The sequence below is a fragment of the Phyllobacterium bourgognense genome, from assembly GCF_003337575.1.
In the GTDB taxonomy this organism is placed as follows: Bacteria; Pseudomonadota; Alphaproteobacteria; order Rhizobiales; family Rhizobiaceae; genus Phyllobacterium; species Phyllobacterium bourgognense.
The window spans coordinates 1-115,343 of record NZ_QPJM01000006.1; the positions used below are offsets into that span (position 1 = coordinate 1).

The following is a 115,343-nucleotide window of genomic DNA, read 5'->3' on the forward strand; positions in this document are numbered from 1 at the left end:
CGTCCTTCCCCACTTTCGAACGGCTCCGGAAGCAGCTCCCCATGGAAAGGACGGGCATAGGATAGCTCAGGTTCGGGGAGCGTGGATAAGTGGCCACGATTATTTTGGTCTGGAGGTTGATCGGGGTGCCTTGAAGGCTGGTGATTTGCCGGATGGCAATGCTGCTGTGCGCCCTTCGACAGGCTCAGGATGAGGCTCACCATGAGGGAAGTAGTGGGTTGCAACGATAGCCGAAGGCGTTGCGACAGGCGTGAGCGTTGCTGTTGCTGGCTCCTTGCAATCATCCCACTTCCCTCATGGTGAGCTTGTCGAACCACGCACAGCAGCAATGCCATTCGGCAAACATTCTCTTTGCGGGAGATTCCTTTGCAGAAGATAACTGAGACAGGGCAGTACAAACCGTAGCGATTATATGGTACTGGCGCTCAACTTTGGACGGTCCACCACAATTGCGCCGCCGTTCGCCCCAATGAGATGCCCGGTGGCTGCAGTTACGCGGTCTCTTCGCATAGAGAATCGTGATGGCTGTAAGAAAGCGTCTGGTTATCAATTTTACCGGTTATGAAGGGTTGCATCCTGACAGGGTGCGCGGCCGATACTTGAACAGCTCTGCCGACTTCAGCCGCCTCTGGAGCGCGACGACCAAGACCCAATCGATGCTCGTTGAAGGGCCGAACATCGCCTCCATGCATATCGAAACCAAGGGCGTCAACTGGCAGACCGAAACGGAATTCTGCCAGTACGGCAGCGCCGATATTTTCGATGCCTACGCCGCGAGAAACGTGGCGACGCGATTTGCCACGGGGCTCATGGCATTCCTCGATGTTATTTTGAGTGGTACGTTTTTTCGCTACCTGCGGACGAGCTGGCGGTTTTGCATCTTCTTTCTTTGGCCGTTTGCCTTCGCCTGCTTCGTCACGCTGGTGACAATCTGTATTGGCCTGTTGCCACTGTTGGGCGGGTTCAACGCACTACATCTGATCTGGACAATACCACCGGCATTGCTGTTTGCTCGGCTGCTGGTCCGCTGGCCAGGTGACAAGGTGTTCTTCTCATATCTGCTTGATGATTGGACCGCCGCATCCGATCGTATTCACCACCGCAATCCAAGTCTGTTGCAACGTAGACGGGAGTTTGCGGAGCATCTCGTGCATAAATTGCAAACGAGTGATGCCGATGAGGTTGTGATCGTCGCGCATAGCCTTGGGACGGTTCCTGCCGTGGAGGCCATAGCCGATGTGTGGCGCAGCAACCCGCAACTTCTAAAACAAAAGCCCGTGTCGCTGCTGGCCGCGGGCTCATGCCTGCTGATGATCGCCTTTCACCCGCGGGCGACGAGCTTGCGCGAAGACACAAGGGTCGTCTTCCAGGAAACGCCGGTGCTCTGGGCTGAATTTCAGACCATCACCGATATCATTCATTTTTATAAGTCGGATCCCGCAGCTGCGCTTGGAATAAACCCGCTCGACCAGCCGATTATCCGGCAAGTCCGTTTCAAGAATATTCACAGTGCTACGCGCTATGCCCGTGCAAAGGCCAATTTCTTCAAGATGCATCTGTTGTTTCTGAAGGGGGCACAAATCCGCAATCCTTACGATATGGGGATGTTTGTGCAGGGCCCGTTCGCATTCAGGGACCTTGTGACGACCTATCGGGAAAGTGGTGCGCCGCTTGATGCAGCCGGCCGCCTTACTTGAACCTGTTCAGTCCATTTCCGGTGGATGTTCGAGCACCGCGATAGTCAGCCAATTGGCGACCAAGGCGGGCTTGAGCGAGTTTTCGATCTCGAGCGTTACTTCATAATTGTTGAGAACACGGCCCGAAGGGCGGATGTCGGCATCCACGAGCTTGAAGCGAGCGCGCACGCGCTTGCCGGATTTTACCGGCGCCATGAAACGCACTTTGTCGAAACCGTAGTTGATGCCCATGGTCGCGCCTTCGATCATCGGGAGCGCCTCATAGGCCAATGTCGACAGGAGCGAGATTGTCAGAAAACCATGGGCGATAGTGCCGCCGAAGGGCGTTTCCGCGGCGCGTTCCGGATCGGTGTGAATGAACTGATGATCGTCGGTGGCGTCAGCAAACAGATTGATCATGTCCTGGCTGACGACGCGCCACTCCGAGCAGCCGATTTCAGTTCCGATGGCTGCCGTCAGTTGCTTGAGCGTAATCGCTTCTTTCATAGTCCCGTTTCCAAACGCATTCTTGAAACTGTTCGATAGACCCTTGCGACCGTATTGTCATCCCTCAAGAATTTGAGGCCAGAGCATTTTCATTTTCTTGGGCTCTTTGTCTTTACGCAACTCCGGACGGAAAACCGGTCCCCACTTTTCCTGGAATTGCTCTAAGCGGTCCACTGGTTGATGTCGTCGCGCTCGCCGATCAGCGCGAGGCCGTGAGCGATCGAGAGCAGTTCGCCGCCGCTCTCGATTCGATCATGATCGAATCGTTCGGTAAAAATACGGCGAACTGCCGGAACGAAGGATGTACCTCCGGTCAGGAATATCTTGTCGATATGGGCAGGAGAGGTCTTGGTCTTTTCGAGAACATCATCAAGCGCGCCTTCGATACGTGCGAGATCGCTGGCGATCCAGCCTTCGAAGTCGGACCGGCGGATAGTCTTGTGGCCGCCGCGCCCGAGCGGTGCAAAGTCGAACTCCGCTTCGGCTGCCGATGAAAGCGCTATCTTGGTGGCGGACACGGCCTGATAGAGAGGATAGCCCTCGTCGTGGTCCACCAGATCCACGAAAATCTCCAGCTTGTCCGGCTCAAGGCTGTCACGGACAAGCTTCTTCAAGGCCGCAAATTCGCGCGAGGTCTTGAAGATCGACAGCTGGTTCCAGCGGCCAAAATTCGCATACCACGAGGCGGGGACTTCGAGTGTCTTGTCGAAGCTTCGAAACAGGCTGCCTTTGCCGATCTGCGGCGCCACGATCTGGTCGATCATGCGATAATCGAAGTGGTCGCCCGCTACGCCAACGCCGGAATGGCCGATCGGCCTCGCGCTGAGCTTGCCAGCTGATGTTTCGAAGCGAATGATCGAATAGTCGGTCGTGCCGCCACCGAAATCGGCAACCAGCACCGTTGCATCGGATTTGAGATTTTGCGCGAAGTAGAAAGCTGCGGCGACAGGCTCATAGACGAAGTGGATTTCCGGAAATCCAAAGCGCGTCAATGCTTCGTTGTAGCGCTCGGTCGCCAGCGCCGGATCTGGATTTGCACCGGCAAAATGGACGGGGCGCCCGGTGACCACACGCGTGATGTCCGCCGGCCAGTTGTCGTCCGCATAGACCTTGAGGCGCCGCAGGAATATCTCCATCAAGTCCTCGAAAGTCTGGCGCTTGGCAAAGATCAAAGTGCCCTGGAACAGCGCACTTGCGGCAAAAGTCTTGATGGATTGCAGGAAACGGCATTCGCCCGGATGGTCGATGAACTGGCGAATGGCGGCATGTCCCGCCTCGACTTTCAAAGCGGATGCGCCTGCGAGGGGATCCTTCATAAAGGACAAAGCGGTTCGCATGCTGTCGGCGGTGCCGGCTGCACTGGTGAAGGCCAGCGAGCGGGTCGACGATCCATCGGCCAAGGCCATAACCGTATTTGTCGTGCCAAAGTCGAAACCCAGCGCCTGAGCCATGGCAGCGCTCCTTATGTACCGGAAATTGATAGGCCGAGAATCTATGAAGGGCGGCGCAAAAAGCACCGCCTCGAATGGGGAGCGCGCGTCATGGCATAGCGGGGCGGTGGATGCAAGAGACCTAGGCTTGAACTTGCGGATGTTCGGTATTTTTGATGAAATCCACAAAGGCCCGGAGCGGTGCAGGCATATGCCTGCGGCTCGGATAGTAGAGACGCGGGCCCGTAAAACTCTGCCACCAGGGGTCAAGCACAGGGACAAGCTCGCGGCTGGCGATGGCCGGGCTCAAATATTCCTCAAACGTATAGATCAGCCCGATACCAGCAATGGCAGCGCCAATGCCGATGTCCGCAGTCGAGGCAATAAGCGGACCTTTGGGCGTGATTTTTATCAGTTTGCCGTTTCGCTCGAATTCCCAGTTTGGAACCACGCCGCTGGCAAATCGGTGACGTATGCAGGCGTGATGGATGAGATCGCGTGGATGCTCGAGCTTGCCGTTTTTTGTGAGGTAAGATGGTGCTGCCGCAGCAATGAAGCGCTGGGTGCGGGGGCCTATCGGGATTGCGATCATATCGCGCTCGATACTTTCGTCGTAGCGGATCCCGGCATCGAAGCCTGCCGCCAGCACATCGATGAAAGTGTCGATAGCCGAAATCTCCAGTGTGATTCCGGGATATGCTGCAAGGAACCGATTGATGATAGGCGGCAGGATCTTCTGCGCCACGATGATCGGTACATTGAGCTTGAGCGTCCCGGTGGGGCTGTCGCGAAAATTGTTGAGAGCATCGAGCGCTCCGGCAATCTCGCCGAGCGCCGGGTCAAGGCGTTCGAGCAGCTGCGTTCCGGCCTCGGTTGGTGTGACGCTGCGTGTCGTGCGATTGAGAAGACGGACGCCGACACGCGCTTCCAGCCGGCGGATGGCTTCGCTCAAGGAAGACGCCGACACACCGCGAAGCGCGGCCGCCGCGCGGAAACTGCGCGTGCGCGCGACAGCTACCAAAGCGCCTAGGTCGGACAGGTCAGGCTCATTCTCATTCATTGTGCATTTTTCCAAACAACCCGTACAGAATAGATGGGATTATCGCACAAACATAGTTGTTTTATATTGATCGGGAACGTTGAAAAACCGGAGCTAGAATATGCAATATCGTCAACTTGGAAAAACCGGACCGCGCGTTTCCGAAATCGGTCTCGGCTGCATGGGCATGTCGGGTATTTATGGACCCTCCGATCGCGACGAAAGCATCGCGACCATTCATGCCTCGCTTGATGCGGGGATCAATCTTCTCGATACCGGGGATTTCTACGGCCTAGGCCACAATGAGATGCTGATTGCAGAAGCGTTGAAGGGCAAGAAGCGTGAGGACGTGGTCATCAGCGTCAAATATGGCGGGCTTCGCGATCCCGCGGGCGGGTGGTCCGGCTTTGATGCAAGGCCTCAGGCAACCAAGAATTTCCTCGCCTATTCACTGGAACGCCTGGGTGTCGACTATATCGACATATATCGGCCGGCGAGACTCGATCCCAATGTGCCGATCGAAGATACGATTGGTGCGATCGCCGACATGGTCAAGGCCGGTTATGTCAAGCACATTGGCCTGTCCGAGGTCGGCTCGGCAACGATCCGCAAGGCCGCGGCAGTGCATCCGATCGTCGACCTGCAAATCGAGTATTCGCTGATTTCGCGCGGCATCGAGGATGGTATTCTTGAGACATGCCGCGAACTCGACATCGGTATCACCGCCTACGGCGTGCTTTCACGCGGTCTCATCAGCGGGCACTGGACAAAGGTTGCCATGGGTCCCGGCGATTACCGCACGCACAGCCCGCGATTCCAGGGCGACAACGTCGACAAGAACCTGGCGTTGGTCGAGGCGCTGCAGAAGATTGCGGCCGGAAAGGGCGTGACGGTGGCGCAGATCGCGATTGCCTGGGTCGCGGCGCAGGGCAAGGACATCATACCGGTGATCGGCGCGCGGCGGCGCGACCGGTTGAGTGAGGCGCTGGGTGCGATCGACGTCACGCTTACGAGCGAAGACCTAAACGCTATCGAAAATGCCGTGCCGAAAGGCGCCGCTGCCGGGACGCGCTATGCCGAAGTGCAGATGGCGCATCTCGATAGCGAAGTTGGCGCTCACCATTGAGTGCATATCCCGGAAGCAGTACTGTTTCCGGGATATTATCTTGTGATTACATGGGTGGAACGACGCCGTTCGTGCCGACGACGACGCGCTTCGAGGTGAGGGTGCCATCGCTGCCCTTCTCGGCGGCGACGAAGACGGTAGCACCCGGCTTCAGATCGTCCTTTGTGGCCTGAATGAGCGTGACAATTGGCGTGCCGTCGGGAACAGCAATTTTCTTTTCACCGCCACGATAGGTGACTGTGAGGGTGCGGCCATCCACGTCCTTGACCGCATCGGCGACAGTCGCATTCGTCATGCTGCTATTCGGCTTCAAATCCCATGGACGGTCGCCTTCACCTGTGCCCTTGAGTGCAGCCGGAAAGATTACGACCTCTAGCGCGCTGTTGCCTCCTTCGCTTTTCGGCACGTTGGATATCCCGACGAAATCGCCCTTCTTGATGTCATCCAGCGACGCCTTGGCGACGCCGCCGACGACCCAACCATCACTCAAAGTGACGGTGGCATCCGGTCCCTCGCGCGTCTTCACCACGATGGTTGTGCCGTTGAAACTCTCGATTGTTCCACGGACATTGGCTCTGTTCGACGCCTTCGTCGTCATGGTTGACTGACCCTTCTTCATCATGCTTTGGGCGCTGGCCTCCAGCGGCAGCGCCATCGCCACGCCAGCGGCCAAAGCCAGTATCGGAAGGGTCGATCTCAGCATTTTCAAATCCATGACTTTATACTCCTGTATGCACAGGCGTCCGGCGGGCGGGATTACCCAGCCGGTTTCGGCGCCTGTTTTTCCACGTGTCCGCCAAACTCACGTCGCATGGCGGACAGGATCTTGTTGGCAAAGTCGGCATTGCCGCGCGAAGAGAAGCGTTCCTGCAGGGCAGCGCTGAGAACGGGCGTCGGTACGGCCTCGTCGATCGCGGCCATGACGGTCCAGCGGCCTTCGCCCGAATCCGAGACGCGCCCCTCATAACTCGCGAGCGCCGGGTCGCCGTGCAATGCATCGGCTGTGAGGTCGAGAAGCCAGGAACTGACGACGCTGCCGCGACGCCATACTTCGGCAATGTCCGGCAGGTTGAACTCGTACTGATAATGCTCGGGGTTCTGCAACGGCGTCGTTTCAGCATCGACCTCATGCGAGCGCAGGCCGATATCGGCATTGCGCAGAATGTTGAGGCCTTCCGCATAGGCAGCCATCAATCCGTATTCGATGCCATTATGGACCATCTTGACAAAATGCCCAGCGCCATGGGGTCCGCAATGCAAGTAACCCTGATCGGCAGTGCTGCCGGCTACCGGGTTCTCCAGACGGCTCGGTGTCTCGGGTACATTGCCTTTGCCAGGCGCAAGGGCGGCAAGGATCGGGGAGAGGTGTTGAACGATATCCTTTTCGCCGCCGATCATCAGGCAATAGCCGCGTTCGAAGCCAAATATACCGCCACTCGTCCCAACATCGACATAGTGGATGCCGCTGGATTTCAACTCGCCGCTGCGGCGGATGTCATCGTGATAGTAAGAATTGCCGCCATCGATGACGATATCGTCCTTGTCGAGCAGCGGAACCAATTGTGCCAGAACCTTGTCCACGACCGCGGCCGGCAGCATCAGCCAGACCGCGCGGGGCTTTGTCAGCGTCGAGACAAATTCTGGCAGCGACGTGCTGCCCTTGGCGCCGAGGCTCTGTAACTCCAGCATGCTCTCGGCGCGCGTGTCGTAAACGACACAGTCGTGACCATGCTTCATCAGGCGCTGCGCCATGTTGCTGCCCATACGCCCCAGTCCAATCATACCAAGCTGCATCTCGAATCTCCGCCGAAGGGTTACCATTGTTCAGGAGGCTACACCCAAACGGCGACAGGGCAATGCCACCGGTTACGTAGGTCGGTGTATCTGGCGGTACAAGCGACCCACGTGGTCATAAGATCGTGATGGAAGAGCATGGCCGGAGACAGCGCCGGCATGCCTGGCCCTGCAGACCGCGGCGCGGGCTGGCATGGATATTGCGGCGCTACCCTGCGATCTCGCCGACGCTGATCCGGAACTTCGGCGGGTCGATTCCCCACTCCCCGACATGGAAGTTTCCTTGTGGCTGCTTACGCATCCAGATCTCACGCGCGTCGCCCGGATTCGGACCGGTCTCGACGTTCTCGCATACCATCTCATTGACGGCGCGCGCTGATTGAGGGGCGCGAGCCGAGCAGGTGAAACAGTGGCCAGCGGCCCGATGCAGTGTCTGGGGTTCAGATGGTGGGCGTGACAGGGATTGAACCTGTGACCCCTACGATGTCAACGTAGTGCTCTCCCGCTGAGCTACACGCCCATCTGACGGGCGCATACACCATATTGAATTGGCTCCGTCAATAGCTGTGGCGAGAACTATCAGGCTTTCTTCATAACAAGGAACGAATGCCGCAGCCTATCAGGCTGCGACAAGCATTTTCTCGATTTCATTGACAAGATCGCGCAGGTGGAAAGGCTTGGAAAGCACCTTGGCGTCTTTCGGAGCCTTCGAATCGGCATTGAGCGCCACAGCAGCAAAGCCGGTAATGAACATGATCTTCAGGTCTGGATCGATTTCCGAAGCGCGGCGCGCCAACTCGATACCGTCCATTTCCGGCATGACAATATCGGTTAGAAGCAGTGAAAACGGCTCTTCGCGCAATCGATCATAGGCGCTGGCGCCATTGTCGAAATGCGTGACGTGATATCCCGCTTTCTCCAGTGCCTTGACCAGAAAGCGCCGCATATCATTGTCATCTTCCGCAAGAAGGATTCTCTTCATCAGTCCGTCCGAATTGGTTAGCACCCGATCATCCCCAGATCAGCGTCCATCACGATTCAAGAAACGCTTTTTTGGTAAAGATCGCGTGAATGATTTGCTAGAAATAAGCGTGAAAGCTGCAAAAGTCGAGGTACCGTTTCGCGGGAAAAGCACCCCAACAGGTGTAACTTGCATACGTCAGAAAGTTGGTCACGGTGGACCATTGGTCAATTCCATCTGGAGGAAACTTGATCTAGAGTGGTACCATAACAGTAATGAACCTTCGAAGTGAGCGATGACGGCCGAGCGTGATTTTCCTGACAGCCCGCCTTATGAATTGCGGCAACCGTCCGATCAACGCATTCCGTTCGTTTTCAATTCACCCCATAGCGGACGATATTATCCGGCGGCCTTCCTACAACAATCGCAACTCGACCCGCACACGGTCCGGCGTTCGGAAGATTGCTTCGTCGACCAGCTGTTTGCCTCGGCAGTCATGATCGGCGCGCCCTTGATGGTGGCACATTTTCCTCGGGCCTATCTAGATGTGAATCGCGAGCCTTACGAGCTCGACGCCAAAATGTTTCTCGAACCCCTGCCGTCGTACGCCAACGGGCATTCCGCCCGGGTTGCGGGCGGTCTGGGGACAATTCCCCGCCTCGTAGGCGAAGGGCAGGAAATCTATGCGCACAAGCTTCACATCGTAGAAGCGCTGAGCCGTATCGAAACAATCTACAGGCCATATCACGCGCTCCTCGGAGATACTCTCGTCACAACACGCGAACGCTTTGGCTATGGCGTCCTTGTTGATTGTCATTCGATGCCGACAGGCATTCGTTTTCCAGAAAGCGGCATGCGCCCGGATTTCATCATCGGTGACAGGTTTGGTACAAGTTGCGCGCCCGAGCTCGCAAACGCGGCGATCCAGCTGCTTCGGGAGCTGGGCTATGTGGTGGCCCACAACAAACCTTATGCCGGCGGCTATATTACCGAGCATTACGGGCGGCCACTCAAGCAGTTTCATACTCTGCAGATCGAGGTCAATCGTGGTCTTTACCTCAACGAACACAGCTACGAAAAGAAGGCAGGCTTCGATCAGCTGCAACGGGATATTGCACTTTTTCTACGGGATATCGTGTCGCTGCCGGATTTCTATTTCCTGGATACGCCGCTTGCTGCCGAATAGCGCTTCATCAGGATCTTAAACAAAAAAAAGACCGCGCGTAAGCGCGGCCCAAGTCTAGGGAGGAAACGCCCAAGGAGGGCATAGACAGGTCGCCCTGTCCATGTATCAATCTATGCTGCGCCGCACAAATGTCAAGTGTTTTGTGTGTTTTTTTGGGCACAATTATTAGGTGCCTAAAAAAAATGCAATAAATTCGCCGACGTGGCAAGAAAATGAGGATATTTTAATCGCAAGGAGCTATTTTGGTCATTAAACTTTCTTTTTTGAAGCAAATCGCCGCGGTCGCAGCGGAGCAGACGTTGCCGCGATTCCGCACGATTTCGCTCATCGATAATAAATATCAGACGGGTTTTGACCCTGTGACAGAGGCTGACCGAGAGGCTGAAAAGGCGATTCGCAAACTGATCAATGCAAGTTTTCCGGATCACGGTATTCTCGGCGAAGAGTTCGGCGGCGAAAATCTCGATCACTCGCATGTCTGGGTGATCGACCCGATCGATGGTACCCGCGCGTTCATTTCCGGTATTCCTGTATGGGGAACATTGGCCGGTCTTACCATCGACGGCGATGCGGTGGCGGGGCTCATGGCCCAACCGTTTACCAATGAGCTGTTCATGTGTGACGGTGACGCTTCATGGTACGAGGGTCCGGGTGGTATTCGCCGCCTCGAAACGCGGAAAACCACCGAACTTTCCGAGGCAACACTGTTTACGACCACACCGGCAATGTTCAAGGATGAGAAGCGCGCCGCCTATGATCGGGTCGAACAAAGCGTGCGGCTCGCACGCTACGGCACGGATTGTTACGCTTATTCCATGCTGGCTGCCGGCTTCGTCGATCTCGTTGTCGAAACCGGCCTGCATCCATATGACATTGTGGCGCTTGTTCCGATCATCGAAAAGGCCGGTGGTGTGATCACCACGTGGGATGGAGGTCCGGCGGAGAAGGCCGGCGATATCGTTGCTGCTGCGACGCCCGAACTGCACGCCAAGACTCTGGAATTGCTCAACCGTTGATGTTCTATTCCGTCTCGCTGCCGGTGCCGGGAATGAAGGCGTCGAATGCGGCAAAAAACTGCTCGCGATAGAAATCCTTCTCCTGGAGGATTTCATGCTTGGCGCCATCAATTGTCAGCAATGTGGAGTTGCGCAGTTGCAAGGCATAACGCTCGATTGCCGGGGTGGAGACGACGCTGTCGGCTCCCGCTGCAACCATCAGCATGGGAATGCGGATCGTTTCAATGAATTCCGGCCGACTGATCTTTTTGATCGCTTTGGCGGCTGCGACGATCCAGCTTGCCGTGGGCCCGCCGATGGCCAGTTCAGGCGCTTTTTCGAGAATCTCGCAATTGCGCAGGTAACGCGCCGCATCGGACGTTACTTCATTGAAGTCAAATGGCCTTATCTGGTGCGGACCGCCAAGCATATAAGCCCGGCCAAGTCCTGCATAGCGAAGTGTGCTCGCGCCAACCCGCGCAATCGTCTTTCTGGCGCGGCTGCCGTTGATATCCAATAGCGGCGCGATCAGGACCATCCGGCGGATACGATTCGAAAGGGCTGGGGCGGCTAGCAGGGCCGCAAGCGCTCCAGTGGAATGAGCCAGGATGTAGAATGGCCCGCGGCAATCGGGCAGGAGGACATGTTCGAACAGTTGCTCGAAATCGACCGCGTAGTCGTCAAAGCTCTTTACATAGCCCTTTGCGGCATTTCGCAGGAGCCGGCTGGATGCACCCTGGCCGCGCCAGTCGAATGTCGCAACTGTAAAGCCACGGTTAGCGACGTCGCGGACGGTCTCGAAATATTTTTCGATGCACTCGTTACGGCCGTGCAGGATGATGACTGTGCCCTGCGCAGGCTGGGCACTGGCCGGGGTGACGGTATAGCGGAGTTCCTTGCCGTCGCGAAGATTGAGTGAATCAACGCGTGTGCCGGACGGGATGGGATTGGATGAAGTTTCGACAAGCGGTCTGATCATTTGGTCTGGTCAATTCCTCGCCGCCAATAGTCTCCGCCTGTGATAAAATGTGGCGCTGCAAAGGTCAAACCGCAGTTGGATCATTTCCGTTTTTCTTCGAATCGCGGAATTGCTCTAACTCTTTGTTTTACGCAATCCCGGATGGAAAACCAGTTCTCACTTTTCCTGGGATTGCTCTAGAAAAAGAATGACCGGAAACTCGCCTGAGAGCTTCCGGTCAGTTCATTCCGGATGGAAGGGACGTTACACCCGGAACGAATTCGGCTTTTATACTCAGTAAGCCGGGTTTATTTCGATGCTGAAACCGCTTTCACGACGATCACGATAACGATCACCGCCCATGCGGCGGGTTTCCAGAATGTCTCCATCACGCGAAACGACGACAAGGACCGGATTGCCACGACGTGCGGCACGCACGAAATAGCGCCCACGCTCGAAGTCCACGTCACGGACCCGGTAACCACGGCGTTCAAGCATACGCGCTACGTCGCGGGGACCAAATCGTTCGCGACGGTCATCACGATAGTAGCGGCGGCTCTCGCCATCATAGTAGCGGCGTTCCTGAACCAGATAGCCATCGGCGCCACCGCTGTCGTCAAGATATTCGGCAGCCGCGTCAGCACGGTAATAGCGGCTGTCGGCCATTGCCGAAGCAGCAAACCCGGTAACGAGAAGTGCCGCAGCGGTAAGTGCGAGGACGGTTTTCTTCATTGTCGTATCCTTTTTAGTATCGGTTCGTTTCCAACCTTGGTGCATTTATAGTCACATCCACGTGAACGTATTCCGAAGATGATGTTCATTTTGCGTTCATCCACAGCCACACTTTGTAACCTCTTGAAATCCGCCGGCGGGCTAACCAGATAATTTCTGTGACCGCCATATCGGGGTCACTGGTTCGACGGAACTTGCCACAAAGGGAGTTCTACCGAGAGCCAAAACACGCAAACATTGTCGCTCTAAAGGAGGGCTTAAACATGCGTCACGTTGATTTTTCCCCACTCTACCGCTCAACCGTTGGTTTTGACCGGCTTTTCACCATTCTCGACAGTCTGGCCCAGCCAGAAGGTGCCCAGACCTATCCGCCCTACAATATCGAGCGGACTGGCGAGAACACCTATCTCATCACCATCGCTGTTGCCGGGTTCTCGGAGGACGAGATCCAGATCGAGGCACATCGCAACCAGCTCAAGGTGACGGGCGAGAAGGCTGTAGAGAAGTCTGATGAAAAGGCCGAAACGCTTTACCGCGGTATCGCCTCGCGCGCTTTCGAGCGCCGCTTCCATCTTGCCGATTTCGTCGAAGTCAGTGGTGCGAGCCTGAAAAACGGCCTTTTGCACATTGAACTCAAGCGCGAAATTCCGGAGGAGATGAAGCCGCGCAAGATCGCTGTTACTTCCTTGTCCGACAAGGAAGCCAAACAGATCGAGGCAAAGGCCACGAACTAAGCGTTTGGCGTAACGAGTGAGCAAAAGCGGCGCAGCAATGCGCCGCTTTTTTTATGCGATCAGGTCGCCAAACCGGTCGATTTCTTGCGGGGTCGTGGCAAAGCTTGTGACGAGCCGCACAAGCGTTTCGTTTTCCCCGACCAGATTTCTTTCAGAGTGCGGGGCCCTCCAGTCGTAGAATACAGCGCCTGCTTCATGCAGCTTCGTCGACATGTCCTTTGCCATGATCGCGAAGACTTCGTTTGCGCGAGGTTGCCAAGCGAGTCGCAACTTCGTCGACGCTTTAATATGATCGGCGAGGTGCGCCGCCATGTCATTGGCATGGGCGGCAAGTTCCAGCCACAACCCATCAGTAAAATACGCCTCGAACTGAGCAGCTATGAAACGGGACTTCGAGAAAAGCTGTGCGGACCGCTTGCGGATGAACGGCATTTCTCGAGCATGGGCCGGGTTCATGAATACAAGTGCCTCGGCGCACCAGCAGCCATTTTTAGTGCCTCCGAAGGAGAGTATTTCGACGCCCTGACGCCAGGTCATATCCGCAGGCAAACAGCCTAGCGACACAAGCGCATTGGCAAAGCGCGCACCATCCATGTGCAGCGGCAAGCCATTCTCGCGGCAAAGGGTTGAAATGGCTGCAATTTCATTGAGTTCATAAAGTGTACCGATTTCACTGGATTGGGTGATCGAAACGCCCATCGGCTGGCCGGCATGCACATTGCCCGGTGCAAAGCCTTTTATCGCCGCTTTCAGATTGTCGATATGCATGAGGCCGACGGCGCCGTCGATCGCCTGAAAACGCGCGCCGGCGGTGAGGAAACCTGGCGCACCGCCTTCATCTTCAATGATATGCGCTTCGCGATGAGCGAACGTCACACCACCAGGCTTCGCAACAGCTGCCTGCGCCAGCGAATTTGCGGCCGTGCCTGTGCCAACGAAAAACACCGTGACCTCTCGCTCGAATATCTCGTTGAACGTCTGTGCGACCGCCTTATCGAGCGCGCTTGTGCCATAGGCGGCTGCAAAGCCATCCGCATGTTTGCTCAAACTCTCGGCAATCTTCGGGTGGGCTCCGGCCCAATTATCGGAAGCAAAATGCATAATCGACCTTACGATTTTCCACTGACGCGCAAACGCATACGCCTTTCATCTGCTGGTGAAAAGGGAGCGGAGGATGCTATCCATGCGGAAGTGGTTGTTTATACCGCCTCTTGTAGAGGAAATCGCATGCTTTGAAACTAACGGCATACTTTTGAAGCGTTTTGAGCAATGATATTTCGTTGAATGGTGATATTTTTTGCTTTTCCATCTTGTTTGTTTGGAATAATTCTGGCATACGATAATAAGACAGCATTGCTGTCCTATTTGTGCGAACTGAAAACGAGGATGGTGAGCAGGCGCTTCCGTCCTTATAATAGTGACCGCAATCCGCACCGGAAGATATGCCGCATGAAGCGGGACTGGAATTATGGTATTCCGTCTCCTGCGGATAATCCCAAAAACCGAAACGGTTTTTGAAAAGGATTATCCGCAAAATTAAAATGCTGCTGCGTCCTTTATGCGTCCAAGAGACGCGTGGCGCAGCAAGAGATATTACCGCCCGGCGAGGGCGCCAAACGGAGGAATTGACGATGTCGGATTTGACGCCATCTGTAACGACTGAACTCGCTCAGGCCGTACAGAATCGTGCGGTCAAAACCAATAAATCGTCAGGTTTTCCTGTCCGACAAGGCCTTTACGACCCGCGCAACGAACATGACGCCTGTGGCGTCGGCTTCATCGCGCATATGAAGGGCGTGAAGTCGCACAAGGTCATCGAGGACGGGCTGTTCATGCTCGAAAACCTCACTCATCGCGGTGCTGTGGGCGCGGATCCTCTGATGGGCGATGGTGCCGGGCTGCTCGTACAGATTCCTGATGCGTTCTTCCGTGCCGACTGGGCCGAAAAAGGCGTCGAGCTTCCTCCGATCAATCACTATGCCGTCGGCTATCTGTTCATGCCGCAGGACCCTGAAGACCGCGCGCACATCGAGGCGGTGATCACCGAAGTTATCGCTTCGGAAGGACAATCGCTTATCGGCTTCCGCGATGTTCCCGTCGACAACTCATCCTTGTCCAAAGCACCCCACATTGCCGAGACAGAGCCATTCCACCGGCAGGTCTTCATCGGTCGCAACCCCAACATCGAAACCAACGAGGATTTCGAAGGCAGGCTCTATGTTCTGCGCAAGGTAATTTCGAACCGCATCTATCAGGAGAATGGCGGCAGGGAGAGCGATTTCTATGTCGTTTCCATGTCGGCGCGCACGATCGTATATAAGGGCATGTTCCTCGCTTATCAGGTCGGCGCCTATTACAAGGACCTGAAGGATCCGCGTTTCGAAAGTGCCGTCGCCCTGGTGCATCAGCGGTTTTCCACGAACACGTTTCCGTCGTGGAAGCTCGCGCACCCCTATCGCATGGTCGCGCATAACGGCGAAATCAACACGCTGCGCGGCAACGTCAACTGGATGGCGGCGCGGCAGGCTTCGGTCGACAGCGAGTACTTTGGCAACGATATTTCCAAGCTCTGGCCCATCTCTTATGAAGGCCAGTCGGACACAGCATGTTTCGATAACGCATTGGAGTTCCTGTTCCAGGGCGGGTACTCGCTTGCCCATTCGATGATGATGTTGATCCCGGAAGCATGGTCCGGCAACAAGCTTATGGCCGATGACCGCAAGGCGTTCTACGAGTATCACGCGGCACTCATGGAACCATGGGATGGTCCGGCAGCGGTTGCCTTCACTGACGGCCGCCAGATTGGCGCAACTCTCGACCGCAACGGACTGCGCCCGGCGCGTTATCTCGTCACCGATGATGATTTTGTGATCATGGCATCGGAAGCCGGGGTTCTGCCCGTCCCGGAAGAGAAGATCGTCAAGAAGTGGCGGCTGCAGCCAGGCCGCATGCTGCTGATCGACATGGAAAAGGGCGAGATCGTTTCAGATGACACGATCAAGTCGGAGATCGCCAACCGCCATCCTTACAAGCAGTGGCTGAAGAACACGCAGCTCATTCTGGAAGAACTGAGCCCGGTGGAACCACGCGCGCTGCGCAAGGATGTCAGTCTTCTCGATCGTCAGCAGGCTTTCGGCTACACGCAGGAAGACACGCGCATCCTGATGGCGCCCATGGCGACTACGGGCCAGGAAGCTATCGGATCGATGGGTACGGACACGCCGATCTCGGCGATGTCTGACAAGTCGAAGATGCTTTACACCTACTTCAAGCAGAACTTTGCGCAGGTGACCAACCCGCCGATCGATCCAATCCGCGAAGAGCTGGTGATGAGCCTTGTGTCCTTCATCGGGCCGCGTCCCAACATCTTCGATCTGGTGGGCACATCGCGCCGCAAGCGGCTTGAGGTGCGCCAGCCGATCCTGACCAATGGCGATCTGGAAAAGATACGGTCGATCGGTCACACGGAAGATCGTTTCGACACCAAGACGCTGGACACCGCCTATAACGTCGAAGAAGGCGCGGCAGGCATGGCCGGTGCAGTCGAGCGGCTTTGCGACCGCGCTGAAGCAGCGGTGCATGGCGGTTATAACATCATTATCTTGTCGGACCGTCAGGTGGGGCCGGATCGCATCCCGATCCCTGCGCTACTCGCGGTGGCGGCGGTTCATCATCACCTGATTCGCAAAGGCTTGCGCACATCGGTCGGTCTTGTGGTCGAATCCGGTGAGCCGCGCGAAGTGCATCATTTCTGCTGCCTTGCCGGCTATGGTGCGGAAGCGATCAATCCCTATCTGGCATTCGACACGCTGCTCGACATGCACAAGCGCGGCGAGTTCCCGCCGGAAGTCGACTCGCGCGAAATCGTCTCGCGTTACATCAAGTCGATTGGCAAGGGCATTTTGAAGGTCATGTCCAAGATGGGCATTTCCACATACCAGTCCTATTGCGGTGCGCAGATCTTCGATGCGGTGGGCCTCAAATCCGAATTCGTTGACCGGTACTTCTTCGGGACAGCAACCATGATTGAGGGTGTAGGCCTTGAAGAGGTTGCGGAGGAAACCGTTCGCCGGCACCGCGACGCATTCAGCAATGATCCTGTGCTGATGAGCTCGCTTGAGGTCGGTGGCGAATATGCCTACCGCATCCGCGGCGAGGCGCATCTGTGGTCGCCCGATGCCGTGGCAAAGCTCCAGCACGCCGTGCGGACTGAATCGCCGGCGACGTTCAAAGAATATTCCGACATGGTCAACAGCCAGTCGGCGCAGGCACAGACGATCCGCGGCCTGTTCAAGATCAAAATGGCGTCGGATACTGGTCGCAAGCCCATCCCGATCGATCAGGTCGAGTCTGCCAAAGACATTGTCAAGCGGTTCTCGACCGGGGCCATGTCCTTCGGTTCGATCAGCCGCGAGGCCCATACGACACTGGCCATTGCCATGAACCGGATCGGCGGCAAGTCGAACACCGGCGAGGGTGGCGAGGAGCCGGATCGGTTCTATCCGCTTCCCGATGGGAAGCCAAATCCCGAGCGCTCGGCGATCAAGCAGGTAGCGTCCGGCCGTTTTGGTGTGACGACGGAATATCTCGTCAACTCCGACATGATGCAGATCAAGGTCGCGCAGGGTGCCAAGCCCGGCGAAGGCGGTCAGCTACCCGGCCACAAGGTCGATGCGACTGTCGCCAAGACCCGTCATTCCACGCCTGGTGTCGGTCTGATTTCGCCGCCGCCTCACCATGACATCTATTCCATCGAGGATCTGGCACAGCTCATCTACGATCTGAAGAACGTCAATCCGGAAGCGGATGTCTCGGTCAAGCTCGTTTCGGAAGTCGGCGTCGGAACTGTCGCGGCCGGTGTTGCCAAGGCGCGTGCCGATCATATCACGATTTCCGGTTATGACGGCGGAACGGGCGCTTCGCCGCTGACATCGCTCAAGCATGCGGGCAGTCCATGGGAAATGGGGCTGGCCGAAACACAGCAAACGCTGGTGCTCAATGGGCTTCGCTCGCGCATCGCCCTTCAGGTGGACGGTGGTTTACGGACTGGCCGCGACGTCATTATCGGTGCGCTGCTTGGCGCCGACGAGTTCGGTTTCTCGACGGCTCCTTTGATCGCAACGGGCTGCATCCTGATGCGCAAGTGCCATCTCAACACTTGTCCTGTCGGTGTCGCAACGCAGGATCCGGTCCTGCGCAAGCGCTTCAAGGGCACGCCGGAACACGTCATCAACTTCTTCTTCTATATGGCGGAAGAGGTGCGGCAGTTCCTGGCAGAGATGGGCTATACGAAGCTTGAAGAGATCGTCGGCAAGGCCGAGCTTCTCGAAAAGCGCGAGATGATCGATCACTGGAAAGCCAAGGGTCTTGATTTCACACGCATTTTCCACAAGCCGGAAGCGCCCGAGGAGAAGACACGCTGGACCGAACGGCAGAACCACCCGATCGTCGATATACTCGACCGCAAGCTGATCGAGCAGGCGAAGACCGCGCTCGAAACCAAGATTCCGGTCAAGATCGAGATGGGTATCAAGAACGTCGATCGTTCCGCCGGCGCGATGCTGTCGGGTGAAGTCGCCAAGCGGTATCGCCATAAAGGTCTGAAAGAAGATACGATCTCCGTCAAGTTCACCGGAACTGCTGGGCAATCCTTTGGGGCGTTCCTCGCGCGCGGCATTTCGTTCGAACTGATCGGCGACGGCAATGACTATGTCGGCAAGGGCCTTTGCGGCGGCCGCATCGTCATTCGTCCGCCGGAGAACACGAAAATCGTGCCAGAAGACTCGATCATTGTTGGCAATACCGTGCTTTACGGTGCTATCGAGGGCGAGGCCTATTTCCGCGGCGTGGCGGGTGAGCGTTTCGCTGTCCGGAACTCCGGCGCCATTGCTGTCGTCGAAGGCACAGGCGATCACGGCTGCGAGTACATGACCGGCGGTGTCGTCGTTGTGATTGGCCAGACCGGCCGTAACTTTGCAGCCGGCATGTCCGGCGGTGTTGCCTATGTACTTGATGAAGCGGGCGATTTTGCCCAGCGCTGCAATATGGCGATGGTCGAACTGGAGCCGGTTCCGGAGGAGGACGACATCCTCGAGAAGCTGCATCATCACGGCGGCGACCTCGCGCACAAGGGACGCGTCGATGTTTCGGGCAATATGACCCGTCACGATGAAGAGCGTCTGGTGCAGCTGATCTCGAACCACATGCACTATACGGGTTCGGGCCGCGCCAAGGAGATTCTCGACAATTGGGAAACCTTCAGGCCGAAATTCGTGAAAGTCATGCCGGTCGAATATCGCCGCGCGCTCGAAGACATGGAGCGCATGCGGATGGGTGTCGCAGCCGAATAATATCAATGCTTTACGCTTGGAGCGTTGCCGCGGCGACGCTCAGCATGGGAACAGTTTTATGGGTAAGGTTACAGGTTTTCTCGAGATCGACCGGCAGGTCGGCAAGTATCAGCCCGCGTCGGATCGCATACGGCACTTCAGGGAATTTACCATTCCCATGTCGGATGGCGAGGTCAAAAAGCAGGCCGCACGCTGCATGGATTGCGGAATTCCGTTTTGCCATGGCCCGACGGGCTGCCCGATCCATAACCAGATTCCGGACTGGAATGATCTCGTTTACAACGACAACTGGGATGAGGCGATCAGAAACCTGCATTCCACCAATAATTTCCCGGAATTTACCGGCAGAATCTGTCCGGCGCCGTGTGAGGAGGCCTGCACGCTCAATCTCGAAGATGTGCCGGTTTCCATCAAGACGGTAGAGCAGGCGATCGCCGACAAGGCCTATGAAAAGGGCTTTATCATTCCGCAGCCGGCTGTTTCGAAGACCGGGAGGACCGTGGCGGTCATCGGTTCGGGGCCGGCAGGGTTAGCGGCGGCGCAGCAGCTTGGGCGGGCCGGACATGAGGTTCATGTCTATGAACGCGAGAGCCGGGCGGGCGGTTTGCTTCGCTACGGGATCCCTGATTTCAAGATGGAGAAGCACTTCATCGATCGCCGTGTCACCCAGATGGAGGGCGAAGGCGTTACGTTCTTCTGCGGGGTTAATGTCGGAATAGACAAGCCAATTCAAGCGCTTATCGATACCTATGATGCCGTGCTCTACTGCGGCGGAGCGGAAACACCGCGTCCTGCGGGTATCCCTGGCGGCGAGTTCGAAGGCGTTCACGACGCCATGCACTATCTAGTCCAGCAGAACCGCCGCATTGGCCGCGAGAATATCGAATCCGTGGCTTGGCCGAGCGACCCGATCGTTGCCTCGGGAAAGCACGTGGTAGTTGTCGGCGGTGGCGATACCGCATCCGATTGCGTCGGCACGGCGTTCCGTCAGGGTGCGGTGAAGGTCACGCAGCTCGACATTCGCCCGCAGCCTCCAGAGAAGGAAGACAAGCTCAGCGTCTGGCCGTATTGGGCGACAAAGATGCGCACATCTTCCTCCCAAGCCGAAGGCGCCGATCGCGAATTCCAGGTGGCAACGCTTGAATTCATTGGAGAAAACGGCACGTTGACGCATGTCAAGTGCTGCGAAGTCGATGAAGCGCGCAAGCCGATCGCCGGCACAGAATTTTTCATCAAGGCCGATCTGGCATTCATCGCCATCGGTTTTTCGGGCCCGTTCGAGGATGGGATAGTCAAGGAATTGACAGGTTCGCTCGATATGCGAGCCGATCGCCGTGGTAACCGTTCGGTTGCAGCGGATGACAAAGATTATCGCACCAGCGTCGACAAGCTTTACACGGCTGGCGATGTACGGCGCGGGCAATCACTGGTGGTCTGGGCGATCCGCGAGGGCCGTCAGGCGGCGCAATCCATCGATGCGGCGCTGATGGGCGCTTCGGTACTGCCAAGATAAGAGTTTTCAACCCGCAACAACTAGAATTCTCGTTCCGGTTGAGATTCTTACGCCAAATTCGATGATTCTTGCATCAGTTTCGACGATTCATGCGTGGGAATCGCACTATTCCACGCAAGAACCTTGCACGAAACCGCAGGCACCGTCGAACTCGCCGCACGAGGCTCTGATCAACGCACCGCGCCGGTGGTCGGAGTTGCATCCGGTCGCTTCGGCCAGGAAAAATCATTGACACGACCCGGCTGACTCTCCGGTGCCACTCCATCGATGACCAGCCGGTCTCGCGCGGATTTTTCCGGCGCCGGCGCACCACGCGGTGACGCGCCGAGAAGGTCTGTGCCGCCATCGAGTTCGGGGTCGTTGAGGCTGATCGGGGCAAGTCGGTCGACCTTCACGGGAGCCTGCGGCGTCCCGGGGAGCGCCTGCACCGGTGCACCCGGTTTGATTGCAGCAATGTTGGGGGAGGTTGCATTGCCCAACATCTGACGCAAGGGCTTTTCCACATAGAAAGCGAGCTTGCGTTTGCCGGCAGGCGTCAGGCCGATACCATCATTGTTACGCAGTCGCGCCGTCTGGCCGGACATGTCAAAACCCGACAGGGTAAAACTGCCGCTCTGATCAACGAACCCATCCCAGACGTCGACAAATGTGCCACCGGCCTTCTCGGTTGCATTGCGGTAGAGCTCGTTGAAGGCCAGCACATCATTGGTCATGCTCTTGGTCTTGTAGGAGGGCTGGCCGACCCAAACGACCGGACGGCCGGTTTTCTTGACAGCTTCGAGAAAGGCGTTGATCCTCGCCTGATATTCCTTGTCCCACTCATCGCTCAACAGCGTCTGGCCATTGGCAAATTGCTGGCGATCGTTTGCGCCCGCCATCATGATGACGACCGCAGGCTTTTCGGCTTCGATCACAGCGCCGATTGTTGCCGGCCAATCGTGATGATCATCGCGGACAAAGCCAGAGGAACCATCGCTTTTGTCAATGACGCGAACGCCGGGCGAATCGATGAATGCTTCATCGAGACCCTCCGCAAGGCCCTTCGCCATGAAGTCGCCGACAATGAGCACTGTCTTGGCGTCCGGCAATTTCTCCGGAATAGCTTCTTTTACCGTCGTGCTCGGCCGGGGGCCAGTTGAGGCCTGGGGTGCGACGGAGCGAGGACGTGCCCGCTTGATGGGGCGGTTTCGAGCGGGCGGGCGAACCCGCCTTCCGTTGCCGTCTTCAATGAGCCGGTCCGTGTTTTCGCGGTAGATCTGGCGCGGCCCGAACAGCATGTCGAGGATTGTGCGGGCAGAGGCCGTTTCGGTGAAGACGAGGGTGGCAGCAAGGGCGAGAACCAATGAAAGCAACAGGGGTGAAAAAGCATTGCGTGGTTCGACAAGCTCACCATGAGGGTGATTGGTGGACTGCATCGATAATCGGCAACCTTGCAATTTCTTCACTCCCTGCAATCAACCCACCTTCCTCATGGTGAGCCTGTCGAACCATCACTACCGTTTTGCAGGTGAGATGTTCGCCCTACTTCTTCCTTATCACCGTCAGCACTTCCATGCTCGGGTGACCGTCGGGATCCAGCCCCATCTGCTTCTGGAACGCCTGGATGGCATTGCGCGAGCCATCACCGATCTTGCCGTCGACCTTTCCGTCATAATAGCCGAGTTCGCGCAGGTGATTTTGCAATTCTTCGCGCTCTTTCATCGTAATCGGCGTGAAGGGACGATTCCATTCTTTACGCAACCCGGAAGCGCCACCGATCTGATCGGCCAGAAGGCCGACCCCAAGCGCATATTTATCGGCGTTGTTGTAGTTCTTCAGAACGTAGAAATTGCGTGTCATCAGGAACGCAGGGCCTCCACGTCCATCCGGTACCTTAAGCGTTGCCTTTTCGCCGCCACGCGGAAAGGCCTTGCCGTTGGCCCGAACGACGCCAATGCTTTGCCACTCCGCAATTGTGCGTGAACCGGACGGGAATTTGCGGCCAGCCGGCAGGACGACTTCATAACCCCAGGTCTGACCGGACTGCCAGCCATTCTTGTGCAAGAGATTGGCGGCGGTGGCCAATGCGTCAGGCACAGAATTCCAGATATCGCGCTTGCCGTTGCCATCCATATCGACGGCATAAGCCAAGTAGCTTGTCGGGATGAATTGGGTGTGCCCGAGGGCGCCCGCCCATGAACCGGTCAGATGGCTGCGATCGATATCGCCTTTCTGCAGGATCTTCATCGCGGCGATCAATTGCGTGCGGGCATATTTCGCCCGGCGCGGATCGGCATAGGCAAGGGTAGCGAGCGATCGCACGGCATCACGCATCACATCGTCGCGTTTCATGATCTCGCCGAAATTGGTTTCCATCGACCAGATGGCGAGGAGGATATTGCGATCGACGCCGAACGACTTTTCGATAGCGCCGAGCCAGCGGCTATACTTTCGCGACATCTCGCGGCCGGTTGCGATGGATTGTTCGTTGACGCGATTGTCGAGATAGCCCCAGACAGGCTCAGTGAATTCCGGCTGAGACTTGGCTTTCTGCAGGACTTCCGGATCGATTTCGGTGACGCCGGCGAAGGCACGGTTAAACGTGGACGCCGAAACGCCGCTGCTCAGTGCAGTGCCGCGGAAATCCGCTATCCAGCTCTGGAATTTCGCATCGGCAGCCGCATTCTCGATCGCACCGGCAAAAGCGATACCTGCCGCCGCGGCAACGATCAGCGCGCGTTTGGAAAACTTTGCTAAACCTCCAATCATGTCTTTCCTCATTTCCGTGATTTGGGTCAAAGGATAAATTACGCACGTCAAAGTTAGGAATTGGTTTACCATGCATGGGCAAACGAACTGCCAACCGCTACATTAACACCGGCAACGATTATTTATTTTACAGACCTGTGCATTTTGGGTCTTTGGGACAAAAAAGTCTATCGAGGAAATTCCCGCAATATCAATCGTAATCAGTAACGAGGTAATGATGTCCGAAGCCAAGAAGATACGTAAGGCCGTCTTTCCAGTTGCGGGCTTTGGCACCCGTGTTCTTCCAGCAACAAAATCCATTCCGAAAGAAATGCTGACGGTCGTCGACAAGCCGGTCATTCAGTATGTGGTGGACGAGGCACGCGAGGCCGGTATCGAACATTTCATCTTCGTAACGGGCCGCAACAAGGCGGTTATCGAAGACTATTTCGATGTTCAGTACGAGCTCTATCAAACCCTGTCGGAACGCGGCAAGACCGCACTTCTCGATGAATTGCAAGGTATACAACCGGGCCCCGGAACGACGAGTTTTACCCGCCAGCAGGTCCCGATGGGTCTTGGCCATGCGGTCTGGTGCGCCCGCGATATCGTCGGTGACGAACCTTTCGCTCTGCTTCTGCCGGACATGATCATGCAGCCGGAAAAGAATGGCTGTCTCGCGGACATGGTGGAGCTCTATAATCAATCGGGCGGCAATATCGTCGCTGTTCAGGAATGCGATCCAGCCGAGACGCACAAATATGGCATCGTCGGTCAAGGCAAACCTGTCGGCAACGGTTTCGAACTGACTCAGATGGTCGAGAAACCGGCCAAGGGAACGGCGCCCTCCAATCTCTATATCAATGGCCGCTATATCCTGCAGCCGGAGATTTTCGGCATCCTCGAAAATCAGGAACGCGGAGCCGGCAATGAAATCCAGCTGACCGATGCGATGCTGAAACTGACCAAAGAGCAGGATTTCTTCGGCTATCATTTGAAGGGCCGCACTTATGATACCGGCTCCAAGGAGGGGTTTGTCGAAGCGAACGTCGCATTTGCACTGTGGCGGGAGGATATCCGCAATGGCGTCATCGACAATATCGGCAATATGCTGAAGACGATCCAGCCAAAGGGCTGATCATGGCCGGGGAGAGACACAAACATCTCTCCCCGACGGCTCGTTGGGTTGCTCTTACGCGTCGGTTCTGCAAGGATCGGTGTATTGCAAAGCGGCGGGGGAGCGTGGCAATGAATGGGGCAGATGCGCTTTGCGACACACTTCTGGCCAATGATGTAAAGGTGTGTTTCGCCAATCCTGGCACGTCGGAAATGCATTTCGTCGCGGCGCTCGATCGCAAGCCCGAGATGCGTTGCGTACTTGGCCTGTTCGAGGGTGTCGTCACGGGGGCGGCTGATGGCTACGCCCGAATGACTGGCCGTCCTGCCGCGACATTGCTCCATACCGGTCCGGGCCTGGCAAATGGCCTTGCCAATATTCACAATGCCCGCCGCGCCCGTGTACCGATGATAAATGTCGTGGGCGATCATGCCTCCTATCATCTTCCATTCGATGCACCGCTCACCACGGACATCGACCGCCTGGCGGCGCCAATGTCAAACTGGGTTTATCGCATCAGTGGTCCAGCTGATGTTGCTCCCGCGACCGAGGCAGCCTACCGCGCCTCGCTCGTGCCACCCGGCATTGCAACGTTGATCCTGCCCGCCGATGCCGCGTGGGGTGACGCTGAAGCTGCGCCACGGAACAAGGTCGTGCTTCCGGCCCTGTCTGCTGTTCCGACTGACAGGGTGCGGGGAGTTGCGGATGCCATCCGAAGTGCACCCGGCCGAGTCGGGATTCTGGTCGGCGGTACCGCTGCACAGCCCGATGGCCTCGAGATTGCCGGGCAGATCGCTGCGGCGAGAAATGTTCGCCTTTTCGGGGAGGTTGGCGTCGCGCGAATGGCGCGCGGCGCGGGCCGTGTCGCGCCGGTCCGTATCCCTTATCCGATCGATGCGGCAATCGAAACTCTGAGCGATATTGACGTGCTGATCCTCGTTGGAGCCACGGAACCGGTGGCCTTTTTCGCCTATCCCGGCAAGCCCGGCCGCCTTGTACACAACGATTGCCGAGTTATGGCCCTGGCGAAGCACGGTGAGGATTTAGAAGGCGCGCTGGAAGCTCTTCGTGATGAACTGGGCGTGAAACGCACGCAGTCACCGCTGCGGTCAAGCGCGATGCCAGACGAGCCGGTTCCAACCGGAGAGCTGACCGACGACGCAATCGCCGTGATGGTGGCGCGAAAGCTACCCGAGAATGCGATCGTTTGTGACGAAGCGATCACGTCTGCCCGGCGCTTCTTTGCTCTGTCTGCATATGCCGCCCCGCACGATTTCCTCATGACGACAGGTGGGGCGATAGGCATCGGTATTCCCCTGACGACTGGCGCAGCAATAGCCTGTCCGGACAGGAAGGTCTTTAACCTGCAGGCGGATGGAAGCGCCATGTACACCTTGCAGGGACTTTGGACACAGGCCCGCGAAAATCTTGACGTCGTCACGATCATTTTTTCCAATCGCACATATGCTGTCCTGCATATGGAAATGCAGAAGGTCGGGGTTGGAAAAATCGGGGAGAATGCGCGGCGCATGCTTGATCTCGATCAACCGTCGCTGGATTGGGTATCGATCGCAAAAGGGATGGGAGTAGAGGCCGCTCGCGTCGATACCTGCGAACAGTTCGACGACGTTCTGGACAGCGTCTTGAAGCGCCGCGGCCCGTTTCTCATTGAAGCCGTTGTCTAGAGCAGATTTTGTCTATTCAGCGGTCCCAATAAACTCTTGGACAGTTTCCCTTGTGCGTGGTTCGACAAGCTCACCATGAGGGAGGTCGGTTGGTTGCAAGGAGTTCAAGATTTCAAGCTTGGCAAGGTTGGCGGCTATCCCTGCAATCACCAGCCTCCCTCATGGTGAGCTTGTCGAACCACGCACAACTTCATTTTTGGCAAGGAGCCGACTTTAGTCTGGGTTGAATGAGGAATTGCGGTGGGATACAATGTCTTACGTTGTTTTACGGAAGGACCAGCGATGTTAGCCCAGGACAAAACTCAAGTTTCACTTCGAGTCCCTAATGACATGTTGGAAGAGTTCGAAGTCGTTGCCCGCGCTTTAGACCGGGATCGAACGTGGCTCATGCTGCGTGCATTTCGTCAATACCTTGACGCTGAGGGTGCCGAAATCATTCAAGAAGCTGACGGACTCAAGTCACTGGATGACGGCGAGGGCATTGATTTCGATGAAGTTCTTGGCAAGGCCGAGGCGATAGTCTCATCGGCAAGGAAACGAGAAATTCGCAGGCTTGGCTGATGAAGCCGGTAAGCATCAAGCTTTCGCCCCAAGCCGAGCGCTGGCTTCTGGAAGAGATAACATATATCGCGGAACACAGCCCATCGGCAGCGGCGAACATCACAGGGAAAATGCGTGATCTACAGAAGAGATTGGCAGAATTCCCTGACTTAGGAGTTCGCGGTGCCATACTTGGAACGCGGCGCATTGTCGTGAAACCATATGTTCTGACAACCAGATTCAAGGATGGAGTGCTCGAGATCGCGGCAATTCGCCATTCAAAACAAGGCGATGCTTACACTCCAACGGAATTAGCCGCGGAAATCGACCGCGATCCCGAGGCAACTCTGACATAATTCGTCCAAGTGGGAAGATTTAAGGAACGCGATCCCTACCGCTGCAGCGTCACGCCCATGAAAATGCTGGTTTCATCGGTCTGGCGCGATTCGACTTCGCTGCGGGTGAATTCATGCCGGGCGCTGATGTCAAAGCCGAAGAAGCGATTGAACCAGTAGGTGGCGCCGATTTCAGCGCCAAAGCCCTTGTCCCAGCCCGAGCCGTCCTTGTTGTCGCGCAGCGATGCAATCAGCGTTGCCTTGAGATCGAGATTGGCGCGCGCCTGCCGCTTGATGCCGACCGTGCCCTCGTAGAAAATCGAGCCGCTGTCGCCGGGTGCCGTAGCTCCTTCGACGCGTGTGAGGAGACCGATATCCACATCGGTTCCGCGCTGCGGTGACCATTTGAGGGCGCCGTCAATGCTTAGCCCATCCACTGGCGAAAGCCGGTCGTCGTCTATGCCCTGACGCAGATAGCCAAGCGCGAATTCTCCCGCCAGCTTCTCGGCAAAGTCGACCTCGACACCGCCGCGCAGGCCGGTGCGAACGCCGGAACGCTGGAAGCCGTTCGAATCTTCCTTCTCATCATACATCAACTTGCCGATTTCAACCTCGGCGAAAGGCTTGATGGCCGGGGACATTTCGAAGCCACCGCGCAGCGCGATGCTGGCAAAGGTGTTGTTGCGATCCTTCTGGCTGACGACGGAGCCATCAGAGAATTCCGCGTTGCCATAGACGGTACGATCGACATTGCCTTTCACGTCCGCGAAGAATTTGCCGAACTCCTTGCGCACACCGAGACTGCCATCGAGCTCCTGCACGGCGGGCCGGTTCGACGTTCCGATAATGGTTGTCGGTGCGCTCGGATCTTCCTGCCGGTAGCGGTAGCCAACCTCGCCCTTTACGGTGGTGCGTTCGCCAAGATCGAGCTGCATTCCGCCGCGCAGGCCGACATTAGGGGCGGAATATTCCTCTCCCGAAATTGTCTTGTCATAGGTGCCATCGAAATCGAGCCAGGCGGAGTGGCGTGCCCAATCCGTGGTGGCGCGGGCGCGCAGGCGCGTCTCCGACAAGAGTGCAGCGCTGCCGTCCGAGCTGCCGTCAGCATTGGTGGTGGCGCGCAGGCCGGTGCTGATCGAGGGGCGGAGGGTCACGAGACCGGCCCTGATTCCGAGCGGCGCGAACGGTTCCGGATCGGGCCGGATGATACGGCGTTCGAGCGCCGGTTCGGGAAGATTGTCGCGATCGGTGCGACCAGCGGGCGGGTTGGCTTCCCTGTTCTGCTCGATCGGGCCGTTATCGAATGTATCGGCGCGTTCTTCGTCCAGCAGCGATCGCTCACCGGGTCGCAGACGCAGCGGGCGTGCAGCGGGTACAGGTGCGGTTTCGCTGCCGGGCAGGGCGGCAGAGTCCGGGTTCAGGCCGCCGCTATTATCCGCTGGGCCAGCGGGCGGCGAACCATCGTCCAGCGGTACGCCGAGCAGGCCGAGATTGCCATTGTCATCATCGGGTGGCAGCGCACCCGGACTGACGGGTTCGTAGCGTCGCGAGGGTATGCCGCCATCCGTTGGCGCAGGGGCGGCATTCGGTGGATTGGTCGTTGGCGAGCCATTGGAATCATTAGTGTCTTGCGCCTGCGCCTGCAAAACATTGTCCTGCAGGGTGCCGCGTAATGGCGTTGCTTGCTGGGCATGAGCCAGGGGGAGAAAAGCAAACACGGTGCTGCCGAGCAACGCTGTCATCAGACAGACATTGACTGCAGTCCTGAAGCCGCCGCCCGACGGCGGTGCTTCCAAGCGTGGTTGAGAAATGTGCTTCAATAGGTTTGCCAACGGCCAATGTTCGAACGTTAAGGATGGTAAAGAGCCATGGTTAACGACTGGCTAAGAGCCCGTCTTGAAACTCTACTGCGGCGGTCATCTGACGCGATTTTCTGCGCTTCCGGTGCTCACGTACTTTATGTACGCTACGCTCCGGTTCTCGAAAACCACGCCATCTGACTCACCGCAGCGAATTTCCAACGGTCTCTAACCGGTGCCGCTGTATGGTGCTGCGACGAACAAATATTGGACAGCGGCGAGCGGAGGCGCTAACGGTTGCGGCCATGCAGGCAATAAACGATACCGAACTGGACAAAACCGCAGCCGTCGATTCGGCCAGGCGGACGATTTCAACCGAGAAGGACGGACTGGCCGCGCTGAGCAGTGCGCTGGAAGGTCCCTTGGCCGAAGCTTTTTGCAAGGCGATCGAAATGATCGCCGGAGTGCGCGGACGCATCATCGTCACCGGCGTCGGCAAGAGCGGCCATATCGGCTCGAAAATAGCCGCGACCTTCGCCTCGACGGGCACGCCGGCTTTCTTCGTGCACCCTTCCGAGGCCAATCACGGCGATCTCGGCATGATTGCGGTCGACGATGCCATTCTCGCCATTTCGTGGTCTGGAGACACGGCAGAGCTCAAAGGTATCGTCAGCTATTCGCGGCGCTTCCGCATTCCCCTGATCGCGGTGACCGCCGGCGAGAATTCTGCGCTGGCGACCGCTGCCGACGTGGTGCTCCTGATGCCGCGGGTGACGGAAGCCTGTCCGCATGGCCTGGCACCGACGACTTCGACGCTGATGCAGCTTGCCATGGGTGATGCGGTTGCAGTGGCGCTGCTGGAAGCGCGCGGCTTCACGGCGGGCGATTTCAAGACATTCCACCCGGGCGGATCGCTCGGCGCAAGCCTCACGCATGTGCGCGAGATCATGCATCGCGGTGATCAGCTGCCGCTGGTGCCGCTCGGCATGCCGATGCCCGAGGCGATGAAGGTGCTGGCAGACAAGCGCTTTGGCTGTGTCGCCGTGCTCGACGACGAGGGTACACTCGCCGGAATCATCACCGATGGCGACCTTTCACGCAATCTGCACCGTAATCTGGCGACGATGACCGTCGATGAGATCATGACGCGGCAACCCAAGACCGTGCCGCCGACGATGCTGGCAAGCGCGGCACTGGCGCTACTCAACGATCACAATATCGGCGCGCTGATCGTGACCGAAAAGAATGTGCCGGTCGGGATCGTGCATTTCCATGATTTGCTCAGGATAGGGGCAGCTTAAGTATCAACGTTGCCGTGGCCATTCAGGCCGCCGCCTCAACCACCAGCGTCCCGCGATCGATGCCAGTGATACGCACGCGCGTTCCCGCTGCAAGATCGGGCCCGGTTACGCGCCACAGGCTATCGCCGACGCGGGCCCGGCCACGGCCGTTGATCGTCGCCTCTTCCAGCGTCACCACTTGGCCAATCAGCTGCTCGCCGCGCCGGTTGAGCAGCGGTTCGTCCGATTCCACATCCGTTGCGCCGATCAGCCTGCGGCCGATAAAGACGGCGATAACGGAGAGGATCAGGAACAGGATGACCTGAATCTGCCAATGCATCCAGGAGGCATCGCCCAACAGGATGGCGATACCGCCAACGATGAGCGCGGCGATACCGAACCACAGGAAGAATATTCCTGGCGCTGCCACTTCGAAAATCATCAGGATAAGGCCGAGAACGATCCAATTCCAGGGTCCAAGCTCGGAAAACAGGCGTTCCAGCATCTAAGCGCCTCCTCTCGCCAAGTTCACGAATTTGAGCCAGTGCCCGGAACGCTGCGGCCGCGTGCGGGTGGTGTCGACGGGGTGGTGGGGTTTGTCGCAGCGTTGTCGCCAAACACCTCACGGGCAATCGCACCGATACCGCCGAGCGAGCCGATGAGAGCGGACGCCTCCATCGGCATCAGGATGACCTTCTGGTTGGGGCTGGTCGCGAACTTGCCAAATGCTTCGGTGTATTTCTGTGCCACGAAATAGTTGAGCGCCTGCACGTTGCCGCCGCTGATAGCTGCAGAAACGAATTCCGTCGCCTTGGCTTCGGCCTCGGCCAGGCGCTCGCGGCCCTCGGCTTCACGATAGGCGGCTTCGCGCTTGCCCTCGGCTTCGAGGATCTGCGCCTGCTTCAGACCTTCGGCGCGCAGGATCTGCGCCGCCCTTGTGCCTTCCGCTTCAAGAACGACGGCGCGTTTGTCGCGCTCCGCCTTCATCTGGCGGCCCATCGAATCGAGCAGGTCCTGAGGCGGATTGATATCCTTGATCTCGACGCGGGTCATCTTGATGCCCCAGGAATGCGCGGCTTCGTCCACGACCCTCAGCAAGCGGTCATTGATCGTATCGCGGTTCGACAGAAGTTCGTCGAGAACCATCGAGCCCATGACGGTACGGATATTGGTCATGGTCAGGTTCAGAATGGCATTCTGCAGCCCGCTGACCTGATAGGCCGCCTGCGGCGCATTGAGGATCTGGTAGAAGGCGATACCATCGACCGCGATGTTCGCATTGTCCTTGGTGATGACTTCCTGGGTCGGAACGTTCAGCACCTGCTCCATCATGTTCAGCTTGGCGCCGATACGATCGAAGAACGGCACGATGAGATTGAGGCCGGGCGCAAGAGTGCGCGTGTATTTGCCGAAGCGTTCGATCGTATAGTTGTAGCCCTGCGGCACGGTCTTGACGCCCGCAAACAGAACCACAAGCACAAGAACGACAAGTACGGGTATCGTGAAGTCAAAACCGCTCATTTATGGCCTCCCCTGGCTGACCTTATGGGCAGCGTCAATAGTCAAAATCCGCCGGTAAGCGCACGATAGACGATCGTTGTGATTCTCGCGAGGGTTTGCGGAAGCAATGTTTTGGAGGTTGGTTTGGGCGGCGTTGCTGTAATTTGTAACCAAGGAGTTGTGCGTGGTTCGACAAGCTCACCATGAGGGAGGTTGGTTGATTGCAAACCACTCGCCGGCGTCAGCAAGCCCTTAACCTTACCAATCACACACCTCCCTCATGGTGAGCTTGTCGAACCACGCACAACAGCGACGTCGGCAATCAGGCTATTTGAAAGGTTGATGCGTAAAGTTGATCCAGGTGTTGACGAACTGATTGCTTGTCAGGTTCGGTCTCGTATCAGACCCAGCCCTGCAGTTCGCGGCGAACAAGCGTCTCGATGACCTTCATGCCTTCATCGCTGTCGTTGAGGCAGGGGATATGGGTGAAGTTGACGCCGCCATTGTGATGGAAGATTTCGGCGCCTGCGACCGCTATTTCCTCGAGCGTTTCCAGACAATCCGAAACGAAACCCGGGTTGAAGACAGCAACGGATTTGACGCCTTCTTTGGCGAGTTTCTCCAATGTCTTGTCCGCGTAGGGCTGCATCCATTCTTCCGGGCCGAAACGCGACTGGAAACAGGTGATTAGTTTGCTTTCGTCCCAACCAAGACGTTCGCGCAACAGCCGCGTCGTCTTCCAGCAATGGCAGGGGTAGGGATCGCCGCGCTTGAAATAGCTCTGCGGAATGCCGTGATAGGAGGCGATCAGCACCTCCGGTTCGAAATCGAGGGTCGCGTAGTGCTTTTCGATGGAGGTAGCGAGGGCATCGATATAGACGGCTTCGTCCTGATAGGAGGGGACAGTGCGCGTTGCCGGCATGAAGCGCATCTTGATCAGCGCTTCGAAAAACTTGTCGTTCACCGTTGCGGTCGTCGTTGCTGAATATTGCGGATAGAGCGGGAACATCAGGATGCGCTTGCAACCTTGTTTGTCCAGCCGCTCCAACGTCTGCTCAATCGAAGGCTGGCCATAGCGCATACCCCAATCGACGATGATCTCGGGATGAGAAGCAAGCGCCGCACCGAGCTTTTCAGCCTGCGAGCGGGTATAGGTGCGCAAGGGGGATTCATTGCGCTCCCGGTTCCAGATCTTGTCGTAAAGGGCGCCGGATTTCTTCGGGCGGGTGTTGAGCACAATGCCGTAGAGAACCGGCAGCCAGATGGCACGAGGCCACTCGATGACGCGCTTGTCCGAAAGAAATTCCTTCAGATAGCGCCGCATCGACGTCTTGTCGGTGCCGTCCGGCGTGCCGAGATTGACAAGGAGAACGCCGATCTTCGATGTTTCGATGCGCGGATGGTCTTCCGGCTTTGTGACCGCTTTCAACTCCTCGCCAGAAATTGCCATATCCACCAACTCCACTTCTTGGCGTGGAACCTAGTCAGCACGGAGCTGATTGCAAGAGTGCGAAAGGCCGCATGTTGAGTGAGTGGGTCAAGAATAAGTCATCAAAACAGCAACATGCCAATTTCGCAGGCACAAGGACAGCACTTTTGACTTCTTTGCCGGCTCACCGACAGCGCTTTCAACTGGCACAGAACTTGCGTTGAATTATTCGTTCTTGTTCATCAGACGAAGGAAGCGATTTCCATGGCCAGCAGTCCGCATGCGACACCCCCCACCCTCGTCATCACCGGCGCCCACCCGCAGCTTTACAGCCAGGATCTGGCGCCCACAGCACCGGAAGGGCGCACCTGGGGCGCCTTCAGCCTGTTTGCCATGTGGATGTCGGACGTCCATTCGGTCGGCGGCTATACGTTTGCCGCCAGCCTGTTCTTCCTCGGATTGACCGGCTGGGAAGTGCTCATTTCGATGATCGTCGGCATTACAGCGGTCTATTTCCTGATGAACCTCATAGGTAGGCCATCGCTGAAATACGGAATTCCGTTCCCGGTCGCCGCGCGCATGTCCTTTGGCGTCATGGGCGCAAACCTTGCTGCCGTCTTGCGCGGCATCGTCGGAATCGTCTGGTACGGCGTACAGACCTATTTTGCTTCCAAGGCCGTGCAGGCATTGGCGATAACGCTTTACCCCGCGGCGGCGGATTATACGCACAACGACATATTCGGCCTTTCAACGCTCGGCTGGATGAGCTTTCTGTTCATGTGGATATTCCAGCTTCTGATCTTTCTGCGAGGCATGGAATCGATCCGCAGATTCATCGATTTCTGCGGGCCTGTCGTCTATGTGGTGATGTTCGCGCTCGCCCTGTGGATCCTTTCGCAGACCGGGTTTTCCAGTCTTTCGCTGCAGCTTGCACCACCGGCCGAGGGCTCATCGCTGACCCACATGGCGAATGCGTCAATGTTGATCGTGGCATATTTTGCGGCCCTGCTGCTTAACTTCGGTGACTTTTCCCGATTCTCGCGGGACGAAAAGGCCATGAAGGTCGGCAATTTCCTTGGGCTTCCGGTAAACTTCATCGTGTTCGCCATCATCGTCGTGATCGTTACTGCAGGAACGGTGCAGGTCTTCGGCGAAGCGATTCTCGATCCAGTGGCGATTGTCGAGCGGATCAACAATCCGTGGGTTGTTATTCTTGGCTCGATTACCTTCATCGTCGCAACAATGGGCATCAACATCGTCGCCAATTTTGTCTCGCCGGCCTACGACATCGCCAATCTCTTTCCCGAGAAGATCAACTTTCGGCTGGGGGGACTGATTACATCGATCCTTTCGGTGCTGGTCTGCCCCTGGCTATTCGTATCCAGCCCGCAAGCGATCACCATTTTCGTCAGCATTTTCGGCGCGGTGCTCGGTCCGATCTTCGGCATCATGATTGCCGATTATTACTTGGTGAAGCGGCAGCAGGTCGTGCTCGAGGACCTCTATACCATGTCTCCGGAAGGCTCGCTTTATTTCGACGGAGGCTGGAACAGCAGGGCGCTGATCGCCCTGGCGATCTCCAGTGTATTCTCGATCGGGCTTTCGGTGCTTGGTGCCACCGGCATGATTCCCAATGGCGGCGATTGGGGCTGGCTGCTCGGTGCCTTGGCGGGCGGTGCCGTGCATTACGTGTTGATGCGCAAGGTGGTTGATACAGTTCCGGTCGTGGCCAACGCCTGAGCGAAGGGTACGCAGGCGAGCCACGGGTCTCGCCTGCGCCTTCGGCCCTCCCAAGGGGGGAAATAGGCGGCATGGTTGTGGCGTGAACTAGCGGGTCTAAATCGCCGGTACTTTCATTTGGGCGCCGATCGGCAGCTTCATTGCCTTCATGTCCGGATTGGCTTCGGCGAGTTTCTTCCATTCGATGCCCTTGCCATAGACTTCTTCGGCAATGTCCCAGAAATTGTCGCCGCGCTTGATCGTATAGGAATCAGGATGGTGGTTGGCTGCAGACACGGCAGCCTCTGTTTCAGCAGGCTTGGCGGCTTCCGGAGTCTTTGGAGCTGTTGCGGGTTCCGAAGATTTGGCTTCAGCCGAAGCGCCGGGTGCCAGAACTGTAATACGGCCGTCGGTGTAGGGCTTATACGGTGTATGCTTGGCCAGATAATCGGCAAGGACGAGTTCGAGACCCGGACCGTAATCGTAAGCGTTGACGGCGTTCGTCGAGAATATCTTGTAGCCGTCGCCGCCCGCGCGCATGTAATTGTTGGAGACCACGCCATAGGTGGCCTCGACATCGATCGGTCGCCAGTTTTCACCCTGCATCACTTGAACACCGGATATGCGGCTGCCCACAGGTTTCGAAACGTCGAAGGCATATTTCAACCCTGCGACCTGCGGGAAGCGTCCGGCGCCCTGATCGATCTGGCTCACGCCATTTTCCAGCGCCGCGACGACATCGGAACCGCGCAGCTGAAACGTCGCGAGGGTGTTCTGAAACGGCAGTACCGTCAGCACCTCGCCCATGGTGACGTCGCCCGCATCGATCGAAGCGCGTAGACCGCCGCCATTGATGATGGCGATGGTGACGCCTTGCCCCTTGACGCGGTCCAGCATGGCATCGGCGACAGCATCGCCCATGCTGCATTCCTTGAAGCGGCAAACCTCGCGCGCCGCTTCGATGACGCCGGTGGATTCGCCTACCTTGCGAGACTTCAGTTCTTCGAGAGGCTTGGCAAGTTCCTTGACGCGGGCAACGAAGGCCGGGTCCGGGGTGACGGAGGAATCGAGCAGGATCGGCGCGCCCTCGCTCTTCGTCACATTGCCATCATCGTCAAAGGTAACTTTGAGTTCGCCGAGGTATTTCGAATAGGATTTCGCCTGGACGATGGGTACATCGCGGCCGGAAGGATTCTTGACCAGTGTCGGGTAGGGGCCAAGCGCTTCCGGATCCGTGTTGGACAACAGGGTATGGCTGTGGCCGCCAACGATCACATCGATGCCATCGACCTTGGCCGCGATCTCCTTGTCCTTCAGATAGCCATCATGGTTGAGCGCAATGATCTTGTTGACCCCTTCGGCCTTCAGCGCCTCCGCCTGTTTTCTCAAAGTTTCGATTTCATCGGCAAATTTGACGCCCGGGCCGGGGCTGGAGATTTCTGCCGTATCGGTGGTGAGAGCCGAGATGATGCCGATCTTCTGGCCGCCGATTTCCTTGATGATATAGGGCTTGTATTTGCCGGCGATTGGCGAATCCGCCGCAGCTTCCGTATTGCTGGAAATGACTGGCACTTTGACCTTGTCGAGGAACTTGGCCAACGTGACCGGCGTATCGTCGAATTCGTGATTGCCGAGCGCCATGACATCGAAGCCGATGCCGTTCATGAACTCGGCCGTGTCATCGCCCTTGTAGGTCGTATAGAACAGCGAACCCTGGAACTCGTCGCCTGCATCAAGCACGATGACATTGCCGCCATCCCTGGACAGGACGGCGCGACGCTCATCGATCTTGGCCTTGACGCGGGCAATGCCGCCGAAACACTCGTTCTTGCTCTCTTCTTCGGCCGAACAGGTGGAATCATATTTGTTGATCGGCTCGATGCGCGAATGCTGATCGTTGATGTGCAGGATATTCAGGGTGTAATCGGCCATCGCCGTGCCCGCTGTCATGCCGAGGGCTGATGTGGCTAGCAATATTCTGGCGAGAATTCTGGACATGGAAAGCTCCGCAGTTCGTCGATCAGGGTAACCTAGTATCTCAATCCTATTTTTCGTGCGTCAAGAAGATATGACAAGCACAGAACGACCGTATCAGAAACCGTATTTTCTGATCCAAAAATGCCAGGCCGTATTCTAGGACATGAATAATTTGGCGAAGATGCCAATTTGAAACGCGAGAACGAACCCCATCATCCACTTGATCAGCATCAGTTCGGATTTGATCGACGGGAAAAACATGTCCTAACCCACTTGCGGGGAGCGGCGCGTTAGCGAGAATTGCTGACCCGATGACGACGTGCAATTAAGCTGAGCAGCGTTAACGAGGGCGCAATTGACCTTGGACTGGGTTCCACGGGCGAGCGAACGCAGGTTGATCTCGATCAGATTGGCAGAGGCGAAACGATAATTGCCCTCGGCCAGCTTTTCCTTGGTATCGTTGGCGCGCGTTTCGAACGCCCCGTTATTGAAATTGGAGAAAGCAACGCCCGACGTGTCGAACCATTGACCCTGCACGGCGTCGGTTGGACGCGTCGTCTGCGCAGGACCGCCCTCCTGAACCCCGCCGCTCATGCAGCCGGAGAGGATCAGAGCCAGTGTTGCTGTGCCGGTGGCAACCGAAAAGCGTTTCATCCAGACAATCTCCCAATGGATCTCGCTCTTTAAATGCCGTGAAAATCAAGCAAAAACAAGACATAAGTTTAATTGTAAATTCGAACGACAGGGTGTTTGCTCTACCGGCTAATGTCTGTTGGAATGCCTGGTGCGCGGGTAGGTGTGGGAATCTAGAGGGAAGTCTATGCTTGTGCGGGTTGCAACAGTGTCTGATACGGAACGGGCATGTATAGTACTGCGACGGTCGATCTTGGAGCTATGTATCGCCGATCACGAAGGGGATCAGTCGGCGCTCGCTCAGTGGCTCGCCAACAAGACGGTCGAAAATGTCCACGCGTGGATTGAATCAGCCGACCAGAAAGTGCTTGTCGCCGAACGCGCGGGCGAAATTCTTGGCGTAGGGTCTGCATCTGCCAAGGGGGAAATTCTGCTGAACTATGTTTCACCCGATGCCCGGTTTCAGGGTGTCAGTCTGGAGCTGATGCAATATCTCGAGGTTTACGTTGGTGCGCAAGGAAACAAAAAGAGCTTCCTGTCGAGCACTCAAACAGCTCATCGATTCTATCTGGCCCACGGATATGAGGATAGTGGAGATCCGGAATTGTGGGCCGGGATGAGCGCTCAGCCGATGGTGAAATGGCTGAAATGAAAACGGCAGTCGAAGGGCTGCCGTTTCCTTGTGTAGCTCATCGCTGCTACTATTACCGCACCAGGATGTTGCGGAACTGCCAGGGATCGTCGAGATCCAGGTTTTCCTTGAACAGGCCCGGGCGGTTCTCCAGGGGAGTCCAGTCTGTATAGTGTCCCTTGAGCGGGCCGAGATAGGGTTTCTGGACTTCAAGGCAGCGGCGGAAATCCATCTCGTCGGTCTCGACGATGCCGGCATCGGGATTTTCCAGCGCCCAGACCATGCCTGCCATGACCGCAGACGAGACCTGGAGACCTGTCGCGTTCTGATAGGGAGCAAGCTTGCGTGCTTCCTCGATCGTCAGCTGCGAACCATACCAATAGGCATTCTTGTCGTGGCCATAGAGCAGCACGCCTAGTTCATCCGCGCCGTCGACGATCTCGGATTCGTCGAGTACGTGCTGGATCGCCTGAGGTTGGCCTGCTGCGCCGAACATTTCGTCGAGGGAGAGTGTCGCCACGTTTGCAGGGTGATAGGCGTAGTGGCAGGTGGGCCGGTAGGCGGCCTTGCCCTTCTTGTCCAACACCGTGAAGAAATCCGCGATCGAGATTGCCTCATTGTGCGTGACCAGCAGGCCGAACTGTGCGCCTTCTGTCGGGCACCAGGTGCGGATGCGGGTATCGGCGCCGGGCTGCTCGAGAAAGATCGCGGCCTTGTTGCCCTTCTTCTGCTTGCGGGCATTCTTCGGCATCCACTTTTCATGGGTGCCCCAGCCGAGCTCGGCCGGTTGCAGGCCTTCGGAAATAAAACCTTCGACCGACCACGTGTTCCAGAAGGCACCGAAGGGTTTCGGCTCGCCGGCGCGCTGCGTATCGCGCTCGGCAATATGGATGCCCTTGACGCCGATCTTGTCCATCAGGTGGGCCCAGCTCTCGCGATCCGTGCGGGCGGGTTCCTTGTGATCGACGTTCAGGTCTCTGGCAAGGTCAAGCACGGCCTGCTTGACGAACCACGAGACCATGCCGGGATTGGCGCCACAGCAGGAAACAGCGGTCGGACCACCGGGATGTTTGTTCTTTTCGGCAAGCAGTGTCTGGCGCAGCGCATAATTGGTGCGGTCGGCGTTGTCGAGGTCGTTGGCATAATAGAAGCCCGGCCAAGGCTCTATGACCGTATCGATATAGAGCGCGCCGACTTTGCGGCACAGGCGCAGAATATCGACCGACGATGTATCGACGGAAAGATTGACGCAGAAGCCTTGTCCGCCGCCCCCGGTTAGAAGCGGCTTGAGCAGCGTCTTGTAATTTTCTTTGGTAACGGCTTCCTGAATGAAGCGGATGCCGCGCTCGTCGAGCAGTTTCTTGTTGGCATCGCTGGGATCGATGACGATCAGGCGGGATTTATCGTATTTGAAGTGGCGTTCGATCAGGGGCAGGGTACCCCGTCCGATGGACCCGAAACCAATCATCACGATCGGACCGGTAATTTCTCCATGTACAGGCCATTGAGCCTTCGCCATTTTTTTGTTGCTCCTAATTTTGATCTCCATCAATGAGGGCAGCGGCTAAATTGCCACCTCAAAGAAACCATAGAGCATAGTCATGACAAAGAGCAAACAACCAGTTGCTCTTTTATGGTGAAATTCCGAACTACTGTTAATTAAAACGCGGCTATAGGCGTTCCAGCGCGTCGATAAGCCGGTCGCGGATTGTCATAATACCTTTGTAGTGCAGTTGCGCCGGATTTAGCGCTTCGAGCTGGCGCGCAAAAGCTTCCGCTAAATTGCGACATTCGGGGTGTTTCTTCAGGGCACTTATAGGATCGAGATAAATGCGGATAGTGAAAAGAATATCGCCCGATACGGGAAGTTTGCGCAGCGTCTGCCGCTCGACGCGAACGTAGCTTTGCGCTGCAATGTCTTCGTCGGTGTAGCGCGCGCCCTTCTGGTGGCTGGCGAGCGGATGATAGAGATTACCGTCGGGCTGCAGCGACCAGTTCATCCGCTGAACCGAGCGATCCGGGCGCAGATTGTCGAACATGCGGGTGATCAGCCCGGCATTGCGGGTGCCTGCGCCAAAATCGGGCACAGGAGCGTGGATATCGTCCATGGAGCGGCCGAACTTTTCCAGAAGCGTCCAGGAGGACGGAAACGACAACGACGCGGCGGCGAGATGCCAGCCGCGCGTCTCGTCCTTGTGCATCAACACAAGATCTTCCTGAACAAGGCTGGCGGCGCGATGCAGGCGGGGGATGTCGGTTTCGCCGAGCGATATGAGTTCGTTCCAACCCGCAATTTTTACGTTCTCGCCGTCGCTGGAATAGATCTCAGGATAGTGCTCGACGAGGTGGGTGCTGAGAAGTTGCAGCACTTCTTTTTGGGCATCCTCGGTGCCCGGTTCTTCCACAAAGATCCTGTCGCCGTAAAGCCCGAAAAGCCGTTCTTTCTCGGCGAGATAGGCGAGAAGATTGCTGTCGATCTCGATCCAGTCGTTCAGGTCGAGCTGCTGCAACCCTATCGTGAAGGGTTGCGCCGAGCCATCATAGGGCGTGTGCACGGGGGCAGAGGTCGTCATTGTACGGCGTCCATCGCCTCCAGCTCGTCGATAATACCCTCGATTACCGAAAGGCCCTTTTGCCAGAAGGCAGGGTCTGTCGCGTCAAGGCCGAAAGGCGCAAGCAATTCGGAATGGTGCTTGGTGCCGCCAGCCCTCAACATGTCGAAATATTTCTCCTGAAAGCCCGCTTCGGCGTTTTGATAGACCGCGTAGAGCGAGTTCACCAGGCAGTCGCCGAAGGCGTAGGCATAGACATAGAAGGGCGAGTGGATGAAGTGCGGAATATAGGTCCAGAAGGTTTCGTAGCCCGCACCGAAATGCACCGCCGGTCCGAGACTTTCCTTCTGCACATCCAGCCAGATCTCGCCGATCCGGTCCGAAGTGAGTTCGCCGTTGTTACGCTCGGCGTGAACGCGCCGCTCGAACTGGTAGAATGCGATCTGGCGTACGACCGTGTTGATCATGTCTTCGGCCTTTTGCGCCAGCATGGCCTTGCGTTCGCGCTTGTCGCCGGTCTTTTCAAGCAACGAACGGAAGGTCAGCATTTCGCCGAAGACGGAAGCCGTTTCAGCGAGGGTCAGCGGTGTTGAAGCCATGAGGGCGCCCTGATCGCCGGCAAGCACCTGATGTACGCCGTGGCCAAGTTCGTGCGCGAGGGTCATCACATCACGGGGCTTGCCCATGTAGTTCAGTAGCACGTAGGGGTGAACCGAGGGAACAGTCGGATGGGCGAAAGCGCCCGGCGACTTGCCGGGGCGCGTCGGCGCATCGATCCAGTTTTTGTCGAAGAAAGCCTTGGCGATGTCGGCCATTTCCGGCGCAAAGCCATTATAGGCGGAAAGCACGGTTTCGCGCGCCTCCGTCCATGGAATGATTGCCTGCGGCGTTTCGGGCAGGGGGGCATTGCGGTCCCAATTATTCAGGTAATCGAGGCCAAGCCATTTGGCCTTGAGCGCATAATATCGATGCGACAGGCGCGGATAGGCGGCCTGCACGGCTTCGGAGAGTGCGTCGACCACCTCGCGCTCGACGCGATTGGCCAGATGGCGGCTGTCGGCGATGTCCTCAAAGCCACGCCAGCGATCGGAGATTTCCTTGTCCTTGGCCAACGTATTGGTGATGAGCGTGAAAACTCGGAGGTTCTCCTTGAAGGTCTTGGCCAGTGCTTCAAAACCGGCTTTGCGCAGGGATGCATCTGCATCCTGCAAGAGGTTCAAGGTCGGTTCGAGCGGCAGTTCCTCGCCATTCACTTCAAAGCGCAGCGCCGTCATGGTCTCGTCGAACAGACGGTTCCAAGCGCCGCGCCCGGTGATCGACTTTTCGTGGAAAAGCTGCTCGATCTTGTCATCGAGCTGGTAAGGCTTGTCCTTGCGCAGGTCTACCAACCATGGGCGATAGTGGGCGATGGCCGGATTGTCGGCCATGGCTGTTTCGATGATCGCATCATCGATGCGGTTGAGTTCCAGGCTGTAGAAAATAAGATGCGTGCTCGCATCGGTCATCTTCTGCTGGATATCGCCGTAAAGTTTGGCGCGCTTGGGGTCGGACGTATCGCCGGCATAGACCAGGCCGGCGAAGGAGACGATTTTGCCGATCAGTTCTTCCAGCGCTTCGAATTCCCGGATCGATCGGGCGAACTCTCCGCCTTTCGGTTTGGCCGCCTCGGCGGCAAGATTACCCTTCCAGCGCTTTTCGAATTCGACGGCCAGTTCGTCGGCTTTTTCGAGATCGGCCTTGAGCTCGCTGCTTTCGGTGGATGGGTAGAGATCGGCGAGGTTCCATTCGGGCAGGAGGCCGAGCGCTGCCTGATCGGCTTTCACGGCAGCTGTGCTACCCGATTTGGAGGGAGCCGTGACCACCTTATCAAGCGAGTATTTATTGATTTTTGAACGCATTTTGGCACCAGAGTATTGACGTTTGGAGGGCGAATCAGAGGCCCTCGATAAAGGAGCTAAACCTTAAGAGTCGGTTGGCAATTGATCCAGTTCCGTCTTGCTTGTCCCACTTTGTAGCAACTTTTAGACTTTTGAGGGGTGGATTCATTTGATAAAAAGCCTTAATCCTGCTGTTAACAACCCGTTGACCATGTCACAAAACACTGGATTCGATATGCCTTTTTGCCATGCTCTCAACGTATTTGTTCTTCAGTAAAGCGACCATTAACCATTAAATCGGACAATCCAGCTATTCGGGGGTTGGAAAAGACGGTCAAGGTTGGGGACGAAATTGTCAAACATGATTCATGCACAGAACAACAGATCGTGGGCGAGTTCTATTATGCGCGCCGGCTGGTTTGTGTTCCTCATGGTCTTTGTGCCGATGTTGTTTGCATCCGCGCAGGCTTCCGCCGAGACGAGGACTCTCAGGCTTTATTTCATCCACACCAAAGAGCGTGCCGAGATCACGTTCAAGAGAAATGGCCGATACCAGCAGGATGGGCTGAACAAGCTCAACAAGTTCCTGCGTGACTGGCGCCGCAACGAGCCGACGAAGATGGACCCCCGCCTCTTCGACCTTGTCTGGCAGATTTATCAGAACGCCGGCGGCAGGGACTACATCAATGTGGTATCTGCCTATCGCTCTCCTACCACAAATTCCATGCTGCGTTCCCGTTCGCGCGGTGTGGCGAAGACAAGCCAGCACATGCTGGGCAAGGCCATGGACTGGTATCTGCCGGGTGTGAAGCTTTCCACACTTCGCGTTACAGCGATGAAATTCCAGGCTGGCGGCGTTGGCTACTATCCGACCTCAGGCTCTCCTTTCATCCATACCGATGTCGGCAACGTCCGTCACTGGCCGCGCATGAGCCGCAGGGAACTGCTGGCCGTGTTCCCGGACGGCAAGACCATGCATATTCCCTCCGATGGCAAGCCGTTACCCGGCTATGACCAGGCAGTCGCTGCCTACGAATCCCGCAGGCGCAATGGTGGCAGTGCAATTCAGGTCGCGAGTGCTTCCAATTCGAGACGCAGTGGCAAGACGCTGTTTGGCATGATCTTTGGCGGTGGCGCCGATGAGGAAGAGGATACCAGCGAGAGCACAACTGCTGTCGCTACTGCTTCCAAGCCTTCGAAGACGCTTTCGACCAAACCAGCCGCGATAGCTGAAGACGCGGATGGTGGCGAGACCGCCGCACCAGCCGCCCCGGCTGTCGCAACGCGTGACCAGCCTCAACCTGAACAGCAGCAGATCGCTCCGGACCTGCCGGTACGCGGTGCACCTGCGCCTTTGACCGCGCCGCGACCTGACGCGCCACTTGCGACATCGCCGGAAGACGGTCGGGCCCTGGCCTTTGCGGTTCCCGTGCCGCTGCGCCGTCCTGACTATTCGCCGACGCCGGCACCAGGAGAACCGTCAACGCTTAATGCGCTTGCCGAGGATCAATCGACTGTCATCGCCGCCCTGCCGATGCCACGACCGCAGCCGCAGGACAGCGCCAGCGCCATCCGTGAGATGATTGCCGCCAATCCTAACAATGCGAGCGCCGATACGGCGCAGCCCGAAATGGCCAATGCGCTCGTGCCGGTACCCTTCGACAAGCCCAAGCGCAATGACATGATGGTCGCGTCGCTCGTGCCCGACCAGCGTCCGGTCACCGAAGCGATTCAGGCGACCGCGGCGGCAGAAGAAGAGGTTATTCCGGCTCCGGAGGATGATCTGCAGGCGCTTATCAAGCAGGCCGACAGCGAGCATGGAAATGTTGTTTCCGCTTCGCAGCCGACGCCCGAGATGCCGACATTGCCGGGAACGACTGGTGGGCGTGTGAAACCGGTTGCACAACAGAATACGCAGATGGCGTCGATTGAAACGCAGCCATCACTGCGCCGGACCATGCTCGACGCTCAGGCCTCGGGTGATCCGGTTGCCGCGCTTAATAATGGTGTGATCACGACGGCCAAGGGCGCAAAACCGCGCAAGCAGGCCGCACAGGGCCAGGCTCCGATGGCGATTCAGGTTTCCTCGAACGTTCCGGACCGCGCTCTCTCGACCGAGCAGGTCGCGCAGACGGCGCCGGCAGTGACACCGGCGGTCCTGCGCAATGCAGAAATGCGAATGGCCCCGACGACGGTCTATACGGCCGGCTTCCAGCAGAGCCTGCCGGTCGCCAACGCCAACAAGTTTACTGGCAAGGCGGTTACGTTCCTGCAGATCGCCAAGTTCAGTCCGACGCACGGATCGTAAGGATGAGGCGCTATAGCTAAAGCGGGTTGACGATGGCTATATCGTTGAAATCTTTTTCGTTGTCGGTAACGACAATACAATTATTTACTAAAGCAGTTGCCGCGATAATCGTATCCAGAGCACTGCGAAGTTTGCCCTTGCGTGTTCCTTCGGCCATGAGCCGCGCCCACGTTAATGCAGCCGTCTCGTCAAAAGCAAGAATCCTTCCTGCGAAGAGGGCCGATGGGCCATCCGGTCCGGAGAACCAGGCTTCGAGTTCGTCACGCTTTCGCCCGGTTGGCTTTTCAAGTATCCCGCGCTGAATCTCGGCAATAGTCAGTGACGATATAAACAGGTCCTCATCGAGTTGATCGGCCATCCAAACCATAAGCGATTCCGATGGAATCGGCTTGGTCGCATTGCTGATGATATTGGTGTCCAGTAGGTAACGCGTCACAAATCGACCCTTCGACCGGTCTCCTTGGTCCTAATCAAATCCAGTTCCGAATTAGCAAGCGGCGAACGGCGCAGGGCTGCCAAAATATTCCCTCTTTTAGGCAGAGCATCAGCGACAGTTTGGCTTAACGCTGCTCGAATTCGAACGGCATCCGGGCCCGCATCAGCCAGTTTCCTGGCCAAGGTACGAATGAGGTCGCGATCGGCATTCCGGCCCAACACTTCGAATCGCGACAGGCCTCGTTCACTCAACCTGTCGCGATAGTTCTTGATGGCACGCTTTTGCGAATTGTTCATACAACCTCGCTATCCACTATTGCCAGTAATATAGCCGGTAATATCCTGTCTAGCAAGGCGAGCGCATGGAGAATGGGTTCTTAGCCAGCGAGCTTGACTGCCTCGGCTGCGAGCTTCGTGATCTCGTCCCACTTTCCGGCCTTTACCAGTTCTTCCGGGGCGACCCATGATCCACCCACACAGACGACATTCGGCAGGTTGAGGTAGGTTTTGGCGTTGGCGATGCTGACGCCGCCGGTCGGGCAGAACAGCGTGCCGGCCAACGGTGACGACAAGGATTTCAGGAAAGCTGCGCCGCCGGCCTGTTCGGCAGGGAAAAACTTCAGCATCGTGTAGCCTTCTTCACGCAAGGCCATGATCTCGCCCGGCGTGATGGCGCCGGGAAGCAGCGGTACCTTGCTGTCGCGCGCAGCTTCAATAAGCTGCGGCGTCGCCCCGGGACTGACGATGAAGCGGGAACCTGCGTTGACGGCCTCGTCATACTGACGGGCATTGAGAATGGTTCCTGCGCCGACGATGGCCTCCGGCACTTCATTGGCGACGGCACGGATGGCATCGAGGGCCGCGGCAGTGCGCAGCGTGATCTCGATTGCCGGCAGGCCGCCCTTGGCAAGCGCCCGTGCCAATGGAACGGCATCGGCGAGATTCTGGATAAGAATGACCGGAATAACCGGCTGGCCCTTGAGGACGGGTAAGAGCAGATCGGTCTTCTGGGTCATCTCAATTCTCCGCTGGCTGGAACTTCAATCGATTTAGTAGTGTGCATCCGGTTTGTCTACCTTGGATTTCCTGGATCTGGCATAATGGATGCGCAACTTACTGTCTCCTCGCAAAACCCTTGAATTTGACGCTTTGGCGCAGTAGTTGGATGCGATCATGACAGACCATACCTCAAACATGCCCTTTACGGTGGCAGCACTCTATCGCTTTGCCCGGCTGGATCACTATCAGTCGCTGCAGGAGCCGCTGGCGAAGCTTTGCTGCGGGCAGGGGATCAAGGGTACACTGCTCTTGGCCGCAGAGGGTATCAACGGCACTGTCGCCGGAACGTCTGCGGCGATCAAGATGCTCATTGATTTCCTCGAGGCCGAGCCGGCCATTGCCGGCATGGAACTGAAGTATTCACACGCGAGCGAGATGCCTTTCAAACGCATGAAGGTGCGGCTGAAAAAGGAAATCGTCACCATGGGCGTCGATGATATCGACCCGCTGCAAAGCGTAGGGACCTATGTGCCCGCCACAGACTGGAATGCACTGATCTCCGATCCGGACACGATCGTCATCGACACGCGCAACGATTACGAGACGGCGATAGGGACGTTTCAAGGCGCCCTCGATCCGCAGACCAAGACGTTTCGCGAGTTTCCGCAATGGGTGGAGAGCCACCGCGAGGAACTGGAAGGCAAGAAGATCGCCATGTTCTGCACTGGCGGTATTCGCTGCGAAAAGGCGACGGCCTATGTCAAGGGCCTCGGTTTCGACGACGTGTTTCATCTGAAGGGCGGTATTCTCAAATATCTCGAGGATGTGCCCGCCGAGGAAAGCCGCTGGGAGGGCGAATGCTTCGTCTTTGACGAGCGAGTATCTGTTGGCCATGGTCTCATCGAGGGCGAGGCAGAACTTTGCCACGCGTGCCGCAATCCTATTGCGCCGGAGGACAAACTCTCGCCGCTATTCGAAGAGGGCGTCTCCTGTCCGAATTGCTACCACGAGCGCACGGACGAAGACCGTGCCCGTTTTGCCGAGCGGCAGAAGCAGGTGCGGCTCGCCAGGGAGCGGGGCGAGAAGGCTCACATAGGTTCCTGAAGAATCCACCCTGACGGACATCTGATGCGGCTTTCTGCGCTTCCGGTGCTCACGTACTTTATGTACGCTGCGCTCCGGTTCTCGAAGCCCACACCAGCTGCCTCGTCAGGCTGAATTCTCAAAGCCGCGATTACCCCAAACTTGCTACAATCGCCCCGCTGTCATTGCAATGCCATGAACCGGGTCCTAACTAAGCGGAGCCAATTCATGCAGCCATGAGGAGAGACGCATGCTTGATCCGAAGAAGATTCTCGATGATTTCCTGGGAAGCAATGTTCCGGGAGTCGGAACATCGGTTCGCGATACAGCCGGCAAGGCGACGCAACTTGCCAAGGACAATCCGCTCGCCACTGGTGCGCTCGCTGCAATTCTTCTTGGCACCGGCACTGGCCGCGAGGTGGCTGGCAGTGCTCTGAAACTCGGCGGTCTCGCTGCGGTCGCCGGGCTCGCCTACAAGGCTTATCAGAACTACCAGTCGGGCAAGGCTCCCGCTGAAGCAACGCAAGCTTCCACCGGCGAGCTGGCGCCGCCGCCGGAGGATTCCAGCTTCCGTCCCGAAACCGCGCCACAGGGCGAACATGAGTTTGCGCTGGTTTTGGTACGCGCCATGATCGCAGCAGCCCGTGCCGATGGCATGGTGGACGAGACCGAAAAGGCGCGCATCATCGAGAAACTGTCACTCTCCGGCATCAACAGCGATACGCAGGAGTTCCTCAAGAAGGAGCTGACTTCGCCTGTCGATGTGGACGGACTGGTCGCGGCAGCGGTTACCGATGCGCAGAAGGTCGAGCTCTATACCGCCTCGCGCCTGGCTATCGATCCGAAGACACGGGCCGAGCGCGGCTACCTTGACCTGCTTGCCGGGCGCCTGAAACTCCCGGACAATCTCATCGATCATATCGAAGCGACAGTGGCCGACGTGAAGGTCGCATCGCCCGCCTGATACCTTCCGAAGCGGTTCCGGGCGATTGGGAGGGCCCGTTGCTGGCCGGCCAGATCCCCGAGCCGCCCCGGCGGCGCGGTTTTTGGCAGTTTACGCCTCTTGGGTTACCCGATGCGCTTGGGGGCGAGGCACAAGCAGGCAGGCTGGCACGATCAACATGGCGATGAGAAGCATCGCAATGAAGGTCGCATGCAGCGCGTGCTGCAGGGCAAGACGGATCTCTTCTGCATCACTGATGACGGCGATCGTGCCATTCAAAAGGCCCCGTAGCTGCTCCGGCGTTATTGAATGCCCGTTGGTGGTATGGGCCAGGCCGTAAGACAGCACTGCGCCAAGCAATGCTGCGCCGAGCGTGCTGCCCAAGTTACGCGAAAAGACGTTGGAGGCGGTAGCGCTGCCACGCTCATACGAGCTCACACTTTCCTGTGTCAGGATCAACGCGCCGATATTGAGCAGGCCCATGCCGAAACCCATGACAAGGGAACCGGCACCGGCCAATACCGCCGAACTTGACGGGTTAAGCAAGACAAAAAGACATGTCCCGGCCGGAATGCATAGGCTGCCGGCGATCATGAGAGGGCGCAATCCCAAGCGTACAAACTGCCGGGAGGCAATCGTCGCGCCCAAGGGCCAGCCCAACAACAGCATCGTCAAGGCGAACCCTGCCACAAGCGGCGAGCGGTTGAGGACCGTTTGCACGTACATTGGCAGGAAAGTCGTCAGGCCCATAATCGACATGCTGGCGAAAAAAACCGCCAGGTTTGCGAACGCAATCGGCCGTTTCAGCCACAGGTCGGGGGCAACCATAGGTGCTTCGGCACGCCGTTCCTGCCAGATGAAGGCTACAAGCGTGACCATGAAGACCAACAGCGCTGCGATAGCCTCGGCGGATACTGCGCTTTCCATCTCGGTCAAGGCGATCATCAGCGAGGATACAGAAATGGCAAAAAGTGCGGCTCCAAGTACATCGATGGAGACGTCCCGGGCCCGCTTTTCCTCGTGGAGATAAAGGATGAACCCCAGTGCTGCGAAAAGCCCGACCGGAACGTTGATCCAGAATATCCATGCCCAGGGGAGGTTGTGGATGATGATGCTGCCGAGCAGCGGTCCAACAACAGCCGACAAAGCCCATACGCTTGCCAAATAGCCCTGCACCTTGCCACGCTGGTTCCCGGGAAAAAGATCGGCAACCACTGTCATGGCGACGGGTTGAATTGCCCCAGCACCGATACCCTGCAGCAGCCTGAAAGCAATCATCGACGGCATCGACCATGCGAAGCCGGCAAGCACCGAGGCGAACAAAAACAGTGCAATGCCGACAAGCAGCACAGGCTTGCGACCATAAATATCGGCCAGTTTTCCGAATACCACGGTTGTCGCGGTCAGGGTCAGCAGGAATGACGAAAAAACCCAGGAATAGAGATTGATCTGCCCCAACTGGGCGGCGATTTGCGGCATCGCCGTTGAAACGATCGTCGCTTCGATGGCGATCATCGCCATGCTTGCCATGATCGCGACTACAACGGGCGCGCGACGGGTAGTTTGCTCTGTCATGGATGGCTTTCAGACCAAACGGCGCGACTCAGGGATCGGCGTTTGACACAGATGGGAATAACGATGAGGACCTATCTAATCCTCGACGCTCGCGCGTCAAGCAGCAATCTATCCCGCGGAAATCACATTTCCGGCAGAATTCTATCCATGGCTTTTCCCCGGGCCAGCTCGTCAACGAGCTTATCCAAGTAGCGGATTTCTCGCATAGTCGGCTCTTCGATATCCTCCACCCGAACGCCGCAAACCACGCCTTTGATCAGGGTTCTCAAAGGGTTGGGTTTGGGAGCCTCGGCAAAAAAATTCTCGAAATCAGTTTGTTGTTCAAGCTGGGCTTGTAACCCCTTCTCGTCGTAGCCTGTCAGCCAGGAAATGATATGATCGACCTCTGTTTTTGTGCGTCCCTTTTTCTCTGCTTTCGCAACGTAATGTGGATAAACGCTTGCGAAGCTGGTCGTATAGATCCTGTGTTTTGCCATAGATTTCCTACTCCTGGGCTCCTCATCCGGCGATCGGTCGATCGCCTCGATGCCTTGCGCCTGCAGCCATCAGGTCCGGCCGACTACTTCGTCAGAAACTTCTCCATGCGCTCGATGGCGCGGAGGATGTTTTCCTCCGAGTTGGCGTAGGACAACCGGATATAGCCTTCGCCAAGAATGCCGAAATCCGGTCCGCCGATCAGCGCAACGCCTGCTTCGTCGAGAAGTGCTGAAGCCAGTTGCTTTGCGGGCCAGCCGGTCTCCTTGACGTTGGGAAACGCATAGAACGCGCCTTTGGGCGTGGCACAGCTGATACCGGGCAGGCTGTTCAGGCCATCGACGACGACCTTGCGGCGGTTGTCGAAAGCCTTGCACATTTTGATCACATCATCCTGTGGCCCGTCGATGGCGGCGATGCCGGCAAACTGGCTCGGCGCGTTGACGCAGGACCAGCAATTGACCGCGAGCTTGCGCACCTTGTCATAGAGCTGATCTGGCCAGATGGACCAGCCCATGCGCCAGCCGGTCATCGCCCAGGTCTTCGACCAGCCATTGAGGATGATCAGCCGGTCGCGAATCTGCGGGAAGGTAAGGAGCGAGCAATGTTCCTCGCCATCATAGGTCATGACGTCGTAAATCTCGTCGGACATGATCGCCACATGTGGATGGGCTTCGAGACCTTTCACCAGCTTTTCGATCTCGGATTTTGGTGTGACGCCGCCAGTCGGGTTGGCGGGCGAGTTGAGGATGAGAAGCCGGGTCTTCGGTGTGATCAGCGCTAGTGTTTCCTCGGCCGAAAATGCGAAGCCGTTTTCCTCACGGATCGGCACGGGAACCGGTTTGGCACCGGTAAATTCGATCATCGAACGATAGATCGGAAAGCCTGGATCCGGATAGAGGATTTCAGCGCCCGGTTCGCCGAAGATCAGGATCGCAGCGAACATCGTGACCTTGCCGCCGGGAACGATCATGATGTTTTCCGGCGAGACCTCGACGCCTGTCGTCGTGAATGTGCGGCGCGCTACTGCCTCGCGGGTCGCGAGCAGGCCGTTTGCCGGCGTATAACCATGATGGCCGTCCTTCAGCGCCTTGATGGCGGCCTCGACGATGTGGTCGGGTGTTTTGAAATCCGGCTGGCCGATGCCGAGATTGATGATATCCTTGCCTTGGGCGGCGAGAGCAGTAGCGCGGGCGAGGACAGCAAAGGCATTTTCTTCGCCGATACGGTCGAACCCGGAAATAGTGCGCAGCATTTTCTTGTCTCACATACAATTTTCAACTTCTGCTTTGTGTGCGGAGTGGCATAACAAGTCAAATACTCTCAATGTCAGCGAGCAAATTTCACTATGACTGATCTGAAAGACTGGACGCCACGCCCACTCCCGGCCCGCGAACCGCTCGAAGGCCGCTACGTGCGGCTGGAGCCGCTCGATGCCGCCAAACATGGCGACGGGCTCTACGAGGCATCGTCGGTTGCAGACGCAGGCGACCGGTTCAGGTTCCTGTTTGAAAATCCGGCGGAGGATCGCGAAGCATTTGCGGCGTGGCTGGAAAAGGTCGAGGCGAGCAAGGACCCGCTTTTCTTCGCCGTGATCGACAAGGCCAGCGGCAAGGTCGCAGGACGTCAGACGCTGATGCGTATCGACCCGGCTTTCGGGGTGATCGAGATCGGCAATATCTATTGGGGACCGCTGATTTCGCGAAAACCAGCGGCGACGGAAGCACAGTTCCTGTTCATGAAATATGCCTTTGAGCTCGGATACCGGCGTTACGAGTGGAAATGCAACAACGCCAATGAGCCGTCGAAGCGGGCGGCGGAGCGGTTCGGCTTCAAGTTCGAGGGCATATTCCGCCAGCACATGGTGCAGAAGGGCAAGAATCGCGACACGGCGTGGTATTCGGTGATCGACGGTGAATGGCCCGCGCTGAAGGCCGCTTACGAAGCCTGGCTTTCGCCGGATAACTTCGATGCCGATGGCAAGCAGATCAAGCGGCTGGAAGAGTTTCGGGTCGTCAGCGCCTAATCGGCTGGCGCGACTGCTGTGCGTGGTTCGACAGGCTCACCATGAGGGTACTGGTGGGTTGCAGGGAGCCAGGCTCTACACCGTTAGCAATTAAGACGAAGCCCACTACCTCCCTCATGGTGAGCCTGTCGAACCACGCACAATGGTGTTGCATTCAAAAATACCCCTGCACTTGCATAAAACCGCCATGCGGCTACAACGCGCTGAGATGTATTGAACAAGGGTAATCAAGCGTGATTGATCCGAAGACCCGTAATGCGGCCATTGCCGCCGCCTGTATCATGCTTGGCTTTGGCTTCGTCGCCTATTGGATGCCGACGCTGATGCTGGCGCTGGGCGAACGATCAACACTCGCGGCAGGGATTTTTGCCGTGGTCTTTGTTATCGGGTTCTTCCTGGTGTTCTGGCTGCGCGCCAGAAAACAGCATGAAAATGATTGAACTAAGATTGCAACGAGGCGGTTAGCAGCAGGACGCCAAAGAGCACGATGAACAGTGCGCCGCCAATCTCGATGATGTTTTGAACGCGCCCCGAAAGGGCGGAAGCGCCGGAAACGCGCAGCGCGACATTCTTTGCGGTCACAGCCAGCGTTGCCAATGTGGCGACGGTGATGAACGTGCCGAGCGCCATGGCGAAGACCGAGAGAACGCCGCCGAGGACGAGGCCGTTCAGCAGTGAGAAGGTCAGGACGATCAGTGCGCCGGAGCAGGGGCGAAGGCCAACGGCGATAATTGCCGACCACGCGGTTTTCCAGTTAAAATCACCGGCGATCATCGCCGGATCTGGCGCATGGGAATGGCCGCAGGTCTCGCAGACTTCCCCTGCCGCGTGATTGTGATGATGGCCATGGTCATCATGATCATGGCTGTGGGCGCCGTGCGAATGACCGTGATCGTGATGGTGATGGTGATCGTGACCCGCCACAATCTTTTCAGGCATCAGGTGCGCGACACGCGGGCGGAAAAGCACCGGCACCTTGCGCCATAACAGCGACAGGCCAAAGGCGATGATCAGAATGAAGCTCGCCATTTCCATATAACGCGTGGCATCGTCCATCGAGACCGTCGTGCCGCGTAGCACGAGGAAGGTGAGGCCGATGACGAAGATCGCTGTGAAAGCCTGCAGCATCGATGACGCGAAAGAGAGAACGATGCCGCGCTTCAGGGTGGTTTCATTGGCCAGCATATAGGACGAGATTACCGCCTTGCCATGGCCGGGACCGACCGCATGCAAAATACCATAAAGGAATGACAGGCCAACGAGGATCGACGCTTGCCATGGGTCTTCGCGCATGCCTTTGAGTGCATGCGTCATGGCAAGATAGAAACTGCGCTGCTGCATGTTGATCCAGAGAATGATTTCCGCGAACGGCCCTGTCGGTTGCATGGCAACCTCGTTCATGCCTATGCCAAGCGAAGTTTTCTGCGCCAGCGCATGGCTACTGAAATACACTGCGAGGGCAAGGGCGCCGAACAGGGTTCTTTTCCGCATGTTATCTCCGCTCTAACTCTTGGCCGGGCATTCGATTTCAAGGCGCGTCGCGAATATCTTCGACATGTTGGTGCCGGTGGGATCGTTGAAGAACGCGTCTGTCAGTGTGCCCTGGTTTTGAGCGATCGCCTGATCGGGATCGGGGCGCACGACCTTCTGGGTGCAGCCTTCCGGGACGCTGGCAATGTGGATGTCGCTATCATTCACGTAATCGATGGCTGTGTAGAATGTCGGATCGTAGACGCCGAAGCTGGTCTTCTTGCCGAGCTTCAGCGGCTGTTTCGGCTTGCTTTCGAAGATGATAAGCAATTGGTTGTTTTGAAAATCGGCGATCAGATGGTCGGGCGCTGCCATGACAATGGTCTTGCCATCGAGCTGCACCGTCTGGAAGTAATCGAACTCGGAGACCGAATCGTTGATGGTGCTGGCCAGATCGGCGAGTTCCTTGTCATCGAGTTTCAGATCGCCATTCTTGTCAAATTCGACGAGGACAGTGCTGGAGAACAAATCGTCGAAGCGCCAGACATGACCCAGTTTCTCGACGGTGCCGTCGGGCTTGATGGTGATATCCAGACGCGCTTCGGCAAAGACATGCGGATGCACGTATGCCGGCGTGGCGAAGGTCAATCCCGCCGCCAGTGCGCCGATGAAAACCCCGAATCGTTGGTGCATGGAGTTGCCCTTAAGTGTTGGTGCAGAGGACTATGCGAAATTGGCGAAATTGGGACGATATACTATTACAGCATGATTGCTTAGGTGCGGCGGTTGTCCTTGAACCACTTGGTCAGATAATCGACAAGAACCCGCACTTTCGCCGGCAGGTAGCGACGATGCGGATAGACCGCATAAATTCCGGCGTCATGCGTTATGAATTCGTCGAGGATGGAAACCAGCTTGCCGCTTTCGATATCCGGCTGCGCAATGAAATCAGGCAGCAGGGCAAAGCCCAACCCGGCGAGCGCCGCGCGCCGGGTTGCGAGAGGGCTGTTGATTTCCATGGGACCGGATAGCTGGACGGAAATCGCTGGCCCGTTCTCTTTTTGGAACTGCCAGGTATTGCGGGAGCGATTGTTGGTATCCACGATACATGGCAGCGAGGTAAGCTGCTCGGGCCGTTCAGGTTTTCCAACGCGTTCAATCAATTCACGCGTGCCGCAGGCGATGACCCGAAAGGGGGCGAGGCGCTTGGCAATGAGGGACGAGTCCTGCATGCGGGTGATGCGTATGGCGAGATCGAAACCTTCCTCGACAAGATCGACAAAGCGGTCGTCCAGCCGCACATCGAGGATGATATCGGGCTGCTCGGCGCAGAAATCGATGAGGCATTGGCCGATATCGGCATCGGCAAAGGATCGCGAGGCCGAGATCTTGATGCGGCCCCTGATATCGCTGCTCGATTCGCGCACCGTTTCCTGCAGACTCTCGACATCACGCAGGATTTCGCTGGCGCGCTGGTAGTATGTGTGGCCCGCCTCGGTCAGGGAAAACTGCCTCGTTGTACGGTTGAGGAGTAACGCACCAAGTTCATCTTCCAGTTCGCGCACGTATTTGGACAGGAGAGCCTTGGACCGCCCGATCTTCCGCGCTGCCGCCGAAAATCCTTCCGCTTCAACGACGTCGATAAAAGCGCGCATGCGGGTGAGCGTGTCCATCAGGTTCTTTCTGTCGACCCGAGAATGGTCTTGCCAAGCTTGATCAGGGCGCGGTCGCTGCCTTTCGGCCCAATCAACGAAATGCCGAAGGGGGCGCCGTGTACTTCGCCCAGCGGCAGGGTGATCTGGGGGAAACCGGAAAGGCCGGAAAGACAGAACAGCCGCACGCAGCGCTCACGATAGGCCTGGCTATCCTCGAAAGACGTGCTGACGAGCGGCGCTGCGCCCGGGACTGTCGGCAGGACCATGATGCCGTCGTCCTTCAAGAGGTCGGCCAACTCGCTGCGGAATAGCTCGCGGCGTGTCATTTGCCGTTGGTAGGTTTCAAGATCGATGCTCGAACCATAGTCGAACCGTTCCTTGACCGCAGGACCGAGATTGCGCTCCTTCGCGGAAATCCATGCGCCGTGTTCGCTCCATGCTTCAAACGCCTGGACCTGACGCAGACACAAATAGAGATCGTCCATGGATGCGGTTGGCTGACGCGCCGAGCGGGCATGGCCGAGATGGCCGCTGACAATCGCGTACATGTTCCGGTAGGCCGTATCTTCCGCTTCGCCAAGCAGGAGGTGTTCGAGCAATGGAAAGAAGATCGGACGAATGAGTTTGAGATCGGAAGCGTCCGGGCCAAGCAAAACGTCGCCGACCTTCTCATAGAGCGCAATGTCCTTGGCGAACCAGCCGAACGTATCCAGCGAATGCGCGAGCGGCATGGTTCCTTCGAGGGAGATGCGTCCGTGGGTCGTGCGAAGACCCACCAGACCGCAAAAGCTCGCCGGAGCACGGATCGATCCACCCGTGTCGGAACCGACTGCAATGGTGGCAAGACCGCCCGCTACCGCCGAGACGGACCCCGAAGACGAGCCGCCTGTCACGCGATCCGGGGCCTTCGGGTTTATCGGGAAAGGAAAATGGCTGTTCTGGCCCATCATCGAGAAGGCGAGCTCGTCGGTCTGGGTCTTGCCAATGAAGCGAGCACCCACATCGAACAGGCTTTGAACGGCAGGGGCAGTTCGGCTTGCAGGCACTGATTCGTCATATTTCTGCGGATTTCCGCAACCGGTACGCATGCCGGCAACGTCAAATATGTCTTTGACGCCGAGTGTTTCGCCGTTCAGCGGGCCATCGCCCGATGAAAGGTCAACCGGGGGTAAATCAAGAAGGGCATTTAGTGGGGGAATTGTGCTCATCGTTCAACGATTCTAGGCTATTTCGACCCTGCTGTTCAATGAATAAAAAATTTTGCCCTGCCCCATTATTTTCATTGATTGGACACATCTTTCCTCTTATATGCCCCTTGCCCAAAGTCGCACGTGCCCATGGGTGTCCGCCGATCTTCATTATGGTGAGGAAACGGTATGGTACCTGGAACTAACCCCTCCAGTCAGTTTGTCGGCCTACCGCCAAGCTGAGGACATCTGAAGCAACGACGGTGCGGGCCTTTCTGGTGTCTTTCGGCTGTCCATAAGCCGGAATTACTGAAGAGGCACACCTTCATTGCCGGTAGTGCGGATGGGTTCATCCAAGCCAAGGCAGACAAAGCGGACTGACGCTGACCTAGCGTTGATCCATCGCCGCATGACCATTCGCGTGTTCCAGCATCTCCAAAGGCTGGCTTCACGAGGGACGGATTCATGCACTTTGTCCTTGCGATTTTTCAGGGCGCGTCCCGTGAAATCGCGATTGCTTGAGCGGCCATACCAGCCGCTATGGAATTGGAGTTTAACATGGCTACGCAGCGCATTCTCGACTTCATCAACACCCGACGTCCGAACGGCCCTTGCATGGTGCTCGATCTGGAAGTGGTGCGTGAGAATTATCATAATTTCGAGATGGCTTTGCCGGAATCGAAGATATTCTATGCGGTGAAGGCCAATCCTGCGCCGGAAATCCTGCGCCTGCTCGCTTCGCTCGGCTCCAATTTCGACACGGCCTCTGTCGCCGAAGCCGAAATGGCGCTTGACGCCGGAGCGACGGCTGACCGTATCTCTTACGGCAATACGATCAAGAAGGAACGCGATATTGCGCGCGCTTTCGAGCTCGGCATCCGCCTGTTCGCCGTCGATTGCATCGAAGAGGTCGAGAAAGTAGCCCGCGCTGCTCCCGGTTCCCGTGTATTCTGCCGCGTGTTGACAGATGGTGCCGGCGCCGAATGGCCGCTGTCGCGCAAGTTTGGCTGCGTGCCTGCGATGGCCGTAGATGTTCTTCTTGCCGCGCAGAAGCTTGGCCTCGACAGCTATGGCGTTTCGTTCCACGTTGGGTCGCAGCAGACGGACCTTGCTGCCTGGGACCGCGCGCTCGGCGATGCGAAGTATGTCTTCGACAAGCTTTCCATGGAAGGCATCACATTGAAGATGGTCAATATGGGCGGTGGTTTCCCGACCCGTTACCTCAAGGACGTGCCAACCGCCCAGGCCTATGGCCAGGCGATCTTCCAGGCATTGAGCAAGCATTTCGGCAACCGTCTGCCCGAGACCATCATCGAGCCGGGCCGCGGCATGGTCGGCAATGCCGGCGTGATCAAGGCTGAGGTCGTGCTCGTTTCGAAGAAGGCTGCCAACGACAATGTACGCTGGGTCTATCTCGACATCGGCAAGTTCGGCGGACTCGCAGAGACGATGGACGAGGCGATCCGCTACCAGATCACCACGCCGCGCGATGGCGACCTCGCCGAGCCTTGCGTCCTTGCGGGCCCGACCTGCGACAGCGCCGACGTGATGTACGAAAAGAACCCCTATCCGCTGCCGATCTCGCTGACCATTGGCGATGAGGTGCTGATCGAGGGAACTGGCGCCTACACCACGACCTACTCGGCGGTTGCCTTCAACGGGTTTGAACCACTGCGATCATACGTAATTTAAGGGCTTTTGCCCGTGACGAACTGCTGTCCGGCTCTCACCGGACAGCGATGACGCACCCTTATGTTTGATTGGTCGAGACAATGAGCGCAGTAGAATTCATCGAACAAAATCTGCATCCGGACGGATCGCAGGCCTTTATCATACGCAATGAGACGGCGCTGGACGAACGTGCCCGCGAAGCTTTGCTCGACCGCGCCATGGGCGAGGGACGCCGCCGCAAGTCGTCGGAAAAGCTGCGCCGCGGCCGGCTCCCCTCCGAGGGACTGGCATTCGTCGCACGCGGGATCAATGGTGCGCTACTCGGCACAGTGCGGCTGTGGGACATCCAGGCTGGACATGATGCGGCAGGCAAGCCGGTACGGGCATTGCTGCTTGGACCGCTTGCGGTCGAGCCCTCACTGAAGGGCAAGGGCATCGGTGTGGCACTGATGCGGCACGCAACAGCAGAAGCTGCGCGGCTCGGCCATGGTGCTGTCATCCTGGTGGGCGATCCGGAATATTACGAGCGCTTCGGCTTCAGCGGTACGAAGACAGCAGACCTTGCCATGCCGGGTCCGGTCGAACGCCGGCGCTTTCTGGCGCTGGAACTGAAGGCAGGCCATCTTGAAGGATGCCATGGGTTGCTGACCCCAAGGGGACGCCGCTCATCGCATGCGATGAGGGTATTGCCAGTTTCGCTGCGGTTCTCGCGATAGGACAAAAGCCGACACCGATTATCTCTCCCCTTGCGGGAGAGAAAGCGATTCCAGCATCTTAGCTCTTGCTAAGTGCTAGAAATCGCAAGTGAGGGGATTTGCATCACTCGACTACCCCCTCTTGGATTTTCTAAAAATTTAGCAAGGGCTAAATTCAAAAAATCCTTTCTCCCCCACAAGGGGGGAGATAACCACGCAATTTACGCCGTAGCGCGAATGAAACGTTCTATGGCGGTGACTTCGCTTTGCTGGATTTCGTGGCCGCCGGAATGCCAGACGAGATCAGTCTCGACCCCTTGCTCGATCAGATAATCTGCGAAGGTCTGCGTCAGAACCGGCGGACAGATCGTGTCCAACCTTCCTGCTGTGATCAAAGCGCGCTTGCCAGCGAGGCCGATTTGCGGCGCTGGGGTCCACGGAACCAGCGGATGCATCAAGACGGTTTCATCGAAAAGCTCGGGATGGGACAGCATCACGGAAGCGATCATGTTTGCGCCGTTGGAATAGCCAAGTGCCACTGTTTTCGATGGCTTCGCCTTGTCTTTGTGCGCGCGAATAAACTTCGCCATAGCGCTGGTACGCGCGGCAAGGTCGTCCATATCATAGACGCCTTCGCGCGTCCGGCGAAAGAAGCGTGCGGCGCCATGCTCGGAGACATCGCCGCGGGGTGAGACAATTCCGGCTTCCGGCAGCAATTGTCTGCCAAAATCGAAGAACTGGTTTTCGTCACCGCCGGTGCCGTGAAACACGAAAAGCAACGGACTTCCCGGCCGTTCAGCAGAATAAACACGATGTTGGTAAGTATTGGTCGACATGTCTAACCTTTCAGTGCGACGTCTTCGTCCGCTTGGCTATTTGGTTGGGTTTGCATGCCTCACAGATGTGGCGGGAGCCAGGGTGATTAAACCCGGCTCCCGCTTGATGCATTGTCGCTGTCCCATAGACAATCCGATTGACGATTAATTTGCTTCCGACCAGGGACCATGAAAATCGCCTTCCTCACCGATCCGTTTGAAGCCGTGCGCACCGAAGAAATCACGCTGAGCCTGGATGAGGTTAGCTGTGCCGCGCGCCTGCCGGAAGCTATCAAAATAGCCTAGCGCGGCCGCCAGCGCCGGCGTCGGCAGACCTGCGAGAGCGGCTTCGGCGACGATCTTGCGCAAGGATTGCGATCCGGTTTTCATCCGTTCGACGAAGGCCGGCGCGAGCAGCAGATTTTTACCTTCTCTGCCTTCAAAGGCGGCAGCGATCTGGTCGAGGAATTGCGAGCGGATGATGCAGCCGGCGCGCCAGATACGGGCGGTGGTGGCGAGCGGAATATTCCAGCCATGTTCCTTCGACGCGCCGGCCATGACGTCGAAACCTTGGGCATAGGCCGCGATCTTTCCAGCCAGAAGTCCTTCTTCCAGCGCGTCGATGAATGCCTGGCCGCCATCTAAAAGCTTGGCGGTGCCGAGGTCGCCATAAGCTTTTGACGCTTCGCTCCGTTCCTTGACCAGCGACGAGATCGATCGCGCGGCCACGGCTGCTTCAATGCCGGTGGCCGGGATACCGAGCATCTGCGCCTCGATCGCGGCCCAACGCCCTGTTCCCTTCTGGCCAGCGCTATCGAGGATGACGTCGACGGCGGGTTCTCCAGTCTTCTTGTCGGTTGCAGCCAAGACCTTGGCGGTGATCTCGATGAGGTAGGAATTCAGCGGGCCGTTATTCCATTTTTCGAAAATCCTGCCGATTGCCTCAGGTGTCAGTCCGAGGCCGTCGCGCAGCACACCGTAGACTTCTGCAATCATCTGCATATCGGCATATTCAATGCCGTTGTGGATGGTCTTGACGAAATGGCCGGCACCATCAGGACCGAGCAGGGCGGAGCAGGATTCGCCGTGGTACTTCGCGGAAATTGCGGTCAGCACGGGCTCTATACGGGCATAAGATTCCGGTGTGCCGCCAACCATGATCGACGGACCGTGGCGCGCGCCTTCCTCACCGCCGGAAACGCCCATGCCAACGAATGTCGGATCGTTTGGTCCGAGTTCGGCAAGACGGCGCACCGTATCGTGAAAATTGGCATTGCCGGCATCGATGATGATGTCCTCCTTGGCGAGGAACGGCTTCAACGCGGCAACCTGCTCGTCGACGGCTTCTCCGGCTTTGACCATCAAGATGATCGGGCGCGGTGCTCGGATATTCTTCGCGAGATCTTCCAGTGTTTCGCAAGGGATGATCTGACCCTTCAGGCTGCCAGCCTCTTCGTAGAACTCGCGGGTCTTTGCCACTGTTCTGTTGAAAACCGCGACACGATAACCGTTTTCAGCGATATTGAGCGCCAGATTGGCACCCATGACGCCAAGGCCAATCAACCCGATGTCAGCTTGCTGCATGATTTTTGTCCTTGCTTATTTCGATGCTTGGGCTCGAAGGGACGTCTTCGACCCGTGATGGGCATTTGTATAGCAATGGCAGGGACTGGTTGCATTCACAATCTAATTGTCACGCAGCTTTTCCATGTCGCGGATGCGTGTCGCACTGGTCTTTTCCAGTTTGCGGGTCACTTCTGCGATCAAGGTCTCGGCTACTAGAAAGAGCGTCGCGGACGAATCCCAGGGCGAGGGCACGGCGGTGCGGCCGGCGATGACATGACGGGCGAAGCGGGCGATGGGCGACAGCCATTGATCGGTTATCAGGACAATCTCGACACCGCGCGCCTGTGCCTTTTCGGCGAAGCGAATCAGGCTCTGCTGATAGCGGCGGATATCAAAGATGACGAGGACATCCTTCTTTCCCATGTCGATCAGGTGGTCGCGCCAGTGGCTTTCCTGGCCAGTGAGGTGAGTCACACCCGGTCGGGTGATCTTGAGATGCGCGGCCATATATCTGGCAATCGGATCGGTAAAGCGGCCCCCCAGAAGATAGATGCGTGCGCGGTTGCGGCTGATGGCGTCGGTGACATCATCCAGTTGTTGTGCCGAGAGATGTTGAAAGGTCTCGCGAATGTTCTCGATTGCGGCCTCCATGAGAGGGAATGCGGCGCCGCTTTTTGAAGGCTGGATCGCTGCTGCCCGATTCCATGGCGACTGTACCTGCGCCGCGAGTTCCTCCTGCAAAGCTCCCTGGAAATCCGGGTAGCTCTGGAAGCCAAGGCGGGAAACAAAACGCAGAATCGTCGGCGAACTTACGCCGGCCTGAGTCGAAAACTCGGCCACAGTACGCAATCCGATCAACGGATAATTGGCGATCAGCGTCTGCGCAGCCTTGCGTTCCGATGTGGGCATCGCGTCGATTTTCTCGGCTATCAGCTCGGAAATGCTGGTTGTCATCGCTTTTTCCTGTCTTTGCCATGACCCGAACCCCGGCTAAAAGTTATTTCGGATTTGACAATCTTGTCTGTTATGTATCAAATCATACGAGAGTGGAAATAAAAACAGAAAATGTAACGTAAGATACAGTTGCCGAAGAGGGCAGATGGGTCAACGCCTTTCTCAAGGGACGCCGCGGGCAGTGGCAAACGACTGGCATCCAGTCCGGGTATCGAACCCTGACGGGCACTCGCAGTTTGTCATCCTTTGCGACCATGCCTCCAATCACATACCGGCAAGTTTTGGGACGCTGGGCCTTGATCCGGATGATTTGCAGAAGCATATCGCCTGGGACCCCGGCGCGCTCGGCGTCAGTCAGGTGATGAGCCGGGAGCTCGACGCGGCATTGGTTGAATCCTGTGTGTCGCGCCTCATCGTCGATTGCAACCGTCCACTCAACGCACCGGACCTTGTGCCCTCGTTAAGTGAAGTGACGACAATCCCTGGTAATGTGGATCTGAACGAAGTCGCTAAATCGCAGCGAATAGCGCTTTCGCACAAGCCATATCACGAGGCCATCGAGAAACTGGCACATGAACGGGCAGGCAAAGGCTTGCCTGATCCGACCTATGTAGCGGTGCATTCCTATACGCCCGTTTATCGCGGTGTGACCCGTCCCTGGCACATCGGCGTCATTCACGATGACGATGACAGGGTTGCCGCGCCATTGATTGCCGGGCTGCAGGCGTTGAGTGAGTTCAATGTCGGCATCAACCAACCTTATTCACCGGCAGACCGTGTCTATTACACTCTGGAGCGACACGCTTCTGCCTTTGGATTGCCCGCTGTGATGATCGAGATTCGAAACGATCTGATCACGACAGCTCAAGAACAACAGGCCTGGGGCAAAATGCTATCCAGGCTGCTGACGGAGAACATACAAAACCCGCCGCCGGGAATGACGGGGATATCAAAGAAGGAAACGGTAAACGGGAAGTAGGGGGCACAGCTCCCAACAGGGCGGTATCTGACGTTGGAACTCTTCAAAGAATAACAGGGGAACGTGATGACACACCATGATTATACGGACACTGACAAGCTGGAGGATGTAAAGGTCCTGCACGGCATGGGCTATGCCCAGGAACTCGAACGGCGCATGAGCCGTTTTTCGAACTTCGCAATTTCATTCTCGATCATCTGCATCCTGTCCGGCGGTATCAATTCGCTGGCGCAGGCTACTTCCGGTGCCGGTGGCGCAGCGATCGGTATCGGCTGGCCGCTCGGCTGTCTTGTGTCTGCCGTCTTCGCCATCGCGATGGCGCAGATCAGTTCTGCATATCCAACCGCTGGCGGGCTTTATCACTGGGGTTCCATCCTCGGCAATCGCGGTACCGGCTGGCTGACCGCCTGGTTCAACCTGCTTGGTCTCATCACCGTTCTGGGCGCCATCAATGTCGGTACCTATTACTTCTTCATAGGCGCCTTCGGTGCTTATCTAGGAATAGAGGATTCTACGACGGTGCGGATCATATTCCTTGCCATCCTGACGGGATTGCAGGCGCTCATCAATCATATGGGCATTGGCCTTACCGCCAAGCTGACCGACTTTTCGGGCTATCTCATCTTCGTGACTGCAATCGCTCTTTCGGTTGTGTGCCTCGCCGTCGCGGACAGCTATGACATTGGCCGCCTCTTCACCTTCTCCAACTATTCCGGTGAAGCCGGTGGCAATGTCTGGCCGGCGACGTCCGGCGTATGGGTTTTCCTGCTCGGCCTGTTGCTGCCGATCTACACGATCACTGGCTATGATGCATCTGCGCATACATCGGAAGAAACGGTGAAGGCGGCTCATTCCGTACCGCGCGGCATGGTTTCGTCGGTGCTGTGGTCTGCGGTATTCGGCTACATCATGCTCTGCTCGTTCGTGCTGATGATCCCGGACATGAACGCGGCTGCTGCCCAAGGCTGGAACGTCTTCTTCTGGGCGATGGGCGAACAGGTCAATCCGCTGGTCAAGGATATTCTCTACTTCCTGATCTTCATCTGCCAGTTCCTGTGCGGACTTGCGACTGTCACTTCTGTCTCGCGCATGATCTTCGCCTTTGCCCGTGACAAGGGACTTCCCGCCTCGAGCGCCTTGTCGAGGGTCAGCCGGCAGCACCGCACTCCGGTTGCTGCGATCTGGACAGGCTCGATCCTCTCGGTCCTGTTCGTCTGGGGCTCGTCACTTGTGTCGATCGGCGAAACACCGGTCTATACGATCGTCGTTTCCTGTACGGTCATCTTCCTGTTCTTCTCGTTCGCCATTCCGATTGCACTGGGTTTCTTTGCCTGGGGCACGCCGAAATGGAACAAGATGGGGCCGTGGAATCTGGGCGAGGGCACGTTCAAGCTCTTTGCGGTGCTTTCAGCTCTCGCGATGGCCTTGATCTTCATCATCGGCATTCAGCCGCCGAATGAATGGGCGCTCTACATCACTGTTGGCTTCCTGATCGTCACCGCGATCGTCTGGTACGGGTTCGAGAAGCGCCGCTTCCGCGGACCACCCATCGGCGACGAAGTTGCCAGGCGCGCCGCGGAAATCGCGGCAGCGGAAAAGGCGGTCGGCGAACGAGCCTGATTTCGAGAATAGGGGCGACCGGTTTGGCGCCGGTCGCCCCTTTTATTTTGACCCGCAGTGACCTTTCAAAGGAAAAAAATATGCCCGGACACTGGAGTTTCGACGAATTAAAGCGCCACGTAACCAATGGCGAGATTGATACGGTTCTCGCCTGCTTCGTCGATATGCAGGGTAGGCTGATCGGCAAGCGGTTCCACGCTTCCTATTTCGTCGAGTCTGCCCACGACGAGACCCATGGCTGCAATTATCTGCTCGCCAACGATATCGATATGGAACCGGTGCCGGGCTACAAGGCTGCCAGCTGGAAACAGGGCTATGGCGATTTCGTCATCAAGCCGGACCTTTCGACGATCCGCCATATTCCATGGCTGGAAAAGTGCGCGCTGGTGCTGTGCGATATTCTCGATCACCATCACCATGAGGACTTGGCGCATTCGCCCCGCAGTATCCTGAAGCGTCAGCTTACCCGGCTGAAGGAGCGTGGCTACCTCGCTTATTTTGCCTCTGAGCTCGAATTCTATCTCTTTGACGAGACCTACGAGACCGCTCGGGCCAAGCACTGGAAGGGCATGAATACTGCTTCGCCCTATATCCAGGATTATGTGATCCAGATGACCACCAAGGAAGACGCGGTGATGCGCGCCATCCGCAACGGGCTGTTCGACGCCGGTATTCCCGTCGAGAATTCCAAGGGTGAATGGGGTCCTGGGCAGGAAGAGATCAATGTGCGCTATGCGGAAGCGCTGGAAATGGCCGACCGCCATGTCGTCATGAAAAACGGCTGCAAGGAAATCGCCACCCAGATGGGCAAGGCGATCACCTTCATGGCAAAGTACGATTATTCACTGGCAGGAAGCTCCAGCCATGTCCACAACTCCCTGTGGAGCGCCGATGGCAAGACGCCGCTGTTTTATGACAAGAAGGCCGAACACACGATGTCGCCGCTGATGCGGCAGTGGGTGGCGGGCCAGCTGAAATATGCCGACGACTTCACCTATTTCCTCGCGCCCTATATCAACTCCTACAAGCGGTTCCAGGCGGGCACCTTCGCTCCGACCAAGAGTGTCTGGAGTCTGGACAATCGCACCGCCGGTTTCCGTCTCTGCGGCGAAGGCACGAAGGGTATCCGTATCGAATGCCGCATCGGCGGCGCCGATCTCAACCCCTATCTGGCCTTTGCCGGGCTGATCGCTTCCGGTCTTGCCGGCATTGATGAGAAGCTGGAGCTTGGCAAGCCATTCCAGGGCGATGCCTACGGCGGTACGAAACTGCGGGAGATACCGAAGACCTTGCGCGACGCTACAGAAACACTTTCCCGCTCGAAAATGCTGAAGGCGGCGTTGGGTGAGGATGTCGTTGAGCACTATGTGCATACGGCCAAATGGGAACAGTTCGAATATGACCGCCGGGTGACCGACTGGGAGTTGCATCGCGGCTTCGAACGGTATTGAACAACTGATAATCACCAATACAGACTAGAGGTTTTTGCCATGGCCGAGACGGTCAAACTGATCACTCCCATCGACGGCACTGTCTATGCGGAACGTCCTGTCGCTACCGACAAGGCCATCGACGCGGCTGTTGAATCCGCAAAACAGGCACAGGCGGACTGGGCCCAGACCAGCATCGCAGAACGAGGCCGTTTATGCCTGGCGGCGCTCGATGCGCTGCTCGCCATGAATGACGAGATTGTGCCGGAGATCGCCTGGCAGATGGGCCGTCCGGTACGCTATGGCGGCGAAAAGGGCGGTGTAGAAGAACGCACGCGCTACATGGTCAAGATTGCTGAAACGGCGCTGGCTCCAGTCGTCGAAAACGACAGGCCGGGGTTCCGCCGCTATATCAGGCACGTGCCTCTTGGCGTCGTCATGGTCATCGCTCCGTGGAACTATCCCTATCTCACTGCGGTCAACACAATCATTCCTGCATTGATGGCGGGCAACAGCGTGATCCTCAAGCACGCGGCGCAGACGCTGCTCGTCGGCGAGCGCTTTGCCCAGGCGTTCGAGAAGGCCGGCTTGCCGAAAGGCGTGTTCCAGAACATCGTTCTGAGCCACGGCCAAACCGAAAAACTGCTGGGTTCCGGCCGTATCGACCATGTCAACTTCACGGGCTCTGTCGGCGGCGGGCGCGCTATCGAAAAAGCGGCGGCCGGGACATTCATGACGCTGGGCCTCGAGCTCGGAGGCAAGGACCCGGCTTACGTGTTGCCGGACGTCAACCTCGACCATGCTGTTGCCAATCTCGTCGATGGCGCCTTCTTCAATTCCGGCCAGTGCTGCTGCGGCATCGAGCGCATCTATGTGCACGAGAACGTCTATGACCGGTTTGTCGATGGGTTCATCGATCTCACCAAGCAATATGTCGTCGGCAATCCGCTTGATGCAGCAACGACCATGGGGCCGATGGCGCAGACGCGTTTTGCCGATCTCGTCCGCGAGCAGAGGGCGGAAGCCTTGCGCAAAGGAGCAAAGGCGCATGTGAATATGAGCGTCGGCAATGATAAGGCCGGTTCGCCCTACCTTGCGCCGGAAGTGCTTACCGGTGTCGATCACCAGATGAGCGTGATGCGCGAGGAAAGCTTTGGTCCGATCGTTGGCATCATGAAGGTACGCAACGACGAGGAGGCCGTGGCGCTGATGAACGACAGCCAGTACGGGCTGACGGCCTCGCTGTGGACGACCGACACGGATCATGCGGCGGATATCGGCGACCGGATCGAAACGGGCACAGTGTTCATGAACCGTTGCGACTACATCGACCCGGCGCTGGTCTGGACTGGCGTCAAGGAAACGGGCAAGGGCGCAGCGATGTCGGCTATCGGCTATGGCAATTTGACTAGGCCGAAGTCTTATCATTTGCATGAAGAGATTTAACGCACAACAGAAGTTTCAACTTTCTACAGCTTTAAAAGAGACCCTGACATGAGCAAACTCATTTCCAAATGGAACTATCCGACCACCGTCCGCTTTGGGGCGGGCCGCATCGAGGAATTGCCGGAAGTTCTGGAAGCGACGGGGATCAAAAACCCGCTGTTCGTCACCGATCCCGGCCTCGCCAAGCTGCCGGTGGTGGCAAGTACGTTGAAAATCCTTGACGATGCCAAAGTGCCTTACGGCGTGTTCTCTGAGGTCAAGCCCAATCCCGTCGAGTCCAACCTGACGGCTGGCATTGCGGTCTTCAAAAAGGGCAAGCATGACGGCGTCATCGCCTTCGGCGGTGGGTCGGCACTCGATCTCGGCAAGCTGATCGCGTTTCAAGCGGGTCAGACGCGCCCGGTATGGGATTTCGAGGATGTCGGTGACTGGTGGACCCGCGCCAACAGTGCCGCCATCGCGCCGATCATCGCCGTGCCGACAACGGCTGGAACGGGCTCGGAAGTTGGCCGTGCTGGGGTCATCACCAATGAGGAAACCCACACGAAGAAGGTAATCTTTCATCCGAAACTCTTGCCGGCGATTGTCATCGCTGACCCGGAGCTTTCAGTCGGCATGCCGGCTTTCATAACGGCGGGTACGGGAATGGACGCCCTGGCGCATTGCCTGGAAGCCTATTGCGCGCCTGGCTATCATCCGATGGCGGACGGCATTGCTGTTGAAGGGGTCCGGCTGGTGTTCGAGAACCTGCCTAAAGCCTATGCCAATGGCAAGGATCTGACGGCGCGAGCCCATATGATGAGCGCAGCCGCAATGGGTGCGACCGCGTTTCAAAAAGGTCTCGGCGCGATCCATTCCCTGTCGCATCCTATCGGCGCCATCTATGACACACATCACGGCATGACCAATGCAGTGTTTATGCCCTATGTGCTGGCTTTCAACCGTGATGCGGTGGAGGAGCGTATCGCGAGACTTGCCAACTATATCGGCATCAAGGGCGGTTTCGACGGTTTTGCCAAAGCTGTGCTCAAGCTGCGCAAGGAGCTGAAGGTACCGCATACGCTGCCAGGGCTGATCACCGACCTCGACATGACCAAAAAGCAGAAGGAGCTGATTGCCGACATGGCTATCGTTGACCCGACTGCAGGCGGCAATCCGGTGAAGCTGACCAAGAAGGCAGCACTCAAGCTGCTGGATGAGGCGATCCAGGGGTAGGTGACTTCGCGCACGACAGGGTTCCGACAAGCGCAAATGCGTGGTACACTCTTACTAATTATGCATCGATCGGCGAGAGGTAAGAATAATGCCCAACACGGCCCGGCTTTCGGAAAAATTCCAGATATCCATCCCCAAGGCCGTGCGCGCGGCTCACCAGTGGAAGGCCGGCCAGGAGTTTGTCTTCATTCCCAAGGGGACGGGGGTCCTGCTTGTCCCTGTGCCAAAGCCTGACGAACTCGCCGGAATCGCCAAAGGGGCCAACGCGACGGATTATCGTGATCGCAAAGATCGCTTCTGATGCTTGTCGTCGACACATCCGCCTGGATCGAATGGCTCATCTTGTCTCCTACCGGCGAGGCTGTGGGACGTCTCATACCGCCACGTGAAGGCTGGCTCGTGCCGACAATCGTGCAGCTTGAGCTGGCAAAATGGCTTGCTCGCGAGGTCGGAGGCGATCAGTCGGATCAGGTTATTGCTTTCACACAGACATGTGTCGTCGCGCCGCTTGAAACCTCGATCGCCCTTCTGGCTGCGGAGCTCTGCGTAAAGCACAAACTCGCGACCGCTGACGCAATCGTCTATGCAACCGCACTGGAATACGGAGCGAAGCTATTGACCTGCGATGCTCATTTCGAGGGTCTGCCGGAAGTCAGCTTTGTTGCCAAGAATAAAGCGTAAAGCCAATTATCCTGACTAGTGTCCCAGAACCAGCAGGTCCTTGGCTGCCAGGCTAACCTTGACGTTCTCGCCAGGGGATGGTGGTGGCGCACTGGGGTTGTTGAACGTGTCGAACGACACGGTGTTTTCACCCAACGATGCGCGGATGCGGATGACCGAACCGAGGAAATGCACGCTGTTGATCTTGCCGTCGAGCGTCGTTTCGCGCTTGTCGGTGGCTTCGCCAAGGCTGACAGCCTCCGGGCGAACCGCGAGCGAAATCTTGTCGCCGGTCTTGTGGCCGTTAAGGCGTGTCCGGTCGATTGCAATGTCTTTGCCATCAACGGTGATCATGCCTGATCCTGCATCGCGAACCACTGCGTCGAGCGTATTGAGTGTTCCAACGAACGAGGCCACGAAACGCGAAGCGGGTTGATTGTAAATTTCGAAAGGAGCACCAACCTGCTCGGCATTGCCCTCATACATCACGACGATGCGGTCGGATATCGACAGAGCCTCTTCCTGATCGTGGGTGACGAAGATCGTCGTGATGCCAAGCTTGCGCTGGATCGCCCGGATTTCTTCGCGCAACGATACGCGGATCTTCGCATCAAGCGCCGAGAGCGGTTCATCGAGCAGGAGGACCTGAGGCTTGGTGGCAAGGGCGCGAGCAAGGGCCACGCGCTGTTGCTGACCGCCCGAGAGCTGGTACGGATAGCGCTCAGCAAGGTGGTCCAGTTTGATCAGTGACAGCATCTCATGCACCGTCGCGTCGATTTCCGCCTGCGGCTTCTTCGCAACCTTGAGGCCAAACGCGACGTTCTGCGCGACGGTCATATTGGGAAACAGCGCGTAAGCCTGGAAAACCATGCCGATGTTGCGCTGGTTTGGCTTGAGATTGACAACATTCTTGCCGCCGATGGTGATCACGCCGGAAGTCGGCGTTTCAAAGCCGGCAACCATGCGCAGGACCGTCGTTTTCCCGCAGCCGCTGGGTCCGAGAAAGGAGATGAACTCGCCCTTCTCGATGTCCAGATTGAAATCATGAACGACGGTCGTCGCGCCGAAGCTCTTTTTCAAATGGCTGATGGTTAAGAATGACATTGTATGATTTCCGTTCAGCGCTTGGTCGCAGCGAGGGATTTGTTGAAGCGGGTAACGACCTGGATCAGGCCCATGCAGATCCAGGTAATGGCGAAGGCGATAACGGCAAGAGCCGCGGGTTCGTAGGCGCGATTCGCCCCGATAAGCTGCAGGAACGGACCGAATGCCGGCCTGTTGAGCAGAGCAGCCATGGTAAACTCGCCAATGACGATTGCGAAGGTCAGGAATGCGCCGGAGAGCACTGCGACGAGCACATTGGGAAGGATGATGTTTGCCATAATGGTTATGCGGCTTGCACCAAGGCTTTCCGCTGCTTCCGTCAAGGTCCTGATATCGATCGATCCGAGTCCGGTGTCGACCGCCCGGTACATGTAAGGCAGCGCCAGCATCGTATAACCGAAGGCGAGCAGGATATTCGTTCCCATGGCTGAACCGGTCAACGGCAGGATCGAAGCGGTGTTGTAGAGGCGGATATAGCCGAACACGACGACGATGGCTGGAATGACCAGCGGAAGCAGAGTGATGAATTCAAGAACGGGACGCCATGCGGGCAACCGCAAACGCACCCAGTAAGCGGTCGGTACGACCAGAACGATGCCGATGATGATGGTCGCTATCGCCATGATGATTGAATAGCCGAACGTCTGCTGGAAACGCGGATCGCTGAGGATCACCCAATAGGCATCGAGCGAGTAGGTGCCGCGCCGCATGCGCAAGGAGAATTCAAGCGTGCCGAGCAGAGGTACGACAAAATAGATGATGCCGAAGGCGAGTGCGAGCCAGGACCAGATGCGGTTCGTTTTCATTTTAGCCACTTCTCGCTGCGGGCGCGCATCCAGATGTAGATTGCGTTGGAAACGCCGGTAATGACGATCATGCCAAAGGCCAGTGCATAACCGAGATGTGGATCCTGCAGCACATCACCGCGGATTTGCGCGAAGAGGACGATGGGCACGATGCTGAGGGACGATCCCGTCAGCGCGTAAGCTGTCGCGATGGCACCGAAGGAATTTGCAAAAAGCAGAAGGATTGTTCCGAGCAAAGCCGGCCACAGGATCGGGAAGGCGACCATGCGCCAATATTGAGGGCCGGTTGCGCCGAGAATAAGAGCTGCCTCTTTCCATTCCCGCTTGAGCCCATCGAGCGCTGGCGTGATGATCAGGATCATCAAGGGAATCTGGAAGTAGAGATACGTGATGGTCAGGCCCCAGAAGCTCAGAAGGTTGAAGCCGTGGGCGTAAAGGTTGAAGCCGAATACATTGAACAGGAACGAGGTGACGAGGCCGGTTCGTCCAAGGGTGGCGAGGAAGGCAAAAGCCAAAGGAACGCCGGCAAAGTTTGACGCCACGCCGGAAAACGTCATCAACGGCGAACGGATCCAACCCGGAAGTCCACCCAGCGTGATTGCGGCGGCGATACAAAAGCCGATCAATGCACCGAGCAGCGCCGAGGCGAACGAAATCTTGATCGATATCCAGTAGGCGTCCATGATGGACGGCTGGAAGAGATTGGCGATGTTGGCGAGGGTCAGGTTACCCTCATTGTCTTGAAACGCGCCTGCGACGAGATAGATCGTCGGCCAGATCAAAAACAACACGGCGAAGATGATGAAAGGCATAACGCCAAGCCAGTCGAGCGACATTCGTCTGCGCTCGGTTGCCGGAACGGGGACCGGAGGCAATGCGCCGGGTTCTGAAATCGCACTCATCGTTTTCGTTACCGCATTCTTGGGTAAGATATAGCTGCCGCCGGCAAACTGCCAGGCAATCAATCCGGAAGCGGCTTGTCACGTCACGTCGTAAATTTTGTTGCGCGCAATGCGCCTTTGACAGAACCAAATCCCCGCGGCGCGCGCCACGGGGATCCGATCGATCAGGATTTATTTGACGTTGGCGCCAACAACCTTGTCCCAATCCTTGGTGATGACTTCCTTGGCGGCTGCCTGTTCATCGAGGGTCGGGAAAATCGCCTTTTCATAGGCAGCTGCGGGAGGCAGCTTGTCGAGCAGTTCCTTCGGGATCTTGTTGTTCTTGGCAAGATCGTTAAAGCGGATCGGGTGGCAATAACCCTTGAGCCAGGTTAGCTGACCTTCATCCGAGTAAAGATATTCCATCCAGAGCTTTGCTGCATTTGGATGTGGTGCAAAGGCACTGATTGCCTGAACGTAAACACCGGCGACAACGCCGGACGCAGGCACGACAACCTCAACCGGAGGATTGCCCTTCAGCGTATCGCGGCCTGAAAGTGCGTTGTAATCCCAATTGATGATGATCGGGGTTGCACCTTGGGCAAGCGTACCGGACTTGCCAATGACCGGCACGAAATTACCCGCCTTGTTCATGTCGGCAAAATACTTCAGGCCGGCAGTTCCGGCATCGGCGCCAGCCTTGGCACCGGTCGACGCGCCGGCAGCCGCAACGGCCAGAATGGCCTGGTTGGACGCGCGAGGATCACCTGCAAGAGCAACGCTGTTGGCATATTCCGGCTTGAGCAGGTCAGCCCAATCCTTCGGTACTGTCTTGACGATATCAGTGTTTACCTGGAACGACAGAACACCATAATAGTCGCCATACCAATGACCGTCGGCATCCTTGACGTTTTCCGGGATCGAATCCCAGGTCGATACCTTGTAAGGCATCGTCAGGCCGTCCTTCTTGGCGGATGGACCGAAAGCAAAGCCGACATCGATAACGTCAGGCGCCTGTGGGCCCTTGTTGTCCTTGTTCGCCTTGATTGCCTCGATCTCATCGCCCGAACCGGCATCAGGATTGAGTTCGTTTACCTCAAGGCCGTATTTGGCCTTGAAACCGGCTACGACATCGCCGTAAGCGCACCAGTCATGTGGCAGCGCGATCGTTGTCAGTGAGCCCTCTTTCTTTGCCGCGGCAACCAGCTCGGCCGGTGCGTCGGCGAATGAAATTGTCGTGCTCGCGAACAGCACAGCTGTCGACAATGCGAGCAAGCGTTTTGAATAACCAACCATTTTGAAAACCCCTATTGAGCGATACGTCATTGGCTCTGTTTCGACGTTCAGCAACCCCGATATAGGTGTCCCGTGTCAGTTGAATGACAGACGCGGGACGCGCTGGTGAACAGACTTTTTCTGAGCAGTAAGGGCAAGTGAACCACTTTTTTGGCGGCTTAGCAATTCAGCCAAAGGGTAAATCTGCAGCGAGTGAAATGGGTGCAGTCATTAGCCCAATAACGACAAGAACAGAGTTGGCCGCGGCAGCCTGGCGCATAATATCTGTCGCATTTTACTAACTGCGACATTGGCGCCCGGGATGGCAGGGCATCGAGCAATATGGTAAGAGATTAGGGGGCTAAGCGTTTCAGCGCAGAATCATGCGGCCGTCAATCCTTAGTGACCGCCGCCACCGCCTTCAGCTGGCGCGCCCGGCTTGCGCATCATCACGGCGAAGACCGCAAGGGAAGCGAACAATATTGTCAGGATGTAGAAAACATCCATAAACGAAAGCAGCGATGCCTGCAGGTGGACCATGCCGGAAATTTTGCTGAGCGCGGTTGTCGGTCCATCGAGGCCATGCGCTGTGAAGTTGTTGCTCATCGTTCTCATCAGGTCTTCCGCTTCCGGATTGCCCCAATTCACGCTTTCAGAAAGACGGGCATAGTGCATGGCGCCGCGGTCGGTCAAAACCTGGTTGATGACTGCGAGACCTACGGCACCGCCGAGATTGCGCATCAAATTGAACAGGCCAGAGGCGTTCTTCAGACGGGCAGGGGGAAGGGTGCCGAGCGCAAGATTGTTGATGGGCACCATGCAGAGCATCAGTGACACGCCGCGGAAGATTTGCGGAATCAGCAGTTCATGGAAATCCCAGTCCGCAGTCAGATGCGTCATGGTCCAGGTGCCGGCGCCAAAGCCAAGGAAGCCGATCATGATCATGATGCGCGGATCCATACGGCCGGAGAGGAAGCCGGCTACCGGTGCTGTCAGGAACATGCACAGACCACTGACGAAGAGCGCTTCTCCGATCATCAGGGCGTCATAACCCCTGACTTGGCCAAGGTAGACCGGGTAGACGTAGGTCAGGCCATAGAGGCCGATGCCGAGCACGAAAGAAAATGCCGAGCCGAAGGCAAAGTTGATGTTCTTGAATGCAAAGAGATCGACGATCGGCTGTTCCGCGGTGAAGGCACGGTAGAAGAAGGTGATGCCGCCGAAAACCATGACGATGGCGCAATAGTACACGGCGTTATCCTGCAACCAGTCGTTACGCGGGCCTTCTTCCAGCACGTATTCGAGCGAGCCAAGGAAGGCTGCCATGGCGGCAAGACCCCACCAGTCGAACTTGTTGAGCAGCGAACGGTCGCCCTTGTCGAAATCGATCAGGTTCCATGCGGCAATCGCCACGGCAATGCCGGGAATGACGTTGACAAGAAAAAGCCAGTGCCAGGAAAAGGCGTTGCTCAGATAGCCGCCAACAGTCGGTCCAATGGTCGGGGCGAGCGTTGCCACGAGGCCGATCATCGGCGAGACGATCGAGCGTTTCGATGGCGGGAAGATCGTGAACGCTGCAGCGAAAACGCTTGGAATCATGCCGCCACCGATGAAGCCTTGAATGGCGCGGTAGACGATCATCTGGTCGATGTTCGTTGCGGTGGCACAAAGCACACTTGCGGCAGTGAAGCCGGCTGCCGAAACGGAAAAGAGAATGCGTGTCGAGACAAGCCGCCCTAGAAAACCGGACAGCGGGATCATGATGACTTCGGCGATCAGATACGACGTCTGAACCCACGAAATCTCGTCGGAACTTGCGCTCAACCCTGCCTGGATCTCGGCGAGTGACGCCGAGACAATCTGGATGTCGAGAATCGCCATGAACATGCCGAACACCATCGCCAAAAAGGCGATGGCTTTCTTCGGATCGATATGTTCGTCCGGAACAGCGGGTGCTCCCGGACCTCCGATGGTGGTGGCTTTCGACATGACTTTCGACCTGTCAGGAGTTCGGATTACTGCTTGGGTGTTGTCCGTGTATCCACGTCGACGACTACACTCAGGCCAGCCTGAAGCTTGCCGCTCGCCAGGGCGTCGGCGGGCAGGGCGATACGAACGGGCACGCGCTGAACGACTTTGGTGAAGTTGCCCGTCGCGTTTTCCGGCGGCAGCAGCGAGAAGACAGCGCCTGAGGCCGGGGCGATGGAGGCGACAGTGCCTTCGAACGTATCGCCGGACAGGGCATCGACCGTTACCTCAACTTTCTGGCCGACAACGATGTCACGCAGCTGCGTTTCCTTGTAATTCGCGTCGATATAGAGCGCGTTTACAGGAACAAGAGCGGCAAGACGCTGGCCGGGGCTGACGAGGTCACCTGTCTTGGCGGCAAGATTGCCGATAACCCCATCAACAGGGGCGCGGATAATTGTGAAGCCGAGATCGCGCGCTGCCTTATCCTTGGCAAGTTCAAGCGACCGGATCGAGCCTTCGGCTTCCTTGTACTGGGCCTCGAGCACACCGACATTGGCATCGGCGGCTGCAATCTGTGCATCGGCGGAGGCGATATTGGCCTTTGCCTGATCAAGAGCCGCTGTTGCATCATCGAGTTGCGACTGCGAGGCGAAGCTTGTTGCGTGGAGTTGCTTGGCGCGCACAGATCCAGCCTGCGCATTGGTCAAGACGGCTTGCGCGTTGAGCTTGCCGGCCTGAGCCTGCTGCAGCGAAGCTTTGGCGGCAACGATCTGCGCATTGATGCGATCGAGTGAGAGCTTTTCCGTCGCGATCTGGGCCTCAGCCTGCTCTTCGGCAATCGTATAGTCGCCATTATCCAGCGTTACCAGCGGATCGCCAGCTTTTACGCGCTGATTGGCAACGACATCGATCCTGTCAATATAGCCGGTGACTTTCGGTGCAATCGCCGTAATGTCACCCTGGATATATGCGTCGTCGGTCGAAACCATGAAGCGGCCAGTAGTCCAGTATTCATAACCATACCAGCCGCCGGCGCCAATCGCCGCGACAACCAGTGTGGGCAATACGAAGCGCTTGGCCGAGCGCTTGGGCTTTTCAGGCGCTTGCGCGGCAACATCGGGCTGCGGTGCTTCCGTTACAGGAGCATCGGGCTTTACTGGTGCTTCCGCTTTTGAAGCAGGAGCCGGGGCCGGGAACTGACGGATTTCAGCTTCATTCTTGGCGTTTGACGCAGACATGGGAGGCTCTTTCTAAAGATATGCGCTCACAATTGTGATAGAACCAATCGGTTCGATGATTGACATAGCGCAAATGAGAGCGCATATCAAGTGCATCGAACCGATTGGTTCGAAAAAGAATCAAAAAAGAGGAAACGAGATTAAAATGTCATCTACGAAGACGTCCCGCGTGTCATCGATAAAGGCGTCTGCCTTGGAAGCGGTGGTAGCTGCGGACGAGCGGCAGGGGCGATTGGCAGCTGGTCAGGATCCGGCCAAGCGCCAGCAGATCCTTGAAGGCGCCGACCGCGTTTTCTCGCAGATGGGCTTCGATGCCGCGAGCATGAACGATATAACACGTGAAGCCGGCGTGTCGAAGGGGACGATTTATGTCTATTTCGATAGCAAGGAAGAGCTCTTCATGGAGCTATGCTTTGCCTATCGCGACAAGCTGTTCAGCGGCATTTATTCTGCCTTGGAAGGCGACCATGACTTGCGTGAAGCGCTTATTGCTTTTGGTACGGCATTATCACTCAAGGTCACTTCCGATGTTGTCATTCGGGCGCAACGGGTGGTCATCAGCGTTGCCGAGCGCATGCCCTCGATGAGCCAGAGCTTTTATGAGAACGGTCCAAAGCGGGGACAGGCTTTGTTGAAGGCATTTCTGGACAAACATGTTGCCGCGGGCGATCTCGATATTGAAGATACCGAACTTGCTACCTATCAGCTGTCCGACCTGATGGTCACGGGTATGCTGAGGCGCCGGCTGTTTGGATGCATGGATAATCCGCCATCGGAGGAGCAGATCCGCAAGACGGTAACGTCCGGCGTCGATATGTTCCTCAAGGCGTATAAGAAACAATAGTCCCGTTATGCCGTGCTGCAATTGGCACAGACGCCGCGGATTTCAATCGTCGTCTTTGACTGCTTGAAACCATTGCCATTGGTCCATTCGCGGACCCGGCCGGTGATGACATCATCCGAGAATTCCGAGACCTGACCGCATTTCTCGCAAATGGCAAAGGCAATCATCCCGTGGCCGTGGCTATGGGTGTGAGGATGCGCACAGGCGACGAAGGCATTGATGCTCTCGAGCCGGTGAATCATGCCGTAGTCGAGCAGCTTGTCGAGGGCGCGATAGACCTGTAGCGGGGCGCGGAAGCCGTCATTTCGCAGTTGGTCGAGGATCGTATAGGCACTGAGCGGCCCATCGGCGCGAGCCAACGCGTTGAAAACCAGCGATTGGTTTTTTGTCAGCTCTTGCGTAGCGGTCATTGCCCGATTAGCTCCTTGTTGATCCTCAAGACATAGGAAATATTTGTCTTTTCCGCCAGTAGATACATTAATTTTCCCGGTCCTCAAATTTGCCATCGTTGACAAATGTAATAACATCACATATCGAAATGCTCAACTTCAAGATGCGGCTATCCGATGACTGAACACTGCCTGACCTTTCACGATCTGACGCTTGGCTATCATAGGCATCCGGCCGTCCATCACTTGAGCGGCGGTGTTCGCCGTGGCTCGCTGACAGCCGTCGTCGGCTCCAACGGATCGGGCAAGTCGACGCTGATGAAGGGGATTGTCGGGGTTCTCAAACCGATGTCCGGTTCGTGCGTTGTCGAAAAAAATGTACGGATCGCCTACCTGCCGCAACAATCCGAACTCGACCGGTCTTTTCCGGCGCGCGTGATCGATCTTGTTTCGCTCGGCCTGTGGCCGAAGCGTGGCCTGCTTGGCAGATTTACATCGGAAGACCGCGAGCATGTCTCGAAGGCACTGATGAGTGTTGGACTGGCAGGCTTCGAAAAGCGTCCGGTTGACACGCTGTCCGGCGGACAATTGCAGCGCGCCCTGTTTGCGCGGGTGCTGGTCCAGGATGCGGATCTCATTCTGCTTGATGAGCCATTCAATGCGATCGATGCCAAGACCGTCAGCGACCTGATCGATCTGATCAAACGCTGGCACGGTGAGAACCGTACGATTATGGTCGTTGTGCACGATCTCGATCTTGTTCGCGAACATTTCCCGGAAACGCTGCTTCTGGCGCGCAAGCCGATCGCCTGGGGTGCGTCACGCGAGACGCTCCGTGCCGATAATTTGTTGCGGGCGAGACAATTTCACGAGGCTTGGGAAGAGGGTGCGCCTTGGTGCGAGGATGATGCCGCCCATGGCCTTGTGCACGATCACGCTCATCCGCATGTCCATCATCATGACGCCGACGATCATCACAATGGGCCCCAAACTTCACTGAAGAGGGGAGCGGCTTGATCATGTATGAGTATTTCATCGCGCCCTTTGTCGACTACAGCTTTATGCAACGGGCGCTTGTCGGCTCGCTGGCGCTGTCGCTCGGTTCCTGCCCGGTTGGGGTTTTCCTGATGCTGCGGCGCATGAGTCTGACCGGCGATGCGATGGCGCATGCCATCCTGCCGGGCGCGGCGGTGGGGTTTTTGCTCTACGGGCTGCAGATCGTACCGATGACCATTGGCGGACTGATCGCCGGTGTCATCGTCGCGCTTGGCGCGGGTGCGGTATCGCGCTTCACGATCCAGAAAGAAGATGCCTCCATGGCGGCTTTCTATCTCATTTCCCTGGCGCTCGGCGTTCTGATCGTGTCGCTGCGCGGATCGAATGTCGATCTGATGCATGTACTGTTCGGGACAGTTCTCGCGCTCAACAATGAAGCGTTGAGCCTGATCGGCATGATCTCGGCGATCAGTGTCGTTACCCTTGCAATTTTCTGGCGGGGGCTTGTTGCCGAATGTCTCGACCCGCTGTTCCTGCGATCGGTCAGCCGCATTGGCACGCCTGTGCACTTCATCTTTCTGGCGCTGGTGGTGATCAACCTCGTTGGCGGGTTCCAGGCGCTTGGTACATTACTTGCCGTCGGGCTGATGATGCTTCCTGCGGCAGCAGCGCGCTTCTGGACGTCGCGGGTGGGGCCGATGTGCGCGCTGGCCATCGTGATCGGCTGCGTATCCTGCGTAGGCGGCCTGCTGATCTCCTACCACTATTCCGTGCCTTCCGGGCCGGCAATCATCCTGTCGGCCGGGGCAATCTATCTCGGATCGATCCTCCTCGGGACACGCGGCATCGTCAACAGCCGGCTGCGACCCTATCGCCACAGAACAGCTTAGACATAAGGAAAACGCTATGATGAAGGCTCTTAAACTTGCCACCGGATTGAATGTTATACTATTACTTGGCGCCGGTTACTCCCCGGCTTCCGCGGAAGCCTTGAAGGTTGTCTCCAGTTTCACGGTCATATCCGACTTTGCCAAAAATGTTGGCGGCGACAAGATTTCACTGACGACGCTGGTAGGACCGGACGGCGACGCCCACGTCTATGAACCGAAGCCGTCCGACGCCGCAGCGGTGGCCGGCGCAGATGTGGTTCTGGTCAACGGCCTGCATTTCGAGGGGTTCCTGCCGCGCCTCGTTGAGGCTAGCGCCACCAAGGCGCCCATCGTAGAATTGACCAAGGGTGTCGAGCCGATAAAGAGCGCGGAGGAGGATCATGATCACGGTACCGGCGAGGCTTCGGCAACCGAGGAGCACGGCGCTTATGACCCGCACGCCTTCCAGTCGATCCGCAATGCCAAGATCTATGTCAAGAATATCGTTGACGCCTTCTGCACGGCGGACGCAACCAACTGCGACAGCTACAAGACCAATGCAACGGCTTATACCAAGAAGCTCGACGCCACGGAGGCGGAAGTAAAGGCGGCTATTGCCTCGATCCCGGAATCAAAGCGCCTGATCATCACGTCGCATGACGCATTCGGCTATTTCCAGCATGAATATGGCCTGAAATTCCTTGCTCCCGAGGGAATCTCGACTGACTCGGAGGCGTCGGCTGCCGATATCGTTGCACTGATCAAACAGGTCAAGGAAGACAAGGCATCGGCAATCTTCGTCGAGAACATCACCAATCCGCGCCTGATCGAGCAGATTGCCAGCGAAACCAAGCTGAAGGTGGGAGGCACGCTTTATTCGGATGCACTTTCCAAGCCGGATGAAGGAGCAGCAACCTATATCGACATGATGCACCACAACATCGATACGTTCAAAAAGGCCATTCTCGGGAGTTGAATATAGTCGGCTGAATCCATTTCCGAGATATGGGCGGCGGGTCACCCTCCCCCTTGTGGGAGGGACGCTGCGAAGCAGCAGGGAGGGTTATTCTCTAATTATCTACTTCGACGCCCGTCGCTTCGCAATCACAACAAGACCCCTCCCCGTCGCTTCGCTCCGTCCCTACCCACAAGGGGGAGGGTAAGGCGGAGCCATATTTTCAAATCTCAAATAAACGCCGCCGTTTGCGTCGGGGAGATCCGCACCTTGCCGATATTGCGGCCATCCATCTCGACGATCTCATATTCGAGATCGTCGACGGTGAGCCTCTCACCTTCGGCCGGGATATGGCCAAGGTTCCATAAAATATAGCCTGCAAGCGTCGTATAGCGATCACCCTCATCGACCAGATCGCGATCGATCAGTCCGCCAAGACGGCGGATGTCGATATAGGCGTCAACCACCATGCTACCGTCGTCCGAACGTTCAAGGATCGGGCTCTCCTCGCCTTCTTCAGGGAAGTCACCGGCGATGGCTTCAAGAATATCTGTTGGTGTAACCACGCCTTCGAACGAGCCGTGCTCATCGAGGATAACGCCCATCTGCACCGATGAACCCCGCAACTGTTCCATGACGCGAAGCACATTGGCGTTTTCATGGAAGATAAGCGGCTGGCGCGTGACCTTGGTCCAATCGATCTTGCCGCCGTCAAGAATGGCGAAAAGCAGATCCTTGGTGAGCGCAACGCCGACGAATTCATCGACGCGGCCGCGGGCAAGCACAACACGGCTGTGGGCGAGGGTGCGGATTTCGGCGAGCAGCTCGTCGTTGGTCTCGTCGAGATCGAGCCATTCCACTTCATTGCGTGGCGACATGATCGAACGGACCGGGCGCTCGACGAGATCGAGTACGCCGCGGATCATTTCCTTTTCCTCTGGATGGAAAACATCACCTGCTGCGCTTTGTTCGGCAATTACGTCGAGCGTATCCGAGTGCGGAGCATCTCCGTTACGCCCGCCGCCGAGAAGTCTCAGGACCGCACCAGCCGTGCGATCGCGCAAATCCATCGTCGTGATGCGCTTTTCACGGTTGTGTCGTCCGATCTGATTAGCGGCTTCGACAAGCACGGAGAAGCCGATGGCAGCGTAGAGGTAGCCCTTCGGTATATGGAAACCGAAGCCTTCGACGATCAGGCTGAAACCGATCATCATGAGGAAGCCAAGACAGAGAATGACGACGGTCGGATGCTTGTTGACGAACGTCATGAGCGGTTTCGATGCGAGCATCATCACGCCAACCGCGATCACCACCGCGATCATCATGACCTCGAGATATTTCACCATGCCGACGGCGGTGATGACACTATCGAGCGAGAAGACGGCATCAAGGACGACGATCTGGGCAATGACCTGCCAGAAAACCGCATGTGCGACGTTGCTCTCCTTGGCCGACATGTGGCCTTCCAGCCGTTCGTGCAGCTCCATCGTGCCCTTGAAAAGCAGGAAGACGCCGCCAAGAATAAGGATGATATCGCGTCCGGCAAAATCCAGCCCGGCGACGCTGAACAGCGGCGTGGTCAGCCGGACAACCCACGAAATGGAGGCGAGCAGCAGAAGCCGCATGATCAGCGCCAGCGACAGGCCGACAAGCCGTGCACGGTTGCGCTGATGCGGCGGCAGTTTGTCGGCGAGGATCGCTATGAAAACGAGATTGTCGATGCCAAGCACGATCTCCAGCACGACAAGCGTGGCAAGACCAATCCAGGCATTGGGGTCGGCAATCCAGTCCAGTGTCCAGTCCATGGGGAAGTCAGGTCCTTTTAATCAATAGATCGGCGCGGCCCTGCGGGAGGACTGGCTTGAAAAAGAGAGCGCAAATCCGCCTGCGGCGCAGGTTGAAGAAGAGAAACGAAGAAATGAAGGGATTGGTTGCTGACGCCGCATATGCAGGGTCAGCATGCTTCGCAAGTCCGGACTTGGAGGCTCGTCAGATTGATCGTCCGGCATCGATGCGCGGTCAGTCCCTGTTTGACTGGCTGTCATTGTGGAAATTGAAAGGTGCCAGATGCGGGCATAATGGCAGCCCGGTGGCTGGCGTACAAGAGGCGGATGAGAATTTGCCGTTAGCGATCATTCTCAGCCTTGCGTGTAGCATTTCTAAAATGACAACGTTTTCAACAGTTAACGTTAAGTCTTTCTCTTCACAAATATAGTTCTTTTGAATTAGATATTTCAACTAAAATCAATTTTCATCAATATCTTTATTTAATCCATAGTAAGGCGTATGATGTAGTCCGCAGTTGTGAGGGGTGAGGGGCCCCGAAACGATGGTCTTCCCCGCACAGCGCGAACGGGAGGACTATCATGGCTATCAATCTACCCAATGGCTTGCTGAAACTTCTCGGCATAGACCCAAGCACAATTGTAATTCCGCTCGGTCCGGGCGGCGACACCTTCAACGGCACGAATGCCAACGAGCATATTCTCGGTAATGGCGGCGGTGACACGATCAATGCCGGCGGCGGCTCGGATATTGTCGAAGGCGGCATGGGAGGTGACACGCTCAATGGTCAAGACGGCAATGACTATATAGAGGGTGGTATCGGCGGCGATACGATGAATGGAGGCGCCGGTAGTGATACGCTCGGCTATTCGCAATCGGGTTCAAGCGTGAAGGTGACACTCAACGATAGCGGCGGCGGCACAACCTCCGGCTCTGGCTCCGGTCCGGGCAACCATGCGCAGGGTGATACCATCGCCGGTTTCGAGAATGTCGTCGGCTCGGGGTTTGCCGATACGATCACCGGCAACAATCTGGTGAATGTGCTGGCGGGTCTTGCCGGCAACGACAAGCTATACGGCATGGGCGGTAATGACGTTCTGATTGGCGGTGCGGGCGCAGATGTGCTCGATGGCGGCAGCGGTACAGATACCGCCGATTATTCCACCAGTGCTGCGCCGGTGCATCTCTTGCTTGGCGGCGGGGTCAGCAGCGGCGGCGATGCGGCGGGTGATACTTTCAAATCTATCGAGAAATTCGTTGGCACGGCGGGCGCTGATGTCTTCGACGGCTCGGCCAGTCTAACCGGCTTTTCCGTCGATGGCGGCGGCGGCGCGGACACGATGATCGGCGGCCATGGCAATGATCACTTGAGCATTGGCGGCGCAGCTGCTGCGGTTGCCGGTTTCTCTGCGCTTGCGACAGCAGGCGGAACGATCGAGGGCGGCCGGGGCGACGATTCGGAACATGGTAGCGGCGGCGATGATGACATGTCCGGCGGCGATGGCAACGATGGGATGCACGGCGGCGAAGGCAACGATGGGATGCGGGGCGATGCCGGCAACGATGGGATGCGCGGCGATGGTGGCCACGATACGATGGACGGCGGTGATGGCGATGATGTTATCGAAGGCGGCGCCGGCAATGACGATATCCGTTGCGGGCCTGGCGACGACAAGTCGTTTGGCGGCGACGATGACGATAATTTACGCGGGAGTGCCGGACTTAACGAATATGATGGCGGCAGTGGCAACGACAATTTCGTTGCGAGTGACACCGAAGGTTTCGGCGCTAGTGGCTCTTTAATTAACGGCGGCGAAGGCGCATTATTTAACGTCGCCGAGGTCGAAGAGTTCGACCACATGGACATGTATGAGCGCTCTGACAAAGTAGACATTGAACTGACAGACCAAACCGCGTCGCTCGCAGGCACTACTGCGAGCACAAGCCAAATGCGGTACGCGTACGACGGTGAGGAGCGGCTCTACAACGTCTCCGGTATAGAGAGATACAGCCTGACGGCGTTCGACGATAGTATGATCGACAATTCAGAAGATCACATACTATTCGGCGGCGACGGTAATGACTTCCTCGACGGTCGCGGCGGAGACGACCAACTCTTCGGTGGCTTCGGCAACGACACGCTCGTAGGCGGCGACGGCAATGATAATCTGGTTGCCGGGTTTGGTGCCGGTGGCAATGAAACTCTTTATGGGGGATTCGGGGCGGATCGATTTGCGTTCGCTTCCGTTGAAGAATTGTCGTCCGCGTTTACGTTCATACAAGACTTTTTACTCGGCGAAGGCGATAGAATCGATCTCTTCTTGATTGACGCCAACACCACCAACACAGAGGTGAACGACGCATTTGAATGGGTAAACTTCCTCAATGGCGCCGGCCAGTTGTCTTACACCCCTGGAGGAGACGACTTTGATTACAATATCATTGAGGGGGATGTTGATGGCGGTGGAGCCGATTTTGCCTTCTACGTAAACAAATTCGCTGGAGAGCCGACCGAGCAGTTCTTCTTCCTTTGAGCCAGAACACGCAAGGGGCGGCGTCCTAGCGCCTCTACCCCGAAAACCCGCCGCCATCGAGGAAGGCCTGCTCTTCCTCGGTGGTGGTGCGGCCAAGAATGGCGTTGCGGTGCGGGAAGCGGCCGAAGCGGCGGATGATGTCATAGTGATGGTCGGCATATTCAAGATTGTCAGGGGCGCCTTCACGGCACAGCTCGACCGAACGGCGCTGGTCATCGACATTCTCCGAATGCATGTACGGCAGATAGAAGAAGGCGCGCAGTTTCGGCTCGAATGACAGGTCGTGCCCCTTTTCCAGCGCACGGCCGGCATAAAGGCGCGCGAGCGTGTCGGTCGCGTACATGTGCCCGGTGTTGCGAAAGAAATTGCGCGGAAACTGGTCAAGCAGGATCATGAGTGCCAGCGCACCTTCGGGTGTTTCGACCCAGCTTTCATATTCGCGGCGGGCGGCAGCGTAGTGATCATCGAGAAAGCGCTGGCGGCAAATTTCGTCGAATTCCTCGTCTTTGACGTACCATTTGTCTTCACCCGCCTCACGCCAGAAATTGACGATGCCGGTGATGGTCGTTTGCTCGATCTCAGGCATGACTGTTTCCCCCGTCCTAGTTGGCGTCGGCATTTTGTGCGGCGGGCAGCACGCTCGCAGTCTCTTCGTTGAGAGCCCGGCCCGTCTGCCGCGGCTTTATCAATGGACCCGGAACCGGCGCGTTGCCCTTCATCAAATCGGCGCCGGCGCGAATGCCGCCGGCAAGCTGCAGGTCAAGACGTTCGGCGTCGCGGCGGCGCACGTCTGCCGTAATGTCGGCCGCCTCCTGCGGGTCCACACCCAGGCCGACCAGGGTATTTTCGCCGAAGATCAATGCGGATTCGAATGTCTCGCGCATCTGGAAATCGACGCCGAGTTTGATGAGTTCGATCGTGTTGCCGCGATCATAGGCCCGTGCAAAGATCTGGACCATCGGAAACTCGGCCTTGACCAGGTTGGCGATTGTCAGGATTGTTTCGGCCTTGTCGACGCAGATGAGCACCGCCTGCGCCCGGCCGGCACCTGCTGCGTGGAGAATGTCCAGCCGTGTGCCGTCACCATAATAGACCTTGAACCCGAACTGTGACGCAGCCTGGATCATCTCTACGTCATTGTCGATGATGGAGATGTCGACGCCCCGTATCAGCAGAGGTTGGCAGGAAATCTGACCGAACCGGCCAAAGCCGATGATGAGGGCATTGCCGGTCAGGCCCTCCGCAATGTCGACCTCCTGGAGATCCTGTTTTTCCTCGGGCATGAGATATCGCAAGGCGATGAGGAAAAGCGGTGTCAGCACCATCGAGAAAATGACGATCGCCGTCAGGATGGCGTTGGCTTCCCCGTCGAGTATGCCGACTGCCGTGGCCGCCGCGTAGAGCACAAAGGCGAATTCGCCGCCTTGCGCCATGATGGCCGCGCGCTCCAGCGCTTCCCGATTGGACGATCTGAGCAGTCGGGCCGCGATATATATCCCGATGCCCTTGATGAGCTTGAACGCGACGACGTAAAACAGCACCATCTGCCAGTTGGCAGCGACGACGCTCAGATCAAGCGACATGCCGACGGCAAGGAAGAACAATCCCAGCAGGATGCCGCGGAAAGGTTCGATATCGGCTTCGAGCTGGTGGCGGAAGGTCGATTCGGACAGAAGCACGCCAGCGAGAAATGCGCCCATGGCCATGGAGAGACCACTAAACTGCATGATCAGTGCCGCGCCCAGAACAACCAGCAGGGCTGCTGCAGTCATGACTTCACGGGCACGCGACTGCGCGAGGAACCTGAATAGCGGATTGAGCAGGTATTTGCCGGCGAGAATGAGGCCAGCAATCGCGCCGATGCCTATGGCAATGTTTGTCCAGCGCAATCCTCCAGCCGATTCGGCGTTCATTGGCGCGAGAAAAGCTACCAATGCCAAAAGCGGAACGATGGTGAGATCTTCAAACAACAGGATCGAAACCATGCGCTGGCCCTGCGGGGTGGCGGTTTCGCCGCGCTCTTCCAGCAACTGCATGACGATTGCCGTGGAGGTCAGGACGAACCCAGCCCCGGCCACGAATGATTGGGCAACAGGAAAGCCCGTAGCAATGCCGAGGCCGGTCAGAAGCAGGGCGCAAATGCCGACCTGCAGTGCGCCGAGGCCGAAAATGCTTTTGCGCAATCCCCACAACCGGGATGGCTGCATTTCGAGGCCGATGAGAAAGAGGAACATGACAACGCCGAGTTCCGCGACATGCAGGATCGTCTGCGGGTCGGAGAAGAACTTGAGGCCAAACGGGCCTATAACCAGACCGGCGGCGAGGTAGCCGAGAACAGAGCCGAGCCCGAGCCGCTTGAACAGCGGCACGGCGACGACGCCAGCCCCAAGCAGCACGACTACACTTAGAAGGTCAGGTCCGCTTATTTCCGCTGCCATTGGTTCTCCGCATCTTTGAGCTTGATCGTGAATTTCAGAGGTAAAGCGCGAGGATACGACAGGCAAGCTTATTCAGACGGGATGCTAGTTCAAATTCCAGATCCGTCGGGCATTTCCCGAAAACAGCTTGGTCTTTTCATCCTCACTGCAGCCGGAAAGCAGGGCATGGGTAGCTGCGATCCAGGTGGCGAGGCCCCCGCCAAGGGTACAGACAGGCCAGTCGCTGCCCCAGACGAGACGGTCCCAGCCGAAACTCTCAATGACATGATGCACATAAGGCTCCAGCGTTTCGACGCGCCAGGTCTCTGCATCCGCATAGGCGACCACACCGGAAATCTTTGCGGTCACATTCGGACGCTTCGCAATATGGCTGATCTTGCCGCGCCATTCATCGAGAGCTCCAGCCTTGATATCCGGAACGCCGCAATGATCGAGGATGAACTGTACATCCGGCGCGAGATCGACGAGCGCAATCGCCTTGTCAATTTGTCTAGGCAAGACACACAGATCGAAAGTAAGTCCCGTGCCGCCAAGCTTTCGGATGTTTTCGCGGAAGAGCGGCTGCTCCGAGAGTTCATCGGGCATGACGTGCAACACACGGCGGAAGCCCTTTACCAGAGGGTTGATCTGTTGGCGCTCAAGGAACGCTGCAAAGCCATGTTGCTCCGGGCGGCAGGCCGAGATCGCACCTGCAATCAGGTTGCCGCTCCGCTTCGCGAGAGATGCAATATAATCCGTCTCCGCCTGTATGTCCGTCGGAGCGACATCGACCTCCATGTGCAACGCATGGGTGATGCCGACGCGATGAGCCTGCAGCGCGTATTTCTCATAAAGAAAATTGCGGTTCAGCGCCTCGGTCCCCGACAACCAGGGATAGGACAGCGCCGATTGGTCAATGAGATGCAGATGGGTGTCGATCAAAGGCATGGCCGTCATGGGTTCTCCTCCACTACGCCTGTCGCAATACGCTCGAATGGAGGACATCCGCCCCGGCAAGCTCCGAGAGTTTCTGCGCGGTGGCTACCAGCATTTTGCGGGCATCTTCGACGCCCGGCGCATCCGGGATATTCAGCAATTGAATATAGGGACAGGTCAACGCGGCAATCGCCCTTCCATCAGGGCCGAGCACTGGCGCCGAAACGTTGAAGACCCCTGCCGTCTGCGCGCTCGGCATGATCTCGTAGCCGCGCTCGCGGATCTGGTTGAGCCGTTCGCGGAAATCTGGGGGTTGGGCGATATCGTCCGCATGCTGCTCATACTCGGCGATCATCAAGGCGCGCTCTTCATTGGAGCGGAATGCCAGCAGCACATGACCGGAACCGGTGTTGAACAAGCTGATATGGGAACCAACCCGGATCGAAATGCCCCAATAATCCGGCGCCTCCTGCTGGGCGACGACAACGGCGGCACCGCGGTCGAAAACACTGAGCTGATTGGCCTGTTTCGACATTACCGCAAGTTCGCGCATCAGGGGCGTCGCATAGGAAGCAAGGCGGCGGACAGGCGCATGCAACTGGGCAAGTCCGAACAGTTTCAACGTCAGGGAATAGCGATCGCCCTCAAGCCGCGTCACGTATCCGCGGCGTACGAGGCGATCGAGCATGCGGTAGAATTCATTGGGGCTGCGGCCGAGGAATTTGGCGATTTCCGCTTGCGTGAGGCCGCCATCGATACCGGAAAGAAGCTCAAGAATGTCCAGACCCTTATCAAGCGCAGGCGCGCGATAACGATCGCTGTCGTCTTCCTCAATCATGGCCAAATCTCCCCTCGCTCCCTACTCATATACGAAGACGATATCGTTAAGAAAGCAGTTTCCATGCTTGACGGTCAAGCACATAAATGTTTGTATATGAATGAAACGCTCATATGTGGGTGTTACGAAATTGCGAGAGCCGGGGAGCGGCCGCTCGATTTACGGGAGGGAACCATGAAAAATCTGTTGGCCAGCGTTTCGGCTGGCGTCATCGCAATTTTCAGCGCGCAAGCAGCACTTGGTGCAGATCTGCCGGGAAAGTTCGACGGCGTAACGATCGACGCCAAGCTTATCGGCGGACAGCAATATGAGCCGCTTTACGAGCGTATCGGCGAATGGGAAAAGCTGACCGGCGCCAAGGTCAACATCCTGTCGAAGAAGAACCATTTCGAACTCGACAAGGAGATAAAGTCGGATATTGCTTCAGGCAGCCTTAATTGGTGCGTTGGCTCAAACCACTCGTCGTTCGCTCCGCAGTATCCCGATATCTATACCGACCTGAACAAGCTGCTTCCTGCGGAAGAAATCGCCGCCTTCGTTCCGACGAACATCAAGTCGTCGACGCTGGACGGCAAACTGGTCATGCTGCCGCGCGCGCAGTTCGACGTTTCCGCACTCTATTACCAGAAGAGTATTTATGCCGACGAGGCCAACAAGAAGGCTTTCAAGGAAAAGTACGGTTATGATCTGACGCCGCCCGATACATGGCAGCAGGTCAGCGATCAGGCCATCTTCTTCACCAAGGCGCCGGATTTTTACGGCACGCAGTTTGCCGGCAAGGAAGAGGCGATCAACGGCCGTTTCTATGAAATGCTGATTGCTGACGGCGGCGAGTATATCGACAAGGACGGCAAGCCGGCCTTCAACTCCGAAGCCGGTGTCAAGGCGCTCGACTGGTTCGTCAATCTCTATAAAGCGAAAGCTGTTCCGGCAGGCACGACCAATTACCTCTGGGACGATCTCGGCCAGGGTTTTGCATCGGGCTCGATTGCCATCAATCTTGATTGGCCAGGCTGGGCGAGCTTCTTCAACGATCCGAAATCGTCGAAAGTGGCAGGCAACGTCGGCGTGAAGGTAGCGCCTGCGGGTTCCTCCGGCAAGCGCACTGGCTGGTCCGGTCATCATGGCTTCTCGGTGACGGAAGTCTGCGCCCACAAGGACGCTGCGGCCTCGCTCGTCTGGTGGCTGACCAACGAGGACAGCCAGAAGCTCGAAGCCAAGGCCGGTCCCTTGCCGACACGCACGGCGGTCTGGGAATGGGACATTGAGCAGGCGAAGGGCGATCCCTACAAGACCGAAGTACTGAACGCCTTCCAGGAAGAAGCAAAGAGCGCGTTTCCGGTTCCGCCATTAGCCGAATGGATCGAGATTTCCAACGCCGTCTATCCGGAACTGCAATCGGCCATTCTTGGCGACAAGACGTCCAAGGAAGCACTCGACACCGCGGCCAAGAAGGCGACCGAAATCCTCCAGGATGCCGGCAAGCTTTGATGGCAGGCACTGCGGTCCCTCTCTCTTGTGGGGAGGGAGGGACTTCAGGTGCGGGGCGAAGCTTTCGATCAGCACAGCACGAGAAACGGGTAACACCCTCCCGGCTGCTTCGCAGCCACCTCCCCACAAGGGGAAGGTTGAAGCGGAAATGCAGAGTCCAGAAGGCCCATATTTCAGATGAAATTTCCCAAACTATCAGCGCCGACGCTTCTGCTGCTGCCTGCCATCATTGTACTCGCCGCCGTTATCGTGCTGCCGTTGCTGTTCTCGCTCTATTCGAGCTTCACGCCATTCCGGCTGACAAAGCCTGAATCGATCTGGGTATTCATCGGCGTTCGCAACTACGTGAGCGTTCTGACCAACTACGAGTTCTGGGCGGCGTTTGGCCGTACGGTCCTGCTCCTGACCATCGCACTGAATGCCGAGATGTTCCTCGGCCTTGGCCTTGCGATGCTGGTCAACAAGGCGACGCGCGGTCAACGCATCTTGCGGACATTGATGATGTTCCCGATGATGTTCTCGCCGGTACTGGTCGGCTTCCAGTTCAAGTTCCTGTTCAACGACAATATCGGCTTCATCAATAATGCGCTGCAGTCGCTCGGACTGACCACCAATGCGATACCCTGGCTGATCGACGGCAATCTGGCGCTGTTTTCAATCATCATTGCCGAGGTGTGGTCTTCAACGTCCGTCTTTGCCATCCTGATCCTGGCTGGACTGCTGGCAATGCCCCAGGAACCGGTTGAAGCGGCGCGGGTCGATGGCTGCACGCCATGGCAGACATTCCGCTACGTCACCTGGCCATATCTGATGCCCTTTGCCTTTATCGCCATGACGATACGATCGCTGGATGTGGCGCGGGCCTATGACATCGTGAAGATCATGACCGATGGCGGGCCGGCCAAACGCACCGAACTCCTGTGGACACTGGTCGGACGCACGGCCTATAGCGATGCGCGCATGGGCCTTGCCAATGCCATGGCATATATCTCGATCCTGCTTTCGATCCTGTTCACCGTATATTTCTTCAGAAAACTCGCTGCCGCGCGCCAGCAAATCGGAGCGGAGTGGTAAGATGGACAAGAACAGTTCTCATCGCCTGAAACGCCGCTGGCTCAAAGTCGCGCATTTTATAGGCCTGTTCCTGGCGATGCTGGTCATCTGCATGCCGGGCCTGTGGATTGTCTTGAGTTCGCTACGACCGACAGTCGAGATCATGGCGAAGCCACCGGTGTGGATACCGCGCGACATCTCGCTCGACGCCTATCGTGCCATGTTTGGCGGCGCCGGGCAGGGCGGCATTCCGGTGTGGGAATATTTCCGCAATTCCCTGATCATTTCGATCACCTCGACAATCATTGCGCTGATCATCGGCATGGCTGGCGGATATGCTTTTGCGCGCTACAAGTTCAAGGGAAAATCGGGTGTGTTCCTCGGGTTCATGCTGACACGCGCTGTCCCGGGTATCGCATTGTCGCTGCCGCTGTTCATGATCTTTGCCCGTGTCGGCATCATCGACACGCATTTCGCAATGATCCTCATCTACGTGGCGCTGAACGTGCCGTTCACGATCTGGCTGATCGACGGCTTCTTCCGGCAGGTGCCGAAGGATCTGGCGGAAGCCGCACAGATCGACGGCTGCACGCGCTGGCAGGCGTTCTGGCAGGTCGAGTTTCCACTGGCGGGACCAGGTATCGCGTCGGCAGGCATCTTCGCTTTCCTCACCTCGTGGAACGAATATGCGCTTGCATCGCAGATCACGCGGTCGGTGAATTCGAAGACGCTGCCGGTCGGCCTTCTCGACTATACATCGGAGTTCACCATCGACTGGCGCGGCATGTGCGCGCTTGCGGTAGTGATGATCATTCCGGCGCTGACTTTAACGTTTATCATTCAGAAGCATCTCGTATCCGGACTGACGTTCGGCGCGGTGAAAGGTTAACTTGTCATGGCTCCCGTAACACTCAAAAAGCTCGTCAAGAGTTATGGCAATGTCGATGTGGTCCATGGCATCGACCTTGAGGTCAAGGACCGCGAATTCATCGCCCTGGTTGGCCCCTCCGGCTGCGGAAAATCCACGACACTGCGCATGATCGCCGGGCTCGAGGACATCAGTGGCGGCATCGTTGAAATTGGCGGCAAGCCGGTGAACGACCTGCCGCCGCGTGCGCGCAACATCTCGATGGTATTCCAGTCCTATGCGCTCTATCCGCATATGACAGTACGCGAGAACATGGGCTTCTCGCTGAAGATCGGCAAAGTCGCGCAAGCCGAGATCGATACGCGGGTCAACGAGGCTGCGGCGATCCTCGATCTCGACAAATATATGGACCGCCGTCCGTCGCAACTTTCCGGCGGTCAGCGTCAGCGCGTGGCCATGGGCCGGGCGATCGTCCGCAAGCCGGACATATTCCTGTTCGACGAACCTCTCTCTAACCTCGATGCAAAATTGCGCACGCAGGTGCGTACCGAGATCAAGCGATTGCACGCGAGGGTGCAGGCGACGATGATTTATGTAACGCATGATCAGGTTGAGGCGATGACGCTATCCGACCGCATCGTTATCATGCGCGATGGACATATCGAGCAGGTCGGCACACCCGAGGAAGTGTTCAAGCGGCCGGCCACGCGGTTCGTCGCCGGGTTTATCGGTTCTCCGCCGATGAATCTCAACGAGGCGACTGTGGATAATGGAAAGTTGGTTTTTGCCGGCGGGCAGAACCTGCCACTGCCGGCGGAGTTCCGCAGCAAGGTTACGGCCGGCGACAAAGTGATTTTCGGCCTGCGCCCCGATGATATTTACCCGACAGGGCACGGCATCAATTCCGGCGAAGCGACAGACGTGCACGAAATGGAACTGCCTGTTTCGATCACGGAGCCGCTCGGCAATGAGACGTTGCTTTTCATAACCATGGCAGAGCGCGAATGGGTATCACGCATGCTCAATCCTCGCACCATAGACACCGGTGAAATGGTAAAATTCAGTTTCGACCTGTCGCAGGCGCATCTGTTCTCGCCTGAAACCGGCAAAACTTTGCGGGGATAGTGCTATGGCCAAGATCGAAAAAGTTGAATTGCGCATGGTGGATTTGCCGCCAAAGGTGCTGCGTACCGATGCGATCCAGAGCTTTGTCAGCCAGGAGACGCCGATCGTTACTATCACCGACAGCGATGGTGCGGTGGGGACAGGCTACAGCTATACGATTGGCACCGGCGGCTCCTCCGTGATGCGGCTGTTGTCCGATCATCTGGCACCGCGTCTCCTCGGCAAGGATGCGGACCAGATCGAAGCAATCTGGCGCGAGCTTGAGTTTGCTACCCATGCGACGACCATCGGTGCCATCACGGCGATCGCCCTTGCCGCCGTCGACATAGCGCTCTGGGATTTGCGCGCGAAGAAGCAGGGCCTGCCGCTATGGAAGCTGGCAGGCGGCGCCAAGGATCGCTGCCCACTTTATACTACCGAGGGTGGCTGGCTTCATATCGAGAAGCAGGCGCTGGTTGACGACGCGCTGCAGGCGAAGGCCAAGGGTTTCAAGGGGGCGAAGGTCAAGATCGGCCGCCCGCATGGCTCCGAGGATCTGGACCGGCTGTCGGCAGTTCGCGACGCGGTTGGTTCCGGTTTCGAGATCATGACCGACGCCAATCAGGGCTTTACTTTGGACGAGGCCATTCGCCGTTCACAGGTGCTGCGCGACATCGATCTTGCCTGGTTTGAAGAACCGCTACCTGCGGATGACATTGACGGTCACGTGCGGCTTTCGTCGGCAACCCAGACGCCGATTGCCGTCGGCGAGTCGCTTTATTCAATCCGGCATTTCCGCGAGTACATGCAAAAGCGCGCCTGCTCCATCGTTCAGGTCGACGTCGGTCGCATTGGCGGGATCACGCCCTGGCTGAAGGTGGCACACACGGCAGAGGCGTTCGACATGCCGGTCTGTCCGCATTTTCTGATGGAGCTGCATGTAAGCCTGACCTGCGCTGTGCAGAACGGCAAATATGTCGAGTATATTCCGCAGCTGGATGACCTTACCCACACACAGATTCGTATCGAGAATGGCTATGCGATTGCGCCGTCCGAGCCCGGCATAGGTATAGACTGGGACTGGGATGCGGTGAAAGGTCGAAGCGTCGACGAATTCACGACCGAGATAAGGGTCTGACGATGCAACGAATGGGTATGACGATCGGGCTGAATGCGGACAACGTCGCCGAGTACAAGCGGCTGCATGCAGCGGTGTGGCCGGAAATCCTTGAGCTGATATCAAGCTGCAACATCCGCAATTACACGATCTTCCTGCGCGAACCGGAGAACATCCTGTTCGGCACATGGGAATATCACGGCACAGATTTCGCGGCAGATATGGAAAAAATGGCTGCCAATCCGAAGAACAAGGAATGGTGGGCTGTGTGCATGCCCTGTCAGGTACCGCTCGCAACGCGGGCCGAAGGCGAGTGGTGGGCGATGATGGACGAAGTGTTCCATCTCGATTGAAGGACCGCATAATGAGTTTTGACCCTATAACCTTGCAGCAAAGCTGGCCGCTTCCGGCGAAGCCACGCCCGATCGTGACCTTCGGCGCGGGCAGCATCGTCGGCGATGCGCACTATCCAGCTTACAGGAAAGGCGGATTTCCTATCGCCGGGCTGTTCGATCCCGATCAGGCCAAGGCAAAAAAGCTGGCCGATGAATGGGGCGTTACAGCGTACGGCTCCGTCGATGAGGCTGCCGCAGTGGAAAACGCGATCTTCGATCTTGCGACACCACCTTCACGTCATGCCGATATATTGAAGGCCCTGCCGGAGGGTTCCTTTGCGTTGATCCAGAAGCCGATGGGCAGCGATCTTGCGGAAGCTTCCGAAATCCTTCGCATCTGCCGCGAGCGCAATATCACCGCTGCGGTCAATTTCCAGCTGCGCTTTGCACCGATGATGCTCGCGCTGAAAGATGCGATCGCGCAAGGGCGGTTAGGTGAAGTCGTCGATTTCGATGCGTGGCTCGCCTTGGACACGCCGTGGTCCCTGTGGCCATTTTTGGACGGCTTGCCGCGCGTCGAGATCGCCATGCACTCGATCCACTATATCGACCTGATCCGGCAGATCCTCGGCAACCCGCTCGGTGTCCACGCCAAGACACTCGGCCATCCCAACCACAAGGTGGCGCAGACGCGAACGAGTGCGATCCTCGACTATGGCGACAAGGTGCGTTGCTCGCTGTCGGTCAATCATGATCACAAGTTCGGGCGCAAATTCCAGGCCTGCGAATTCCGCGTCAGCGGCACCGACGGCGCGGCCTATGTGAAGCTCGGCGTCAATCTCGACTACCCGCGCGGCGAGCCGGACGAATTGATGATTTATCCGAAGGGCGGGTCTGACTGGATGAACGTACCCTTGCTGGGTGCATGGTTTCCTGATGCTTTCGTTGGGCGCATGGCCAACCTGCAGCGCTTCGCCAGCGGCGAGGACAAGGAACTCGTCAGTTCCGTCGAGGATTCGTGGCACACAATGGCGCTGGTCGAAGCAGCCTACCAATCCAGCGCGGCCCCGGCAACGCCGCTTGCTCTGAAGCCGGGGGCCTGAATGTCCGAACAAGCCATCTATTTCGAGGACTATGAACTCGGGCATGTGCGTGTCACGACGGGACGCACCATTACCGAGACTGATTTCGTGGTGCACGCCGGCCATACGGGCGATTTCTTTCCGCATCACATGGACGCGGAATTTGCGAAGACCACCCCCTTTGGTCAGCGCGTTGCCCATGGCACGATGATCTTTTCAATCGGCGTTGGGCTGACCGCAAGCCTGATCAATCCGGTGGCGTTTTCCTATGGCTATGATCGCCTGCGCTTCGTTCGGCCGGTTTTCATTGGCGATACGATCCGCACACGCGTAACAATCAGCGCCAAGGATGATGACCCGAAGCGGTCCGGCAGCGGACGCGTCGTCGAGCGTTGCGAGGTCATCAACCAACGTGACGAGGTCGTGCTTGCGGCCGACCACATCCTCATAGCCGAGCGCAAGAGCAAGGCGACATAAAGCGATTGGAGATTTGCAATGACTGGTAAGCTTGAAGGCAAGCGGGTTTTGATCACAGCCGCAGGGCAGGGCATTGGACGCGCCTCGGTGCTTGCGTTCGCCCGCGAAGGCGCAATCGTGCACGCGACGGATATCAACCAGCAACTGCTGGATGCACTGCCGAGAGAGGCGGGGATCAAGCCGCGCAAGCTCGACGTGCTGAAGACGGACGAAGTCAATCAGGTGATCGGCGAACTTGGTGCAATCGACGTGCTGTTCAATTGCGCCGGGTTCGTCCACGGCGGCTCGATTCTCGAAATGCCGGATGCTGACCTGGACTTCGCGTTGGACCTCAATGTCCGCGCCATGATCCGAACGATCAGGGCCGTCCTGCCGGGTATGATCGAGCGCAAGGATGGCGCGATCGTCAATATGTCGTCTGTCGCCAGCAGCGTTAAGGGCGTGCCGAACCGCTTTGCCTATGGTGTGACCAAAGCTGCTGTCTTGGGCCTGACCAAGGCGGTGGCGGCCGACTACATCACGCAGGGCATCCGCTGCAACGCCATCTGTCCGGGTACGGTTGAAAGCCCGTCGCTAGAACAGCGCATGCGTGCTGGCGGCGACTATGACGCGACGCGGGCAGCTTTCATCTCGCGCCAGCCGATGGGGCGTCTCGGCTTGCCGGAAGAGATCGCTGACCTCGCTGTCTATCTCGCCGGTGCGACCTATACGACTGGCCAAGCATATAACATTGATGGCGGCTGGACCGTCTAGAGACCTTTGCCAATCCATCCTGATGGCCATCTGATGCGATTTTCTCCGCTTCCGGTGCTCATGGACGAAAATGTCCACTGCGCTCCGGTTCTCGAAAATCACACCAGCTGCCTCATCAAGCTGAATTCTCAAATGTCTCTATTGGAGTAACATTATGACCCGCATTACCGACCTTCGCGTTTTCGATATCCGGTTTCCCACGTCGCAAAGCCTCGATGGCTCGGATGCGATGAACCCGGATCCGGACTATTCGGCCGCCTACGTCGTGCTCGATACGGATGCCGATGGACTTGCCGGCCATGGCCTGACCTTCACCATCGGGCGCGGCAATGAAATCGTCTGTCTCGCGATAGAGACGCTGAAGCATCTTGTCATTGGTCTGGAACTGGATTGGGTGAAGGAAAATCCGGGTCGCTTCTGGCATTTCGTCACAGGCGACAGCCAGCTTCGCTGGATCGGACCGGACAAAGGCGCGATGCATCTTGCTACCGGTGCTGTCGTCAATGCCGTGTGGGATCTTCTGGCAAAGGAAGCTGGGAAACCGGTCTGGCAACTGGTGGGCGAAATGACGCCAGAAGAAATCGTCAACATCGTTGATTTTCGCTATCTGACCGACGTGCTGACGCGTGACGAGGCGCTTGAAATTCTGCGCAAGGCGGAGCAAGGCAAGCAGGAGCGGATCGCGACGTTGAAAGCCGAGGGCTATCCCTGTTACACCACATCTGCCGGCTGGCTTGGCTATTCCGATGACAAGCTGCGACGCCTTTGCCAGGAGGCTGTCGACGCAGGTTTCAATCACATCAAGATGAAAGTCGGTCGCGATCTCGATGACGATATCCGCCGTCTGACCATTGCCCGCGAGGTGATCGGCGACGACCGCATCCTCATGATCGATGCCAATCAGGTCTGGGAGGTCAACGAGGCTATCGACTGGGTAAACAAGCTTGCCTTCGTCAAACCGTTCTTCATCGAGGAGCCGACGAGCCCGGACGATGTGGCGGGCCATCGCAAGATCCGGCAGGCCATTCACCCGGTCAAGGTTGCGACAGGCGAGATGTGCCAGAACCGCATCATGTTCAAGCAGTTCATAGCCGAGGGTGCGATCGACGTCGTACAGATCGATTCATGCCGCATGGGCGGTCTCAACGAGGTGCTGGCGGTGCTGCTGATCGCGGCGAAGTATGATCTGCCGGTCTGGCCGCACGCGGGCGGGGTTGGCCTTTGCGAATATGTGCAGCACCTGTCGATGATCGACTATGTCGCGGTGTCGGGTACGAAGGCGGGCAGAGTCATCGAATATGTCGACCATCTGCACGAGCATTTTGTCGACCCGTGCAATATCCAGAATGCCGCCTATATGCCGCCGGTCCTGCCGGGCTTCTCGATCGAGATGAAGCCGGAATCGATCAAACAGTATTTGTACAAAGCTTAAGAGCGGATTTCTGTTGGCAAGACTGCTGCGCGTGGTTCGACGGAGCTCACCATGAGGGAGTTGGGTTGATTGCATGAGCAGGTCCGCAGAGGTTGGCACTCGTCGGCAGCTGCAGTGTCCTAAACCTCCCTCATGGTGAGCCCCGTCGAACCACGCACAATGGCTTTGTGACACGGAATTGCACCGTGTCGTCTTGCGTAAATGCGATGTCGTTTCCGCGCCTATTCTTTTGTTCTGCCGAGTGCTCTTATCAAGACACTTGAGGTGCCGCTTTCCAGGGAGAGAGCGGAGAATTGGGAAGCCGGTCAGGAATGCAAATCCGGACCATGGCGGCCTGCAAATGATGCTTTTCTGCGCTTCCTGTGCTTATGGACTTTATGTCCAGTTCGCTCCGGTTCTCGAAAAGCACCATTTTCGGCTCGCCCTGGTTCCAAATTTGTCCACATCCTCAACCCGGCGCTGCCCCCGCAACGGTAGTGGAGTGGAAAACGCGGCAAAAACGGCCACTGGGGAGTGCACCCCGGGAAGGCGTCGCGAAGCCCGAAAAGGCAACTCCAGAGCCCGGAAACCAGCCTCGAGTGACAAAACCGACTGATCGCGGTGGGCGATCAAGGAGCATGATTTTGTGCAGGCGACGTTTGACTTGCGCGGAGGTCCTCCTTCACCACCAGTCAGTTCTTTCGCGGGCTATAAGAGCGAGGACACGACATGGACTTAACGAACGAACTGCTCCGGAATCTCAGGAACCGGAAACCAGGATACGGCCTCGAACAGGCCTTCTATTCCGATCCGGATTATTACCGTCTCGACATGGAGAATATTTTCTATCGCGATTGGCTGTTCATCGGCCATGATTGCGAGGTGGCCAAGCCGGGCAACTATTTCACGGTTCAGATTGGCGACTATCCGGTCGTCATCGTGCGCGACCGCCAAAAACAGATCAGAGCTTTCCACAATTCGTGCCGCCATCGCGGCTCGCGCGTTTGTGCCGCCGAAAGGGGCACCGCGGCGAAACTCGTCTGTCCCTATCATCAATGGACCTACGAGCTGGATGGCCGCTTGCTGTTCGCGCGCCAGATGGGCGACGATTTTGACGCCAGCCAGCATAGCCTCAAAACGGTGCATTGCGAGAGTGTCGGCGGCTATATCTTCATTTGTCTCGCGCCCGTTGCTCCCGATTTCGGCCCGACACGCGCTCTGCTTGAACCCTATCTCGCGCCGCATCGCCTGACCGAGACCAAGGTGGCATTCCAGAGTTCGATTGTCGAAAAAGGCAACTGGAAGCTCGTCTGGGAAAACAATCGCGAATGCTACCACTGCGTCGCCAACCACCCGGAACTGTGCAAGACCTTCCCCGAAGCGCCCAGCGCTACCGGGATCCAGGACTCCAAAGAAGATCCTGAGATGGTCGCGCATTGGGAGAAGTGCGAGGCAGTCGGCCTCCCAAGTGTGTTCCGTATCGCAGAAGACGGCCAGTATCGTGCCACACGTGTGCCGCTGCTTAGTAGTGCCGAGAGCTACACGATCAGCGGCAAGCGTGCGGTCGGGAGGCAACTCAGTGATGACGTCAACGCGCAGCAGATCGGTTCGCTGCTGCTCTATCATTACCCGACCACGTGGAACCATGTTCTCGGCGACCAGGCGATTTCTTTCCGCGTGCTTCCGCTCGGACCGAATGAGACCGAGGTCACGACGAAGTGGCTCGTCCACAAGGACGCGGTCGAAGGTGTCGATTACAATCTCGAAGAACTGACCCATGTCTGGCTCGAGACCAACAATCAGGACCGCCGTATCGTTGAAGAAAATGCATTCGGTATCCGCTCGCCTGCCTATGAACCGGGTCCATACTCGGTCGAACACGAAGGTGGCGTGCTGCAGTTCCTCGAATGGTACAGCAATTCCATGGAAACAAGGCTTTCCGGCAATAACAAGCTCAGCAAGGTAGCATGATGAATATGACGCTTCCTCAGACCTATCCGCACCTCGATCAGATGCAGCCATGGAATGATCGGCTGCATCTGCTGGAGTGCCTATCGGTCATCGAGGAAGCGCCCAATGTGAAGACTTTCACGTTCAAATCGGACAATCAGAACTGGTTTCGCTACGAGCCAGGCCAGTTCATGACGTTCGAATTGCCGGTGCAGCCGGAAGCCGTCTTGCGCACATTTACATTGTCATCCAGCCCATCGCGGCCATTCACCATTGCCGTGACGGCGAAAGCCCAGGATGGCAGTATCGGTGCGCGGTGGATGCTCGACCATCTGACGCCGGGTGCGCGGTTGAAGGCATTCGGGCCGCTTGGCGATTTCTCCATGCGCAAGCATCCGGGCGAGAAATACCTGTTCATCTCGGCGGGTTCGGGCATCACGCCGATGATGTCGATGACGCGCTGGATGCACGATTGCGCCCCGCAAAGCGACATCAATTTCGTGACCTGCGCACGCCGACCGAGCGACATTATCTTCCGTAGAGAGCTCGAATATCTAACAAGCTGCATGCCGAACCTGAAGCTTGCCTTCCTTATAAAGGAACACGAGATGGGGCAGGTGTGGACCGGTATTCGCGGCCGTTTTGAAGAGGCACGGTTGCCGTTGCTTTCGCCGGACTTCAAGGACAGGACGATCTTCTGTTGCGGGCCTGAAACGTTCATGCGCGATGTGCGCACCATGCTCGAAGCTGCCGGCTTCGACATGACGCATTACCACCAGGAGAGTTTCGGACCGGCCGCCGAACCGGTGCTGCCGATGATGGACGCGATATCGACAGAGGCCGTTGAGAGATCCGCGATGGTCAGCTTTTCCATGTCGGGTATGGAGGTGCCATGTGCGCCAGGCGAAACGATTCTGAAGGCCGCTCGCGGTGCGGGGATACGTATTGCGGCAGCGTGTGAATCGGGGCTCTGCGGCACCTGCAAGGTCATGAAGATTTCCGGCGAGGTCGACATGGACCACAATGGCGGGATTCTGGACGACGAAATCGACGAGGGATACGTCCTCGCTTGTTGTTCCAAGCCGCTTGGTAACGTTGAGGTCGAGGCCTAGGCTGCAAGTAATGACTTGAGTTTGACGTCTGCGGTAGCGAGCTGGCCCGAATCCGGTCTCGCGCCACGGGCGATAAGCATCTCAGCGAGCCTTATGTCCTTCGCCACTGAATTGCCGGGGCCGATGCCGCTTGCGGCAACAAGGCGGCCATCGGCAGTCAGGTGGAACAGAATGAAAGCGCCATCGCCGAGGTCACGGCGGATCGTCTGTGCACACTCGTCCGAGAGGCCCGCGACCTGCAGACCGAGCTCGTATTGATCCGACCAGAACCAGGGTACCGCTTGATGCGGCTCCTGTGCACCAAGCATGTTGCGCGCAGCCAGCGCCCCTTGTTCCTGCGCATTGCGCCATGCTTCGAGCCGCACCCGGCGTCCGCCATAGACGGCAAGCGGGAAGATACAGCAGTCGCCGGCCGCATAAATATCCGGATCGCTGGTCTGCAGCCACTCATTGACGACGATACCATTGGCTGTTTCCAGCCCCGAGGATTCGGCAAGCGCGGTCACCGGCGTCGCGCCTATGCCGATGATGGCAAGATCCGCCGCGATCACATCGCCTGAAGAAAGCGTGATCGCAACATTGTCTGCAGCGTCGGCAAAGGAGACGATTCCGGTATTGCACAGAATGGTCACGCCTTCGGCGCGATGGCGTGCGTCGAGGACCCTTGCGATTTCCTCGGGGACGCCGCGCATCATGATGCGGCTTTGAGCCTCGATTACAGTGACCGATGCACCGCGTTTGCGAGCGCTGGCAGCAAGTTCAAGCCCGATGAACCCGCCGCCGACAATGACGATGCGTGCTCCGGGCTGAAACCTTGCCCGGATGGCAAGCGCATCGTCAAAACTGCGCAGGGTGGTGCAATGTTGGCTGCCTGCTGCGAGAGGCAGAGGGCGCGGAATGGCACCTGTCGCAAACAGAAGACGCTCATAGGGGATTTGCCGGCCATCATCGAGGGTGACGCGCTTTTCCTCCCGCTCGATTGACGTCGCGGTCGCGCTGCCGATGAAGTCGACGCTTTTTTCATTGAACAGGGATTCAGCGGCTATTGTGCGAGGTGCCGGATGATGATCCGAGACCATCGCTTCCTTGGAAAGCGGCGGCCGCTCATAGGGGAGGTGCTTTTCCGTACCGATCAGGGTGACAGAACCGTTGTAGCCGTTTTCCCGCAAGGCAAAAGCCGCGCGCACGCCGCATTCGCCGGCGCCAATGATGACCATTCCTCGTTCCATCGCCATTACCCCAGCTGTATCAATACTTTACCGGACTCGACCTTGACCGGGTAGGTTTTAAGGTTGATGCACACCGGCGCTCCCTTGGCTTCTCCGGTCTTGTAGTTGAAGCGGCCATTATGCTTGGGGCACTCGATGATCTCATCCATTACAAGACCGTCTGCCAGATGGATGTGTTCGTGAGTGCACAGCCCGTCTGTCGCAAAAAACTCATCGTCGGGGCTGCGGTAGATTGCAAAGGTCTTTCCAGCATGGTCGAAACGCATGACGTCTTCTTCATCGACGTCGTTTGAAGTGCAGGCTTCTACCCAGTTGCTCATCGTTCGATCCTTCCGGTCGTTTATGGACTATTATTCCGCTGCCGCCGCGACAGGTTCGCTATGGAATTCCTCGCGATAGGGCTTGGCAGTCGGCGGCAATTCCCGCTTGAGGAAATAGTCTTCGTTGCGCAACTGCCGCAGGAATGCAGGCACCATCTCGCGGTACGCGTGCAGGATGGACGGGTTTGCCGCCGGCAGATCATGCTTGATCATCGCATGCAACTGTGGCAGCGCGTGATACGGCACCATCGGGAACATGTGGTGTTCGACGTGATAGTTCATGTTCCAGTAGATGAACCGGCTGACGGGGTTCATAAGCACGGTGCGACTGTTCAGGCGGTGATCGGTGACATTGTCGGCAAGCCCGCCATGCTGTAGAAGCCCGGTGAGCACATGATGCCAGGCTCCGTACAGTCGCGGCAGGCCGATCAGCACCAGCGGCAGGATCGATCCGAGGTACAACGAAAGCCCGATCGTGGCGACATAGATCGCGGCCCAGATGCGAGCGATACGGACTACCCTTGGCTGTTCCTGCTCGGGAATGAAGGTCTTTTCCTCGGCGCTGACAATTCCCAGAGCGTTGCGGGTGAGGTCGCCCATGGCGTGCCAGACATCCAGAATACCGAAGAAATTCAAGGTGACACGCAACAAATCGGGTGGACGCATGACCGCGATCTCCGGATCGCGACCGACAATGACCGTGTCCGTGTGGTGTCGCGTATGGCTCCAGCGCCAGGTGACTGGATTACGCATGATCATGAAGCAGGCGATCTGATAGACGACATCATTCATCCAGCGCGTCTTGAAGGCTGTACCGTGGCCGCATTCATGCCAGCGGCTGTCCGAGGCGGAACCATATAGGACGCCATAGGCGAGGAAAAACGGCACGCAAAGCCAGGCGCCCCAGAAATAGACGCCAAGGCCGGCGAAAATCAGCATGCTGCCGAGCCAGATCGCCGTGTCGCGGATCGCCGGGCCGTCGGAGCGCTTCATCAGCTCTTTCATTTGCTTGCGGGGGATGTCGGTGTGATACCATTCGGCCGCAGCAAGACCTGACTCCACGGCCAGTTGCGAGTCACGGCCGATAAGGCTGTAATCCCGCTTTGTCGGCATGGCGAGCGCTGCTGCTTGCATATGAGACCTCCCTCAATTGGTCGAGAGAAGATACGCGTTGCTGCAACCTGCCTCAATCTGAAATGATGAAATTCTATCATTTTCAATCAGAGATTGGTATAAATGACTGATAGATTCTATCAGGGAGGGCACGAGGTGGCAAATAGGCCGACAATCTCCGATCTGGCGCGTGCGGCGGGAGTGGGAGTCGCGACAGTCGACAGGGTGCTGAACGGACGGCTGCCGGTTCGCGAGGAAACGGCGCGGCGGGTGTATGAGGCGGCGAACAGCATCGGATATCATGCGGCCGGATTGATCCGCCAGCGTATGCGGCAGGAATTGCCTGAATACCGGCTGGGCTTTCTGCTGCAGAAACCCGGACATTTTTTCTATCAGGAGTTTGCGCGGGAGATCGAAAATGCTGTCGGCCAAGCGTCGCATTTCCGCGGCGTTCCTGCGATAGAGTTTTGCGCGTCACAGGCGCCGGACGAGATTATCGCGAAGTTGAAATCGCTAGCGGGACGCTGCCGTTCCATCGGTCTGGTCGCGCCGGACCACCCGTCGATCACGGCCGCCGTCGATGAATTGAAGGCAAAAAATATCCCGGTGTTTGCATTGCTTTCAGACCATGCCGCAGGAATCCGCGAAGGTTACGTTGGCGTCAACAACCGCAAGGTAGGGCGCACGGCGGCCTGGATGATCACCAAAGCCGCCAAAACGCCTGGAAAAGTCGCGATTTTTGTCGGAAGCCATCGCTTCCACGGGCACGAACTACGCGAAATCGGTTTTCGTGCTTTTTTCCGGGAAGAGGCGCCAGAGTTCACCGTGCTAGACACGATGGTCAATCTGGAGACGCGCCAGATCACCAATGAGGCGATGTCGGAGCTGCTGCGCCGTCATCCGGACCTTGCGGGCTGCTATGTGGCCGGCGGTGGAATGGAAGGCGCAATCACCGCGATGCGCGAGGCGCAATTGGAACAGCCGCCGGTGATGGTCGTCAATGAAATTACCCCGGAATCGCGGGCGGCACTGGCCGACAAGATCGTCACAATGGTCATCGCGACGCCTTTGCCAAAGCTCTGCCGGGAGCTCACGGAACTGATGGGGCACGCCATCGAAAGCGGCGCGGCCAACGCTCCGGGTCAGACCTTTTTGCCGTTCGATATCTACCTTCCAGAGAACATATGAGCGGCTCTTTGCACGCGGCTACAATCAAATTGCCCGTGCCGGTTGAAGTTCTTGCGCCGGAATCGAGGATTCATGTTCCATTTTCGCATGTTCTTGCACCAGATCTGGACATTCTTGCGCAAAAGTTCCGCCGGATCCCGCAAACCCTGTTCTCTTCTTCTCACGTATCGGAATCTATCAGAAATGATAGTTTTTTAATCACAACTGCGATTGACGGAATAGCGGCCTCGACAGATGGTTGCCACCATAAACGGGCTCTTAGCAACCTATAGACGCAGAGCGTTTTAAGTACCACCGGGAGTATCATTCAGATGAGCGACACGATTTCTCACCCCGTCTTTGCGATCAATCATATCGCCGCACCGAACATGACACCGGCCGAATTTTTCCAGCTGGCGAAGTCGCTCGGCCTCAGCGATGTCGAGATCCGTAACGACCTCGGCGGCAATGCGATCGTCGACGGGACGCCGGCGGCAGAGGTCCGGGCATTGGCTGAAGCGGCAGGCGTTCGCATCGCCACGATCAACGCGCTGCAGCGTTTCAATGAGTGGACGCCGGCGCGCGAACGGGAGGCGATCGAGCTTGCCGACTATGCGCGCCATGTGGGTGCGAGAGCGCTGGTTCTTGTCCCGGTCAATGATGGTTCCGGCCAGACAGATGGCGAGCGTCAGGCAAAACTGCGCACCGCATTGACGGCACTGAAGCCGATCCTTGAACAGCGTGGTCTCATGGGCTTCGTCGAACCGCTCGGCTTCGAGATCTGTTCGCTGCGTTCAAAGCGGGAAGCGGTGGAAGCGATCGAGGCTGTAGGAGGGCAGGGGCGGTTCAAACTCGTGCATGACACGTTCCATCACCACCTTGCCGGCGAGCCCGAGTTGTTTCCGGCGATGACCGGCATGGTTCATATTTCAGGGGTTGCCGACCCTGATCTTGCGGTTGGCGAAATGCGCGATCCGCACCGGGTGCTGGTCGATGCGGATGACCGGCTTGGCAATGTCCGCCAGATGCGCGAACTGATCGATCTGGGCTATACCGGCCTGTTTTCATTCGAACCGTTCGCGCGGGAAGTACAGGAACTGGAAAACCCTTCCGAAGCCTTGGCCTCCAGCATGGACACGATCAAGGCCGGCTTGGTTTGACATGCATCTCTCGAAGTGCACGGCCACAATAATCAGTGGCCGCGCACTCAAGCGTTTTTGCTATACGCGATCGACCAACACCGACAGCTTGCCCTCCAGACGCTGCCTGGGTCCTTTGAAGAAATCGCCATGCTTTATGGTAAGTGCGCCCGGACCGGTTTTGACCAATGTGCCTGTCCCGGACAGCTTTTCGAACGCGCCATCTTTTTCCTGATGGAAGATGACGGTTCCCTTGACCTCAAGGGACTGGTTCAAACTACCGGCATTGCCGATAAGAATATCCGCCGGCGGTACTTTATCGGGGTAGTTGACGAGATCAGCCATATATTTCGCCAAGACGTTGAGGCCTCCGGTCGAAGGATGAAGCAGGTTCGCCAGCACATGTTTGACCCGCCAATCCTGGTCGGCGCCAAACTTGTATTCGATTTTGTTCCAGGATGCACCACCTTCTGCCAACGTACACGGGGGGGTCTTTGGAGCACAGGGCTGATCATAGTAATCGAATCCATAGAGTTCAGGATTGAGTCTCACGCGATCATAGAATTGTGCGATATCGACGAGATGGATGACCGCACCAGAAGAAGTCAGCGGGGCAAGGCTTTTTTTCAGTTCGTCGAAATAGGCAGCAGCAAAAGCGTCTCCCTGCGGCGCGTTTTCTCCGAACCAATGGTGCACGTGGTGAGTCGAACTGAATGCTGCAAAGATTATCGTCTTGGCGCCGTTGTCGATCAATTTCTTGACCTGGACCGCGGCCGCATCTGCGGCCTCAATTCCGGATTTCTCGCACTTCTGTTTATCGATGGCTCGGTTGCATAGCACATCGGCGTCGTTGATCCCGATGTTGACGAGGACGAGGTCGTTTTTTGCGAACTTGATCAATATCGCAGAATTCACCTGACTTGCAAATTGCACCCTGCCACCAAATTTATTGATCGAAGCGGCGCTGGTACCGTACCCGAGCATGTTGTCCGTACCAGCGGGCCCCAGGGCTTCAAGCAATGCGTATGGCAGCGGATAATAGGCAGCAGCCTTGAAGCTGTCGATTGTCTGATACTTCGATGGGTAGTCCAAACTACCCGGGCCGCCATTCGAAACATCGGTATAGCTGTCGCCGAACGAAATGACCCGTTTGATTTCATGGGCTTCGGCATCAAATGACAGAAGTGATAGGCACACCATCAATGTACTTAAAATAGACTTTTGCATTGCGATTTCCTCCCTGAAAATTGCTGAAAATTAAAAGTGAATGCTATTCAATGCTGAAGTAAGTGCCAGTTGTGCGCTGTGGCCCTATCCTTTCATTTGTCCAGACCCTTGCGTAGCAAGGTCAGCGTGGCCTTCGCCATTTCATCGACAACGGCAGCGGACCGGTCCTTGTCGAAGCCGTGATCCATATCGCGAACCCACAGCTCCTCGATTCCTTCATGATATTTCAGGAAAAGATTGCCCATCTGCGGTTGCGGCGCGACGACAGAATCATTCGTGCCGGCGGCGACGAAGAGCGGCCCGTCATATCTAGCGATCTCCGCCACGGGATCTATGGTATAGATGCCCTGAAAAAACGATCCTTTTAGTCCCGTTCTTCCGACCAGCTTGTTGGCGGCGGCGGGGCCGTCCTTCAAGGCTTGGGGGCCTAGAATAAGGCTGTATGTGAGGGGCGGTACTGTCACCGCGTTCCACAGGCCGACAGCGCGGAGCGCCGGGGTTTTGGCGGCAAGGGCGCTGGCGACCAGCCCGCCCTGGCTCCAGCCAACGGCGGCAATGCGCTTGCCGTCGACGCGCTTGTCGATCTGGAGAAAAGCAACCGCTGCGATCGCATCGTCTATCTGACCGTCGAATGTCGTGTCCGCCCATATTCCATCGCTCTCGCCGGAATTGCGAAAATCGATGCGCAGGCTTGCATAGCCTTCCGTTGCCCACAGACGCGCGGCGCGGCTGAAAAGACTTTCGCCGCCCGTTCCGGCGACGAGGTTGGCGTCGCGAGAACCCGTATAGCCGTGGAAGACAAGAATCACGGGCGCGGGGCCAGTTCCTTCCGGAACGGCGAGCGTGCCCACGACTTTCTGGCCATTGACGAGAAACGTAGTGATCTCCTCCTTGACCGTGAATGGAGGCAGCGGTTTCGACGGGGGCGGCGTTTCGTCGTTGACAATCAGTTGTGGCGGGCTGTTCGGTGGCGCTTGCGTGGGGTCGTCGTCCTTTGCTGTGCGGTCTTTCCCGAGTGTGTCGTCGATCGAGGTGGTTTCGCCAGTCGTCACCTCGGGTGTCCCGGCGGGAGTGGCTACAGATGTTGCAAAAGTGGATGCAGTTGTGGCGGATTGATCCGGCGTTGTGGAGCTGGAGTGCGGATTGCTGTTATTGCAACCGGAAAGTGCAGTGAGTGCAAGGAGCAGCCCTGACACGAAAATGTACTTGTTCAAAATAATCCTCCCAGAAAATTTTTGAATTATGAAATAGTAAGGCCGATGATCCCTTGTTGCGTGGCGAAATCGCTCGCCATTGGCCGGTTACAGCTGATACTGTGCGATAGCTAAAGTTTATTTTAAATACAGCCATGGACTAGCCGGCACAATGATACTTTGGTCTGGTGTCCGCTGCTCCGAGCAGTTTTGATATAGACTTTCGGTTTTCCTGCCCGAATGTGAAAGTCTTTCGCCGCTACGGGGCCGATACTCGAAAGGCCCGTCCCGGTCAGTTTCTGGCAGTCGGTGCGGGTGTAGGCGGGATTTCCCCAATTACAATGCGCGGTGCCCATTCACGACCTAGTTCTCCTCGATGGACACTCCGCCCTCTCCGATTTTCAGTTCGACGCCTGCGGGCTTGGTTTCCTCCCGGTAGGCGTAGACACCAAGACCGATGACAGCGACGAGAAGCGCTCCAATAATCAGATACAGGCCATTGCGATTCACTATTTGATCCTTTTTGTGTTGGATGGAAGGGTTAATTGGACTGATCCAGTGCATGCGGCGCAGGTTCGCCGGGCGTTTGATCGCCGGCGGGGTAAAGCCAAAGGAACGCCGCGACCGCCAAGAGAATGATAACAGCCGTCGATATCCATGTTTGAATGCGCATGTGGTCGCCTCCGGTTGTGGAATTAACCGAGTTTCGCCCAGAAGGTTCCCTAAATCAGGCTGCACAGCAGTGCAATCTGCGGCGTCTCATTAATTGGCCTCGTTCTCGAATCCTGCTTGACGCTTCCTGCATAAAATGGAATAAATATTTCAGACGCTGGGCATAACGGTTCGTATATTCCGTAATGGGTGTTCAGATCAAGATTTGCGCGCAAACGTCGCGCACGCTTCATATCCGGGTATTTGCCAGCCAGGGACAAAGGTGGGTTGGCAGGATCGGGGTATGAAGGGTTCCGGATTAAACAGGTGCAGCCGGGGCACCATTTGTGGAGGAGAAGACATGAAAAAGTTTTTGCTTGGAGTGGCTGTTTCAGCATTGATGGCTGGTTCGGCTTCGGCCGCGAATATTGGCGTCTCGATGGCGAAGTTCGACGATAACTTCCTGACCGTCCTGCGCAATGGCATGCAGGACTATGCCAAGACACTGGATGGCGTGACCTTGCAGATCGAGGATGCGCAGAACGACGTTGCCAAGCAGCAAAGCCAGATCCAGAATTTCATTGCGTCCAAGGTCGACGCGATCATCGTCAACGCGGTGGACACGGATGCGACCGCAGCCATGTCGAAGATAGCCGCCGATGCGGGCATCCCCCTGGTCTATGTCAACCGCGAGCCGGCAAATGTCGACAGCTTGCCGGAAAAGCAGGCTTTCGTTGCTTCCAACGAAGTGGAATCCGGCACGCTGGAAACCAAGGAAGTCTGCAAGCTCTTGAAGGGCAAGGGCAAGATCGTCGTGATGATGGGCGAGCTCTCCAACCAGGCTGCCCGCCAGCGCACCAAGGACGTGCATGACGTGATCGCAACCGACGAATGCAAGGGCCTCGAGATCGTCGAGGAGCAGACCGCCAACTGGTCGCGCACCGAAGGCTCCGACCTGATGACGAACTGGCTCTCGGCCGGTCTCGAATTCGATGCGGTCGTCTCCAACAATGACGAAATGGCCATCGGCGCGATCCAGGCCTTGAAGGCTGCCGGTCGTTCGATGGACAGCGTTGTGGTTGGCGGTGTCGATGCAACGCAGGACGCACTTGCCGCCATGGCTGCCGGCGACCTCGACGTGACGGTGTTCCAGAATGCTGCCGGTCAGGGCCAAGGCGCTGTCGATGCCGCGCTGAAGCTCTCCAAGGGCGAGAAGGTCGAGACCAAGGTCTATGTGCCGTTCGAACTGGTGACGCCGGAGAACCTGTCGAAGTATCAGAAGTCCAATTGAGGAGACCTTTGCCAATCCACCCTGACAGGCATCTGATGCGATTTTGCTGCGCTTCCGGTGCTCATGGACGAAAATGTCCACTGCGCTCCGGTTCTCGAAAACCGCACCACCTGCCTCGTCAGGCTGAATTCTCAAAAGGCCTCCATCGCGCCTAACCTTCAACCGGAACGCGTCAATCTGCTGCGTTCCGGTGTATGATAGAGCCTCTCTGGGAGGAGATGATCATGGCAGTCAGTCCCTCGACCATGGCGGCGGTGCGCGCCAGTGGCGCCATACCGCAATCGGAATATCTCTTGAATGTCGAAAATATCCGCAAGGAATTTCCCGGCGTTCTGGCGCTGGACAATGTGCAGTTCCGGCTCAAACGCGGCACTGTACATGCGCTGATGGGCGAGAACGGCGCCGGTAAATCCACGCTGATGAAGATCCTTGCTGGAATATACATTCCAGATCAGGGCGAGGTTCATCTGAAAGGCCTGCCAATCCGCCTGAAATCGCCACTCGATGCGCTGGAAAATGGTATCGCCATGATCCATCAGGAGCTCAACCTGATGCCGTTCATGACGGTGGCGGAGAATATCTGGATCCGGCGCGAACCGAAGAACGGCTTCGGCTTCGTCGATCACGGCAAGATGTACGACATGACCGCAGACCTGTTCGAGCGGCTGAACATCAAGCTCGATCCGGAAAGCCAGGTGCGGGATTTGAGCGTCGCCAACCGGCAGATGGTGGAGATCGCCAAGGCGGTTTCATATGAATCCGATGTCCTGATCATGGATGAGCCGACATCGGCGCTGACCGAGCGCGAGGTGGCGCATCTGTTCGAGATCATCCGTAGCCTGCGCGAGCAGGGTATCGGCATCGTCTATATCACCCACAAGATGAACGAGCTTTTCGAGATCGCGGACGAGTTCTCGGTGTTCCGCGACGGGCGCTATATCGGCACGCATCTTTCCACCGATGTGACGCGCGACGATATCATCAAGATGATGGTCGGCCGCGAGATCACGCAGATGTTTCCGAAAGAAGAGGTGCCGATCGGCGATGTGGTGCTTTCGGTAAAAGACCTTTCGCTGAAAAACGTGTTCCACAACGTGTCGTTCGACGTGCGCGCGGGCGAAATCCTCGGCGTTGCCGGACTGGTCGGTTCTGGCCGCTCGAACGTTGCCGAGACGATTTTCGGCGTGACACCGGCGACGAGCGGAACCATCGAGATCAAAGGCGAGGTGGTCAAGATGACTTCGCCGACGCAGGCCATCAGCCACGGCATGGCTTTCATCACCGAAGACCGCAAGGAAACGGGCTGTCTGCTTATTCTCGACGTCCTCGAAAACATGCAGATCGCGGTGCTGCAGGACCGTTTCGTCAAGTACGGGTTTGTCCAGGAGAACGGCATTACCGCGGCGTGCACCAAGATGAGCGATACGTTGCGGGTCAAGACTCCGAACATGGAGGAAAGGGTCGAGAACCTTTCCGGCGGTAACCAGCAGAAAGTGTTGATCGGCCGGTGGCTTCTGACCAATCCGAAGATCCTCATTCTCGACGAACCGACACGCGGCATCGATGTCGGCGCCAAGGCGGAGATTCACCGCCTCGTATCGCAACTCGCCAAACAGGGCGTCGCGGTGATCATGATCTCGTCGGAAATGCCGGAAGTGCTTGGCATGAGCGACCGGGTCATGGTGATGCATGAGGGCCGGGTTACCGGTTTTCTCGATCGCGCCGAAGCCACGCAGGTGAAGGTGATGGAGCTGGCATCAAAATGAACAACCGTTTGATAGTCCACCCTGACGGTTCTCTGATGCGATTTTTTGCGCTTCCGGTGCTCACGGACTTTAACGTCCGCTGCGCTCCGATCCTCAAAAATCGCACCAGCCAACTCGTCAGGCTGACTTCTTAAACGGTTGTTTAGCGCTGCCTGGAATATTTGGAGGAATTTATAATGACAAGCGAGCAGGTGACGGCCAAGGCAACAACACCCGCACTCGGGCGCAGGCACCGCCGGCGTATGCCCCCCGAGGTCAACATCCTTTTGGTGCTGATCGGTATCGCGCTGGTTTTCGAAATACTCGGCTGGATTTTTGCCGGACAGAGCTTCCTGATGAATGTGCAGCGCCTGCGGATCATTATCCTGCAGGTCTCCGTCATCGGCATCATTGCAGTCGGCGTGACGCAGGTGATCATCACTGGCGGCATCGACCTGTCCTCCGGCTCGGTCGTCGGTGCAACCGCGATGATTGCAGCAAGTTTCGCGCAGGCCTCCACCTGGGCGCGGCCGGTCTATCCCGCCTTGACGGACCTGCCGTTTTTCGTGCCGATAGGCATCGGCCTTGGCATCGGTCTGCTCGCCGGCATCATCAATGGCTGGCTGATCGCCTATACAAAGATACCGCCGTTCATCGCCACGCTCGGCATGATGGTGTCGGCCCGCGGCATAGCAAAATGGTACACCAAGGGCTCGCCGGTTTCAGGCCTGACCGACCAGTTCACCTTCATCGGCTCAAGCATCTGGCCCGTGGTTGTGTTTCTCGTCGTGGCGCTCGTTTTCCACATCGCCTTGCGCTACACGCGCTATGGCAAGTTCACCTACGCCATCGGCGCCAATGTGCAGGCGGCACGGGTTTCCGGCATCAATGTCGAGAAACATCTCATCAAGGTGTATGCCATTGCCGGATTGCTGGCTGGACTTGCCGGCATCGTTACCGCTGCCCGGGCACAGACCGCGCAGGCGGGCATGGGCGTCAACTATGAACTCGACGCAATCGCGGCGGCCGTCATCGGCGGCACCTCGCTCGCCGGCGGTGTCGGGCGTATTACCGGCACGGTCATCGGCGCGATCATCCTTGGCATCATGATCTCCGGCTTTACGTTCCTGCGGGTCGATGCCTACTACCAGGAAATCATCAAAGGCGTGATCATCGTTGCCGCAGTTATCGTGGATGTGTACCGCCAGAAGAAGAGAAAAGTTTAAGAGGCTTTCAAAATCCACCCTGATGGGCACCTGAAGCGATTTTCTCCGCTTCCGGTGCTCACGGACCTAAATGTCCGCTGTGCTCCGGTTCTCGAAAACCGCACCATCTGCCGCATCAGGATGAATTTTCACAAAGCCTCCGGGAGCTTTAAAAATCTGTAACGCCCGGGATACTTCCGGGCTTCTTTCAAGAGGTAAAAAATGAGTGTACGTTTTGGTCTGCTCGGTGCAGGCCGTATCGGCAAGGTTCACGCCAAAGCGGTAACGTCGAACCCAGAAGCGAAGCTCGTCGCCGTCGCCGATGCTTTCGAACAGGCTGCCAAGGATCTTTCCGCTGCGCATGGCTGTGAGATTCGCATCATCGACGAGATCGAGAAGGCCTCGGACATCGATGCGGTCATCATCTGCACGCCGACCGACACGCACGCGGACCTGATCGAACG

General features: G+C 57.2%; 106 protein-coding genes, 1 tRNA gene and 1 riboswitch (1 of these 108 running past the window's edge). Of the genes, 54 read left to right on the forward strand and 53 right to left on the reverse strand.

Annotation, left to right across the window (positions count from 1 at the left end):
• Together C7476_RS28505 and C7476_RS12210 are read left to right on the forward strand one after the other, a co-directional pair.
• Positions 1–193, forward strand: a 193-nt coding sequence (locus C7476_RS28505) for a hypothetical protein (protein ID WP_210207793.1), incomplete at its 5' end; no start/stop codon positions are given.
• Between the two features lie 328 nt (positions 194–521).
• Complete coding sequence (locus C7476_RS12210) at positions 522–1,697, forward strand: alpha/beta hydrolase (RefSeq protein WP_114430206.1); 1,176 nt, start codon at positions 522–524, stop codon at positions 1,695–1,697.
• A gap of 6 nt (positions 1,698–1,703) precedes the next feature.
• Here C7476_RS12210 and C7476_RS12215 read toward each other — a convergent pair whose 3' ends face one another.
• The 3 genes from C7476_RS12215 to C7476_RS12225 form a co-directional block, all read right to left on the reverse strand.
• The gene (locus tag C7476_RS12215) at positions 1,704–2,183 is read right to left on the reverse strand and encodes a MaoC family dehydratase (RefSeq protein ID WP_112531704.1); all 480 of its coding nucleotides are present in this window, start codon (positions 2,181–2,183) and stop codon (positions 1,704–1,706) included.
• Between the two features lie 161 nt (positions 2,184–2,344).
• On the reverse strand, positions 2,345–3,634 hold the full coding sequence (locus C7476_RS12220) for an Hsp70 family protein (RefSeq protein WP_114430207.1): 1,290 nt from the start codon (positions 3,632–3,634) through the stop codon (positions 2,345–2,347).
• A 121-nt stretch (positions 3,635–3,755) separates the two neighbouring features.
• Positions 3,756–4,673, reverse strand: coding sequence for a LysR family transcriptional regulator (locus C7476_RS12225; protein WP_114430208.1), 918 nt, complete (start codon positions 4,671–4,673; stop codon positions 3,756–3,758).
• 100 nt (positions 4,674–4,773) lie between these two features.
• Here C7476_RS12225 and C7476_RS12230 point away from each other — a divergent pair, with 100 nt between their 5' ends.
• Positions 4,774–5,778, forward strand: coding sequence for an aldo/keto reductase (locus C7476_RS12230; protein ID WP_114430209.1), 1,005 nt, complete (start codon positions 4,774–4,776; stop codon positions 5,776–5,778).
• Between the two features lie 46 nt (positions 5,779–5,824).
• On the opposite strand, the gene C7476_RS12235 is transcribed toward C7476_RS12230, so the two are convergent.
• Entirely contained in the window at positions 5,825–6,493 is a 669-nt protein-coding gene (locus C7476_RS12235) for a hypothetical protein (protein ID WP_425373974.1), read from the reverse strand.
• 41 nt (positions 6,494–6,534) lie between these two features.
• Positions 6,535–7,572, reverse strand: coding sequence for a phosphogluconate dehydrogenase (NAD(+)-dependent, decarboxylating) (gnd, locus tag C7476_RS12240; protein WP_114430210.1), 1,038 nt, complete (start codon positions 7,570–7,572; stop codon positions 6,535–6,537).
• A 193-nt stretch (positions 7,573–7,765) separates the two neighbouring features.
• On the opposite strand from gnd, the gene C7476_RS12245 reads away from it, so the two are divergent.
• On the forward strand, positions 7,766–7,951 hold the full coding sequence (locus tag C7476_RS12245) for a hypothetical protein (protein WP_114430211.1): 186 nt from the start codon (positions 7,766–7,768) through the stop codon (positions 7,949–7,951).
• Positions 7,952–8,017: 66 nt separating this feature from the next.
• Here C7476_RS12245 and C7476_RS12250 read toward each other — a convergent pair.
• A tRNA-Val gene (locus C7476_RS12250) sits at positions 8,018–8,092 on the reverse strand.
• A gap of 99 nt (positions 8,093–8,191) precedes the next feature.
• Positions 8,192–8,554, reverse strand: a complete 363-nt coding sequence (gene cpdR, locus C7476_RS12255) for a cell cycle two-component system response regulator CpdR (RefSeq protein ID WP_008124673.1) — start codon at positions 8,552–8,554, stop codon at positions 8,192–8,194.
• A gap of 274 nt (positions 8,555–8,828) precedes the next feature.
• Between cpdR and C7476_RS12260 the strand changes: the two genes are divergently transcribed.
• Both C7476_RS12260 and hisN read left to right on the forward strand, forming a co-directional pair.
• A complete protein-coding gene (locus tag C7476_RS12260; RefSeq protein ID WP_114430212.1) occupies positions 8,829–9,719 on the forward strand; it encodes an N-formylglutamate amidohydrolase in 891 nt (296 codons plus the stop codon).
• 242 nt (positions 9,720–9,961) lie between these two features.
• Positions 9,962–10,735: a histidinol-phosphatase gene (gene hisN / locus C7476_RS12265; protein ID WP_114430213.1), complete on the forward strand. Its 774-nt coding sequence runs from the start codon at positions 9,962–9,964 to the stop codon at positions 10,733–10,735.
• Positions 10,736–10,739: 4 nt separating this feature from the next.
• Here the strand turns inward: hisN and C7476_RS12270 are convergent, their stop codons facing one another.
• Positions 10,740–11,693 carry an alpha/beta fold hydrolase gene (locus tag C7476_RS12270; RefSeq protein ID WP_114430214.1) on the reverse strand — a complete coding sequence of 318 codons (954 nt, stop codon included), beginning with the start codon at positions 11,691–11,693 and terminating at the stop codon, positions 10,740–10,742.
• Positions 11,694–11,966: 273 nt separating this feature from the next.
• Positions 11,967–12,404 carry an antifreeze protein gene (locus C7476_RS12275; protein ID WP_114430215.1) on the reverse strand — a complete coding sequence of 146 codons (438 nt, stop codon included), beginning with the start codon at positions 12,402–12,404 and terminating at the stop codon, positions 11,967–11,969.
• Positions 12,405–12,667: 263 nt separating this feature from the next.
• Here C7476_RS12275 and C7476_RS12280 point away from each other — a divergent pair, with 263 nt between their 5' ends.
• Complete coding sequence (locus C7476_RS12280) at positions 12,668–13,138, forward strand: Hsp20 family protein (RefSeq protein ID WP_114430216.1); 471 nt, start codon at positions 12,668–12,670, stop codon at positions 13,136–13,138.
• Between the two features lie 51 nt (positions 13,139–13,189).
• Here C7476_RS12280 and C7476_RS12285 read toward each other — a convergent pair whose 3' ends face one another.
• Positions 13,190–14,239 (reverse strand): threonine aldolase family protein, encoded by a 1,050-nt coding sequence (locus C7476_RS12285; protein ID WP_114430217.1) that lies wholly within the window; start codon positions 14,237–14,239, stop codon positions 13,190–13,192.
• 530 nt (positions 14,240–14,769) lie between these two features.
• On the opposite strand from C7476_RS12285, the gene gltB reads away from it, so the two are divergent.
• Together gltB and C7476_RS12295 are read left to right on the forward strand one after the other, a co-directional pair.
• Positions 14,770–19,488, forward strand: coding sequence for a glutamate synthase large subunit (gene gltB, locus C7476_RS12290; protein WP_114430218.1), 4,719 nt, complete (start codon positions 14,770–14,772; stop codon positions 19,486–19,488).
• Between the two features lie 58 nt (positions 19,489–19,546).
• Positions 19,547–21,001, forward strand: coding sequence for a glutamate synthase subunit beta (locus C7476_RS12295; protein WP_114430219.1), 1,455 nt, complete (start codon positions 19,547–19,549; stop codon positions 20,999–21,001).
• 170 nt (positions 21,002–21,171) lie between these two features.
• Here the strand turns inward: C7476_RS12295 and C7476_RS12300 are convergent, their stop codons facing one another.
• Both C7476_RS12300 and C7476_RS12305 read right to left on the reverse strand, forming a co-directional pair.
• On the reverse strand, positions 21,172–22,416 hold the full coding sequence (locus tag C7476_RS12300; RefSeq protein ID WP_114430220.1) for an SGNH/GDSL hydrolase family protein: 1,245 nt from the start codon (positions 22,414–22,416) through the stop codon (positions 21,172–21,174).
• Between the two features lie 106 nt (positions 22,417–22,522).
• Positions 22,523–23,749: a lytic murein transglycosylase gene (locus C7476_RS12305; RefSeq protein ID WP_181872421.1), complete on the reverse strand. Its 1,227-nt coding sequence runs from the start codon at positions 23,747–23,749 to the stop codon at positions 22,523–22,525.
• A 217-nt stretch (positions 23,750–23,966) separates the two neighbouring features.
• Between C7476_RS12305 and galU the strand changes: the two genes are divergently transcribed.
• The 4 genes from galU to C7476_RS12325 all read left to right on the forward strand — a co-directional run bounded on the left by galU (position 23,967) and on the right by C7476_RS12325 (position 27,426).
• Positions 23,967–24,866, forward strand: a complete 900-nt coding sequence (galU, locus tag C7476_RS12310) for a UTP--glucose-1-phosphate uridylyltransferase GalU (RefSeq protein ID WP_114430443.1) — start codon at positions 23,967–23,969, stop codon at positions 24,864–24,866.
• A 110-nt stretch (positions 24,867–24,976) separates the two neighbouring features.
• Positions 24,977–26,530, forward strand: a complete 1,554-nt coding sequence (locus tag C7476_RS12315) for an acetolactate synthase large subunit (RefSeq protein ID WP_114430222.1) — start codon at positions 24,977–24,979, stop codon at positions 26,528–26,530.
• A 282-nt stretch (positions 26,531–26,812) separates the two neighbouring features.
• A complete protein-coding gene (locus C7476_RS12320; protein WP_114430223.1) occupies positions 26,813–27,091 on the forward strand; it encodes a CopG family ribbon-helix-helix protein in 279 nt (92 codons plus the stop codon).
• Positions 27,091–27,426, forward strand: coding sequence for a type II toxin-antitoxin system RelE/ParE family toxin (locus C7476_RS12325; RefSeq protein ID WP_114430224.1), 336 nt, complete (start codon positions 27,091–27,093; stop codon positions 27,424–27,426). Before C7476_RS12320 ends, C7476_RS12325 begins: the two co-directional genes overlap by 1 nt.
• A 35-nt stretch (positions 27,427–27,461) precedes the next feature.
• On the opposite strand, the gene C7476_RS12330 is transcribed toward C7476_RS12325, so the two are convergent.
• Positions 27,462–29,225, reverse strand: coding sequence for an outer membrane beta-barrel protein (locus tag C7476_RS12330; RefSeq protein WP_147274648.1), 1,764 nt, complete (start codon positions 29,223–29,225; stop codon positions 27,462–27,464).
• A gap of 284 nt (positions 29,226–29,509) precedes the next feature.
• On the opposite strand from C7476_RS12330, the gene C7476_RS12335 reads away from it, so the two are divergent.
• Complete coding sequence (locus C7476_RS12335) at positions 29,510–30,505, forward strand: KpsF/GutQ family sugar-phosphate isomerase (protein WP_114430226.1); 996 nt, start codon at positions 29,510–29,512, stop codon at positions 30,503–30,505.
• A gap of 22 nt (positions 30,506–30,527) precedes the next feature.
• On the opposite strand, the gene C7476_RS12340 is transcribed toward C7476_RS12335, so the two are convergent.
• The 3 genes from C7476_RS12340 to hemH form a co-directional block, all read right to left on the reverse strand.
• Positions 30,528–30,989 (reverse strand): NfeD family protein, encoded by a 462-nt coding sequence (locus C7476_RS12340; protein ID WP_114430227.1) that lies wholly within the window; start codon positions 30,987–30,989, stop codon positions 30,528–30,530.
• Between the two features lie 23 nt (positions 30,990–31,012).
• Positions 31,013–32,005 (reverse strand): SPFH domain-containing protein, encoded by a 993-nt coding sequence (locus tag C7476_RS12345; protein ID WP_114430228.1) that lies wholly within the window; start codon positions 32,003–32,005, stop codon positions 31,013–31,015.
• Between the two features lie 379 nt (positions 32,006–32,384).
• Positions 32,385–33,434 carry a ferrochelatase gene (gene hemH / locus C7476_RS12350; protein WP_114430229.1) on the reverse strand — a complete coding sequence of 350 codons (1,050 nt, stop codon included), beginning with the start codon at positions 33,432–33,434 and terminating at the stop codon, positions 32,385–32,387.
• 243 nt (positions 33,435–33,677) lie between these two features.
• Here hemH and C7476_RS12355 point away from each other — a divergent pair, with 243 nt between their 5' ends.
• A complete protein-coding gene (locus C7476_RS12355) occupies positions 33,678–35,153 on the forward strand; it encodes an NCS1 family nucleobase:cation symporter-1 (RefSeq protein WP_114430230.1) in 1,476 nt (491 codons plus the stop codon).
• 96 nt (positions 35,154–35,249) lie between these two features.
• On the opposite strand, the gene C7476_RS12360 is transcribed toward C7476_RS12355, so the two are convergent.
• Positions 35,250–37,130, reverse strand: a complete 1,881-nt coding sequence (locus tag C7476_RS12360) for a 5'-nucleotidase C-terminal domain-containing protein (RefSeq protein ID WP_114430231.1) — start codon at positions 37,128–37,130, stop codon at positions 35,250–35,252.
• Between the two features lie 243 nt (positions 37,131–37,373).
• Positions 37,374–37,763 carry an outer membrane lipoprotein Omp10 gene (gene omp10 / locus C7476_RS12365; protein ID WP_112531683.1) on the reverse strand — a complete coding sequence of 130 codons (390 nt, stop codon included), beginning with the start codon at positions 37,761–37,763 and terminating at the stop codon, positions 37,374–37,376.
• A gap of 232 nt (positions 37,764–37,995) precedes the next feature.
• Here omp10 and C7476_RS12370 point away from each other — a divergent pair, with 232 nt between their 5' ends.
• On the forward strand, positions 37,996–38,394 hold the full coding sequence (locus C7476_RS12370) for a GNAT family N-acetyltransferase (protein ID WP_245426304.1): 399 nt from the start codon (positions 37,996–37,998) through the stop codon (positions 38,392–38,394).
• A 52-nt stretch (positions 38,395–38,446) separates the two neighbouring features.
• On the opposite strand, the gene C7476_RS12375 is transcribed toward C7476_RS12370, so the two are convergent.
• From C7476_RS12375 to C7476_RS12385, 3 genes are all read right to left on the reverse strand, one after another.
• The gene (locus tag C7476_RS12375; RefSeq protein WP_114430233.1) at positions 38,447–39,892 is read right to left on the reverse strand and encodes a homospermidine synthase; all 1,446 of its coding nucleotides are present in this window, start codon (positions 39,890–39,892) and stop codon (positions 38,447–38,449) included.
• A gap of 151 nt (positions 39,893–40,043) precedes the next feature.
• Positions 40,044–40,946, reverse strand: a complete 903-nt coding sequence (locus tag C7476_RS12380; protein WP_114430234.1) for a heme-dependent oxidative N-demethylase family protein — start codon at positions 40,944–40,946, stop codon at positions 40,044–40,046.
• Positions 40,943–42,823 (reverse strand): M3 family oligoendopeptidase, encoded by a 1,881-nt coding sequence (locus tag C7476_RS12385; RefSeq protein WP_114430235.1) that lies wholly within the window; start codon positions 42,821–42,823, stop codon positions 40,943–40,945. The genes C7476_RS12380 and C7476_RS12385 overlap by 4 nt, the downstream gene beginning before the upstream one ends.
• Before the next feature lie 424 nt (positions 42,824–43,247).
• Here C7476_RS12385 and C7476_RS12390 point away from each other — a divergent pair, with 424 nt between their 5' ends.
• Positions 43,248–45,110 (forward strand): peptidoglycan L,D-endopeptidase MepK, encoded by a 1,863-nt coding sequence (locus C7476_RS12390; RefSeq protein ID WP_425373982.1) that lies wholly within the window; start codon positions 43,248–43,250, stop codon positions 45,108–45,110.
• Positions 45,111–45,126: 16 nt separating this feature from the next.
• Here the strand turns inward: C7476_RS12390 and C7476_RS12395 are convergent, their stop codons facing one another.
• The 3 genes from C7476_RS12395 to C7476_RS12405 form a co-directional block, all read right to left on the reverse strand.
• Positions 45,127–45,546, reverse strand: a complete 420-nt coding sequence (locus C7476_RS12395; RefSeq protein WP_114430236.1) for a type II toxin-antitoxin system VapC family toxin — start codon at positions 45,544–45,546, stop codon at positions 45,127–45,129.
• Positions 45,543–45,842 carry a hypothetical protein gene (locus C7476_RS12400; protein WP_114430237.1) on the reverse strand — a complete coding sequence of 100 codons (300 nt, stop codon included), beginning with the start codon at positions 45,840–45,842 and terminating at the stop codon, positions 45,543–45,545. Before C7476_RS12400 ends, C7476_RS12395 begins: the two co-directional genes overlap by 4 nt.
• 80 nt (positions 45,843–45,922) lie before the next feature.
• On the reverse strand, positions 45,923–46,561 hold the full coding sequence (locus tag C7476_RS12405; protein ID WP_114430238.1) for a 2-dehydro-3-deoxy-phosphogluconate aldolase: 639 nt from the start codon (positions 46,559–46,561) through the stop codon (positions 45,923–45,925).
• Between the two features lie 157 nt (positions 46,562–46,718).
• Between C7476_RS12405 and trhO the strand changes: the two genes are divergently transcribed.
• On the forward strand, positions 46,719–47,648 hold the full coding sequence (gene trhO, locus C7476_RS12410; protein ID WP_114430445.1) for an oxygen-dependent tRNA uridine(34) hydroxylase TrhO: 930 nt from the start codon (positions 46,719–46,721) through the stop codon (positions 47,646–47,648).
• A 229-nt stretch (positions 47,649–47,877) separates the two neighbouring features.
• On the forward strand, positions 47,878–48,591 hold the full coding sequence (locus C7476_RS12415) for a tellurite resistance TerB family protein (RefSeq protein WP_114430239.1): 714 nt from the start codon (positions 47,878–47,880) through the stop codon (positions 48,589–48,591).
• 90 nt (positions 48,592–48,681) lie between these two features.
• Here the strand turns inward: C7476_RS12415 and C7476_RS12420 are convergent, their stop codons facing one another.
• From C7476_RS12420 to C7476_RS12430, 3 genes are all read right to left on the reverse strand, one after another.
• Positions 48,682–50,145 (reverse strand): MDR family MFS transporter, encoded by a 1,464-nt coding sequence (locus C7476_RS12420; protein ID WP_114430240.1) that lies wholly within the window; start codon positions 50,143–50,145, stop codon positions 48,682–48,684.
• Positions 50,146–50,267: 122 nt separating this feature from the next.
• Positions 50,268–50,621 (reverse strand): DUF2200 domain-containing protein, encoded by a 354-nt coding sequence (locus tag C7476_RS12425; protein ID WP_114430241.1) that lies wholly within the window; start codon positions 50,619–50,621, stop codon positions 50,268–50,270.
• Positions 50,622–50,704: 83 nt separating this feature from the next.
• The gene (locus C7476_RS12430; protein WP_114430242.1) at positions 50,705–51,874 is read right to left on the reverse strand and encodes a pyridoxal phosphate-dependent aminotransferase; all 1,170 of its coding nucleotides are present in this window, start codon (positions 51,872–51,874) and stop codon (positions 50,705–50,707) included.
• A gap of 93 nt (positions 51,875–51,967) precedes the next feature.
• On the opposite strand from C7476_RS12430, the gene C7476_RS12435 reads away from it, so the two are divergent.
• Positions 51,968–52,645: a GNAT family N-acetyltransferase gene (locus tag C7476_RS12435; RefSeq protein ID WP_114430243.1), complete on the forward strand. Its 678-nt coding sequence runs from the start codon at positions 51,968–51,970 to the stop codon at positions 52,643–52,645.
• A gap of 233 nt (positions 52,646–52,878) precedes the next feature.
• Positions 52,879–53,085, forward strand: a complete 207-nt coding sequence (locus C7476_RS12440; protein WP_181872422.1) for a hypothetical protein — start codon at positions 52,879–52,881, stop codon at positions 53,083–53,085.
• 1 nt (position 53,086) lies between these two features.
• On the opposite strand, the gene C7476_RS12445 is transcribed toward C7476_RS12440, so the two are convergent.
• From C7476_RS12445 to C7476_RS12460, 4 genes are all read right to left on the reverse strand, one after another.
• Positions 53,087–54,136 (reverse strand): nickel/cobalt transporter, encoded by a 1,050-nt coding sequence (locus C7476_RS12445; protein ID WP_114430244.1) that lies wholly within the window; start codon positions 54,134–54,136, stop codon positions 53,087–53,089.
• 12 nt (positions 54,137–54,148) lie between these two features.
• Entirely contained in the window at positions 54,149–54,808 is a 660-nt protein-coding gene (locus C7476_RS12450; protein ID WP_114430245.1) for a DUF1007 family protein, read from the reverse strand.
• An 80-nt stretch (positions 54,809–54,888) separates the two neighbouring features.
• Positions 54,889–55,788: a LysR family transcriptional regulator gene (locus C7476_RS12455; protein ID WP_114430246.1), complete on the reverse strand. Its 900-nt coding sequence runs from the start codon at positions 55,786–55,788 to the stop codon at positions 54,889–54,891.
• A complete protein-coding gene (locus C7476_RS12460; RefSeq protein ID WP_114430247.1) occupies positions 55,788–56,978 on the reverse strand; it encodes an amidase in 1,191 nt (396 codons plus the stop codon). Before C7476_RS12460 ends, C7476_RS12455 begins: the two co-directional genes overlap by 1 nt.
• Positions 56,979–57,515: 537 nt before the next feature.
• Between C7476_RS12460 and odc2 the strand changes: the two genes are divergently transcribed.
• Positions 57,516–58,649, forward strand: coding sequence for an ornithine/lysine decarboxylase (gene odc2 / locus C7476_RS12465; RefSeq protein WP_114430447.1), 1,134 nt, complete (start codon positions 57,516–57,518; stop codon positions 58,647–58,649).
• A gap of 80 nt (positions 58,650–58,729) precedes the next feature.
• Complete coding sequence (locus C7476_RS12470) at positions 58,730–59,344, forward strand: GNAT family N-acetyltransferase (RefSeq protein WP_114430248.1); 615 nt, start codon at positions 58,730–58,732, stop codon at positions 59,342–59,344.
• A 200-nt stretch (positions 59,345–59,544) separates the two neighbouring features.
• Here the strand turns inward: C7476_RS12470 and C7476_RS12475 are convergent, their stop codons facing one another.
• From C7476_RS12475 to C7476_RS12485, 3 genes are all read right to left on the reverse strand, one after another.
• Positions 59,545–60,159, reverse strand: a complete 615-nt coding sequence (locus C7476_RS12475; protein WP_114430249.1) for an alpha/beta hydrolase — start codon at positions 60,157–60,159, stop codon at positions 59,545–59,547.
• Positions 60,160–60,303: 144 nt separating this feature from the next.
• Positions 60,304–61,722, reverse strand: coding sequence for an NADP-dependent phosphogluconate dehydrogenase (gene gndA, locus C7476_RS12480; RefSeq protein WP_114430250.1), 1,419 nt, complete (start codon positions 61,720–61,722; stop codon positions 60,304–60,306).
• 102 nt (positions 61,723–61,824) lie between these two features.
• Complete coding sequence (locus tag C7476_RS12485) at positions 61,825–62,658, reverse strand: MurR/RpiR family transcriptional regulator (RefSeq protein WP_114430251.1); 834 nt, start codon at positions 62,656–62,658, stop codon at positions 61,825–61,827.
• A 145-nt stretch (positions 62,659–62,803) separates the two neighbouring features.
• Between C7476_RS12485 and C7476_RS12490 the strand changes: the two genes are divergently transcribed.
• From C7476_RS12490 to C7476_RS12520, 7 genes are all read left to right on the forward strand, one after another.
• Positions 62,804–63,637, forward strand: a complete 834-nt coding sequence (locus tag C7476_RS12490; protein WP_114430252.1) for an N-formylglutamate amidohydrolase — start codon at positions 62,804–62,806, stop codon at positions 63,635–63,637.
• Between the two features lie 66 nt (positions 63,638–63,703).
• Positions 63,704–65,257, forward strand: a complete 1,554-nt coding sequence (locus C7476_RS12495) for an amino acid permease (RefSeq protein ID WP_114430253.1) — start codon at positions 63,704–63,706, stop codon at positions 65,255–65,257.
• Positions 65,258–65,337: 80 nt separating this feature from the next.
• Positions 65,338–66,708 carry a glutamine synthetase family protein gene (locus C7476_RS12500; protein WP_114430254.1) on the forward strand — a complete coding sequence of 457 codons (1,371 nt, stop codon included), beginning with the start codon at positions 65,338–65,340 and terminating at the stop codon, positions 66,706–66,708.
• A 39-nt stretch (positions 66,709–66,747) separates the two neighbouring features.
• Positions 66,748–68,133, forward strand: coding sequence for an aldehyde dehydrogenase family protein (locus tag C7476_RS12505; RefSeq protein WP_114430255.1), 1,386 nt, complete (start codon positions 66,748–66,750; stop codon positions 68,131–68,133).
• 48 nt (positions 68,134–68,181) lie between these two features.
• Positions 68,182–69,348, forward strand: coding sequence for an iron-containing alcohol dehydrogenase (locus tag C7476_RS12510; protein ID WP_114430256.1), 1,167 nt, complete (start codon positions 68,182–68,184; stop codon positions 69,346–69,348).
• A gap of 88 nt (positions 69,349–69,436) precedes the next feature.
• On the forward strand, positions 69,437–69,649 hold the full coding sequence (locus tag C7476_RS12515; RefSeq protein ID WP_114430257.1) for an AbrB/MazE/SpoVT family DNA-binding domain-containing protein: 213 nt from the start codon (positions 69,437–69,439) through the stop codon (positions 69,647–69,649).
• On the forward strand, positions 69,649–70,029 hold the full coding sequence (locus C7476_RS12520; protein ID WP_114430258.1) for a type II toxin-antitoxin system VapC family toxin: 381 nt from the start codon (positions 69,649–69,651) through the stop codon (positions 70,027–70,029). The genes C7476_RS12515 and C7476_RS12520 overlap by 1 nt, the downstream gene beginning before the upstream one ends.
• Before the next feature lie 15 nt (positions 70,030–70,044).
• On the opposite strand, the gene C7476_RS12525 is transcribed toward C7476_RS12520, so the two are convergent.
• From C7476_RS12525 to C7476_RS12550, 6 genes are all read right to left on the reverse strand, one after another.
• Complete coding sequence (locus tag C7476_RS12525) at positions 70,045–71,112, reverse strand: ABC transporter ATP-binding protein (protein ID WP_114430259.1); 1,068 nt, start codon at positions 71,110–71,112, stop codon at positions 70,045–70,047.
• A gap of 14 nt (positions 71,113–71,126) precedes the next feature.
• Positions 71,127–71,918: an ABC transporter permease gene (locus C7476_RS12530; protein ID WP_114430260.1), complete on the reverse strand. Its 792-nt coding sequence runs from the start codon at positions 71,916–71,918 to the stop codon at positions 71,127–71,129.
• Positions 71,915–72,820, reverse strand: coding sequence for an ABC transporter permease (locus tag C7476_RS12535; protein ID WP_114430448.1), 906 nt, complete (start codon positions 72,818–72,820; stop codon positions 71,915–71,917). Before C7476_RS12535 ends, C7476_RS12530 begins: the two co-directional genes overlap by 4 nt.
• Before the next feature lie 171 nt (positions 72,821–72,991).
• Complete coding sequence (locus C7476_RS12540) at positions 72,992–74,095, reverse strand: ABC transporter substrate-binding protein (protein WP_114430261.1); 1,104 nt, start codon at positions 74,093–74,095, stop codon at positions 72,992–72,994.
• A gap of 378 nt (positions 74,096–74,473) precedes the next feature.
• Entirely contained in the window at positions 74,474–76,063 is a 1,590-nt protein-coding gene (locus tag C7476_RS12545; RefSeq protein ID WP_114430262.1) for a DHA2 family efflux MFS transporter permease subunit, read from the reverse strand.
• A 26-nt stretch (positions 76,064–76,089) separates the two neighbouring features.
• Positions 76,090–77,283, reverse strand: coding sequence for an HlyD family secretion protein (locus C7476_RS12550; protein WP_114430263.1), 1,194 nt, complete (start codon positions 77,281–77,283; stop codon positions 76,090–76,092).
• 145 nt (positions 77,284–77,428) lie between these two features.
• Between C7476_RS12550 and C7476_RS12555 the strand changes: the two genes are divergently transcribed.
• Positions 77,429–78,127 (forward strand): TetR/AcrR family transcriptional regulator, encoded by a 699-nt coding sequence (locus C7476_RS12555; RefSeq protein ID WP_114430449.1) that lies wholly within the window; start codon positions 77,429–77,431, stop codon positions 78,125–78,127.
• 5 nt (positions 78,128–78,132) lie between these two features.
• Here C7476_RS12555 and C7476_RS12560 read toward each other — a convergent pair whose 3' ends face one another.
• Positions 78,133–78,537, reverse strand: coding sequence for a Fur family transcriptional regulator (locus C7476_RS12560; RefSeq protein ID WP_114430264.1), 405 nt, complete (start codon positions 78,535–78,537; stop codon positions 78,133–78,135).
• 156 nt (positions 78,538–78,693) lie between these two features.
• On the opposite strand from C7476_RS12560, the gene aztA reads away from it, so the two are divergent.
• The 3 genes from aztA to aztC are packed head-to-tail and all read left to right on the forward strand — an operon-like array spanning position 78,694 to position 81,357.
• Entirely contained in the window at positions 78,694–79,533 is an 840-nt protein-coding gene (gene aztA / locus C7476_RS12565; RefSeq protein WP_114430265.1) for a zinc ABC transporter ATP-binding protein AztA, read from the forward strand.
• Positions 79,534–79,535: 2 nt separating this feature from the next.
• Positions 79,536–80,402 (forward strand): zinc ABC transporter permease AztB, encoded by an 867-nt coding sequence (aztB, locus tag C7476_RS12570; protein ID WP_114430266.1) that lies wholly within the window; start codon positions 79,536–79,538, stop codon positions 80,400–80,402.
• A 16-nt stretch (positions 80,403–80,418) separates the two neighbouring features.
• Entirely contained in the window at positions 80,419–81,357 is a 939-nt protein-coding gene (gene aztC / locus C7476_RS12575) for a zinc ABC transporter substrate-binding protein AztC (protein ID WP_114430267.1), read from the forward strand.
• Positions 81,358–81,566: 209 nt separating this feature from the next.
• Here the strand turns inward: aztC and C7476_RS12580 are convergent, their stop codons facing one another.
• On the reverse strand, positions 81,567–83,141 hold the full coding sequence (locus C7476_RS12580) for a TerC family protein (protein WP_114430268.1): 1,575 nt from the start codon (positions 83,139–83,141) through the stop codon (positions 81,567–81,569).
• Between the two features lie 56 nt (positions 83,142–83,197).
• Here C7476_RS12580 and C7476_RS12585 point away from each other — a divergent pair, with 56 nt between their 5' ends.
• Both C7476_RS12585 and C7476_RS12590 read left to right on the forward strand, forming a co-directional pair.
• On the forward strand, positions 83,198–83,551 hold the full coding sequence (locus C7476_RS12585; protein WP_114430269.1) for a hypothetical protein: 354 nt from the start codon (positions 83,198–83,200) through the stop codon (positions 83,549–83,551).
• Positions 83,552–83,702: 151 nt separating this feature from the next.
• Positions 83,703–85,655: a calcium-binding protein gene (locus C7476_RS12590; RefSeq protein WP_114430270.1), complete on the forward strand. Its 1,953-nt coding sequence runs from the start codon at positions 83,703–83,705 to the stop codon at positions 85,653–85,655.
• A 34-nt stretch (positions 85,656–85,689) separates the two neighbouring features.
• Here C7476_RS12590 and C7476_RS12595 read toward each other — a convergent pair whose 3' ends face one another.
• The 4 genes from C7476_RS12595 to C7476_RS12610 all read right to left on the reverse strand — a co-directional run bounded on the left by C7476_RS12595 (position 85,690) and on the right by C7476_RS12610 (position 89,846).
• Positions 85,690–86,241, reverse strand: coding sequence for a DUF924 family protein (locus tag C7476_RS12595; RefSeq protein ID WP_114430271.1), 552 nt, complete (start codon positions 86,239–86,241; stop codon positions 85,690–85,692).
• A 16-nt stretch (positions 86,242–86,257) separates the two neighbouring features.
• On the reverse strand, positions 86,258–88,093 hold the full coding sequence (locus C7476_RS12600) for a monovalent cation:proton antiporter-2 (CPA2) family protein (protein ID WP_114430272.1): 1,836 nt from the start codon (positions 88,091–88,093) through the stop codon (positions 86,258–86,260).
• An 84-nt stretch (positions 88,094–88,177) separates the two neighbouring features.
• Positions 88,178–89,029: an amidohydrolase family protein gene (locus C7476_RS12605; RefSeq protein WP_425373975.1), complete on the reverse strand. Its 852-nt coding sequence runs from the start codon at positions 89,027–89,029 to the stop codon at positions 88,178–88,180.
• Positions 89,030–89,042: 13 nt separating this feature from the next.
• Positions 89,043–89,846 carry an IclR family transcriptional regulator gene (locus tag C7476_RS12610; protein WP_425373976.1) on the reverse strand — a complete coding sequence of 268 codons (804 nt, stop codon included), beginning with the start codon at positions 89,844–89,846 and terminating at the stop codon, positions 89,043–89,045.
• Positions 89,847–90,020: 174 nt separating this feature from the next.
• Here C7476_RS12610 and C7476_RS12615 point away from each other — a divergent pair, with 174 nt between their 5' ends.
• The 12 genes from C7476_RS12615 to C7476_RS12670 all read left to right on the forward strand — a co-directional run bounded on the left by C7476_RS12615 (position 90,021) and on the right by C7476_RS12670 (position 102,599).
• Positions 90,021–91,337, forward strand: a complete 1,317-nt coding sequence (locus C7476_RS12615) for an ABC transporter substrate-binding protein (RefSeq protein ID WP_114430273.1) — start codon at positions 90,021–90,023, stop codon at positions 91,335–91,337.
• Between the two features lie 177 nt (positions 91,338–91,514).
• Positions 91,515–92,411, forward strand: coding sequence for a carbohydrate ABC transporter permease (locus C7476_RS12620; protein WP_114430274.1), 897 nt, complete (start codon positions 91,515–91,517; stop codon positions 92,409–92,411).
• 1 nt (position 92,412) lies between these two features.
• On the forward strand, positions 92,413–93,279 hold the full coding sequence (locus C7476_RS12625) for a carbohydrate ABC transporter permease (RefSeq protein ID WP_114430275.1): 867 nt from the start codon (positions 92,413–92,415) through the stop codon (positions 93,277–93,279).
• Between the two features lie 6 nt (positions 93,280–93,285).
• A complete protein-coding gene (locus C7476_RS12630) occupies positions 93,286–94,383 on the forward strand; it encodes an ABC transporter ATP-binding protein (RefSeq protein WP_114430276.1) in 1,098 nt (365 codons plus the stop codon).
• Positions 94,384–94,387: 4 nt separating this feature from the next.
• Positions 94,388–95,500 carry a mandelate racemase/muconate lactonizing enzyme family protein gene (locus C7476_RS12635; RefSeq protein ID WP_114430277.1) on the forward strand — a complete coding sequence of 371 codons (1,113 nt, stop codon included), beginning with the start codon at positions 94,388–94,390 and terminating at the stop codon, positions 95,498–95,500.
• A 2-nt stretch (positions 95,501–95,502) separates the two neighbouring features.
• Positions 95,503–95,832 carry an L-rhamnose mutarotase gene (locus C7476_RS12640; RefSeq protein ID WP_114430278.1) on the forward strand — a complete coding sequence of 110 codons (330 nt, stop codon included), beginning with the start codon at positions 95,503–95,505 and terminating at the stop codon, positions 95,830–95,832.
• Between the two features lie 11 nt (positions 95,833–95,843).
• The gene (locus C7476_RS12645; RefSeq protein WP_114430279.1) at positions 95,844–96,917 is read left to right on the forward strand and encodes a Gfo/Idh/MocA family protein; all 1,074 of its coding nucleotides are present in this window, start codon (positions 95,844–95,846) and stop codon (positions 96,915–96,917) included.
• Positions 96,918–97,373, forward strand: a complete 456-nt coding sequence (locus tag C7476_RS12650) for a MaoC/PaaZ C-terminal domain-containing protein (RefSeq protein ID WP_112530467.1) — start codon at positions 96,918–96,920, stop codon at positions 97,371–97,373. It abuts the gene before it with no gap.
• A gap of 18 nt (positions 97,374–97,391) precedes the next feature.
• On the forward strand, positions 97,392–98,126 hold the full coding sequence (locus tag C7476_RS12655; RefSeq protein WP_114430280.1) for an SDR family oxidoreductase: 735 nt from the start codon (positions 97,392–97,394) through the stop codon (positions 98,124–98,126).
• Between the two features lie 154 nt (positions 98,127–98,280).
• Complete coding sequence (locus C7476_RS12660; protein ID WP_114430281.1) at positions 98,281–99,558, forward strand: L-fuconate dehydratase; 1,278 nt, start codon at positions 98,281–98,283, stop codon at positions 99,556–99,558.
• Between the two features lie 245 nt (positions 99,559–99,803).
• A riboswitch (cobalamin riboswitch) is annotated at positions 99,804–100,149 on the forward strand.
• Between the two features lie 117 nt (positions 100,150–100,266).
• Positions 100,267–101,508, forward strand: coding sequence for an aromatic ring-hydroxylating oxygenase subunit alpha (locus C7476_RS12665; protein WP_114430282.1), 1,242 nt, complete (start codon positions 100,267–100,269; stop codon positions 101,506–101,508).
• The gene (locus C7476_RS12670) at positions 101,508–102,599 is read left to right on the forward strand and encodes an FAD-binding oxidoreductase (protein ID WP_181872433.1); all 1,092 of its coding nucleotides are present in this window, start codon (positions 101,508–101,510) and stop codon (positions 102,597–102,599) included. The genes C7476_RS12665 and C7476_RS12670 overlap by 1 nt, the downstream gene beginning before the upstream one ends.
• Here the strand turns inward: C7476_RS12670 and C7476_RS12675 are convergent.
• From C7476_RS12675 to C7476_RS12685, 3 genes are read right to left on the reverse strand one after another with little or no spacing between them, the layout of a single operon-like run.
• A complete protein-coding gene (locus tag C7476_RS12675) occupies positions 102,596–103,816 on the reverse strand; it encodes an NAD(P)/FAD-dependent oxidoreductase (RefSeq protein WP_245426306.1) in 1,221 nt (406 codons plus the stop codon). The genes C7476_RS12670 and C7476_RS12675 overlap by 4 nt on opposite strands.
• Positions 103,817–103,833: 17 nt before the next feature.
• The gene (locus C7476_RS12680; protein ID WP_114430284.1) at positions 103,834–104,148 is read right to left on the reverse strand and encodes a MocE family 2Fe-2S type ferredoxin; all 315 of its coding nucleotides are present in this window, start codon (positions 104,146–104,148) and stop codon (positions 103,834–103,836) included.
• Between the two features lie 30 nt (positions 104,149–104,178).
• Positions 104,179–105,282 (reverse strand): fatty acid desaturase family protein, encoded by a 1,104-nt coding sequence (locus C7476_RS12685; protein WP_181872423.1) that lies wholly within the window; start codon positions 105,280–105,282, stop codon positions 104,179–104,181.
• 135 nt (positions 105,283–105,417) lie between these two features.
• Between C7476_RS12685 and C7476_RS12690 the strand changes: the two genes are divergently transcribed.
• Positions 105,418–106,449 (forward strand): LacI family DNA-binding transcriptional regulator, encoded by a 1,032-nt coding sequence (locus C7476_RS12690; protein WP_114430285.1) that lies wholly within the window; start codon positions 105,418–105,420, stop codon positions 106,447–106,449.
• A gap of 311 nt (positions 106,450–106,760) precedes the next feature.
• Positions 106,761–107,588, forward strand: a complete 828-nt coding sequence (locus tag C7476_RS12695) for a TIM barrel protein (protein ID WP_114430286.1) — start codon at positions 106,761–106,763, stop codon at positions 107,586–107,588.
• A gap of 60 nt (positions 107,589–107,648) precedes the next feature.
• Here C7476_RS12695 and C7476_RS12700 read toward each other — a convergent pair whose 3' ends face one another.
• The 4 genes from C7476_RS12700 to C7476_RS29105 all read right to left on the reverse strand — a co-directional run bounded on the left by C7476_RS12700 (position 107,649) and on the right by C7476_RS29105 (position 110,660).
• Positions 107,649–108,794, reverse strand: coding sequence for an SGNH/GDSL hydrolase family protein (locus tag C7476_RS12700; protein ID WP_147274649.1), 1,146 nt, complete (start codon positions 108,792–108,794; stop codon positions 107,649–107,651).
• Between the two features lie 92 nt (positions 108,795–108,886).
• A complete protein-coding gene (locus C7476_RS12705; RefSeq protein WP_181872424.1) occupies positions 108,887–110,008 on the reverse strand; it encodes an alpha/beta hydrolase family protein in 1,122 nt (373 codons plus the stop codon).
• Positions 110,009–110,350: 342 nt separating this feature from the next.
• Positions 110,351–110,497: a hypothetical protein gene (locus C7476_RS28140; protein ID WP_181872425.1), complete on the reverse strand. Its 147-nt coding sequence runs from the start codon at positions 110,495–110,497 to the stop codon at positions 110,351–110,353.
• Positions 110,498–110,528: 31 nt separating this feature from the next.
• A complete protein-coding gene (locus tag C7476_RS29105) occupies positions 110,529–110,660 on the reverse strand; it encodes a hypothetical protein (protein ID WP_281032696.1) in 132 nt (43 codons plus the stop codon).
• A gap of 339 nt (positions 110,661–110,999) precedes the next feature.
• Between C7476_RS29105 and C7476_RS12715 the strand changes: the two genes are divergently transcribed.
• The 4 genes from C7476_RS12715 to iolG all read left to right on the forward strand — a co-directional run.
• On the forward strand, positions 111,000–111,929 hold the full coding sequence (locus C7476_RS12715) for a sugar ABC transporter substrate-binding protein (RefSeq protein WP_114430290.1): 930 nt from the start codon (positions 111,000–111,002) through the stop codon (positions 111,927–111,929).
• A gap of 224 nt (positions 111,930–112,153) precedes the next feature.
• Positions 112,154–113,695, forward strand: a complete 1,542-nt coding sequence (locus C7476_RS12720; RefSeq protein WP_114430454.1) for a sugar ABC transporter ATP-binding protein — start codon at positions 112,154–112,156, stop codon at positions 113,693–113,695.
• A gap of 176 nt (positions 113,696–113,871) precedes the next feature.
• On the forward strand, positions 113,872–114,900 hold the full coding sequence (locus C7476_RS12725) for an ABC transporter permease (RefSeq protein ID WP_114430291.1): 1,029 nt from the start codon (positions 113,872–113,874) through the stop codon (positions 114,898–114,900).
• Positions 114,901–115,101: 201 nt separating this feature from the next.
• Positions 115,102–115,343, forward strand: partial view of an inositol 2-dehydrogenase gene (gene iolG, locus C7476_RS12730; protein WP_114430292.1) — the 5' end (the start) only. It continues 748 nt past the right edge of the window; 242 of the gene's 990 nt are visible here — the first part of the coding sequence; the start codon lies at positions 115,102–115,104; its stop codon lies beyond the right edge, outside the window.

Bases quoted from the DNA above. Each gene is read 5' to 3' on its own strand.
- C7476_RS12210 (WP_114430206.1), top strand. From the start codon at position 522: ATGGCTGTAAGAAAGCGTCTGGTTATCAATTTTACCGGTTATGAAGGG.
- C7476_RS12215 (WP_112531704.1), bottom strand. From the start codon at position 2,183: ATGAAAGAAGCGATTACGCTCAAGCAACTGACGGCAGCCATCGGAACT.
- C7476_RS12220 (WP_114430207.1), bottom strand. From the start codon at position 3,634: ATGGCTCAGGCGCTGGGTTTCGACTTTGGCACGACAAATACGGTTATG.
- C7476_RS12225 (WP_114430208.1), bottom strand. From the start codon at position 4,673: ATGAATGAGAATGAGCCTGACCTGTCCGACCTAGGCGCTTTGGTAGCT.
- C7476_RS12230 (WP_114430209.1), top strand. From the start codon at position 4,774: ATGCAATATCGTCAACTTGGAAAAACCGGACCGCGCGTTTCCGAAATC.
- C7476_RS12235 (WP_425373974.1), bottom strand. From the start codon at position 6,493: ATGGATTTGAAAATGCTGAGATCGACCCTTCCGATACTGGCTTTGGCC.
- gnd (WP_114430210.1), bottom strand. From the start codon at position 7,572: ATGCAGCTTGGTATGATTGGACTGGGGCGTATGGGCAGCAACATGGCG.
- C7476_RS12245 (WP_114430211.1), top strand. From the start codon at position 7,766: ATGGATATTGCGGCGCTACCCTGCGATCTCGCCGACGCTGATCCGGAA.
- cpdR (WP_008124673.1), bottom strand. From the start codon at position 8,554: ATGAAGAGAATCCTTCTTGCGGAAGATGACAATGATATGCGGCGCTTT.
- C7476_RS12260 (WP_114430212.1), top strand. From the start codon at position 8,829: ATGACGGCCGAGCGTGATTTTCCTGACAGCCCGCCTTATGAATTGCGG.
- C7476_RS12270 (WP_114430214.1), bottom strand. From the start codon at position 11,693: ATGATCAGACCGCTTGTCGAAACTTCATCCAATCCCATCCCGTCCGGC.
- C7476_RS12275 (WP_114430215.1), bottom strand. From the start codon at position 12,404: ATGAAGAAAACCGTCCTCGCACTTACCGCTGCGGCACTTCTCGTTACC.
- C7476_RS12280 (WP_114430216.1), top strand. From the start codon at position 12,668: ATGCGTCACGTTGATTTTTCCCCACTCTACCGCTCAACCGTTGGTTTT.
- C7476_RS12285 (WP_114430217.1), bottom strand. From the start codon at position 14,239: ATGCATTTTGCTTCCGATAATTGGGCCGGAGCCCACCCGAAGATTGCC.
- gltB (WP_114430218.1), top strand. From the start codon at position 14,770: ATGTCGGATTTGACGCCATCTGTAACGACTGAACTCGCTCAGGCCGTA.
- C7476_RS12295 (WP_114430219.1), top strand. From the start codon at position 19,547: ATGGGTAAGGTTACAGGTTTTCTCGAGATCGACCGGCAGGTCGGCAAG.
- C7476_RS12300 (WP_114430220.1), bottom strand. From the start codon at position 22,416: ATGCAGTCCACCAATCACCCTCATGGTGAGCTTGTCGAACCACGCAAT.
- C7476_RS12305 (WP_181872421.1), bottom strand. From the start codon at position 23,749: ATGATTGGAGGTTTAGCAAAGTTTTCCAAACGCGCGCTGATCGTTGCC.
- galU (WP_114430443.1), top strand. From the start codon at position 23,967: ATGTCCGAAGCCAAGAAGATACGTAAGGCCGTCTTTCCAGTTGCGGGC.
- C7476_RS12315 (WP_114430222.1), top strand. From the start codon at position 24,977: ATGAATGGGGCAGATGCGCTTTGCGACACACTTCTGGCCAATGATGTA.
- C7476_RS12320 (WP_114430223.1), top strand. From the start codon at position 26,813: ATGTTAGCCCAGGACAAAACTCAAGTTTCACTTCGAGTCCCTAATGAC.
- C7476_RS12325 (WP_114430224.1), top strand. From the start codon at position 27,091: ATGAAGCCGGTAAGCATCAAGCTTTCGCCCCAAGCCGAGCGCTGGCTT.
- C7476_RS12335 (WP_114430226.1), top strand. From the start codon at position 29,510: ATGCAGGCAATAAACGATACCGAACTGGACAAAACCGCAGCCGTCGAT.
- C7476_RS12340 (WP_114430227.1), bottom strand. From the start codon at position 30,989: ATGCTGGAACGCCTGTTTTCCGAGCTTGGACCCTGGAATTGGATCGTT.
- C7476_RS12345 (WP_114430228.1), bottom strand. From the start codon at position 32,005: ATGAGCGGTTTTGACTTCACGATACCCGTACTTGTCGTTCTTGTGCTT.
- hemH (WP_114430229.1), bottom strand. From the start codon at position 33,434: ATGGCAATTTCTGGCGAGGAGTTGAAAGCGGTCACAAAGCCGGAAGAC.
- C7476_RS12355 (WP_114430230.1), top strand. From the start codon at position 33,678: ATGGCCAGCAGTCCGCATGCGACACCCCCCACCCTCGTCATCACCGGC.
- C7476_RS12360 (WP_114430231.1), bottom strand. From the start codon at position 37,130: ATGTCCAGAATTCTCGCCAGAATATTGCTAGCCACATCAGCCCTCGGC.
- omp10 (WP_112531683.1), bottom strand. From the start codon at position 37,763: ATGAAACGCTTTTCGGTTGCCACCGGCACAGCAACACTGGCTCTGATC.
- C7476_RS12375 (WP_114430233.1), bottom strand. From the start codon at position 39,892: ATGGCGAAGGCTCAATGGCCTGTACATGGAGAAATTACCGGTCCGATC.
- C7476_RS12380 (WP_114430234.1), bottom strand. From the start codon at position 40,946: ATGACGACCTCTGCCCCCGTGCACACGCCCTATGATGGCTCGGCGCAA.
- C7476_RS12385 (WP_114430235.1), bottom strand. From the start codon at position 42,823: ATGCGTTCAAAAATCAATAAATACTCGCTTGATAAGGTGGTCACGGCT.
- C7476_RS12390 (WP_425373982.1), top strand. From the start codon at position 43,248: ATGTTGTTTGCATCCGCGCAGGCTTCCGCCGAGACGAGGACTCTCAGG.
- C7476_RS12400 (WP_114430237.1), bottom strand. From the start codon at position 45,842: ATGAACAATTCGCAAAAGCGTGCCATCAAGAACTATCGCGACAGGTTG.
- C7476_RS12405 (WP_114430238.1), bottom strand. From the start codon at position 46,561: ATGACCCAGAAGACCGATCTGCTCTTACCCGTCCTCAAGGGCCAGCCG.
- trhO (WP_114430445.1), top strand. From the start codon at position 46,719: ATGACAGACCATACCTCAAACATGCCCTTTACGGTGGCAGCACTCTAT.
- C7476_RS12415 (WP_114430239.1), top strand. From the start codon at position 47,878: ATGCTTGATCCGAAGAAGATTCTCGATGATTTCCTGGGAAGCAATGTT.
- C7476_RS12420 (WP_114430240.1), bottom strand. From the start codon at position 50,145: ATGACAGAGCAAACTACCCGTCGCGCGCCCGTTGTAGTCGCGATCATG.
- C7476_RS12425 (WP_114430241.1), bottom strand. From the start codon at position 50,621: ATGGCAAAACACAGGATCTATACGACCAGCTTCGCAAGCGTTTATCCA.
- C7476_RS12430 (WP_114430242.1), bottom strand. From the start codon at position 51,874: ATGCTGCGCACTATTTCCGGGTTCGACCGTATCGGCGAAGAAAATGCC.
- C7476_RS12435 (WP_114430243.1), top strand. From the start codon at position 51,968: ATGACTGATCTGAAAGACTGGACGCCACGCCCACTCCCGGCCCGCGAA.
- C7476_RS12445 (WP_114430244.1), bottom strand. From the start codon at position 54,136: ATGCGGAAAAGAACCCTGTTCGGCGCCCTTGCCCTCGCAGTGTATTTC.
- C7476_RS12450 (WP_114430245.1), bottom strand. From the start codon at position 54,808: ATGCACCAACGATTCGGGGTTTTCATCGGCGCACTGGCGGCGGGATTG.
- C7476_RS12455 (WP_114430246.1), bottom strand. From the start codon at position 55,788: ATGGACACGCTCACCCGCATGCGCGCTTTTATCGACGTCGTTGAAGCG.
- C7476_RS12460 (WP_114430247.1), bottom strand. From the start codon at position 56,978: ATGAGCACAATTCCCCCACTAAATGCCCTTCTTGATTTACCCCCGGTT.
- odc2 (WP_114430447.1), top strand. From the start codon at position 57,516: ATGGCTACGCAGCGCATTCTCGACTTCATCAACACCCGACGTCCGAAC.
- C7476_RS12470 (WP_114430248.1), top strand. From the start codon at position 58,730: ATGAGCGCAGTAGAATTCATCGAACAAAATCTGCATCCGGACGGATCG.
- C7476_RS12475 (WP_114430249.1), bottom strand. From the start codon at position 60,159: ATGTCGACCAATACTTACCAACATCGTGTTTATTCTGCTGAACGGCCG.
- gndA (WP_114430250.1), bottom strand. From the start codon at position 61,722: ATGCAGCAAGCTGACATCGGGTTGATTGGCCTTGGCGTCATGGGTGCC.
- C7476_RS12485 (WP_114430251.1), bottom strand. From the start codon at position 62,658: ATGACAACCAGCATTTCCGAGCTGATAGCCGAGAAAATCGACGCGATG.
- C7476_RS12490 (WP_114430252.1), top strand. From the start codon at position 62,804: ATGGGTCAACGCCTTTCTCAAGGGACGCCGCGGGCAGTGGCAAACGAC.
- C7476_RS12495 (WP_114430253.1), top strand. From the start codon at position 63,704: ATGACACACCATGATTATACGGACACTGACAAGCTGGAGGATGTAAAG.
- C7476_RS12500 (WP_114430254.1), top strand. From the start codon at position 65,338: ATGCCCGGACACTGGAGTTTCGACGAATTAAAGCGCCACGTAACCAAT.
- C7476_RS12505 (WP_114430255.1), top strand. From the start codon at position 66,748: ATGGCCGAGACGGTCAAACTGATCACTCCCATCGACGGCACTGTCTAT.
- C7476_RS12510 (WP_114430256.1), top strand. From the start codon at position 68,182: ATGAGCAAACTCATTTCCAAATGGAACTATCCGACCACCGTCCGCTTT.
- C7476_RS12515 (WP_114430257.1), top strand. From the start codon at position 69,437: ATGCCCAACACGGCCCGGCTTTCGGAAAAATTCCAGATATCCATCCCC.
- C7476_RS12520 (WP_114430258.1), top strand. From the start codon at position 69,649: ATGCTTGTCGTCGACACATCCGCCTGGATCGAATGGCTCATCTTGTCT.
- C7476_RS12525 (WP_114430259.1), bottom strand. From the start codon at position 71,112: ATGTCATTCTTAACCATCAGCCATTTGAAAAAGAGCTTCGGCGCGACG.
- C7476_RS12530 (WP_114430260.1), bottom strand. From the start codon at position 71,918: ATGAAAACGAACCGCATCTGGTCCTGGCTCGCACTCGCCTTCGGCATC.
- C7476_RS12535 (WP_114430448.1), bottom strand. From the start codon at position 72,820: ATGAGTGCGATTTCAGAACCCGGCGCATTGCCTCCGGTCCCCGTTCCG.
- C7476_RS12540 (WP_114430261.1), bottom strand. From the start codon at position 74,095: ATGGTTGGTTATTCAAAACGCTTGCTCGCATTGTCGACAGCTGTGCTG.
- C7476_RS12545 (WP_114430262.1), bottom strand. From the start codon at position 76,063: ATGTCGAAAGCCACCACCATCGGAGGTCCGGGAGCACCCGCTGTTCCG.
- C7476_RS12550 (WP_114430263.1), bottom strand. From the start codon at position 77,283: ATGTCTGCGTCAAACGCCAAGAATGAAGCTGAAATCCGTCAGTTCCCG.
- C7476_RS12555 (WP_114430449.1), top strand. From the start codon at position 77,429: ATGTCATCTACGAAGACGTCCCGCGTGTCATCGATAAAGGCGTCTGCC.
- C7476_RS12560 (WP_114430264.1), bottom strand. From the start codon at position 78,537: ATGACCGCTACGCAAGAGCTGACAAAAAACCAATCGCTGGTTTTCAAC.
- aztA (WP_114430265.1), top strand. From the start codon at position 78,694: ATGACTGAACACTGCCTGACCTTTCACGATCTGACGCTTGGCTATCAT.
- aztB (WP_114430266.1), top strand. From the start codon at position 79,536: ATGTATGAGTATTTCATCGCGCCCTTTGTCGACTACAGCTTTATGCAA.
- aztC (WP_114430267.1), top strand. From the start codon at position 80,419: ATGATGAAGGCTCTTAAACTTGCCACCGGATTGAATGTTATACTATTA.
- C7476_RS12580 (WP_114430268.1), bottom strand. From the start codon at position 83,141: ATGGACTGGACACTGGACTGGATTGCCGACCCCAATGCCTGGATTGGT.
- C7476_RS12590 (WP_114430270.1), top strand. From the start codon at position 83,703: ATGGCTATCAATCTACCCAATGGCTTGCTGAAACTTCTCGGCATAGAC.
- C7476_RS12595 (WP_114430271.1), bottom strand. From the start codon at position 86,241: ATGCCTGAGATCGAGCAAACGACCATCACCGGCATCGTCAATTTCTGG.
- C7476_RS12600 (WP_114430272.1), bottom strand. From the start codon at position 88,093: ATGGCAGCGGAAATAAGCGGACCTGACCTTCTAAGTGTAGTCGTGCTG.
- C7476_RS12605 (WP_425373975.1), bottom strand. From the start codon at position 89,029: ATGACGGCCATGCCTTTGATCGACACCCATCTGCATCTCATTGACCAA.
- C7476_RS12610 (WP_425373976.1), bottom strand. From the start codon at position 89,846: ATGATTGAGGAAGACGACAGCGATCGTTATCGCGCGCCTGCGCTTGAT.
- C7476_RS12615 (WP_114430273.1), top strand. From the start codon at position 90,021: ATGAAAAATCTGTTGGCCAGCGTTTCGGCTGGCGTCATCGCAATTTTC.
- C7476_RS12620 (WP_114430274.1), top strand. From the start codon at position 91,515: ATGAAATTTCCCAAACTATCAGCGCCGACGCTTCTGCTGCTGCCTGCC.
- C7476_RS12625 (WP_114430275.1), top strand. From the start codon at position 92,413: ATGGACAAGAACAGTTCTCATCGCCTGAAACGCCGCTGGCTCAAAGTC.
- C7476_RS12630 (WP_114430276.1), top strand. From the start codon at position 93,286: ATGGCTCCCGTAACACTCAAAAAGCTCGTCAAGAGTTATGGCAATGTC.
- C7476_RS12635 (WP_114430277.1), top strand. From the start codon at position 94,388: ATGGCCAAGATCGAAAAAGTTGAATTGCGCATGGTGGATTTGCCGCCA.
- C7476_RS12640 (WP_114430278.1), top strand. From the start codon at position 95,503: ATGCAACGAATGGGTATGACGATCGGGCTGAATGCGGACAACGTCGCC.
- C7476_RS12645 (WP_114430279.1), top strand. From the start codon at position 95,844: ATGAGTTTTGACCCTATAACCTTGCAGCAAAGCTGGCCGCTTCCGGCG.
- C7476_RS12650 (WP_112530467.1), top strand. From the start codon at position 96,918: ATGTCCGAACAAGCCATCTATTTCGAGGACTATGAACTCGGGCATGTG.
- C7476_RS12655 (WP_114430280.1), top strand. From the start codon at position 97,392: ATGACTGGTAAGCTTGAAGGCAAGCGGGTTTTGATCACAGCCGCAGGG.
- C7476_RS12660 (WP_114430281.1), top strand. From the start codon at position 98,281: ATGACCCGCATTACCGACCTTCGCGTTTTCGATATCCGGTTTCCCACG.
- C7476_RS12665 (WP_114430282.1), top strand. From the start codon at position 100,267: ATGGACTTAACGAACGAACTGCTCCGGAATCTCAGGAACCGGAAACCA.
- C7476_RS12670 (WP_181872433.1), top strand. From the start codon at position 101,508: ATGAATATGACGCTTCCTCAGACCTATCCGCACCTCGATCAGATGCAG.
- C7476_RS12675 (WP_245426306.1), bottom strand. From the start codon at position 103,816: ATGGTCATCATTGGCGCCGGCGAATGCGGCGTGCGCGCGGCTTTTGCC.
- C7476_RS12680 (WP_114430284.1), bottom strand. From the start codon at position 104,148: ATGAGCAACTGGGTAGAAGCCTGCACTTCAAACGACGTCGATGAAGAA.
- C7476_RS12685 (WP_181872423.1), bottom strand. From the start codon at position 105,282: ATGCAAGCAGCAGCGCTCGCCATGCCGACAAAGCGGGATTACAGCCTT.
- C7476_RS12695 (WP_114430286.1), top strand. From the start codon at position 106,761: ATGAGCGACACGATTTCTCACCCCGTCTTTGCGATCAATCATATCGCC.
- C7476_RS12700 (WP_147274649.1), bottom strand. From the start codon at position 108,794: ATGCAAAAGTCTATTTTAAGTACATTGATGGTGTGCCTATCACTTCTG.
- C7476_RS29105 (WP_281032696.1), bottom strand. From the start codon at position 110,660: ATGCGCATTCAAACATGGATATCGACGGCTGTTATCATTCTCTTGGCG.
- C7476_RS12715 (WP_114430290.1), top strand. From the start codon at position 111,000: ATGAAAAAGTTTTTGCTTGGAGTGGCTGTTTCAGCATTGATGGCTGGT.
- C7476_RS12720 (WP_114430454.1), top strand. From the start codon at position 112,154: ATGGCAGTCAGTCCCTCGACCATGGCGGCGGTGCGCGCCAGTGGCGCC.
- C7476_RS12725 (WP_114430291.1), top strand. From the start codon at position 113,872: ATGACAAGCGAGCAGGTGACGGCCAAGGCAACAACACCCGCACTCGGG.